Here is a 115,343-nt window from a genome sequence, read left to right as displayed (position 1 = left end):
GGGTGGATAATACGGTGACGGCATACAGGAAAATGCAGCAGGAAGAGCGCTTTATTGGATTGGGAGAAAAGAACGGACCGCTTGATAGAACCGGCACAGCTTATACAAACTGGAACTCTGATGTATTTGGATACAGAACAGATCAGGATCCTTTGTACAGTACTATTCCTTTTTATATCGGTATTCATCATGGGCTGGAGTATGGCATTTTCCTGGATAATACTTACCAGTCTGATTTCAATTTCGGCGCGAGCAACAATCGGTTTTCATCTTTTGCAGCGCGGGGTGGTGAAATGAATTATTACTTTATCCATGCGCCTTCAGTAGCAGGAATTATTCAGGCCTATACTGGTTTAACCGGTAGAATTCACATGCCTCCATTATGGAGTCTTGGTTATCAGCAAAACAGGTATAGCTATTACCCTGACCAGGAGGTGCTGCATATTGCGCAGACATTGAGAGAGAAGAAAATACCTGCTGATGGGATTACCCTTGATATTCATTATATGGATGCATATAGGCTGTTTACATGGGATAAGAATCGCTTTCCTGATCCGGCAGGATTGGTAAGTAAATTGAAGCAGCAGGGTTTTCAATTGACGGTGATCAATGATCCGGGTATAAAGGTAGAGAAGGGATATGCGGCATATGAAAGTGGGGTAAAGGAAAATGTGTTTATCAAATATGCAGACGGGCAGTTGTATACAGGGCAGGTATGGCCTGGATGGTGTCATTTTTCTGATTTCACGAGCGAAAAAGGACGGAACTGGTGGAAGCAGCAAATGAGGACATATGTAGATGTAGGAGTAGCAGGATTTTGGAATGACATGAACGAGATTGCGACCTGGGGGCAGAAGATGCCGGATAATGTGTTGTTTGATTTCGATGGACATGGTACTACGCATAGGCAGGCGCATAATGTGTATGGACTGGAAATGGTGAGGGCGAGTTATGAAGGTGCAAGGGCGGCGATGAATAAGCGTCCGTTTATTCTTACAAGGGCTGGTTATGCAGGTTTACAACGTTATTCCGCTATATGGACAGGTGATAACAGAGCAGAGGATGATCATATGCTGGCGGGTGTGCGTATAATGAATAGTCTGGGTATTAGTGGAGTACCTTTCACGGGGATGGATATAGGCGGTTTTACCGGCAATGCATCGGTGGGCTTGTATACAAGATGGATGCAGGTAGGATCATTCTTACCTTATTTCAGAAATCATACAGCGGTCAATACAAAATCGGCGGAGCCCTGGTCCTTTGGTGAAGAGGCATTAGAAGTATCGCGTAATTATATCAATCTGCGTTATAAGTTACTGCCTTATATCTATAGCGTGTTTTATGAGGCGATGGAGAAGGGTTTGCCGGTGATGCGTTCATTAGCGATTAATTATACAGATGATGCGCATGTCTATGATAGCCGTTTCCAGCAGCAGTTTCAGCTGGGCGATGCATTTATGATAGCGCCGTTTGAGAGCAATCAGCAGTATGGGGCGATTTATTTTCCCGCAGGAGGGTGGTATGATTTGTATACGGATGAGCAGGTAAGTGGTGGGCAGGTAAGGATCAATACATTGGGGATGCATGAGCTGCCGGTATATGTAAAAGCGGGTAGTATAGTGCCGATGCAATCGCTGGTGCAGACAACGGCGGAGCGGCCGAATGATACGCTGTATCTGCATGTATATAAGGGTGATACTGCCAGTACAATAGTTTATTATGAGGATGACGGGCAGACATATGACTATGAAAAGGGTAATTATTACAAAAGGACTATACATTATGATCATCAGTTGACCCTTGACAAAGTAGAGGGTAGCTATACATCAAAGTTTGTTAATATCAGTCTGATATTACATGGATTTGGGCCATTGCAGCAGGTAAAGGTGGATGGTTCGGTACAATCATTACAATCTTCAGGCATCAGTTTTCTCTCTCCTATTTCCCGTTTTGATCCACAGGGTGGGTATGCCACAACAGCTGTTTGCCAGGTGCAGACACTGAGCATAAAAAATAGTGCGGATAGGATTGTGGTGGAATTTTGATGCAGCCTGATACCCGGTTGGGGGTAGGTATTGGTTGCCTCCACCGGGACCAGGCAAAAGATTAACGGCTGGCCAGTTTGTACTGGCCGGTCTTTTTTTTCTGAAGTGGTTTCAAGGCCTTTGGTAAATTGCCAATTTCATGGATGTTTTATTTAAGAATGAACAAGGTGAACAACAACGTACAAGAGTGAACGAAGTGGTGTGAGGAAAACCGAAAAAGGGGGTGTAAATTTATGTTGTAAGATTAAGAATTGTTAACCAAAAACCTATGTAAGAATGACACAACAAGATTTTACCAATCAAGGTAGCCGAACCTCACAATATTTACCCAATAAACGTTTTCGAAAAGAACGTCCTTCATGGGTATGTTATTTCAAATCTGGTGAATTTAAATAGGGTATAACACGTAAGGATTCCGGGAATTATTCCTGATACCTGGTTTATTCTTTTGGAATTGAAATGTTAACGAGCCAGGCGTATCTGTGCTTCGCAGTTGAAAAAGTGAATTTTTCAATTGGGAATGGGATTTCTTTTTCAATTGATGAGGAAGGCCACTCTTTTTCAATTGACGACGGAACTACTCTTTTCAATTGATGAGGAGGATTACTTTTTATAATTGAAGGATCACTACTCTTTTAAATTGAGAAGAACAGATACTTCTTTTCAACCTGGGAGGCGGGAGACTCTTTGTGGAGTTTGATAAAGATGTATTCAACTATTCAATTAAAGAAAGAGAATGATACCTTTTAAAATTGAAAAGGTATAAAAACTCTTCAACAGTTGAACGAAGCACACCTACTGCCTGCTGTTAGCTTATCACCTTATTTTATAAAATATTGAATTTTGGGTTGATTAATAGATGTTTTTTCATCACGGTTCATTATTTAACAACAGCTTAAAAAAAAGAATAATCCGGGCTTCATTCCTGAAGCCTGGCATCCTGTTGACTTGTATGAAATACAATCAAGTGGATGATCTGGAATTAAATTATTCTAATTGGGTAATGATTCTTTTCAGAATAGGGGATAATGTATATGTCAAACCCGGGCACCAATTCTGGTAGCCGGTTGTTTTTTTAGCAATCATTATTCAATAAATATTTACGATTATAAAGAGGTTCATACAAGCATATTTACGAAACCCTTATACTATTCCTGGTGTGAGGAAGTGTCTATATAAACGTATAGCGTACATAAAGTAACAAAATCGAGGACCAAATAGGCGGGGACCATTCCTGGTCCCTGATTTAAATAGTGTGTTCGTTAGAAGGGTATCTGGTAGATGGGAATCTGGTAGATGGGAATCTGGTATAAGGGAATCTGGTATAAGGGAATCTGGTGGAAATATATCTGATAGAAGTGTATCTGGTGGAAGGGTATCTGGTGGACGCGTATCTGGTAGAAAGGTGTTCGTTAGAAGTATTTCTGGTGGAAGTATATCTGGTGGAAGTGTGTTCGTTAGAAGTGTACCTGGTAGAAGTGTACCTGGTAAAAGTGTGTCCGTTAGAAATGTGTGCGATGAAAAAGAGTTTATTATCTATCATCATTTAAAAATTAATAATGGTTACAAAGGCTCATGTTTAATACAGCAAAGGCCAATCCTGGTCATTGATTCGACGATTGATTAATTTTGGTTATTAAAAAAAAACCGGGGATCTGTAAGGATCCCCGGTCTTGTTAACAATTGCATTATGTAAATGCTAAATTTATGACTTCCTAAGTCGGATTTCAAATATCATCTACACACCAGCCTTTTGCAATGCCGCCAATACCTCTGGTGTTACTCCACCAAACAGTGATACCCCGGCAGCTCCATTCTTTATCGCTAACCTGACTCCCTTTTCCAAATCATCCATATTACCATGGAAATCCGGCAGGTATAGGCCTGCATACAATGGAAAGCGTCCGTCCAGTCCCCTGATACCCTCAGCCACCGCATCGCCGATCCAACTCACATCCTCCTGGTAAAACCCATGATAAATCATCGGACATACTGCATTCAATGGCCAGTTTGTCCAATCCTGTCTTACAATGCGCTTCGCAATTTCAGGCGTTGGGAATACTGCTGCAGAAATAGGTTTCTTGTGTTTTTTCGCTACCCCTGCCAGATTCGTCACTACATTAGTAATGCGATCGTACCTGAACTTACGCCAGGAAGGGCTTTGATCAGGATGTTGCAATTCCAGCGGATCTTTACCGTGCAACTCTTTATACTTAGTTCTGCACGTGTCGCAATAGCAGAAATCATAATCAGCCAGCTCCCTGGACTGATCAATTCCATAATTACTCCATAAATTCACCGGCAGGATAACATCGCAATATCTCACATAATCCAGGTGTAATCCATCTACATAATCCTTTGACAGTACTGCTTCCGCCTGTTCTTTCAAATAATTAATTGTCTCCGGTTTGCTTGGGCATAGCCAACGATAGTAATCAACATATGGCGGATGTGTAGCACAACTTTCACCCTTACGGTTCTGTGCATACCACTCTGGATGGCTTGCCAGCAAGTCCTTCTCTCCCCTGTTCATCGTCCAGATCCAGCGATGTGCTTTGATACCGTTCTCTTTTGCAATTCTGAAATGCCTTTCGCTGTCTGCTTCAAACATGATATCCCCGATACCTGCTTTTTTATAAGCAGCATAGCGCTGACGAATGTCTGCATCAGTATCCTTTTCATCAGGATTGATCCACACACGGTGTTTGGTTTTAGTAGCAGCAGCACCTGCATCAGCTGTTTTCTCTGCTTTCACGATAGCGGGAAGGCCGGCACCCATCATAGCGACGCTGCCGAGACCTACTGATTTAAGAAAGTTACGTTTGTTCATAGTGTTGGACCTGTAATAGTAATATTGTTAATGTTTTTTGGTTGTTACCTTGCCTTCCTGATCGATACTTGCTCTTTGTGCACCTGTTTTGTCGCTGATCGTAGCTGTATATTGTCCTGATATTGCTTCCATAGTCAATGTATAGGTAATACCATTTACTGTAAATGTGCTTTCAGTAATGCCGAGATCACTCAAGGACGTTGCATAGCGGCCATGTGACTGACGATATTCATGTTGCTTGTGGTATACGTCCCAGAGAGTTTCCTTTGCTTCTTCGATGGCCGGGATGGACAATTTGATGGGGGTACTGCCTACAGGACGCTGTACAAAGAAGAGGTAACCCCATTTCTCCGGTGCATGCATATTGATAATGCCCTGTGGAGACCATACCCAGTTATGTTCGGGTAGTGGTTTGCCGCTCGCTTTGTCGGTACGTTTTACATACTTCCCGTTTACAATATCGGTATCCCATTCAACTCTTGAGAAATTGATGCGCCACATGGTGCTGTCCTTCATTTTGATGTGTTGGTTGAAGAAACCAAAGGCACTGAATGGAATGGCCATTTCTACCGTCCATTTTTTGTCTTTATCACCAGGTTTATTCAGGGTGCCATCAATATGCGTAGCAGTACGCATGCCTTGAGCGTCCCAGTTCATGAGTGCATCCCCGTTTTCACGGTAAGGTTTGGGCATGAACAGATCCATGACAGTATTATATGGATTGATTTCTAATTCAAAATACTGGTGGGTGTCGCCATCAGGATCTACGAATACTTCAAAATCATTGTCATGGTAAATGATGGTATCATGCTGGTGTAAGGTCGCCCAGATGTTTTGATCTTCCAGTTCTGTCAGGATGTACAAATAATCCTGGTCCCACAGCATTTTGAGTCTGGTACGCATAGCGGGAGCAGGTTGCTTGTCCCCTTCTATGTCTGTAAAATCCTGACTCCATTCAGCCTTTTGCCAGGCTGCTTCGTCTGGTTTGCCATCCAGTTTAATGGGTGTCGTGGTCTGATAGACATGATATTGCCTTGGGGCCAGATAGGCCGCTTTTTTCTGTGCAAAGGAAGGGAGGCTCAGACACGCCAATCCCATTCCTGCAATCACATGACGGATAAGTTGAGACATGAGTTAAATATAATAAAAGTCAATTGTGGATTTATAGTATTCTTAATGGATGGTAGGAATTATTGATGAATTAAGAATATTCTATCACTTTAGTTTTATCTATTAGTTGTTCATAAGCACCTTATGCCGGCGAACCGGCATAATACAATTTTACCTGTCAATTCATCAAAGCAGGTAGCTGATTTAATAAAATCTCCTACTTCCCTATCTATTCATCAAAGCAATAATTTCATTCGGATCATAGGCAGGACAACCTCCATGATATGAGGCCACCAATGCTCCCAATGCACACGCATACGCTAATGTCACTGCTGGTGGTGTATTAAGAATCCGGTTATAAAGAAATCCCGCCAGGAATGCATCTCCACTTCCAATAGTATCCGCTACGACTACCTTATATCCTGAATGCAGGTAAAACGCATTCTCCATCAGCAAAGCAGCCCCTTTATCTCCCAGGGTCACAATGACTGTGGGTATATCATATTTCTGACTGAATGCGCGTACTCTTTCCTCCATGCTGGCCGGAAATCCATACCAGTCACCTATGAGTTCCAGTTCTGCTTCATTGATTTTCAGGATCTGGCAATGCTGTAAGAGCAATGTCACCAGCTCCTGAGTGAAATGCGGCGGGCGCAGGTTAATATCCAGCACCAGCGTGCGACCACCATCCAACAATGAAAGCAGGGTTTCCTTACTCACCTCATTCCTTGATGCTAAACTGCCGAACACCAGGTATCCCGGGGTATTAGCTATTTCTGCCAGCCCCTCTGATAGTTGAATAAAATCCCATGCTACTGGTCTGACAATTTCATATTGCATTTCATTGGTGGCTGCCAGGCGGGCATACACCTTTCCGGTTTCATGATCCGGATCTCTCTGTATAAACGTGGTGTCTAATTGTAATTGCTGCATAACCTGCCGCAGGTCATCTCCATCTGCATCATTCCCTGTCGCGGATATCATCGCGACCGGTACTCCCAGTTTCTGCAGGTGATAAGCCACATTCATAGGGGCTCCTCCCGGCAATTTCTTATCAGGGAGTATATCCCATAATACTTCTCCAAAGCAGGCAACTTGATACGGTTTCATGATTATTCTGTTAAGCTGGCGCATATTAATGATTTTCAGTTAAAAAGCCAGAGCATTGGACAATGCTCCGGAGTTGGCATGTTCAATCTTGGATGTTCTAAGAAAGAACCTGTTCACAATGGACATAACTTTTCAAGGATATGATCAAAAAGAATGTTCCCTAAAATGCCTGAAAGGAACTTTTCAAGGATATGATCAAAAAGAATGTTCCCCAAAATGCCTGAAAGGAACTTTTCAAGGATATGATCTAAAAGAATGTTCCCCAAAATGCCTGAAAGAAACTTTTCATGGATATGATCAAAAAATAACGTTACCCAAATGCCCGTAAGGAACTTTTCATGGATATGATCAAAACTCATTTTCCCGCAAAACCCTGATCTAAGCATGTTCAAAATGACCTTTTCCCTAAGTTAACCAACCTCATCTTAGCCATTTCGTTCATTTTGCTATTCCCTTTACCAATCTATTCACGCACGCCTGAGTCATATTATATTAACCCACATCCTCTCCACTGACCTTAAAATCTGCTTAAAAACACGATTTTTTGCCAAATATTTAAACGATCGTTTGATTAAATTAAATGTTTGTTTAACTTTGTACCCACAATTCGGTAGAAGATGGAATACAATCACAAGCAATTAGCAATCCTGGACGCTGCAGAACAACTGTTCGCTTCCCAGGGGTTCCACGGAACCTCAGTCAGGGATATTGCTCATGCCGCTGATGTGAACATCGCAATGATTTCCTACTACTTCGGCTCTAAGGAAAAATTGATCGAAGCGATCTTCCTGAAAAGAATCGTAGGATGGAAATCAGTTTTGGAAACTGCCCTGACAGATGAATCACTTTCGTTCGAAACCCGGTTTGACCGGCTGGTGGAAACATATGTTGGACGGATCTTTAATAATCCCTGTTTTAATCTGATGATGATGCGCGCGCAAATTCAGGCAGACCTCGGGGTAAACGACCTGATCCACCAGAATAAACTGGAAGTGCACAATATCATCAGCGCCTTCATTAAGGCAGGACAGGAAAAAGGGGTGTTCAATGAAGGAGTCGACATACTGATGATGGTTAACACACTGGTCGGTACTACCAACCACATAATGTCAACCAGACATCATTTTGCCAGAATTTCAGGGCTTGAGCATCTCACAGATGATCAATTACAGCAGCACCTTGTTATACATATCAGTAATCATTTAAAAAAATTGTTAAAAGCCATTCTTATCCATGAAGCTTAATAGCACATACAGGCGGTTATGGTCTCTGGCAGTGGGAGTATTGTTGACGCTGCCATACCTTGGCAGTCAGGCGCAGGAAAAGAGAACCCTGTCATTGAAGGAAGCCATATCGCTTAGTATTCAGAACAGCAAAGAATTGAAGCTCAGCCAGACAAAGATAGATGCGGCTATGTCTTCAGTTAAAGAAGCTAAAAACGCACAATTACCGGAAGCCAGTGTATCCGGTTCCTACATGAGAATCAACGAACCAAACATATATGGTCCTCTCTTAGGTGGTAGCAGCTCAGGCGGTGGAGAAAGTTCCTTTCCAAAAGTTAACGCTGTCGCCTACGCAATGGCTAATGTATCTATCCCGGTTTTCTCCGGATTTATGATCCAGAGCCAGAAAGAATCTGCTAAATACCTGGCAGAAGCAGCAAGACTGGATGCCGTGAAAGATCGTGAAGCTGTAATCCAGAATACTATCAATGCTTACAGCAACCTGTACAAAGCACAGCAGGCTGTAGCACTGGTAAAGGAAAACCTGAGACAACAGGAACAGCGTGTAGCTGACTTCACCAACCTCGAAAAGAACGGTTTGGTAGCAAGAAACGACCTCCTGAAAGTACAACTGCAACAATCGAATGTAGACGTATCCCTCCTGGAAGCTGAAAGCAACCTGAAAATCGCAAGCATCACCATGGACCTGCTGCTGGGTATTCCCGAAAGCACTGATCTTGAAGCAGTAGCTGATACTTACGACCAGGGTGTGGTAGCAAGCGGCAAAGGTGTAGCAGAATGGGAACAGATTGCAATGACTAACCGTACTGATAACGCTGCACTGCAGGCTCGTGAAAAAGCTGCAACAGCAGGTGTGAAAGCTGCAAAAGGTAACTACTACCCTTCCGTTGCAATCACCGGTGGTTATGTAGCCCTGGACATTCCTAAAGCTTTCGGTGTAACCAACGCAGTAAATGCCGGTGTAGGTGTAAAATATAACGTGGCTTCCCTCTGGAAAAACAGCGCGAAAGTGGATGATGCTAAAATCCAACTCGCTCAGGTACGTGTAAATGAAGAGATGCTGCAGGATAACATTCACATCAGCATTAACAAAGCTTATCAGGACTACCTGGTCAACCAGAAGAAGATTGATATGTACCAGAAAGCAATCGATCAGGCCGAAGAGAACTACAAGATCGTCAAGAATAAGCAGGAAAATAACCTGGCTACTACTACCGATCTGCTCGAAGCTGACGTAGCTAACATCCAGGCAAAACTGAACTACGCTTTCGCGAAAGCCGATGCCATGGTTGCTTACTCCAAATTACTGGAAACAGCAGGCGTGCTGAACGAAGCAGGTACAGAAGGAACTACAACTACCGGCACCACAACCACCGGTAAATAATTATCACAGTAACAAGTTATTAATATCATATATCGCATTATATGGAAACGCAAAATCAAGCGCCTAAGAAAAAGAACTCCACTTTCATCATCGTTTTGGCCGTGTTGGTAATAGGTGGTGGTGCATTTGGTATCACTAAATATATCCATGCACAACACCACGAAGAAACAGATAACGCTCAGGTAGAAGCAAACGTGAGCCCTGTTATCCCTCGTGTTACCGGTTATGTGAAAGAAGTACGTGTAAAAGATAACCAGAGAGTTAAGAAAGGTGATACCCTCGTTATCCTCGATGACAGGGATCTGCAAATAAAACTGGAACAGGCTGAAGCTGCACTGGCTGCATCCGAAGTACAGGTATCAGTAGCTACTGCTAATACAACTGCTGCCCGTTCCAATATCGCTTCTTCTTCTGCTAACATCGGTGCCGTTGACGCACAGATCAAAGCTGCTGAAGTAAACGTATGGCGCGCAAACCAGGACTACGAGCGTTACAACAACCTGATCAAAGATCACTCTATCACCCAGCAACAATATGAGCAGGCACTTGCTACCAAGCAAACTGCTGAGCGTCAGCTGAAAGTGCTGCAGGAACAGAAAGAAGTAGCTGCCCGCCAGACCAACGCTGTTGGTTCCCAGGCAAATGCTACCGCTGAATCTATCAACGCCGCCAAAGCAATCATCAAAGAACGTCAGGCAGAGGTAGACAACGCAAAACTGCAACTGAGCTATACAATCATCCTCGCTCCTGAAGATGGCGAACTGTCAAAGATTTATGTACAGCCAGGTCAGCTGGTTCAGGCTGGTCAGTCTCTGTTTAGCGTAGTATTGTCCAACGATGTTTGGGTAGTAGCTAACTTCAAAGAAACTCAGCTGGATAAAATGAAACTGGGTCAGGAAGTAGAAGTACATGTAGACGCTTTCCCTGGTAAATCACTGAAAGCTAAAGTAACCAGCTTCTCCCCTGCTACCGGTGCCCGTTTTGCACTGCTGCCTCCGGATAACGCTTCTGGTAACTTCGTGAAAGTGGTACAACGCCTGCCTGTAAAGATCGAATTCGAAAATCCAAACAGTCAGCCAGAAGTTAAACAACTCCGCCCAGGTATGAACGTGGTGGTAGATGTACACCTCGACTAATATTTCAATCGCCGGTGATCAATTACGAATTACGGGAAAGGACTCACAATAATACTTCAGACTGGATATAAATATCGCTTGGCTGTAATTCGTAATTGAACATCTGCGCATTGATCACTATAAAATAATTAACATCATGCAACAAGAGAATCTGGTAGAATATGGTGCCCGCAGGGTCATCATTACAATCACTGCCATTTTTTGCGCCTTGCTGGAGATCGTGGATACCACCATCGTGAACGTGGCCCTGAATGACATGCGCGGAAATATGGGAGCTACCTTGAGTGAAATTGGTTGGGTGATCACAGCGTATGCGATTGGTAACGTAATCGTGGTTCCGATGACCAGCTGGTTGTCACAACAATTCGGTAGACGTAACTACTTCGCAGTTTCCATAGTAATCTTTACCATTTCATCCTTCCTCTGCGGTAACGCAAGCGCCTTGTGGGAACTGGTATTGTTCCGCTTCATACAGGGTTTAGGTGGTGGTGCACTGCTGGTAACTTCTCAAACTATTATCACCGAAAGCTACCCTCCTGAAAAACGTGGTATGGCACAAGCCATCTATGGTTTGGGTGTGATCATCGGACCTACCCTCGGTCCTCCTTTAGGTGGTTATATCGTAGATAACTTCGCATGGCCATATATCTTCTACATCAACATTCCAATCGGCGTAATCGCTACATTACTGACCCTTCAGTTCGTACGCAGCCCGAAATATGCAGAGAAGAAGTCAGCGAATGAAATTGACTGGTGGGGTATTGGCTTCCTTGCAATGGCCGTTGGATCACTGCAATATGTATTGGAACGCGGACAGGAAGATGACTGGTTCAACGATACAACCATCCTTGTCTTAGGTATCACTGCAGTTTTAGGGTTCTTCTTCTTTGTGTGGAGAGAACTGGTATATAAAAATCCGATCGTAGAACTGAGAGTATTGAAGAATTCAAACCTCCGGGTAGGTACATTACTCTCCTTCCTCTTAGGTTTCGGTCTTTATGGATCCACTTTCATTATTCCACTGTATACTCAGGGATTGCTTGGATGGACCGCTACCCAGTCAGGTATGCTGATGATACCGGCAGCATTGATGACTGCCTTTATGATGCCGCTGATTGGTAAACTACTCGAAAAAGGGATCCCTAACCAGTACCTGGTAGCAGGTGGTATGGTAGTGTTCTTTGTGTACAGCTTCTGGGGTTACAAGATCATCACACCTGATACAGGGGCAGATGACTTCTTCTGGATGTTGATGGCACGTGGTATCGGTATGGGTATGCTGTTTATCCCGATCACTGCACTGTCCCTTTCTACACTGAAAGGTCAGCAGATCGGTCAGGGGGCTGCATTCACAGGTATGATGCGTCAGCTGGGAGGTTCCTTTGGTGTGGCATTGATCACCACCTTCGTATCAAGACGTAATGAACTGCACCGTATGGACCTGGTGAGTAAACTGGACACCAACAACCCGGATGTGATAAACAGGGTCAATTCCGCTGCCTCCATGTGGGCCAGCAAAGGAATGGATTCAAGAACTGCCCTGGGTAGCGCTTATAAGGGCCTGGAGTATAGCATCATTAAGCAGGCAACAGTACTCTCCTATATGGATGTGTTCCTGTACCTCGGTATCCTGTTCCTCATCTGTGTACCATTCGTACTCATGGTGAAAAGCAACAAACAACAAGGAAAATTAGACGCAAGTGCAATGCACTAAAAGATATTAAAGATATGTTACTAACAGTGTAACAGTTGTAGGTTTAGGTAATGAGCCGGAGTATTCTTACTCCGGCTTTTTCACTCCCTTCCACACAAACATATTAGGTTCTATACATATGTGTGTAGAAATTACCAACAATAGTTATTCACATTTTCACTATTTGCCACAAATGTGGAAAAATATACTCGTAGAAATACCGCTGTATAGTACCTTTGTGCTATCTAATGCCGTGGCATTGGGTTTGCCCCAGATATTAAAATCGGAATTGTCATTGTTTAAAAGCATCAGGACAGTATTGTAAACCAAAAGGAAAAAGATCCAAAAAAGGAATCCCAAAATTTACCTTTATGAAGAGAATTGCATTTGCGTTTGCTACCATAGGAACAGTATTCGCCATTTTAGCTCAGTACGCCATCACTAACGATTGGGCCTGGTTCCGGGTATTTCATACCCTGGGTTTCATAGGCTATATCCTGATCATTAGTGCTGCCGCCTTCTTCTCCCTGATGTTCATACATCAGCTCTCAAGAGATGAGAAAGTAAGGATGCGCAACCGCTCCATCGATATGGATATAGATGGAAGTATTGATGTTTAATCGATCGCTGCCCCTTTGTTAACCGACGCACCATTATTAAAACGCAGGGTATTAGTCCGATGGAGGATTTGAATTTTATACTGAAGTTTGAGTACAAAGGAAAGCCGCACATCCTTGAAGTGCGGCCCTGGGTTCAACGTTATAAGATTGCATTTAAAGTTACCGTAGAGGAACACGAAATCACTTACGAACAGGATGAAGAAGGTCGCTTGCGTGCTATCAGTGACGAGCCTCACTCCTCCAAAGCAATTGATCACGGACTGGTTGGCTTTATCGCCGAAAAGATTGAAGAAGCAATAGCCGGAGAAGAGTAAACTACTCCTCCTGCCTGGCTTCATCTATCAGTGACTGTTCGTCCCAGCCCAACCCTGATGGATTATAACGGGTTGTTCTTTCGCCTGACATCAGTTTCTCCAACTCCTCAATACGTTCCTTAACTGTATTGATATATAGCTTTTTATCATCCCGTATAGCAGATAAGCCCTTCATGGCCTTCTCATCCTGCTTGCGGAAGGTACCTGCATTCCTGTATGCATGGTACGCCCTGACACCCAGCATCTGCAGAGCATCTGCCCCCATACGCAAAGAAGTATCCAGCGTCTCCCTGTAGATGTGCAATACCCCCAGGTCCATCAGCTCAAAGGTATCCGGTATATTTTCCGCCTTCACCAGCATCTGCAGGTGAGGGAAGTGCTTCCGTACTACCCGCACTACTTCCAGTGTCTGCTCTACCGTATCCATAGCTACAATAATCACTTTAGCATCTGCCGCCCCTGCTGATTCCAGCATGTCTCTCCTGGCCGCATCTCCATAATATACTTTCACCCCCAGGTTATGCAGCGCATCTACCCTGTCTGAATCCAGGTCCAGGATAGTAGCCTTCACCCCATTCACCCGCAGAAAACGGCCTACAATATTCCCAAAACGACCAAAGCCGGCAATAATGATGGGATGTTTTTCCTGGATCTCATCAGCCTCCCGTGTATTGGTTGACTGCACATTGAAGCGGGGTTGTATCAGCTTTTCATAAGCAAGTAACAATAGTGGAGTCAGTGCCATACTGATGGCCACCACCGCCGTAAGAATACTCACCGTAGCCTGTGGAAGAATATTATTCTGGTTGGAGAAAGACAACAATACAAACGCAAACTCACCTACCTGCGACAAAGCCATTGCAAACAAGAGATTTTGCTCTATACTGATCTTGAAGATCTTTCCTAACCCTAACAATATCAATCCTTTTAGCGTCATTAAGCCTACTACAAGCCCTAAAATCACCCAGGGCATACTCAGGATCAATTTGAAGTCGATAGATGCCCCTACGGCCATAAAAAACAATCCCAGGAGCAACCCTTTGAATGGCTCTATATCGCTTTCCAGTTCATGGCGATACTCACTGTTTGCCAGCACTACTCCACCAAGGAATGCGCCCAGCGCAGGACTCAATCCTACCAGCGACATCAGCACAGATATTGAAACCACCAGCAATAATGAAAACGCGGTGAACAATTCCCTTACCCTGGTCGCAGCAATGATGCGCAGTAAAGGTCTCAGCAGGTATCGTCCCGCTACCACAATCACCACCACAGCACCCAGTACCACGAGGGTTTGTCCCCAGGCAGGGAGGTTATCTCTCAGAGAGGATTCACTGTGACCCGCAGCACTCTGGGAGGAGCCCGCCAGTAGTGGAAATACTGCCAGCATTGGAATAACTGCTATATCCTGAAACAGTAATACTGAAAATGCACTTTGACCAGCGGCAGAGGACATCTGCCCTTTCTCCTTAAGACTTTGCAACACAATTGCCGTGGACGAAAGAGAGAGAATCATCCCCAACGCCAGTGCAGCATTCAATGGCTGTCCCAGCAAAAGGGCCAGGGCCGCGACCGCTGCCGTGCTAATCAGGACCTGTAAACCTCCCAGTCCCAGGATAGGTGCCCGCAGGTTCCAGAGTAATGCCGGTTCTAGCTCAATTCCAATCAGGAACAGCATCATCACCACCCCGAACTCAGCAAAGTGCATGAGGTCTTGCCCCTCACTGCCAATAAACCCCATGAGGGAAGGCCCAATCACTACCCCTGCGAGCAGGTAACCCAGTACGGAGCCCAGGCCCAGCTTCTTAGCAATGGGAATAAACACCACCGCCGCAGCGAGATAGATCATGGTTATAAAAAAGTATGAATGCTCCATAGTTATCGATCCCTTAAGTTTTCCAGAAATTGTTTGTAACTGATAGCGTGTTCACTAATGCCGGTGGTATCCATCTGGTGAGTGCCATACACCACGAAGGGAGCCAGATATTGCATATTGCAAAGGGTGGCTGTCTGCTTAAAGGGCAACAGGAAATCTGTCAACGAATGTTGATGCCAGCCATCTGCCTGGTATGCTTCCTCCTTGGTACCAGCGGAAATCACATTCGTAATCCGCTTGCCACGGAGTGCCGTACCCGTGCGGCCATAGGCCCAGCCATGCTCCAGTACAAGGTCCTGCCATTGCTTGATAATAGCGGGTGCGCTGTACCAGTAGAAAGGGTGTTGGAATAAAATAATATCGTGTTGCAGCAGTAGTCCCTGCTCCTGTCTTACATCAATGTTCAGATCAGGATATGTTTCGTACAGATCGTGCACAGTCACCCCCTGCATACCACGGATAGTTGCAAGCAGCTGATGGTGGACCCTTGATTTTTCAAAGGCCGGGTGCGCGAATAGAATCAGAATTCTTGACATAGAAGATGGAAATTACGAATTACGTTTTACAAATCAGGAACATCGATGATTTGTAAAACATAATCTATACTTCGTCACCGGAGTATTCCTGGAGTAACAACCTGTATTGATTGAGGATATTTGATTTGGAAATAAAGCCTACCAGTTTATCATTGTCTACTACCGGCAGATTCCATTCTTTTACTTCATCAAATTTTGCAATTACATCTACCACATTGTCATGGAGGCCGATCAGTGCAGGTGCTGCCTGCATTACTTCTTTCACAGTGACTGTATCGTAAAGTAATTGGTTGAACATGATAGGGCGTATACGATCCAGGGTGACCACGCCATCCAGCTTCCCTTCCGGCGATACCACGGCAATCACATTGCGCGTGCTGTTTTTTACCAGTTCTATCAGCTGACGCAGGGTGGCATTCATGTCTATACGTTGAATCGTGTTTTCTACGAGTTCCTCCGTACGAAGTAATGAAAGGATATTCCGGTCATGCTCCCTGGTAAAGATCTTTCCTTCATCTACCAGGTGTTTAAGTTCAGGAGAAATAGGTGAGAACCATTTTGCTACCAGGAAAGATGTAGATGAAACAATCATCAGCGGAATGAATAGGTCATACCCGGAACTGGCTTCCGCAATCAGGAAAATGGCCGTAAGCGGGGCATACATCACACCGCTCATGACACCCGCCATACCAACGATTACCAGGTTGGTGACAGGTACGTCATGGAATCCCACCTGTATACAAAGCATGGCAAAAAAGAATCCCAATACACCGCCCGCAAAAAGCGAAGGTGCAAAGTTACCCCCGTTACCTCCACTTTGAATAGTAATGGAAGAGGCAAATACTTTCAGCAAACAGGTGCAGCCCAGAAACGCCAGTAATACCCAGTTCTTAGCCGGGATGTATCTAAAGAAACTATGTGCAATGATTTCATCCGCCTGTCCGTTCGCCATCTGCTTAATACTTGAATAACCTTCCCCAAATAAGGGCGGCATCAGTACGCAGAGGATGGAAATAATTACTCCTCCCAATACAGCCTTTTGTAAGGCACTCCACTTAAGCCTATGGAAAAAATGTTCTACTTTCTGTGAAATGACAATATAATAGCGGGCATAAATTGCACTTAATAAACCCAGCATAATGTAGAAGGGTACATTATGGTAGTTGAATGCCTGCCTGGATTCAAAGTGAAACAATACTTCCTCCTGCAGAATGATCTTTGAGAGAAGACTACCACAGATTGCTGCCAGAATCAAAGGCAAAAAATCAGAGAAAACAACCCCTGTAAGCAGTATTTCAAATGCAAACATTACCCCTGCAATCGGTGCGTTGAAGGAGGCTGCAATACCGGCAGTGGCACCGGCAGCGAGTAACAGCGTTCTCTCCTTATATCCCAGGTGGTAGTTGCGGGCATAATTACTGCCAATTGCAGCCCCGGTCACGGCAATAGGACTTTCCAGGCCGGCAGAACCTCCCAGGCCTACAGTTAGGGCACTTTGCAGAATCTGGGAATACATTTTAACAGGAGGAATCAGGCTGGAGTTTTGTGCGATTTCGTAGAGAATAAGTCCGACCCCTTTGCGCGACTGGCCCTTAAAAAAGATGATTACAACAAGTGTCGTTATTACAATACCAAGGAAAGGGAATACTGCGTAGAAAAAGACTTGTGTACTAAAGTGAACTTTGTAGGTAATAAAGTAATGAATATAATGGACCAGGGTTTTTAAAATCACACCTGCTAATCCCGCGACCAGACCAACCAGGATACCAGAAAGAACGAGGAACTGGTTTCTATTCATTTTGCTGTGCAGCCAGTGGATCACGATCTCATAACTTCGGACCCTGCGTAGGCTGTATCGTTCAAAATCGCGCTTGAAGCGCAGGAACGAGTGAAATTTCTTTATGTTTTTAAATTGACTCATCAGTTAGTTATCATATTTCAATCAACGCATATACCTTATCATTCAGATACGGTCCACCGGGGTGGCGTGCAGAATAATCAAGGTTTATCCAATATTCGCCTTTCATTTCGTGGTAGTGAATCTCTTTGATGGGTGGCTGGGGGAACAAAGTTACGATAGCCTGCTTTATTACTTCAAAATCTTCTTTAGTACCACAATACAATTCCGGGTAGGCATGGCCCTGGATCAATACAATACGGCATCTGGCCCCGATAGATTGCAGACAGGAAACCATCAGTATACTGTGATCGTCACAGTCACCCCCCATTCCATTTTGTATAGTTTCCTGCGGGGTGGCAAAATATTCATCACGACGGGTATCAGGCACCCATCGGAAATTTTTGTTGATATACTTAAAGAGCGCCAGATAGCGGGTTACTTTCCCATACTTGGGGAAATATTCATCAAAATCTTCTACAGAATGGTAAATAGAAAAGTTACGTACCAGGGAATCTTTGTAGTTCACCTTATCCCGCATGCCTCTCACCGTTTTATCCCGGTAGGTTTCCACACGATGAGGATATAAACTCAGGATATCCAGTTGCTTATAGTTCTTTGCACCCCAGTTACCCTGTACCATGCCTTTATAGTCATTCAGGACATTGTTGAAAGAGTAATTATCCGAGAAGTAATTGAATGACAATACTCCCACCACCAATACAAAGGCAGGAATGATGAGCGGTTTGAAGACCCAGAGCAATAAACGGGTAAACAGAAAAGCGGCCAGAACAGCCAGCAACATATCCAGGTGCCATCCATCCTCAACCAGTGGTGGTATATACCGGTTTAGATATGGTGCCAGCGGTATGATCGTCAGGAGGCTCAGCAGGTTGAGCAGAAATTGCTGGAAAGAGGAATATTTACTTTCATCTATGGCCATTACGGTATGCAATAACGCAAAATTATGCCAGATAACGAAAATCAGATGTGACCGGCGGTCAGAATGCCACCAGTCCTTATTACTGGCCCCACAGCTTATCAAGCTGTTTAAATGATGTACTGGTTCCTATTAACTGCAACTGCTGCCGCGTAATATGTAATTGTTTGTCAGCTTTTAGTGAAGTGTAGATCTTTTGTAATAACTGCAATGCCATCAGCATCAACAGTTTCAAATCCAATTTCTGGGAAATTTCCATGGCTGTCTCTGTAAGTCGTATTGCCTTATTCAGCTCATTTTCAAGCATATAAGAGTAGCCCTGCATTAGCTTGTGCAATACTTCCAGGTGTCTGCCATTGGTATGATCAAAAGAGTAATTCTTTAGTAAGAGGTCTGCATGGCCGCTGATCCTTAAAGCAGTTTTCAAATCCTTATGCCCGAGGGCGGCGTATGCCTGCCAGCTGAGCAATGAGAGTCTTACCGAGTCCAGTTTCTGGTATACCAGTGCCGGGTAACATTCAAATATCCGCTTAGAATAATTAGCCATATGGCCATAATCCTGCAGCAAAGCAAAGGCAAATCCTGAAAACCGGAATACCAGCTCATGAGATACAGTAGGAGCCTGCCTGGTACTACCATTCAGGTATCGGCTATAGTTATAAAGCTTATCCTTGATATTTTCGTTGACGATACCAAACTTCAGGTATTCATATATAAAGAGGAAGAGGTCGTAAGGAGTGACCCACAACTCTTCTTCCGTCATTTCACGTTGAACAATCTTTTTGATAAAATGAAGTTCCTGCTCACACTGCTCTGCATCCAGCTGCAGCAGTGACATGATGAACAGGATACTCCTGATTTTCAGTTTATCTTCCGGTACTTCCGCCAGTTCCAATAAGGCAACGAGTACCTTTCTCTTACCAAAATGAATGAAATTATCATTCAGAATTTTACTGAGAGGATACCTTTTAAAGTAACCATGGGGAAAAATGGATTTAAGTGACATTTCCCGGTTTCCTTCCTGCTGATAGTGTACAGCCAGGTATTCCAGCAACTGGGATTTCTCAATATTGGATAAAGACAGGTGGAACATCTGTCGGATGCTTTCCAGTTGTCCGTTGTTGATCGAATAGCGCAGCATCCACTTAAAGATCCCGGTACGGAAAGGAGAAGAAGGCAGGTGATTGATCACATCATTAAATACCCCTTCGCTCGTCTGGTGATGGCCCCTTGACACAAAATGCATGGCCATAAAGTATTCCATCAGGAACTGATGGGCAAAACGCACCTTCACGTAGAACATGATGTCCTGACTGAGGTTTTCTTCTACCAGTATATTATCGGAAAGCAGTTCTTTAAAGGCAGAAAATAATTCGGCATTCTTATTCAGGAGTTCACTTTTGTCGGCATATTGTCCTTTTTTACCATAATCCAGCAGCTCCAGCAGCTTATTGATGATATTGATCTTAAAGTTATTGTTGTTCGTGCTGAATACTTTCATCTGCACGAATCGCGAGACCATTTCAAAAAGGCTGAGGTGCTCATTAATAAAGGTATTCTCACCTGTATTAAGCTGACAGAAGAGTTGGAGGTAAAAAGGGTACCGCAGTTTTTGCAGGAAGCTTTCACTGAAGGTACGCACTACGGCGGGGTCCATACGATGATTGTAGAGCACGGATTTCACCTCCTGCTCAGTCATCCGGGGGATATTAATATTGGTTTCTTCATCCATTTCCGGTCCCAGGTACCAATAGCGGCCGAAAGGCGGCATACGCTGATCATTATGAAAAATTTCTGACCAGGTATTACTGCGAACGGAGAGGATTACTTTTATCCAGGGGAATTCATCATTGGAATATACGAACTCCTCCAGTTTGGTATACATCAGTTTCAGCTTATCGCTGGACATGGTAATTTCATCAAAACCATCGATAATAAGGATGAGTCTTCCTCCTATTTTATCAAAATGTGCTTTGAAGTATTCCCTGAAATTTTCTCTTTGCCCCAGGCTGAGCTGATCGTCCAGCCAGTTACTCAGGTTAAGTCCACGCAAAAACAGGCTTCCCGCGGCATGTGCATGTATAAACCAGCAGATGTCGTGTGGATACTTTGCTTCTTTGCTATACCAGAAGTGTTCTACCAGGTGTACGAGCGTTGTAGATTTGCCCCATCCGCTGGGTGCGATGAGTGCGGTTGCAGGATATTTGCCTTCCAGGAAACGCTCTATATGTGCAACGCTGAATGCTCTGGATACTGTATTATGGAAGGGAATACCCGAACGATTCTTCAGTGTTACCAAAGTATAGTGTGAAACGGCAGCTCCTTTACTCTTCAGTTCTGCCCATTTACCATCTTTCACCATCTCCCCGGGAGTGGATTGTGTGAAGTGTCTGGTCTGAAAATCTTCCCAGTCCTTGTAACGACAATACTGCGCCAGGGTATTTAATGTATAGCGCGAAAAACTATGCTGTGTCACAGCGAATCCAAAAACTCTTTTCAGAGTCGTCTCACTAACCAATTTGCCTGTCTCGTCGGATATAGCGAGTGACAATCGTTTGCAATCACTGGCCGTTACAGAGTCAACGCCAAAACGTCTCGAAACTTCTTTCTGTAGAGTTATGATAAAGTCATAGGAGAGATCTATCATACGGGGACAAGAAATGGATTTTTTGTAAACGGATTTTGGTAATCAAGTTTAAACTTACGTAGCGTTTTTTAGTTTAGATTTTTTCTTAGAAAAATGAACAAAATGAACAAAACATATGTAAATGAATACAATTTACAATTAATTGTTATTCAGTATTACTAATAAATATAGTACTGTCTGTTTAAAATTTATTTTTATTTATTCAGTTTGATTTCCTATTAGTACTGCCAACTAATTACCTTGTGAATCATTGTACTATAAAAAATATGTTGTCGGGTTAAAAAGAACTGGATAAAAAGATTTTTGAAATGTTATAATGAATAGAATGAATAAGGTTCAAATACTGAACGAAAAGAACAGCCGCTTTCCCACCCTATCCCCATAAATTCGTACCGTATTCTGACCGCAGGGTTTCAAAATTGTGTATTCGTAATGTATCAACCGAATCAGACTACCCCTATTTTAACCATAACATCTTTTATTGCTACCTCCCCTTCATGACCGTGCCAATGCATAGACATACCATATATGTGCTATGTATCCTATTGAGTGGCCTGCTGGCCGCCAGACTCAATGTGATGCATAGCTAACCTGAATTCCTGGAAAAACGAGAATGAAAATAATAACTGTGAAAAACATACACGCTTTATAACCCGAACCAATTGATTTCTATGCATCTTAACGCTACTCTTAAAGGCTCCCTAAGAGCTTTTATTCTTACTATTTTTTCATGTCTTTGCATGGTTGGGTTGCCGGCAGGAATCTCCTTTGCGGAGAAAATTCCTGCGTCTGTTGCTACCGACCCTGGCAACGACATAAAAAATAACAAGGCCTTGTCATGGTTGCAGGCATATACTGCGTTGCACCCCTATGCGCCGGTATCAAAAAAACAACTACCATGGCAGTACTGGATCACTTCCGGTGCTTATTTCGCTGATGGGCCCCTCTGGAGCAGCGCAACCAATCCTAACGTTGTTACGTTTGGACTGGCCTGCGCCGCCTGCAGTGTGAGCGATGCCGCCAATGCCGTAGATGGCAATACCAACACTGCAGCTACCATGAATCTGCCTGTGGGCGCTGTGGGAGGTGTCGGTCTCCAGCTTTCTTTTCCCGGCACTTACCAGGCAGGCGATGCCATCGCCCTCGACCTGGAAATCCCGGACAAAAATGTATCACTCTCCCTGCTCTCCGCCCTCTCCGTCACTACCTTCAATGCTGGCGTGAGTAACAACGATGTCATATCACTGAACAACAACATCGTTGGAGTAGACCTCCTGGGCCTCGGCATCGGAAGCACCCCCAAGTTCCGCGTCGTAATCCCCATCTCACACACCTTCGATCAGGTGCAGCTGAACTTCTCCGCCGTTGTTACGGCTTTCAGCTCACTCCGTGTATATGAAGCATCCGCTTTCCAGCCTGTTACCGTTTCTCCCGCTACACCAGCGGTGATCACCGGCGGTACTGTTGCCCTCTCCGCTGCTTTACCCCGCATTCCAGGTGCTACCTTCCAATGGTATACAGAAGCAGATGGCGGTACTGCCATTGGCAGCGGTACTAACTTTACCACTCCCGTACTAAACCGTACTACCACCTTTTATGTTGAAGCGACCAATCCTGCCGATGGCCTGGTAAGCCCCGTACGTACACCAATACAGGTACTGGTAGGCGGTGGCAACGGTTTGCTCTGGATGTATGGCGACCGGGAGGTCAGTACCCTCACTAACGGTGTTGCCTGTGCTCTCTGTGTGGTTGATAATCCGGACAATGCCGTAGATGCTGATACTACTACCGCTTCTACCCTCTCCATGCCGGTAGGCGCACTGTCTTCCGTGGGTCAGTACATTGCATTCCCAGGTAAATACAAAGCCGGAGATGAAATTGTACTGGATCTGGATGTCCCCGGCCAGTTAATCTCTGCAGCTGCATTATCAGCGATCCAGGTAACTACCTACTCAGGTACCACTTCGAATAACGATCCTGTTTTCCTCAATAATAGTCTTGTTCATTTACAGGCTTCCGGCCTGGGACTGGGAAATACCCCCAAAGTACGGATAACCATCCCCGTCACTAAAGATTTCGATGGTGTAAGAATTGACCTCGGTACCGCTTTCACCGCCTATGGTGCATTGCGCATTTATGAAGCAGCAGCCGTTATTCCGGTTACTGTTACTCCATCTGCACCTACTACCACTGCCGGCAGTTCACAAACCCTGACTGCCAGTATTGATGCAAGGGTGAGTTCACCTACATTCAGATGGTATACTACTCCTACCGGTGGCTCTCCTGTATCTACCGGTAACCCGTTTACAACTCCTGCACTGTCCAGAACATCTACATACTATGCAGAAGCTTATGATCCTGATAATAACCTGAGCAGCTATGTCAGAACACCGGTAACGATCAAAGTAGCCGGTGGTCCGGGTACCATCTGGAGCTATGGTCAGGACCAGGAAAGTCCCATCACCGGCGGCGTTGCCTGTGCTGCCTGTACAGTTACTGATTCTGCATTTGCTGCAGATGGTGATACCACCACCGCCTCTACTCTGACAGTCCCATTAGGCGTGCTATCTACTATAGGTCAGCTGGTAAAACTCCCTGGTGTATATCAGTCAGGCGATAGCATCGTCCTGTTCCTGGAGGCACCTACCGAAAATCTGGCTGCGGTAGTACTGCCTAAAGTATCTGTGACTACTTACCAGAACAGCATTGCAGGTCCCGCGGTGTCTAATAATGATACCCGTTCCCTGGATAACCCGGCAATAAAATTACAGTTACTGGGTGGTGGATTGAACAACGCCCGCAAATTCAAAGTAACTATTCCTGCTACGAATACCTTCGACGGTGTGAAGGTCGACTTTGGCGGATTGCTCGGCGTTTCCGGCTCTCTGAAACTGTATGAAGTAGCTGCCATGATTCCTGTTTCTGTAACCCCGAATCCGGCAAAAACTGCTTACAATACAGGCATTACTTTAACACCTTCTATCAGGATCTCAAATCCTACTTATAACTGGTACACCACTCCTACCGGTGGCACACCGGTATTCAGCGGCTCAGGAGCGTATACTACACCTGCACTCATCCGCAATACCACTTATTATGTAGAAGCAGAAGATCCTGCAGGAACTACCAGCCTTACCCGTACTGCCGTTCCTGTAACCATAGGGGGTGGCAATGGCCCGTTATGGACATATGGCACCGACCAGACCTCTCCGATCACTACAGGGGTGGCCTGTGCACTGTGTAGTGTACAGAATCCGCAACTGGCCATAGATGGTGATACGACTACGGCTTCCCGTCTCTCACTGCCATTGGGTGTTGCTACCTCTGTAGGTCAGAAGATCACTTTCCCCGGTGTATATCATCCGGGAGATAGTATCATCCTGACACTGGGTGTAAAAGGTGATCCGATTGCCAATGCTTCCCTGCTGGGCAATATTGGTGTCACTACCTCACTGAACAATGTGAGCAACAATGATCGTACAGCATTGAATGCACCGCTCCTGGCACTGGACCTCCTGTCAAGTGATACGATCTCTAAGGTGCGTATTGCAATCCCTGTAACAAAGGATTTCGATGCAGCAACAATAGACCTCAGCAGCCTCGTGGCGGCTGATAACTCATTATATATTTATGAAGCAGCGGCAATGATACCGGTAACGGTCACCCCAAGCCCTGCGAACATCAATGCCGGTCAGACCGCTACACTCAATGCCAGTATCCCGTCCATTCCAAATGCGATCTTCAACTGGTACGATGTACCTACCGGCGGTGCACCTGTAAGCACAGGAAGCTCTTTCACAACACCGATCCTGTATGCTGACAAGACCTATTATGTCGAAGCAGTTTCTCCTACTGATGGATTAATCAGTATCGGGCGAACTGCTGTTACTGTAGATGTAACAGATACTACCGGCAATGGTCCCCTGAGTTGTAGCGGCGCCACTACTCAGAATAACGGAGTGACAGGCTTACTCTGTCTCCTTTGTGGTGTAACGGATGCTGCCAATGCAGTAGATGCATCCCCGACCACAGCTTCCAATCTCCGTATCAATGTTGGCCTGGGTGCAGTCATTTATCAGGATCTGGTATTCCCTCATTCGGGAAAGGCAGGTGACTCTATCCGCATTGGTCTTGGTACTACCACAGGCCTGCTGGATGCTACGCTGCTTGCCGGATTAAGCGCAGGTACCGGCAATGGTGCACGCCCTGCAGATGCAGATATGGTAGCATTGAATCCTGCCCTGCTCAGTGTACGCCTGTTAAATGGTGCACAACAATCGGCCTATACCTTTGTGGCTACAAAAGATTTCGATCGCGTCGAAATTCGCATCAATGGTTTACTGGCAGCCCTCGCTTCTTACAATCTTTATTATGCACAGGTGGTGACCCCGATCGCTCAGGTGTCAGCACCAACTGTATATGCTTGTAGCGGTACTGCCGCTACATTAACTGCTGTAGGTCCTACCGGCTATAACTACCGGTGGTATACCTCCTACACAGGAGGTGCCCCTGTTGGTTATGGCACTACATTCACTACGCCAGCGGTCACCAAAGACACTACTTACTTCGTGGCAGCCGTAGGTGCAGATAGTTGTGGTAGTGAAAAACGCACACCAGTAGCTGTAAAAGTAGGTTTGCCAGGTGTAAACGTAACGCCATCTACTGCTACCGTAGCAGAAGGCGCTACTCCCACCTTCAATGTAGTATCGCCAAATGCCGCTTATCAGTACAACTGGTATACAGTGCCTGCCGGCGGTACACCTGCATATGTAGGATCTCAGTTTACTACACCTCCAGTTACTGCCAATGTTACCTATTATGTAGAAGCAGTATCCCTGGGCGATGCAAGCTGTAAGAGCCTGCGTACACCAGTGGCTATTACCCTGAATGGTACTGGCGGACCAGCTCCTGTAGGTGATATAGATTGTGGCGGTGCCAGCTCCCAGATCTCTACTACCAGCGGCATCTGCGTAGGTTGTTACGTAGAGAAACAGGATTCTGCTGTGGACAATAGTACTGCTACTGCATCTGTAATTCACACTATCCTGGGGGTAGGTTCCTATGTACAGCAATCCCTGATTTTCCCTGCACCCGGTGTGAAAGGAGATAGTGTAAGGATCAGGCTGGGCTTCACTACAGGTCTGGCAGATCTGAGTGCACTGGCTGGTATCCAGATTTCCTCTTCTAACGGTGCCACAGCTAATAATGATGCGGTAACGCTGAATAGTGGCACCCTAAACCTGCAATTGCTGAATGGCAACCGCGACCTGATCTACACTTTCGCTCCAGGTGCTGCATATGATAGGGTGAATATCAGGCTGAATGGTCTGGCTACAGCCCTCACTGCCCTGAAAGTATATTCAGCACAGATTTTTGCAGGTACACCAACCGTTGAAAAAGATACGGTATATGCATGTGCAGGTTCTCCTGCTACACTCAGAGCTACTGGCCCTGGTACTACTTTCCGCTGGTATAGTCAGCCTACAGGTGGTACAGCCCTGTCTACCGGTGCTACTTACACGGTAACACCTACTACCAATGCGATCTATTATGTAGAAGGCGTGTCCAGCAGTGGTTGTGCAAACCCTGTGCGCAAAGCCGTGTATGTAATGGTAGGTCTGCCACAGCCATTGGTAAACCCGGCTACACAAACTATCAATTCCGGTCAGACTGCCACCTTCTCGGTATTAAGTCCAAACCCGGCATATCAATATAATTGGTACGATGCACCGGCAGGCGGTAACCTGCTGAAGGCTAATTCCACTACGTATACAACTGCTGCTCTTACGGCAGCAGCTATCTACTATGTGGAAGTACGGGATCCGGTGAATAGTTGTACCAGCGCTACCCGTACAGCTGTAAGGGTAGATATCAACCTGCCTACAGAGCCAACACCTTGTAGCTATGCTACCTCGCAGCAAAGTCCTATTATCAGCGGTGTATGTCTGTTGTGCTCTGTGAGCAATCCTGCACTGGCAGTAGATCAGAACGCAAACTCTGCATCTACTATCAATGCTACCTTAAATGCTGCCGGTTATATCGGTCAGCTGCTGAGGTATAATAATACTTACCCTGCCGGCGACAGTATTACGCTGGATCTGGAAGTACCTGGCAAAGTAGCGGATGTAACATTGCTGGGCGGTATCAGGGTAGAAACATATAATGGCGCTACTGCCAATGGCGATGGTCGTTATCTCTCCGATGCTCCTGTCCGCCTCACCCTGCTGAACACCAGCAATAAGTTCAGGGTAACTATACCTGCCACCAAAACCTTCAATGGTGTGTTGGTAAGCATTAATGGTCTGCTCACTGCACTCACCTCTGTGAATGTATACTTCGCAGCAGTCGTTACCCCACGACCTGATGTAACTGCATCAGCTGCCAATGTATGTAGTGGCAATGCCGCTACCCTCGTAGCCACAACTACCAATGATGCTGACATTGCCTGGTTCACCAGCGCTATAGGCGGTACAGCGGTTGCTACCGGCGATACATTTAGAACTGCTGCTCTCAATGCATCAGTTACCTATTATGCAGAAGCCAGCCGCTTTGGTTGTGCAAACCCAACAAGGGTGCCCGTGATGGTCAGTGTAGGTAATACACCTGTAGCACCAACTGCTGCTGCCAGGAGCATCTGCGCCGGGGATAAGGTAACCCTGCTGGCAACCGCACCTGCGGGAGCTACTTTCCGCTGGTATACTGCTGCTACCGGAGGCACCCTGCTGGCATCTACTCCAGACTACACAACGAATGCACTGACAGCCGATACTGCTTTTTATGTAGAAGCAGACAATAACGGTTGTATCAGCACAACAAGGACCCGTGTAGCTGTGACGGTGAATGCAGTACCGACAGGACTCACTGTTACGCCGATGGGTACTTCCATCAGCAGTGGTCAGAGCGCTACTTTCACCGCTCATGCTACCGGAACTAATCTGATTTATAAATGGTATAACGCTGCCGGCGATTCTATCTTCACCGGTGCCGTATTCAACACCGGTACCCTCACGGCCACTGCCACCTACACCGTAGAAGCAGTGAATGCTGCCGGTTGTAAGAGCGCATCCCGTGTATCGGTAACCGCTACCGTAATACCGGGTAATAATGATATTCCCTGCGATGCCGCAACATCAGAAACCAACAATGCAAATGGCATCTGCATAGGTTGCTATGTAGAAAATCCAGCCCTGTCAGTAGACAACAGCACCAGCAGCAGCTCCACGCTGCATGTGATCCTGGGTCTCACAGGTGGTTATGTACAGCAAACCCTGATCTTCCCGCAGGTGAGCGAACTGAATGACAGCGTTCAGATCAGGCTGTCTTTCTCCAGCTCTCTGGCAGATGTAGGTCTGCTGGGAACTATACAGGTAGGCTCTTACAATGGCACTACTTCCAACAATGACTTTGTAGCACTGAATGCTGCAGGCGTAAATGTGAGTCTGCTCGGCGGCAACTCACAAGCACTTGTTGGCTTCAAACCTAAAGGTCTCTTCGACAGGATCGTAGTACGCCTGAACTCAGGTCTGGCTACCGCACTGAGTGCAGTGAACATTCACTACGCCAGCCGCCTGGTTGGTCTGCCGGTAGTAAGCGGAGATACAGTTTGTGCTGGTAACCGTGCTACCCTGCTGGCAACAGGCCCGTCCAACGTCAGCTTCCGCTGGTATACAACCGCTGTAGGTGGTACATCCATCTTCACTGGTACCAGCTATCAAACCCCGGCACTGAACACTACCACTACTTATTATGTAGAGGCTGTGAAAACAAGCCTGACTTGTCCTAATCCTGTCAGGGTGCCTGTTACCGCAGTAGTAGATCCTGTACCGGATGCACCGGCACTGGATACAACCAGCATCACCGTATGTAGTGGCAGTACTGCAACCTTCAATGTGAAACCTGCTACAGGTGTAACCTATCGCTGGTATACCGCATTGTCAGGTGGCACAGCAATCTTCACAGGTAATTCATTTACTACTCCTGCTTTAAGCACAACTACTGTATATTATGTAGAAGCTTCCAATGCTGCGGGTTGTTCCAACACTACCCGTACCATGGTGACTGCCAATGTCATCACACAACCAGCCTTAGTAACCGTAACACCTGGTACTGCCGAAGTATGTGCTGGTAGCTCTGTACAACTGGTAGCTTCTGCTGCTACGAATGGCGTAGTATTCCGCTGGTATACTACTCCAACTGGTGGAACCCCTGTATTTGAAGGTGCTACCTTCACTACGCCGGTACTGAACACGACTACTACTTACTATGTAGAAGCGGCAGCAGGTATCTGCGCAAGCGCTACAAGGACTGCGGCGACTGTAAAGGTGAATGCAATTCCTGCAGCACCAACTGTAAATGTATCGCCGGCAGGTGGTCAGGTAGTATCTGGTCAGACAGCAACGCTGACAGTCACTCCTGCTGCTACAGGTGTTACTTACAACTGGTATACAGATGCCGCGGGTGGTACACCTGTATTCACAGGCAATGTATTCACTACACCGGCACTTACGAGTGATATCACTTATTACGTAGAGGCCGTAGCAGATTCTGCTACCTGTGGTAGTCAGCGTACTGCGGTTCCACTCACTGTAACGGTTGTACCAAATACTACGTGTGACTTTGCAAATGCACAAATCAATAGCACTACTGCTGTTTGCGTACTGTGTTCTGTACAGGATGCAGCCAATACAACAGATGCAAATACTGATAACTTCTCCCTGCTGTCAGTACCACTGGCTGCCGGTAGCGGAAGTGTACAGCAATCCCTCATCTTCCCGAACGCTGCTGCCGCAGGTGATAGCGTAAGACTGGTTCTGGAATTGCCTGCACAGGTATTGGACGCTTCATTACTGGGCGCAATTGAAGTATCCAGCTTCAATGGTGCTACTGCAAATAATGATGCCCTCCTGCTCAACAGCAGTAACCTGAAAGTATCCTTACTGAGTGGCAGTAATAAGTTCACCGTAGCCTTCGCGCCTGGTGCTACTTACGACCGCGTACAGGTTAAACTGAGAGGTGGTGTGATCTCCGCCCTTGTAAACCTCCGCGTTTACTATGCTTCCCGCCAGGTATCTGCTCCGGTAGTAGCTGTGAGAAGCACAACTATCTGTAGTGGTACAACCGCTACCCTCACTGCTACAGCCAGCGCTGTTGCATCTATAGAATGGTACAATGCCGCTGGTACCAAGGTGGGCGATGGTCCTTCCTTCACCACGCCGGTATTGACTGCAAATACTATTTATTATGCACAGGCAGTACGTACATCCAATGGTTGTGCGAATCCTAACAGAGTATCTGTAGCTGTCAATGTAGTACCGGCACTGACCGCACCTACTGTAAACAATGCAAATATCTGTTCCGGCAATACTGCTACTCTCACTGCTACCGTCACAGGGTCCAATATCACCACTAAGTGGTATAGCGCGCCTGTAGGTGGTACACTGCTGTTCACCGGCACTACTTACGTGACTAATGCACTGACTGCAGATACTGCCTTCTATGTAGAAACCAGCAACAGCAGCTGTACGCTCGCTACAAGAGTTAAGGCAACTGTAACTGTTGGTGCAGGTGCTCCAACACCAACCCTGCAGGCAAATAATGTAAATATTTGCGCAGGCCAGCAGGCAACATTCAAGGTTACATCCAGCACTACTGGTATTACTTATAAATGGTACACGACTCTCACAGGTGGTACACCGGTATTCACAGGGGCATCTTATACAACAGCTGCACTGAATACATCTACAGTATACTATGTAGAAGCTGTGAACACAGCCTCCGGTTGTACAGCAGGTACAGCCAGAGTAGCAGCTACAGCTAATGTGGCACTGAATCCGGTTCAACCGGTAGTAAGCGCCGCCAGCATCAATGTATGTACAGGTCAGGATGCAATATTGTCTGTATCCACACCACAAAGCGGTGTCACCTACCAGTGGTATGATGCTGCTACGGCAGGTTCCCTGATTGGTTCAGGTACTACTATCACCATCAGGAATGTAACAGCCAGCGCTGACTACTATGTAGAAGCTGTAAATACCAGTGGTTGTGTAAACACCGGCGGTCGTACAAAAGCCAGCGTAGTAGCTGTCGTATCTCCAGGTACACCGGCAGTGAGTGCAGCTTCAGTAAGCGTATGTCAGGGTAGCACCACTCAGCTCTCTGTACAGAACCCGAATGGGGCATTTACTTATCGCTGGTACAGCACTGCAACTGGTGGCACATCACTGGGTACAGGTGCTACGTTTACTACGCCTGTCATCAATACTGACACTGACTTCTATGTAGAAGCTACCAATGGCAGCTGCAGTAGTGCCGTAAGAGCAAGAGTGAGCGTGCTCGTAGCAACTCCGGCACCGACTCCGACACTGGAATCAAATAATATCACTACCTGCTCCGGTACCACCGCAATCCTGCGGGTGACCTCAACTACTACCGGGGTAGATTATAACTGGTATACAACAGCAACTGGTGGTACGCCTGTATTCACAGGACCTACCTTCACCACACCAGCACTGACTGCAACTACCACTTATTATGTAGAAGCTGTGAATACAACTTCCGGTTGTGGCAGCAGCAGCGCAAGAGTAAGTGCTACAGTTACAGTCGGCACCTCACCTGATGCACCAACCCTGGTATCAGGTAGCGTGAAAGTATGTGCTGGCAACGACGGTACATTGTCTGTACTGAATCCGCAAACAGGTGCCACTTACCAATGGTACGATGCTGCCAATGGCGGTACCCTGGTATTCACCGGCCCTGTTTACACCGTGACAGCAGTGACCGCAAATGCGACCTTCTATGTACAAACGCTGATCGGTACAACCTGTGTAAGCACTACCCGCACAGCAGGCAGCATCGTAGTGGATAATTCTGCTACCACTCCTGATGTCGTATCTGCTAATGTAACAAAATGTGTAGGCGGTACTGCGACCCTCTCCGTACTGAACCCTGATGCAGCACTCACCTATCGCTGGTACGATGCACCGGCTGGTGGTAACCTGCTCTCTACAGGTCCTGATTATACAACGGCTGCCCTCAGCACCAATACTACTTACTACGTAGAAGCGCTGAACAGCTCAGGTTGTAGCAGCCAGGCACGCAGAGGTGTAACGGTAACTATCACCAATACGATCGATGCTCCGGTGGCAACAACTGGTGCCGCAGTCTGCTCCGGCAATACTGTAGTCCTCTCCGTGACCAACCCGGTTTCAGGTTACTCTTATAAATGGTACACAACTGCAAGTGGTGGTACACCCGTATTCACAGGTGTAAACTTCACTACACCGGCACTCACTGCTAATACAGTTTACTATGTGGAAGCAGCTACCGGTGGTTGTGTAAGCGTAAGCCGCACTTCAGTTCCTGTTACAGTCAATGCGACACCTGCTGCTCCTGTAGTAGTCAATGCAGCAGTCGTAACCTGCGCAAGTTCCAGTGCAACACTGCAGGTACAAAATCCAAATGCAGCGCTCACCTATCAGTGGTTTACTACTAACACTGGTGGTACAGCAGCCGGCACAGGTGCTACCTTCACCACTCCTGCTATCACAGGTACTACCATGTATTATGTGGAAGCGCAGAATCCGAATGGTTGCGCAAGCAATACCCGTACAGCCGTAACAGTATCAATTGGTACACCGGGTAACAATGCTGTGGTGACAGGCAATGAAGCAGGCATCTGTCCAAACAATTCCGCAACACTGACAGCTACATCCACTACTGCTGGTGCAAGCTTCAGCTGGTATACAACAGCTACGGGCGGTACAGCTGTATCAACAGGAGCTTCGTTCACTACTCCGGCGCTCACAGCTACCACGACTTACTATGTAGAAGTAGCTTCTGCCGGTGGTTGTTCAAGTGGTACAAGAGTAGCAGCTACAGTAACGATACTGGAACCACTGGATGCACCGATAGTAAGTGTAGATACAGCACTCACTACTACCAATGCCATAACATTCACATGGGATCCTGTAGCAGGTGCAACGGGCTATGAAGTGACTACGAACAATGGTGCGAACTTCACTGCTCCAAGCTCCGGCAGCACAGGTACTACGCATACCGTCTATGGCCTCACTCCTGGTCAGCCTGTGACCATACAGGTAAGAGCACTGGGTAGCGAAAGCTGCGAAACAAGTGGTCTCTCCAATGCCGTAACCGGTGAATCGAAGAACCCACAAGGCAACAAGGTCTTTGTTCCAAACGTGTTCACACCGAATGGCGATGGCTTCAATGATATCCACTATGTGTATGGCAATACCATCAAATCTATTGTAATGACTTACTATAACCAGTATGGTCAGCTGGTCTTCGAAACGAAAGATCAGACAAGAGGATGGGATGGTACCATGAGTGGCACACAGCAGCCGGTAGGTGTATACATCTATATACTGAAAGCTACCCTGCAGGATGGTACTGTTGTTAACAGGAAGGGTACCGTAACCATTGTACGATAACTAATACAGCTACCGGGATAGTGACAATCACTATCCCGGTTATTAATATCAAAATGATAAACCTCTTCCCATGAAGAATAAGAATATACTCGCTATTCTATTAATGGCGGCTGCAGCGTTCCTGCCGGGACTTACCAGGGCGCAGGTTGACCCCCATTTTTCTCAATACTATGCCTATCCGTTGTGGCTGAATCCTGCATTGACAGGTGTAATTGACGGAGACTACAGGGCCTCCGCCAATTATCGTAACCAATGGGTGAATATTGGTAAACCCTTTTCTACTATGGGCTTCTCATTCGATGCGGCAGCCGCAAACAATGTAGGGATCGGTATCAATGTGACCAACATGAAAGCAGGTGACGCAGGTTACAATTACTTCAATGGTATGGCCAGCTTCTCCTACAGAGGTGTTCGTTTTGGTGCTACTGGTACCAGTCAGCTGGTATTCGGCGTGCAGGCCGGTATGATCAACCGCCGTATCGATCCTTCCAAATGGCAGCTGGGCAGCCAGTACGATCCGGTAATCGGCTTTGACCCTTCAAAATCAAGTGGAGAAAATATCAATACTACCTCCTCCAATGTTTTTGATGCTGCCGCAGGTGCCATGTTCTTTGATGGTAACCCCAACCACCAGCTCAACCCGTTTGTAGGTTTTTCTGCCGGGCACCTTACACAGCCGGTAGATCCTTTCGTGACAGGAGCTAACAGGAAACTACCTGTCCGTTACCTGTTACAGGGTGGTAGCCGTATCAAGGTGAATGACCTGCTGAGCTTTACTCCAAATGGTATGTACATGAGACAGGGTAATGCTGAGGAAATAGTAGCAGGAGTATACGGATCATTCCTGGTAAATGAAGACTTTGATTTCCTGATAGGTGGTAACTATCGCTGGAATGATTCCGCGATTCCATTTGCCGGTTTCCACTTCAAAAATTTTGTACTGGGCCTGAGTTATGATGTAAACGCCTCCAACCTGAGAAGGCTGGTCAATGGCAGCAACAGTTTCGAAATCTCCCTGTCTTTCATCAGCCGTAAGAAAAAAGTGTATGGAGAGGAATACTTCATATGCCCACGGTTGTAAAACAAAAAAATAACGGATGAAAAAAAATTCACACTATTGGCTGGCCATCGTTTGCTGCTTATTTGTGGTTAACTCTTTACAGGCACAGTACGTTTACGATTATAAGCGGACAGGCGATGTGTATTATGAAGCTAAAGACTATTATTCTGCTGCCCAATATTACCAGCGGGCACTGGGAACATTTAAGATAAACCCCAATGAAATCCTGCCCTATCAGCCAGGATCCAAAGGAAAAGAAACAGGTAAGGTCAAAGATTATGAAACTGTAAAATACAGACTCGCAGAATCTTACCGCATGTACAATGACTTCGGCAATGCAGAGAAGTATTATGAAGAAGTAGTGAGCTATAATAACCCGGACTTATTCCCGCTGGCCCGCTTCTGGTATGGAGTATGCCTGCGCGCAAATGGTAAATATCCGGAAGCCATTGACCAGTTCAAACAGTTTAAGGACAAGTATACCAAGGTAGATGATATCACATCGCGTGTAGCACTGGAAATCGCAAGCTGCGAATTTGCGATCTCCGAAGCCAGCCGTACACCCGGTTATATCGTGACGAAACTGAATGGCGATGTAAACGTAGGGGGTGCCAACTATGCACCTGCCCTGCTGGGAAAGAACCTTCTATTGTATACCTCTTCCCGCCCGGATACTACTGTACTGGAAAAAAAGAAGAAGGAAAACCCTTATATCAACAGCTTATTTCAGGCCGATGGAAAAGATGCGGCTTTCAGCAACAGTCGCCCCCTGGCCATACCTGAAGTAAAAGGTGTGGATCAGGGAGTATCAGCCATCACACCTGATGGTAATTCTATCTTCCTGACCCGCTGGACGAATAAAAACGGGGTAAAAGCAGCCGCTATCTATGTGAGCACCCGTAGTGGCAATGACTGGTCGGAACCAAAGCCATTAGGACCAAATGTAAACGTGGATGGCTATAGCTCCATGCAGCCTTTTGTAACTGCTGATGGAAAATACCTGTTGTTTGCATCCAACAGACCCGGTGGTATGGGTAAGAATGACCTTTGGTATAGTATGCTGGATAAGAATACCCCCGGTGCTGCAAGAAATATGGGTACTGGGATCAATACCCGCGATGAAGAGCAGGCTCCATTCTATGACGGCGACAGGCATATGCTGATCTTCAGCTCTGATGGCCGGGTAGGCCTGGGTGGACTGGATTTCTTTTCCAGCGAAGGTGACTTCAGTAGCTGGGCAGTGCCTAAAAACCTGGGTGCGCCACTGAACTCTCCAAAGGATGATATCTATTATGCGGCTTCTGACTGGTCACATCCTATGAATGGAGGCTACATCAGCTCCGACAGGGAATCAGTATGCTGTCTTGAATTATTCCATATCAAACGGATTTCCAAATCGATCCATGGAATGGTGATGGATTGTGATAATAATCTGCCTCTGTCAGGTGCAAAGATCACCCTGATCGATACCATTCAGCAAAAAGTACTACAACAGGTAACACTCGATGAAACAGGTCGTTATCGCTTTGAAGTAGAGGCGAAGAGGAATTATAAGATCATGGCAGAGAAAGAAAATTACTTCTCCAAAGCGATCTATATCAATACAGATCAGCTGGAGAAGGTGGATTCCATGGAAAGTCCTTCCATCTGCCTGAAACGTTATGAAATCGGGAAGCCGATTATCCTGAAGGATATCTATTACGATTTCGATAAAGCAACCCTGCGTCCACAATCACTGATTGTACTTGATACAGTAGTTTCTATTATGCAGGATAATCCGAATATTATCATCGAAATGAGTGCCCATACAGACAGTAAGGGCAAGGATGAATATAACATGAAGTTGTCTCAGCGCAGGGCACAATCCTGTGTAGACTACCTGATCAGCAGAGGTATTCCATCATCCCGCATGATTGCGAAAGGTTATGGTGAATCCAGGCCGATAGCACCGAATACGCTGCCGAATGGTAAAGATAATCCTGAAGGAAGACAGCTGAACAGAAGAACAGAATTCAAGGTGTTGCGTGTAACCCAGTTATCGCAATAAGCTATAAAGAAGGTTAAACCCACCACAGGGTGGGAGCCATATCCTATCGATAAGAGGACCATCATAATAATGGCCGGTTGCAAGACCGGCCATTATTTTTTATATATAAACAAAGTGGTGTTGCTGTTATGAAAACGAAACAGTAGGAAGCACCTGAACATTAATGCCTGCTATGTCTGCTGCGTGTTGCAAAAGTATCGATTGGCGGTACACCGGTAGAATCACCACCACCTGTAGAATCATGTGGGTAATGCGGATAATGTGGCAGCGTATCGTGCGGATAATGTGGTAAGGTGTCATGCGGATAATGTGGCAGCGTGTCATGAGGCAGATGTGTACTGTCATGAGGCAAATGGGTGCTATCCCCCGGTAAGTGTGTACTATCACCAGGCAGGTGCGTACTGTCGCCCGGTAAATGTGTACTATCTCCCTTCAGGGCAGCATCTGCTGCAATCTTATCCTGTTCCTGCAGGGCGGTTTGTTTTTCTTTTGAACAGGCGATAACGGTGGCTACAATCACCGCCATAGATAAGATAACGGGTTTCATTTTAGAGAACATAAATATAGAGTTTTGTATGTAGACAATGCCCGTACTCCCCTCCCCTTATCTTTCCAATAAAAAAAACTACCTTCGTAGCCTTCAATCTACGAACTATGAATATGTAATTCCCGATCCGGTACGTCCGTGATCCTCCTTTCGACCTCCAATTTTGCGGTACAGCCGTACCAACTTTCATTGCTAACTTCTATAACAATTTCACAATGCAGCAGGCAGCTGACAATCGTCTGCGCAGGGTATTCCGGTTATTTATATCCGCAGTATCCGGCACAGAGACTGAATTCACGACCGGTAGTATAAACCGGGCTATATTTTTATTATCAGTACCCATGATCCTGGAGATGGTGATGGAATCACTCCTGGCAGTAGTAGATATCTTCTTTGTAAGCAAACTGGGTACACATGCAATCACAACTGTAGGGTTAACTGAATCTATTCTCACCATTGTATACACTATTGCATTCGGCATGAGTATGGCAGCCACGGCAGTGGTAGCGCGGCGTACAGGAGAGAAAGATCCTGATGCCGCAGCGCATAGTGCAGTACAATCCCTGTATATCGCAGTGATTTTTTCAGTAGTGATCAGTATCCTGGGTGTCGTTTTCGCACCTGATCTCCTGTCACTGATGGGCGCACCCGCCGATGTAGTGGAGCATGGTAATATCTACACCCGTATGATCATGGGCAGTAACCTGGTGATCGTATTATTATTTCTTATCAATGGTATTTTCAGGGGTGTGGGCGATGCCGCTATGGCTATGCGTTCACTCTGGATTGCCAATATTGTAAACATTATTTTATGTCCCCTGCTCATCAATGGTCTGGGGCCGATACCCGCCATGGGACTTACAGGAGCAGCACTGGCTATTTGCATAGGCCGCGGTGTGGGTGTATGCTACCAGTTGTATAACCTGTTTGGTGGCAAAGGGCTGATCAGGATCAATGTACATCATTTGAAGCCGGATTTCCCTGTAATAGGAAAGCTGTTGAAGATAGCCATGGGGAGTACTGCCCAGCTGCTGATCAACACCACCAGCTGGATTTTCCTGGTACGCCTGATCGCCCGTTTTGGTGAAGAGGCAGTGGCGGGATATACAGTTGCCATCAGGGTCGTGATCTTTACCATACTGCCCGCGAGTGGCATGGCAAATGCTGCAGCAGCGCTGGTAGGGCAGAACCTAGGGGCGGGGCAACCGGAAAGGGCAGAGCGTTCTGTATGGAGAGCCGCCTTTTTCAATATGATCTTTTTGGGGGCTGTCTCGCTCTTCTTTATCCTGCTGGCGAAGCCGGTGATCCAGCTGTTTACCCAGCAGGAAACAGTAGTGGCTTATGGTGCACAGGCTTTACAGCTGGTGAGCTTAGGCTATATATTCTATGCATACGGAATGGTCTTGTCCCAGGCTTTTAATGGTGCCGGCGATACCCGTACCCCTACAATTATTAACCTCATTGGGTTCTGGATGTTTCAAATGCCGCTGGCATGGGCATTGGCGGTACATTATGCATGGGGGCCGGCTGGTGTTTTTACAGCGATAGCTGCCGCAGAATCTGCGATGGCAATTGCCAGTATCATCATATTCCGGAAAGGATGGTGGAAGCGGGTAAAAGTTTAATTACCTTTGCGCGTGTTCAAAATTTCTAATATTCTTAATTAAAACGTATTACGCATGTCGCTCACAGTTGTAGGCACTATGGCATTTGATGATATAGAAACCCCATTTGGCAAGTCCGGAAGAATCGTAGGTGGCTCCGCAACCTATATTGCATGGGCAGCATCCAACTTTGTTCAACCTATCAATCAGGTATCTGTGATAGGTGGGGATTTTCCTCAGTCTGAACTGGAAGCACTAAAAGCCAAGGGCGTAGAGCTGGAAGGTGTACAGGTGAAAAAGGATGATAAATCATTCTACTGGTCCGGTAAGTATCATATGGACATGAATACCCGTGATACCCTGGTTACTGAGCTGAATGTACTGGGCGATTTCAATCCTGTGATTCCTGAAAGCTACCAGGGTAGCGAGTTCCTGATTTTAGGGAACCTGACACCACAGGTACAGATGTCAGTGATCAAACAGATGAAGACCAGGCCTAAGCTCATTGTAATGGATACAATGAACTTCTGGATGGAAGTAGCACTGGATGATCTGAAGAAAGTACTGAAAGAAGTAGATGTACTGCTGGTAAATGATGGTGAAGCCCGCCAGTTGTCTGGTGAATATTCATTGGTGAAGGCCGCGCGTAAGATCCTGACAATGGGTCCACGTTACCTGATTATTAAGAAAGGTGAACATGGTGCATTGCTGTTCCATGAAAACCATGTATTCTTTGCACCAGCATTGCCACTGGAAGATGTATATGATCCAACCGGTGCCGGTGATACGTTTGCAGGTGGATTCATTGGTCACCTGGCTAAGACAAAAGACATCTCTTTTGAAAATATGAAGACTGCGATTATTGTGGGTTCTGCAATGGCTTCTTTCTGTGTGGAGAAGTTTGGTGCGGATCGCCTGAAGACAATTACGCAGGAAGATATTTCTGCAAGACTGGATCAGTTCGTAGAATTGGTAAACTTCGACATTGATTTAGTATAGCATTAAAAGCCCGCCACAGGGGCTCAAAAAAAATAAGCCGATCATGTAGTGATCGGCTTATTTTTTTGCTATTTATAAATCTCATTTAAGATAGCTGCCAGTCTCAAACCTCCTTTAAGCAGCTGACTATTCAAATCCTTCACGAAAAGATAATTATACTTATAACTCAACTTCTCATTAGCCGCTGTCTTATCATACACCTTATCCGCCAGCTGATTTGACTCAAACAACCAATCCTTCACACTCCCGCTCTGCATTACCTTAATCTGCGCTGCATCTGCTGTATCCAATGCCGCCGTATACTCGGTATAACTCAACTGCTGAAAATCTATTAGTTGCTCATCCCATACCCTATGCAAATTGGACTGATTTCCAAACCACATCACCGGAATCTTATTACCCCCCTGATCTTCGTCTCTGCCTACATGCAAAGGCTGATGCATATCCCCTATCATATGAATCAGGTAAGTCATCGCCAGCCACTGCTCTTCCTTCGTTCCCTTGCGTGATTTCAACTCACTGATCAACGCTTCTGTTTCATCGTACAAATTCTCTTTTTTTATCGTCTTCAAAGTCGCTTCCATCCCGGCTTTATCCACATGCGCAGGAAAATCTACAAAGTGCCAGCTATAACGACTATCAAACCGATGCGTGGTATCACTCTTAATATAATCAGGCCATGTAGACACCATCGCCATACTCTCTTTTCCAAGAATCGCCTGTACAGCTTTTAAAGCTTTTGGTGTAAGGTGCCGGTAGGCAATCTCAGCAACAATGCGGTGTCCGGTCACGCCCCATGCAAAAACAGATAAAGGTATGAGCGGCAATATCAGGCCCAGACCCAGCAGGTATAACTTCTTAAGCATAAAAAATAAATGAGCTTGGTTAAGTCACTAAAAAGTAAAGGTAATACAAACGATTGCTTCTGGCGAAGGGAGCAACAACCGTTTATCCTTTTTCACGTAAATTTGATTATGCCATTTAAAATTCATTCACCTTACGCTCCTTCCGGCGATCAGCCAGGAGCAATCAAACAACTGGTGGAAGGTGTGCAGGATGGAGCTCCTTACCAGACCCTGCTGGGTGTAACCGGTTCCGGTAAAACCTTTACCATTGCGAACGTCATCCAACAGGTACAGCGCCCCACCCTCGTGCTTACCCACAATAAAACACTGGTAGCCCAGCTCTACGGTGAGTTCCGCCAGTTCTTCCCCGACAATGCTGTCGAATATTTCGTTTCTTACTACGACTACTACCAGCCTGAAGCCTACATGCCGGTAAGCGATACCTATATTGAAAAGGATCTTGCCATCAACGAAGAGCTGGATAAACTGCGCCTCAAAGCCACTACCAATTTGCTCTCCGGTCGCAGAGATATCATCGTGGTTGCAAGCGTATCCTGCATTTATGGTATGGGTAACCCGACCGATTATGAAAACGGTATCATCCGCCTGCACAAGGGTCAAACCATCAGCCGCAACACCGTTTTACACGGTTTGGTCAACTCCCTGTACACCCGTACCACCGGCGATTTCAACCGTGGTAACTTCCGTGTAAAAGGAGATACTGTTGATATCAACCTGCCTTATGTAGATTATGCATACCGTATCACCTTCTTCGGCGATGAGGTAGAAGAAATAGAAAGCTTCGATGTACAGAACGGAAAGCGCATCGGCACCATGGATAATGCCGCTATCTTCCCTGCAAACCTCTACCTGGCTCCCAAAGACATGATGCAACAAATCATCTTCGAAATACAGGATGAGCTGAAAGCACAGGTAGATTACTTCAGGGCAGAGGGAAAACATATAGAAGCCCAGCGCCTCTCAGAAAGGGTAAATTATGACCTTGAAATGATCAGGGAACTGGGTTATTGTAGCGGGATCGAAAACTACTCCCGCTTCCTGGACAGGCGTACCCCTGGTACCCGCCCATTCTGCCTGCTGGATTACTTCCCGAAAGATTTTCTCTTAGTCATAGATGAGAGCCATGTCACCATTCCACAGATCGGTGGTATGTATGGTGGTGACCGTTCCCGCAAGCTTACCCTTGTAGATTTCGGCTTCCGCCTCCCCTCAGCACTGGACAACCGGCCGCTGAACTTCTTCGAATTCGAGAACCTGGTGAACCAGGCCATCTTCGTCAGTGCAACGCCGGGTGACTATGAACTGCGCCAGACAGAAGGTGTGGTGGTAGAACAGGTAGTACGACCTACTGGCCTGCTGGAACCCCCAATAGAGGTAAGGCCGAGCATAAACCAGGTAGACGACCTGCTGGAGGAAATAGATAAACGTGTACAAGCCGGTGGCCGTGTACTGGTAACCACCCTCACCAAGCGTATGGCTGAGGAAATGGACAAGTACCTGCAACGTATTAATATTAAGTCAAGGTATATCCACTCAGAAGTGGATACCCTGGAAAGAATAGAGATCCTCCGCGACCTGCGCTTAGGTAATATTAATGTACTGGTAGGTGTGAACCTGCTTCGTGAGGGGCTTGACCTGCCGGAGGTAACCCTGGTTGCCATCCTGGATGCCGACAAGGAAGGTTTCCTCCGTGACGAGCGTTCCCTGACTCAGACAGCTGGTAGGGCGGCGCGTAACGTAGATGGTCTGGTCATCTTCTATGCCGATAAGATTACGGATAGTATGCAGCGTACCATTGATGAAACTGATCGCCGCCGGGAAAAGCAGATCGCTTACAACCGACTGCACGGCATTACGCCAAGAACGGTATTGAAGAGCAAGGAACAGATCATGGGCCAGACATCCGTATTGGAAATCAAGAACTTCGATGAGAACTCCCCTATTGCAGTTCATGATGAGGTAACCCTGGTAGCAGAAAATGCGGTGGACTACGCCAAACAGGAAGCCGCTGCCAAGACCATCCCTCAAATGGAAAAGTCAATTGCCAGGGTCAAAAAAGACATGGAAAAAGCAGCCAGGGATCTGGACTTTATGGAAGCAGCCCGACTCCGCGACCAGATGTTTGCACTACAGCGGGAATTGGATGCCATGAAAGAATTATAAAATTTACTAATAAATACTTTTAAGGTTGATTTACCCATAATTTTTCAGCCTTGCTCCCCGAAAAATTGGTTTTAAGATTTTTGAGACCTCTTTTTCGGGGTTTCCTTTTAAAAAAGGCTAAAAAATGTACCTAAAAACGATAGTGACTTCCTCCAGGAAACCATTAAGTAGTAAAATTAATATTACGAATTATCATATGTGTTAGAGGTTTTTTAAGCATTTTAAACAACACAACAAAAAGTAATTAATATCTATATTATTAAATAACAATTATTTGTAAGCCTTCTGCTCTAAATGCTGTAATACTCAAAACCCTATTGTTAGAAAATCGTTAATTCCTACTTAAGTACCAGATAAATAATTGTATTTCAGTAGATTATATTTTAGCATTGCCGCTTCTTCCACTCAAAGAATGACGAAAATCATTATTGATATTATTATTTATTATAATATACTTAGCATTTGCCCCATTTTCACCCCTATTTATTCGATCATTTCTATTTTTGAACCCCTCTATTTGATGATTTAAATTTATTCATACTTTTATTGAAGAAATTTAAAATCGCATTGCTATGAAGAAAACATCATTTCAAGACTATTTACCCTTTATTTTTCTGGGACTAGTGGCAATATTTGGTTTATTCGTTAAAAACGAGCCGCTTTTTACAGATCCTGAGGGAAAATACAATTATGGTGACATCGCGTGGATTCTGGTATCAACCTGCCTGGTATTTTTCATGACACCTGGTTTGTCATTTTTCTACGGTGGTATGGTAAACCGCAAAAACGTGATCTCCACTATGATGCAGAGCTTCATAGCTACGGGCCTGATCAGTATATTATGGGTAGCTGTAGGTTTCAGCCTGTCATTTGGTAAGTCTTACCATGGATTCATCGGTGATCCAACCACCTTCCTGTTCTTCAAGGGAGTATCTTCCAGCGCCCCATGGGCCGCTGCTCCAACCATTCCTTTACTGTTGTTCGCGCTTTTCCAGCTGAAATTTGCGATCATCACTCCTGCGCTCGTAGTAGGTGCTACCGCAGAAAGGATCAGGTTTACATCTTACGTATTATTTATGGTGCTTTTCAGCTTACTGGTGTATTGTCCAATTGCACACTGGACATGGCATCCGGAAGGTTTCCTCTTCAAGCTCGGTGTAATTGACTTTGCAGGTGGTACTGTTGTACACATCTCTGCTGGTTGTGCTGCGCTGGCTGGTGCCCTGGTACTGAAACGCCGTAAGGATCATATTGAAAAGAAAGAACTGCAACCGGCAAACATTCCATTTGTACTCTTAGGTACTGGTTTACTGTGGTTCGGCTGGTTCGGTTTCAACGCCGGTTCTGCTGTAGCTGCAAATGGTCTGGCTGCATCTGCTTTCGCTACTACTAACACTGCTGCTGCTGCCGCTGGCCTGTCATGGATCTTCTTCGATGTGGTTCGTGGCCGTAAAGCATCTGCACTCGGTTTCTGTATCGGTGCCGTAGTTGGTCTGGTAGCAATCACGCCTGCTGCAGGTTTTGTAGGAATCCCACAGAGTATCTTTATGGGCTTCATCGCTGCAATCATTTCCAACATGATGGTTCACTATAAATCTAAAACCGCTATCGACGATACACTGGATGTATTCCCTTGTCACGGTATCGGTGGTATGGTTGGTATGCTGCTCACCGGCGTATTCGCTACCAAAGCAGTGAACGTAGTAGATGGTTGGTTCTATGGTAACTTCGACCTGTTCAAAACTCAGTTCATCGGTCTGTCTATCGTAGTAGCATACAGCTTCATCGTATCTTTCGCCATCTTCAAACTGATTGATGCTATCCACCCACTCCGTGTAAGCGAAGAAGAGGAAGCACTGGGTCTGGATGCTTCACAGCACAACGAAAGCTACCATCCACACATGATGAGTGTATACGACAACGGTACACTCAAGGAAGAGCCAGTAATAGATTAATGAAGATTATATAGTGAGTTTGAATACCCAAAACATTTAGAATAGCTAATAATTAACACGGGAAATTGTAGATAGTATCATTTTATCAACCAGCATATTTTATCAACCAATTTCTTATTTGTTTCGTGTAAAAATTTTCCTTCCCGAGGTTAATTATTAGCTATTCTTTTTTATTGCCTTATCGGTCCTATCGTTTGAAAGCAGCAACCACGCAGATTTAGCACACTCCTTTTATCATCCAAATTTTACTGCATGAAAAAACTTTTTTTGGCAGCCTTCGCTGCCAGCCAGATTTCTTTTGCCTATTCCCAAACGGTGGATTCTACCAAAAGCCCTTTAGTGAATATCTCAGGTTCCGCAGATGTTTATTACAAGTATAATTTCAACGGTAACAACACAGACAATAAGACAAGCTTCACTAATTCGCAGAATAGTTTTGAACTCGGTATGTTCTCACTGAAAGCAGAACATAGTTTTCAGAAAGGTAGCATCGTTGCTGATCTTGGCTTTGGCAGAAGAGCTGCAGAGTTTTCATACAATGATCATCCCGGTGATAAGGGAAGTATGGAAATGGCCGTCAAACAACTCTACCTCAGTTACCAGGTACTGGATAAACTGAAAATCAGCATGGGTAGCTTTGCTACACACATCGGCTATGAACTCGTAGATGCCTATCAGAACAGGAACTACAGCATGAGCTATATGTTCAGCAATGGACCTTTCTTCAATACCGGTGTAAAAGCAGACATCACGATCAACGAACACCTCACCGCTATGCTGGGTATTTTCAATCCCACCGATTTTAAATCGGCCTCCTGGTCAAACAGTAAGTATATCGGTGCACAGATTGGTTACAGCGCCAACACCACTCCCCTCAAATTATACCTGAACTACCTCGAAGGCCGCGACACCGCCGGTGTTCAGAACCATCAACTGGATTTTGTAGCCCTCTACAATGTGAGTGATGTCATCGGCTTTGGCTACAATGGTACCGTAAGCACCTATAAAAACACGCGCGAAAAAGAAGCTATCGATAACTCAGCCAAATGGTGGGGATCCGCACTGTATATGAACATCGATTTCAACAAGACAATCGGCCTGACCCTGAGAGGTGAGTATTTTGATGATGCAGATGCCCTGAAAACATTTGCCGGTACAGACGGTGGCCACGTAATGGCAGGCACCATTTCTGTAAATTATAAAGTAGGTAATCTCACTATTATCCCTGAATTCAGACTCGACAAAGCCTCAGTAGATATTTTTAACAAACATGATGGTGCCCCTGTAAGCACATCACCTAACGTTTTGGTAGCCGCAACTTATCATTTTTAAAAGGAGATTTTGTCCATTTAAATAGCTGTTCCAAAAAAAACACCCGAATCAATCATTATGTGGTTGATTCGGGTGAGTGCTTGTGACCCGCCTAAATAAATTCAAAATGATATACTACCTCTAAAAGCTATTTTATATTTTGTGTACAAAATCTGATGCATGTTACAGCCCACCACGTTGAAATTTTTGAAATCACTCAGCAAGAATAACAATAAGCCATGGTTCGACGACCATAAAGGGGACTATCAGCAGGCGAAATCTGACTTTGAAAGTGTGGTCCAGCAGATCCTGGATGGCCTGTGTAAACAGGATCCGGTATTGATCGGACTACAGGTGAAGGACTGTACATTCCGTATATACAAAGATGTAAGGTTCTCAAAAGATAAGACACCTTATAAGACCAATATGGGGGCAGCATTTGCACCAGGTGGTCGCAAAACACCCCGTCCGGGCTATTATTTCCATCTGGAACCAGGCGGAAACAGCTTCGCCGGCGGCGGCCTCTGGATGCCCGAAGCGCCGGTATTAAAGAAAGTAAGACAGGAAATAGACTACAATTTTGAGGAGTTCCAGCAGATTATATCCAATAAGGATTTCATCCGCTATTTTGGTAAAATAGAGGGGGAAGCACTCAAAACCGTGCCGCAGGGATACCAGCCGGATAATCCAGCTATAGCTTACCTGAAACTAAAAAGCTTCACCGTATGGCACCACATCACAGACGATGCAGCCTTACAGCCTGCTCTTGTTAGAGAAATTCTGAAAATCTTTGCTGTCATGCAGCCTTTTGTGAAATTCATGGATCGGGCGCTGGACCTGGAATAATGGTGCCAACTACAACCCAATCTCCGGGCTGACTAAAAAGCTATGTTTGATGCACTCCTGTGCAATGACTCTCTGTTGCTTTTTAGTCAGCCCTTTTCCGTACGCATCACCAACTTCAGTAGGACAAAAAATACTTACCCTGTGCAAGACTCGGGGCACAGGCAATCAACTAACTCTACAATACACTCTTCGATTTCTCAGACAATCTCCATCACAAAATAACTTGTCTGTAGTCCTATCTGCCGGATATGTAAACCCGGGGCTTACACATGTTAAAAAGACCAACAGATAAATACGGGACAAGCTCCTTGCTGGCTAGTTTTTGTGGATCAGGAACTCAAACGGTCTTGCCTTACGGTTCTTCAACAGGTTTTCTTTGTCTGTTTTAGTGTGTGCAAAACGCTGGTTATACACGTTGGCTACCTCAATGATTGGGATAATGCCATCCAGTGTATCATGTTGATCCACAATGTTCATGATGCGTGATACCTGTGAAGAAAAGTTGTTGCTCCACTCCTCAGTAAATTTGTGCATCAATAAAAGCTCACGATTGGCGTTGGTTTTCATAGGACTTAAGGGTGTTTACGGATTTGTGAATTTTAGTTCTGTCAGCACCTTACTTTCTTTAAGTTTGAACTTTTTTCGGAGAAGTAAGTTGGCATAGGATTATTAATACCAAAATTGAATTTTATCCTCCATTAATCAATACTACTTCTGTGTAATTTTTGTTTCGGTGATACAAATTTCTCATCAGAATAATACTAATTGATACAAAAAGAGCAAGTGATAGGTCACTTGCTCTCAATTGTTTATGTTATAACGTATATACGTTTACGAATATCATGGACGTATGGACTAGATCCATTTCTGTGCATGTAAAAATTCTGCTATTTGCACTGCGTTGGTTGCTGCGCCTTTACGCAAATTGTCTGCGACAATCCACATGTTTAAAGTCTTCTCCTGGGTCTCATCACGACGCAGGCGACCTACAAACACCTCATCTCTCTCATGTGCGTCTTTTGGCATCGGATACTTAGCATTAGCAGGATCATCTACTACTATTATTCCCGGTGTTTTCTCCAAAATGCTGCGTACATCACTCAATTCATACTCATTATCGAATGCAACGTTCACAGATTCACTATGACCACCCATTACAGGGATACGTACAGTTGTAGCAGTGACACGAATGTTACTATCGCCCATGATCTTTACAGTCTCTTTCACCATCTTCATCTCCTCTTTCGTGTATCCGTTATCGAGGAACACATCGATCTGTGGTATCACATTCAAGTCAATCTGGTGAGCATAAGCCTTAGGACCTTCTACACCTTTACGCTCATTCATCAGCTGCTCTACTGCTTTTACACCAGTACCTGTCACTGACTGATAGGTAGATACCACTACACGATTGATTTTATACTTCTCATGCAGCGGGTTCAATGCCAGCACCATCTGAATAGTAGAACAGTTTGGGTTAGCAATGATCTTATCTTCAGGAGTCAGTGTCTTACCATTGATCTCTGGTACCACCAGTTTCTTGGTAGGATCCATTCTCCATGCAGAAGAGTTGTCAATAACAGTAATACCTGCTTCAGCAAATTTTGGTGCCCACTCCAGTGAAGTACTGCCACCTGCGGAAAACAGTGCAACTGCAGGCTTCATGGCAATTGCCGTATCTGCACTGACTACCTTATACTGCTTGCCCTTAAATGTTACTTCCTTACCTACTGACTTCTCAGATGCAACTGGAATGAGTTCTGTAACCGGAAAATTCCTTTCCGTTAACACCTGTAACATTTTTGAGCCTACCAGTCCGGTAGCTCCTACTACGGCAACTTTCATTGTATTTACATTTTAATTTTTTGGAGATGCAAATTTACTACAACCTTATCGGTTTTCAATGTAGGTCTATGAATCATAGAAAATCACTAAATTTAGACACTTGTCATTAGTAAATTGTTAATAAATGAGGTATCCCATTGTTTGTGTTTGCATGCTTTTGCATGCCCTTTCTGCTCACGCCCAGTTCGAAGAATATTTTAATTACCAGGATATGAAAGACGCTACGCGATGGCGTGGCACCGATTCCGCATGGATAATTCAAAATGGACAATTGAAAAGCAACTTCGGACAGATTAATAGTAATTTCTATATATCCGCAATTACATCCCCACCCACAGCAAACGAATGGCAATGGTGGATGCAACTCAACTTCAATACTTCATCTTTAAACTATGTAGATGTATATCTCGGTGCCGATAAACGCAATCTCCTGGATTCCTTGCTCAGCGGGTATTTTGTAAGAGTAGGTAACACGAAAGATGAAGTGTGCTTTTACAGGAAAGATCCACATGCAACTCCCCTTCTACTCATAGATGGCAGAGATGGCACCACTGACCATACAACTAATATATTAAATGTAAAAGTGACACGAAATGAAGACTATGAATGGACTCTCACAGTGAATGATGTCACCGAAGGTACAGCTATAGATAGTATGTATACCAATGGAACCATCATGGGATTTGCAGTCAGGCAATCCACGGTTTCATTTGTGAACAAACATCTTTTCGATGATGTAATAGTCGGTACCCCTCAAAAAATGAATGTACTGATCAATGAAATATTATACGATGGTGATGTCGAATTTATAGAGCTATATAATAATGGTATATCACCCGTTTCACTGTCACAATTATCTTTTAGGAGAAGTAAGCCAAACGGTGGTCTCACAGATCCTGTCGCATTTCCGTCCGGTACCCTGGAAACCGGTGCATATGCTGCATTCACCACTGATCCCGATGCCCTGCAACTACAATATAATTGTATGCATGTATATAAGATGTCATTACCTGCATTGACAAATGATAGTGGCAATGTATTAATAACAGATAAAAGTGGTGACACTCTCGATGCCTTACATTATTCTGATGCGATGCATTTTCCTATGGCGAAAAATACAAAAGGTGTATCGCTGGAAAGACTGAACGTAAATGCACCCACTCAACAAATTTCTAACTGGCATTCTGCCTCCTCAACGGTGGGGTTTGCGACACCAGGTATTGCAAATTCCCAGCAGTTAGGTGCAGTAGATTTGCCCGGTAAGTTGACCCTGACTCCCGAAGTGTTTTCTCCTGATAATGATGGAAGGGATGATGTAGCCGTGATCAATTATGCACTGCCTGCCCCCGGATTTGTAGCTGATATATCTATATATAATGCTGCAGGCAGGTTAGTCAAAACCATTTGCAATCATTTTTTATTGCCTGCAAAAGGTTTTTTTACCTGGGATGGTACAGATGATGCACACAATATAGCCCCTACTGGTATATATGTGGTGTTCGCGTCACTAATTCATTCTGAAGGAGATGTGCAGCGCTGGAAGCTCCCGCTGGTAGTGGCAAAACCAAAAAATACCTGATTTTGTCAACTTTTTTAGTTGCTAAAAGCAAATAATTTTTTAATATATAATTAGTCAGGGAAGTTGATCAGTTAGAAGAAAATTAAAGTATAGGAAGGATCAATTTGTCGGATAGAAACGATTTTTTATATTTGCGCTTCTTAAAAATTTGAACATGCAGTATAGAGAAATAGTTGCAGTAACCGGTTTGGGCGGTTTATTTCAGTTGATCGCCAGCAAACAGGATGGTGCCATTGTAAGATCTCTGGAAGACAAGAGTACGCGTTTTGTGAGTTCGCGCATCCATAATTTTACCCCCCTGGAAAGCATTGAAGTATTTACTACAGGTGAAAACGTAAACCTGGCAGAAGTATTCAAAGCTATGCAGGAGCAAGATGGTAAAACTGCCCTGGTGGATGCTAAGGCTGACAATAATGCGATCAAAGCTTACTTCAAAAGCGTATTCCCTGAATTCGATGAAGAAAGGGTGTATGTGAGCGATATGAAGAAGATGGTAAAATGGTATACCATCCTCAAGAATAATGACCTGCTGAAATTCGACGAGCAGGCAGAAGAAGCACCTGCTGAAGAAGTAGCTGCCGAAACTGCAGTAGTTGAAGAAGAAGCAGCAAAACCTGCTAAAAAGGCAGCTAAGCCAAAGAAAGCTGCAGCTAAGGAAGAAACTCCTGCTGATGAAAGTGAAGAAGCACCAGCTGCTAAACCTAAAAAAGCAACTAAGGCAAAGAAAGAAGAAACTCCTGCTGCTGAAGGCGAAGAAGCACCTAAAAAGAAGGCCGCTCCTAAGAAAAAGAAGACAGAGGAATAATTTAATTCCTTTCAGGATAAAATATTGCCTGGCGGAAAGCGCAAATCGCGTTTTCCGTCAGGCATTTTTATTGCTATAAGTCCACCTATAGTCCACCTTTTGTTCGATGCTTCTTCGACGCTTGTTCGACTCAGCTATATTCGAAATCCAAAATGATTAGCACACTAATTCGTCACCAATATATCACCATAAGGTCACCTCATTATCCCCTGGATAATGAAGTGCCCTTAAAGTGCCCTGTTAGTGACCTGTTAGTGACCCGTTAGCATAAGATTCCGGCTATAGCCAGCATATTCCTCTGACATTAATTTCTTATTTTAGTAAAATGAAGACTTTAGACGCAAACATTGATAAACAGCCCCGTACACTCTTACCCGAAGATTTTAAGGTAACGACCTGGGAAGCATTGAAGCCATATTTTGACGAGTTGCTGGCAAGACCGGTAGATAGTGTGGCTGCTTTGGAAAAATGGCTGAAAGACATCAGCGAACTCGACGCAGTCATCAGTGAAGATGCCGCCTGGCGGCAGATCCGCATGACCTGCGATACCACCGACAAGTCTCTGGAAGAGGCTTTCGCCTACTTCTGCATGGAAATACAACCTCAGCTGCAACCTTATACTGATGCGCTGAACAAGAAACTGCTGGCCAGCGAATACCTGAGCCAGCTGGACCAGGACCTGTATGCTACCTACCTCCGTAGCGTAAAGAAACAGGTAAAACTGTTCCGTGAAGAAAACGTACCCCTCCTGGCCGAACTAAGCGTACAGTCCCAGCAATACGGCCCCATCGTTGGTAAAATGACCATCAATGTAAATGGCCAGGAATATACCCTGCAGCAGGCTGCCCGCTTCCTCGAAAGCAGCGACCGAGCCCTCAGGGAAGAAGTATACCGCAAAACCAGCGAACGCCGCCTCCAGGACAAGGATCAGCTGGACCAGCTGTACACCGCCCTGGTGCAAAAGCGTGACCAGGTAGCAAAAAATGCAGGTTTCGCCAACTACCGCGATTACAAATTCGAAGACCTGGGTCGCTTCGATTATACCAAGGAAGATTGTTTCCAGTTCCACGCAGCCGTAAAAGAACATATCCTGCCACTGGTGAAGAACTTCCAGGAAAAACAACGCCAGAAACTGGGACTGGATGTACTGAGACCATGGGATGGCGAAGCAGAACCAGCAGGCGTAAAACCGCTGGAACCCTTCCATACCGGCGAAGAACTGATCAATAAAGCGATTGAAACTTTCGACGAACTGGGACCTTTCTTTGGCAACTGTCTCCGCGTCATGCAGAAAATGGGCCGCCTGGACCTGGAAAGCCGTAAAGGAAAAGCACCGGGAGGTTACAATTGCCCACTGGCTGAAACCGGCGTGCCTTTCATCTTCATGAACGCTGCCGGCCAAATGAAGGACCTGACCACCATGGTACACGAAGGTGGCCACGCCGTTCACTCCTTCCTGAGCCATAACCTCAAACTGAGCTTCTTCAAGGAATACCCGATGGAAATCGCCGAAGTGGCAAGCATGAGCATGGAACTCTTCACCATGGATCACTGGAATATCTTCTTCAGTAATCCTGACGAACTGCGCCGTGCTAAGTTGCAGCAACTGGAAAGAGCTATCGTGATCTTCCCATGGATTGCTACCATCGATAAATTCCAGCACTGGGTATACGAACACCCGCAACATACCGTGGAAGAACGTACTGCTGCCTGGGTAGATATCCTGGAAGAGTTCTCAACACACACCGTTGACTTTACAGGACTGGAAGAATTCAGAGCAGCCAGCTGGCAACGCCAGTTACACCTGTTCGAAGTGCCTTTCTATTATATAGAGTATGGTATTGCACAACTGGGTGCGATCGCGATGTGGAAACAGTATAAAGAGAATAAGCAGCAGGCACTGGATAATTATGTGAAGGCCCTGAGCCTGGGTAGTACCAGGACATTGCCTGAACTGTATAAGGCGGCGGGAATTAAGTTCGACTTCTCCCCTGCTTATGTGAAAGAGCTGGCTGACTTTGTACAGGCCGAAATAGAAAAGATCTAAATAAAAAAAGGCTCGCTGAATGGCGAGCCTTTTTAATTATTTACATTCCTTACAAACCCCACTCACCACCACATCTACATTATGCGCTGCATAGCCCTTCGGTAGCTGTATCACCGGTATCTCCGTATCATCCAGGCAAATGGTAGTACCACAATTCTCACACCTGAAGTGAATATGGTGATCATGATGATCATGTTCAGAACAATCAGATTTGCACAATGCATACCTGATGCTGGTATCGGTAGTAGGAATCGTATGAATTAATCCCTTATCAAGAAAAGTTTGTAATGTACGATATACGGTGACACGGTCAAAAGACTGGCCGGCCAGCTTTTCAAAACTACTATGTTCCAGTGCGCCGTTACTCTCCATGAACAGCTCCAGAATCTTTAACCGCGTATCTGTTATGCTAAGCTTGCTCGCTTTCAGCAGCTCCGTGATATGTGTTTTGTGCGTGATGTCCATAATTATTCCTTTAGCAGCCTGTCAATGTCTGTGATCAGCTTGTCTACATCAGTAGCTTTCGTGCCTTCGTATAATCCCCTGATGCGACCCTGACCGTCTACGAGCGCGAACCATTGTGTATGCACAAAATCTTCGTCGCCGGCATAGGTACCGTCATCAACAAGATAACCCTGTCTCGCCAGTTTATAGAGCTCTTTTTTAGAACCGGTCAGGAACCACCAGTTGGATGGATCTGCCCCATGCTCTTCAGCATATTTCTTCAGGACAGGAATACTATCATTTTCAGGATCTACAGTATGGGAAAGGATTCTGAACTTAGGTTCGTTTTTATATTTAGCATATACTTTCTCCATGTTCTTGTTCATCTTAGGACAGATGCCGGTACAGGTGGTGAAAAAGTATTCTGCTACGTATATTTTGCCTTCCACATCCTGGGCTGTGATGGTACGGCCTTCCTGGTTGGTAAATGAAAAGCCGCCTACAATATGGCCATTGGTTCCCAGCACTGGCAGTTTTTCCCTGCCAAAAAAATCACCCTGCTCTCCTTTGATCACATAGCCGGAGTATCCCATAAAAGCTATTGCCAATAGCACGAAAAAGGTGATTAAAAAGACGTTCTTCTTAGACATAATCGCCGATCTGTTATTTGTATAATGCAAAGGTAGGGGTTTTCTTTATTACCCTATAATTTAGGCTAGCCTAAAAATTATTTCTTTGTAATAAAAAATTAAAAAATACTTTCGTGAAAATAAAACATACATGTTCCGACTACTTACAGCAGTGTTCATACTCTGTAGCATGGCTGCTTTTGCCCAAACAGATTCTATCCAGACCGCTCACCTGAACGAGGTAATTGTGACAGGTGTGACCCGGGCCACGACGGTCCGGAAGAACCCGGTGCCCATATCTATCCTGACTAAAAAAGAGATGTCGACCCATCTCAATACCAACCTCATCGACGCAATCACCAAATCTATTCCCGGGGTGTCTGCCGTAACCACCGGTCCCAATATCTCCAAGCCTTTTATCAGGGGCCTGGGGTATAACAGGGTGCTTACCTTATATGACGGTGTGCGGCAGGAAGGCCAGCAATGGGGTGATGAACATGGAATAGAAGTAGACCAATATGGCATAGGTCGTGCTGAAGTCGTAAAAGGCCCTGCAAGTCTCACTTACGGCTCCGATGCCCTGGCAGGTGTAGTCAACATGATCCCTGACCTGCCTGGCGGGGAAGATGGCAAACTTAAAGGCAACTTTCTGACCGAATACCAATCCAACAATGGTATGATTGGATCCTCCCTCGGCCTCTCCTATCATAAAAATGACTGGCATTATGCGTTCAGACTCAGTAGCAAAATGGCCCATAACTACCGGAACGCCGTGGATGGCTATGTCTACGGCACCGCCTTCCGCGAACTGAATGGTACCGCTATGGCCAGGATAGATAAAAAATGGGGCTACTCCCTCCTCGCCACAACCTTATATAATAACCTCCAGGAGATTCCTGATGGTAGCCGGGACTCCCTTACCCGCAAATTCACGATCCAGGTGGCGGAAGGTGAGAACGATGATATCAAAAACCGTCCTGTGGTACCTGATCACCTGTTAAAAACTTATTCGATTGCTGACCTACACCAGCACATCCGGCATTATAGATTATATAACCGCACCAAAATCGGGAACTTCCTTTCATCCATCGCCCTCCAGCAAAGTGTTCGCCAGGAATACAATCACCCGCTTGAACCAAAACAACCTGGGCTGGACTTAATATTAAATACCCTGAACTACGATTTTCGCTACAACTTTCCCACCATTAATAATGTAGAAATGACGATCGGCGCGAATGGAATGTATCAAACGAACCGTAGTCAGAATGCCACCGACTTCCCGATTCCTGACTACAACCTCTTTGACATTGGTGCTTTTTATTTTCTGAGAAAGTCTTTCGGGCCGGTAGACCTTTCCGGCGGCATAAGGTATGACCATCGGAATATACATTGGGACGATTTCCGGCAGTTTACCGCTTTTGCCCATGGTTATAATGGAATCTCCGGCAGTGTGGGCGCTACTTACAATCTCAGCGAGCGCCTGCTGCTGAAAGCCAACATCGCCAGGGGCTACCGTGCACCGAACATTACAGAGATCGGATCAAATGGCCTTGATCCCGGTGCGCACATTGTGTATTTAGGAAACCGCAGCTTTAATCCGGAGTTCAGTCTGCAGGAAGATCTTGGCTTTCTGGCGTACCTGGGGGATGTGGACATTAGCATAGAACTGTTTAATAATAATATCACCAACTACATTTACCAGGCCCGCCTGAGCGATGTAGTGATCGTACCCGGAAATGCGACTTACCAATACCAGCAATCCAAAGCCAGGCTTTATGGTGGAGAATTCACCGTTAATCTCCATCCCAGGGGGATCAGCTGGTTAAAAATTAACAATAGCCTTGCTTATACCCTGGGTTTAAATCAAAACAATGCACTCATCCGGGAACATGGTGAGCAGGCGAAATACCTGCCTTTCATTCCACCACTCCATGCACGTTCAGAATGGAAAGCGGTGTTCCCAAAGATGTATGGCAGGGTGGAAATAGACGGCTACGCAAAGCAAAACCACTTTTATGCAGTAGACCATACCGAGACGGCCACGGATGGATATGTATTATTGAACCTGGGAGCAGGGGCTACAATCGCCAAAAGGTTCGACCTGTTTTTCCAGGTAGACAATGTGCTGAACACCGTGTACCAGGCAAACATGAACCGGTTAAAATATTTCGAGTATTACACTGCCTTACCGAATGGGCGATCAGGTATATATAATATAGGTAGAAATTGCAGTGTTAAAGTTTCAGTCCAATTTTAATTCCCAGCTGAATGCTTGGCAGTACGCTTACCAGTCTGCCATCATTCGTCTGGGTCGCTCCATTATTATCTGAAAAATTCTGGTAGCGGTAGACTTTAGTACGGATCCCCAGGCCGATGTATGGGTCAAAGACGATTTTATCTTTCGTGATCTGCCGGCCCAGGAGGATCTGGAAGGCGTATACATCCTTGGTGGCAGAGCGTTTATATTTATTGTCGTTGATGTCTATATCCTCGTTAGGGTAGAATACCTTCTTATATATTAAGACAGGTTCGAAGTAGGTACCCATGGCCCTGTATAAACCATCTCTTGCAGAAAACAGGTACCACCGCAGCCCGGCCCTGAATCCCAGGCCTCTCCCATCTACAAACTGTTCGGTACTGATGTCCGGTTTCTTCTGTCCGATGTCAATTTTCTTAGACAGGATGTAATCGGGATAATCAGTATAGATCCCGGCTACACCTAATTCAAGGCTCAGCTTTTCGCTGAGTTCCTGTTCAATTGATATATCCAGTTCATTAATGAGAGTAGTAGGGTTTACCTTAATGTAGGTAGACCTGCGAAAGGGGGATTTGCTATCCTGGGCAAACGAATAAACCGTGCTCAGTAATAACAGGCATGTAACAAGCAGTGGTTGTTTCATAAAGTTTAGTTACCAGCTTCTTAGCTGAAAGTATGACTGATTATAAAGTCAATAATCGTTCCACAATTAGTGGATAATGCTTGTGTTCCAGCACCTGTACCTTCTTTGCGAGGGTCTCCGGGGTATCGTCCGGGGTGATGGTACAACGTTCCTGTAAGATAGTAGCACCATCATCATATTTTTCATTGACAAAATGAATGGTGATCCCGCTTTCAGTTTCTTTTGCTGCGATTACGGCATCGTGCACAAAATGGCCGTACATGCCTTTGCCACCATATTTAGGGAGCAGGGCGGGATGGATATTAATGATACGATCAGGAAATGCCTGTACCAGGTTACCAGGTACTTTCCACAGGAAACCAGCCAGCACTACCAGGTCTATTTTTGCTTCCTTTAAGATTTGAATATAATCATCAGTTTTAAAAAAGCGTTCTTTCTCTATTAATATGGAAGGAATGTGCTCATTTTCAGCAATAGTAAAAACACCGGCTCCGGGTTTATTGCACAGGATGAGCGTAACGGCGGCTTTGTCGGAGCCTCTGAAGTGGTCGATGATCTTTTGCGCGTTACTGCCTGCACCGGAAGCGAAGATGGCTATATTTTTCAAGACGATCCTTTTGTTTGCTTTAATTATGGTAAGAGTTGCAAAATTAGATAAATATCGCCAGATGTCCGGCAGGGGCTGTACTGATCCCAGAATTTTCGGAGTATATTTGAACTATTCACGGGGAAAAGAGGTTAATAAACCTGAGGCACAACTTTGGACCATCTACCCCTCTCTATACCATATTACAATACATGATAATATATAGGTTTGCAAGGAAGCTAAGAAACCGGTGTGCAGTTTATGACATTTATCATGTTTTTTCTCATGCAAAAGTATCTGATCATTACGCGCTTTGCCGCGTCATATATAGGGAAAAGGAATTAGTGAAGCAAGTAAGATTTTTTTATAATTGTTGATAAATTGTCAATATTGTGTCTTATTTTTGCTGGCACTTTTTAAAGAAACTTAAGGTCAAATCTAAACTAAATAGGCTGTGTATCGTCGTGTTTCCATCCGTATGCGTAAGCATTTTGTGAGTGTTCTTGTCCTATGCGTTGGTATGATTGCTTCCTTCTCAGTAAGGGCTGCCGATCCTTCCAAGGGTAAAGCATTGTTTCAGAGCAACTGCGCATCTTGCCATAATGTCCAAAAGAAACTAACTGGTCCTGCCCTGGCGGGTGTTGAAGGTCGTTGGAGTGATAAGAAATTATTACACCAGTGGATCCACAACTCAGCAGCTGTATTAGCTACTGGAGACCAATATGCTAATGCATTGTACAATGAGTACAAGATTTCGATGCCTCCTTTCCCTAGTTTATCTGATGCCGATGTCGATGATATCCTGGCATACATTGCACAACAGGAAGCCCAGGGCGGTGGCGATAAGGGTAAGGATAATTCCAATCCAAATCCTACTCAAAACCCGGAAGAAGGTTCTGCCAACAACAGCCTGCTGTTTGGTATCATTACCCTCATCCTCGCAGTTGTAGCATTGATTCTCCTCCAGATCAACAGCAACCTGAACAAACTTGCTGCTGATAAAGAAGGCGTAGCGGTTCCGGAACCTGTTCCTTTCTACAAAAACAAAGCATACATCGCGCTGGTAATCCTGGTTATGTTCATGGTTGGTGGTTACTTCACTATCAACGGAGCTATCGGCCTGGGTCGTCAGAAAGATTACATGCCTGAGCAACCTATCTTCTTCTCTCACAAAGTTCACCCGGGTATGAACCAGATCAACTGTCTGTACTGCCACGCTGGTGCTGAGAAGAGTAAGCATGCAATGATCCCTTCAGAAAACATATGTATGAACTGTCACAAAGTGATCAGCGAATACAGTGGTGGTGATCTGTTCAATGCAGAAGGTAAGAAGATCAACGGTACAGCGGAAATCGCAAAACTGTACGAATATGTTGGTTGGGATGCTAATGCAAAAGCTTACACTAAACCAGGCAAACCTATTCCATGGACTAAGATCCACAACCTGCCTGACCACGTTTACTTCAACCACTCTCAACACGTAGTAGCTGGTAAGCAACAGTGTCAGACTTGTCATGGTCCTATCACCGAAGAAGATGAAGTTCATCAGTTCGCGGACCTGTCAATGGGTTGGTGTATCAACTGTCACCGTACTACCAAGGTGCAGTTTGCCGACAACAAATACTACAGCATTTTCGAGAAGTTCCACCAGGATGTAAAAGATGGCAAGATCGACAGCGTAACTGTTGAAATGGTCGGTGGTACTGAATGTCAGAAATGTCACTATTAATATAAGAAGTGAAGATAAATCTGGTGGAGGAAGCAAAGTAGTAGCGTAATACAGATCGTTATAATACCAGCTTCATACATCGTTCTTCATAGTGCTAATTATAATCCGTAACTCGTTAGTATAAATAACATGGAGCAAAAAAAGTATTGGAAAGGCTTGGAGGAGTTGCACAATACCAAGGAACATCAGGAGATTGTGAATAACGAATTTAGAGAGGATCTGCCTTTTGAGGAGAGTGAAAGCCTGTTGAATGCTACTACCCCACGCAGGGACTTCCTGAAATACCTGGGGTTCACTACTGCAGCGGCTACCATCGCTGCCAGCTGTGAGATACCTGTGAAGAAAGCAATACCTTATGTAAATAAGCCTGAGGAAATCACTCCAGGTGTACCTAACTACTACGCTTCTACATACGCCGTTGATGGTGAGTTCGTTCCTTTGGTGGTGAAAACCCGCGAAGGCCGTCCTATTAAAGTGGATGGTAACGAATTGTCTTCTATCACTGGTACATCCTCTACTGCAAGAGTACAGGGTTCAGTGCTGAGCCTGTACGATGCGGCCCGTCTGCGTTTCCCAACTATCGCAGGCGCTGAGGCTACCTGGTCTGAACTGGACAAACAGGTAGGCGCTGCCCTCGCCGGTCTGGGAGGTGCTCCGATTGTACTGCTGACTTCTACCATCATCAGCCCTTCTACTAAAAAAGTAATCGCTGGTTTCCAGGCTAAATATCCAAGCTTCCGCCATGTAACTTACGATGCAGTTTCTTACTCCGGTATGCTGCTGGCAAACGAAGCTTCTTATGGCAAGCGCGCCCTTCCTGCTTACCACTTTGAAAATGCCAAAGTAGTAGTAAGTCTGAACGCTGACTTCCTGGGTACCTGGTTAAACCCTGTCGAATACAGCAAGCAATACGGTGCTACACGTAAAATCGATGAGAAGAAGCCGGAAATGAGCAAACATTTCCACTTCGAGAGCATGATGAGTGTAACCGGTGCTAATGCTGACGAAAGATATACACACAAGCCTTCTCAAACCGGCGACATTGCCCTGGCCCTGCTGAATGCAGTTGGTGGCAGCGTGAGCGCTCCTGCTATCAGCGACAAACGCCTGGCAGATGGTATCCAGAAAGCTGCTAAAGCCCTGCTGGCTAACAATGGTAAATCCATCGTAGTAGCAGGCTCCAACGATGTAAACGTACAGATTATCGTAAACGCGATCAACAGCCAGATCGGCGCTAACGGTACGACCATCGACTGGAACTCTACTGTTAACTACCGTCAGGGTATCGATAGCGAAATGGAACAACTGGTGAAAGATCTGAACGCAGGTGCTGTGGGCGGTCTGTTCATCTACGGTGTAAACCCTAGCTACGACTACTACAATGCACAGGCTTTCACCGAAGGTCTGAAGAAAACCAAACTGACCGTTTCCTTTAACTCTCACAAAGACGAAACTTCCGAGAACGTTAAGTTCGCTGCTCCTGCTCACCACTACCTCGAAAGCTGGGGTGATGCTGAAGGCCGCACCGGATATTTCTCCTTCATACAGCCAACCATTGCACCACTGTTCAAAACACGTGCATTCGAAGCTACCCTCCTGGCATGGAGTGGCAACACTACTGCCTGGGAAGATTTCCTGAAGAATGAGTGGATTGCTAAACTGGGTAGCCAGGAAGCATGGGATAAAGCCCTGCAGGATGGTGTGATCGAACCAGCTACTGCTCCTGCTTTAGGTGGTGCTTCTTTCGCTGGTAATGTAGCGGAAGCTGCTGCTAAAATCGGTAGCATTAAGAAGAGCGGTAAAGATGCCCTGGAACTGGTACTGTACGAAAAAGTAGCCATCGGTAACGGTAAGGAAGCCAACAACCCATGGTTGCAGGAAATGCCTGACCCAATCACCCGCGCTACATGGGATAACTACGCTGTAATCTCCAACAAACTGGCTAAGACCTTCGGTTCTGAGCTGGGTGATGATTACGAAATCAACAATGATAAGACTGTTCTGAAGATAAAAGCAAATGGTAAAGAAGTTCTGTTACCATTGCTGATCCTGCCAGGTATCCATCCTGAAGTGATCGCTATCGCAGTAGGTTATGGCCGCAACGCTAACGCAGGTAAAGCTGCTGCCGGTGTAGGTAAGAACGTTTACAACTTTGTAAGCTTCAACGGTACAACCCGCGATTTCTACTCTCCTGAAGTTGCAGTGGAGAAAACTAACCAGACTTACGAGATTGGTGTTACTCAAACGCACAATAGTTACGAAGGTCGTCCTATCATCAAAGAAACTACCCTGGAAGAGTTCATCAAGAATCCGGAGGAAGTAAATGAAGACAGGAAAGAACTGGATCAGTTCGGTTATGATCCGAAAAATCCTCATGACACTACTTCTAACTTTGTTAAGAATGGTACCCTCTACCCTGATGTTCACCAATACCAGGGTATTAAATGGGGTATGTCAATTGACCTGAACACCTGTTTCGGTTGTGGTGCATGTACCATAGCTTGTCAGGCTGAAAATAACGTTTCTGTAGTTGGTAAAGAGCAGGTAATCAAGGCGCACGAAATGCACTGGTTGCGCATCGACCGTTACTTTGGCGGTACTGATGTAGACAATCCGGAAGTAGTGTTCCAGCCTATGCTGTGTCAACACTGTGACAATGCTCCTTGTGAGAACGTTTGTCCGGTAGCTGCTACCAACCACAGCTCTGAAGGTATCAACCAGATGGCTTATAACCGTTGTATCGGTACCCGTTACTGCGCTAACAACTGTCCGTACAAAGTACGTCGCTTCAACTGGAGAGACTGGAATGGTGCAGATAGCTTTGCAAACAACCTGTACGATGTAGGTGGTATGAACGATGATCTGACACGTATGGTGCTGAACCCGGATGTAGTGGTTCGTAGCCGTGGTGTAATGGAAAAATGTTCTTTCTGCGTACAGAAATTACAGGATGCTAAACTGACTGCTAAGAAAGCTGGTCGTCCGCTGAAGGATGGTGAAGCCAGAACTGCCTGTCAGCTGGCTTGTTCCGCAGATGCAATCGTATTCGGTAACGTGAACGATAAGGAAAGCCGTATCTATAAAGTGCGTAACGAAGAGCAGAAGAGCAGAATGTACTATGTACTGGAACAACTGCACGTACTGCCTTCCATCAACTACCTGGCTAAGATCAGAAATAAAGATGCTGAGAAAGCTGAAGGTAAGAAGGAAGAGCATGCTGCTCATCATGAAGCATAGTCAGCGAAAGCTGGCTTTTTGCTAAAGAGAACGAAAGATTAACAGAGAGATAAAGTTTTAAGTTTAGAACAATAAAAGCTCCTTATTCTGAAGCGCAGGCAAAGGTTAGGGGTAAAAGCTTAAAGAATTATGCATTTAAAGTACGAATCCACACTAAGAGAACCATTAGTTGATGGGGAGAAGAATTACCACCAGGTAACTGAAGATATCATCAGTCCTATTGAAGGAAAGCCTGGTAAACTGTGGTATGTAGGCTTTTTCATTTCCGTAGCATTGTTGTTATGGGGTGTTTTCTCCGTAACCTGGGAAGTTTATTACGGTACCGGGGTGTGGAACCTGAATAAAACAATTGGATGGGGTTGGGATATTACCAACTTCGTATGGTGGGTAGGTATTGGTCACGCGGGTACACTGATCTCTGCAATCCTCCTGCTGTTCCGCCAGGGATGGCGTACTGGGGTAAACCGTGCGGCAGAAGCGATGACGATCTTCGCGGTAATGTGTGCCGGTCAGTTCCCAATCTTCCACATGGGTCGTGTATGGATGGCGTTCTTCGTACTGCCTTATCCAAATACACGCGGTCCGCTGTGGGTGAACTTTAACTCTCCACTCCTCTGGGACGTGTTCGCGATCTCTACTTACTTCACAGTATCTCTGCTGTTCTGGTATTCAGGTTTGCTGCCTGACTTTGCAACTGTTCGTGACAGGGCAAAGACCAAACTGCGCAAGCTGCTGTATGGTGTAGCATCTTTCGGCTGGACCGGTTCTGCAAAACACTGGCAGCGTCACGAGGCCCTGTCTCTGGTACTGGCAGGTCTGTCTACCCCACTGGTACTTTCTGTACACACTATCGTATCTTTTGACTTTGCAACTTCAGTTATACCTGGTTGGCATACTACCATCTTCCCTCCCTACTTCGTAGCGGGTGCGATCTTCTCCGGATTTGCGATGGTACAAACACTGCTGATCATTGTACGTAAAGTATTGAGTCTGGAAGATTACATTACCATGGGCCATATGGAAGCCATGAATAAGGTAATCGTACTGACTGGTTCCGTAGTAGGTTGTGCTTACCTGACTGAGCTCTTCATGGCATGGTATGCAGCAGTTCCTTACGAGTTTGCAACATTCTACAAATATCGCGCAGCGGGTCCGCTGGGTTGGTCTTACTGGATCATGATGACTTGTAACGTAATCACGCCGCAGGTATTCTGGTTCCGTAAAATGAGAAGAAACATCGTAGTAACATTCGTGATGTCAATCATTGTAAACATCGGTATGTGGTTCGAGCGTTTCGTAATCATCTGTACTTCCCTGTACCGTGACTACCTGCCATCCAGCTGGAGCTACTATCGTCCATCCTGGCCAGAAGTTGGTTTCTACATGGGTACCTTCGGTCTGTTCTTCACCTGCTTCTTCCTGTTTGCTAAATACTTCCCTGTAATCGCAGTAGCTGAAATCAAGTTCGTACTGAAGACTACCGGTGAGAGCTTCAAGAGAGACAACATGGAGAAACTTGAGCCATTGTCTGATGAGCAATTCGCTCACGATCATGCTCATCATCATGATGACCACGGACATGCAGGTCATGCAGTAGCGCATGCAGCTCACAATTAATTGATAGCTGAAAGAAATCTGGACATAGACATTTTAGACTTAGAATTTTTTTAAACATATGGCGGTTAAAAATTTCGTTGTAGCAAGTTTTGATGATGAGGCGGTATTATTTCCGGCAGTTAAGAAAGTAAGAACTGCGGGCTACAAAATCCATGATGTATACACACCATTTCCGGTGCATGGTCTTGATCATGCCATGGGTCTTCGTGAAACCAGCCTGCATACTGCCGGTTTCATATATGGTGTTTGCGGTACTACAACAGCATTATCCTGCATGAGCTGGATATTTAATTCAGACTGGCCGTTGAACATCGGTGGTAAGCCACACTTCCCATTACCGGCGTTCATTCCTATTACCTTCGAGTTGACAGTACTGTTCGCTGCGGTAGGTATGGTAATGACCTTCTGCTACCTGTGTAACCTGATGCCAGGTGTGAAAAAACACATCTTCCACCCACGTCAGACAGATGACCTGTTTGTAATGGTGATCGAGGTAACTGCTAAAACAAACGCTGAAGAAGTAAAAGCTCTCCTGGCTCAGGCGGGCGGTTTAGAAATAAACGAGCAGCGTGCGGAAGCAGGATGGTGGTACGGTCGCTTCGATCAGGATGATGAAGCTACCCTGTACAAAAACGCTGAGACTGCAACTGTAAACGCGTAAAACAACGATTTCAAACTTCCCTGTAAAGCAGACTTACAGGAAAGTATACAGAATATAAGCTTGAATTATAATAAACAGATGAAAAGGACTTCCAACATATTGATCGCAGCTGCTTTGGTAAGTGGAGCTTTGGTATCGGTATCATGCAACAGGGGAGAGAATAACAGAAAGCCCGGAAGGATTTACATGCCTGACATGTATGAATCCCGTGCTTATGAGTTCTATAACGAGAAGGTATCATCTATGAAACCTGTAGATGGCACCGTGAAGAGAGGAGAGTTATTGCCTTACCATCTGAAAGCAGAAGATACTGCGTTAGCTAACGGTGTTAAAAATCCACTGATTCTGGCGAAAGCGGATCTGGAGGAAGGAAAACGTTTATTCAATATTTACTGCGGTATTTGCCACGGTACTAAGCTGGATGGTAATGGTCCACTGTATAAGGACGGAACTGGTCCTTATGTAGCTGCTCCTGCTAACCTGGCTAGTGGTGCAAAAGCCAGCTACACTGAAGGTCGCCTGTTCCACGTAATGACTTATGGTTACAACGTGATGGGTAGCTATGCCAGCCAGCTGGACAGAACACAGCGTTGGAAAATTGCTGCTTATATCCGCAGTGTACAGAATGGTGGTGCGAACCCTCCTACCCTGGTAGATGGTGATACTAAACCTGCAGCAGCACCTGCACCTGCAGAAGCTGCAACAGCAGCAGCTCCAACATCGGATAGCACTGCACACAAGTAATTGAATATAATAGCATTAATTAAGTATTTTAATATACAGTAATGAAGGACCAATTTGTAGTACCGGCAAGATTAAAGACGACCAGCTTCGTGTTAATAGGAATTGGCTTGCTGACTTTGTTGATCGGAATTTTCGCATTTAGTGGTGAGCATGGCTCCACACGTTTCTGGGCTGGCCTCCTGCAGAACAGCTCTTTCTTTCTACTTGTAGTATTAGCCAGTACCTTCTTTATTGGTGCTACTACCCTGGCACATGGTGGCTGGCAGGTTGCCTTCCGTCGCGTACCGGAGGCTATCTCAATGGCTGTTCCTGTATTGGGTGGTATCTTTTTCGTAATTCTGCTGTTCCTGATTTATGGTCAGAAAGGTCATATCTACCACTGGCTTGATAAAGAACACGTAGCTCACGATCCGATCCTGAGCTGGAAAGCAGCATTCCTGAATCCAACTTTCTTTATAGTAGCAGCAGTGATCACTATTGGTCTCTGGATCCTGTTCACTATCAAGCTCCGCAACATGTCCATCGAAGAAGATGGTTGGGGTCTTTCCAAAGATAGCGGTAAACGCATTCTCTGGAGAAATACTGTAATGTGCGGTGGCTTCGTAGTTATCTATGCACTGAGCGTAGGTTCTACTACTCCTTGGTTATGGTTAATGAGTATCGACGCACATTGGTACTCTACTATGTATAGCTGGTATACCTTCGTGAGCAGCTGGGTATCCGGTATCTCCCTGATCGCCCTGTGGGTGATCTACCTGAAACGTAATGGTTACCTGCCTTATGTAAGCGAAGAACACCTGCATGACCTGGGTAAACTGGCTTTCGGTTTCAGTATCTTCTGGACTTACCTCTGGTTCTCCCAGTATATGCTGATCTGGTATGCTAACATGCCTGAAGAAATTATTTATTTCAAACCTCGTCTGTGGGGTGAGTGGAGACCTATCTTCTTCCTGAACCTGATCATCAACTTCATCACTCCGCTGTTGTTCCTGATGAGCAAGGATACTAAACGTAACTGGTCATCTATGACTTTCATCACTGTGCTGATCATCTGTGGTCACTGGATGGATTTCTGGCAGATGGTTGGTCCTGGTACTTACCAGCACCTGGTATTCCCTTGGTTCGAGCTGGGTATAGGTGTAGGTTTCGTTGGTCTGATTATCTTCCTGGTATCAAGACAACTGACTAAAGCTCCACTGGTTCCAAAGAGCCACCCTTATCTGAAAGAAAGTATTATCCACCAGGCTTAATTGGCAATAATACCGGGATAGATTTAGATAAAATCGTAAAGCATTAGATAACTTAATTATTCAAAATAGCAATGTCAGGATATTTAGCAGTCTTAGTAGTTGTGCTCATATTCGTAGTCATCTTCCAGATTGCGAAGGCCAGCGAATATGTGTCGATATTAAAGGGAGAAAAGAAGTCGCGCCAGCAATCTAACAAGGTGAACGGCTTCCTGATGATCGTGTTCCTGGTGGTGGGCCTGATAGGTGTGTACTACTGTAATGAGTTACTGAAAGGTAAAATTGGCGTTGAATCAGCATCTGTACAGGGTGAAGGTATCGACAGCATGATTAAATGGACACTGGTTATCACTGGTATCGTATTCGTTATCACCCAGATCCTCCTTTTCTGGTTCGCATTTAAATATCAGGAAAAAGAAGGCCAGAAGGCTTTCTATTTCCCTCACAACAATAAACTGGAATTAATCTGGACCGTAATTCCTGCTATCACCCTTACCATCCTGGTAGCATTCGGTTTAAGACACTGGTTCCGCCTCACTTCTGATGCTCCAAAAGATGCAATGATCGTAGAAGTGACCGGTAAGCAATTCAACTGGCTCGTTCGTTACCCTGGTAAAGATGGTCAGCTGGGTCGTAAGTTCTTCAAAAACATCAATGAAGCGAATAATCCTTTAGGTCAGGACTGGGATGATCAACTGAATAAAGATGACTTCATGGCAACCGAAATTCACCTGGTTGTAAACAAACCAGTGAAATTCATCATCGGTTCCCGCGATGTAATCCATGACGTAGGTCTGTCAGCTTTCCGTATGAAGATGGATGCTGTACCCGGTATCCCTACCACCCTGTGGGTAACTCCAAAGTTCACCACCAAGGAAATGAAGGAAAAGACCGACAATCCTGATTACGTATATGAACTCTCCTGCGACCAGATGTGTGGTAAAGGCCACTACTCCATGAAGGCAAACATCGTGGTAGAAACTCAGGAAGAATTTGATGCATGGGCTGCAAAACAAAAAGCTCAATTCGACGTGGCTCACGAGAGCGCAACTCCCGCTCCGGCTGCAGCACCTGCGGCAGACAGCACCCAAAAGGCAGTGGCTAAAAACTAGTGAAGTAGTAACTTTGTAGCCAGAGAAAGAAATTTTTTTAGACGCACACAAGACGCACAGGACATTTAAAATAATTGTAAGAAAAACTGAACGCACATCAGTTTTATATAAACAGCACCGATTATGAGTAACGAAGCAACATTGCACGGTCAACAGGAGGTTATGCACGGCGCGCACGCGCACGATCATGGCCATGGTCACGACGATCATGAGCACCATGAGGGCGGCTTCATTTCGAAGTATGTTTTCAGCTTTGATCACAAAACTATCGCTAAGCAGTTTCTGATTACCGGTATTATCTGGGCTATCATAGGTGCTTTCTTCTCCGTACTGTTCCGTTTGCAACTGGGGTTCCCCGATGCTACTTTCCCATGGATGGAAAGCATACTGGGACATTGGGCTAAAGGTGGCCGTATTACAGACGAAGCTTACTATGCATTGGTAACCATGCACGGTACCATCCTCGTATTCTTTGTATTGACTGCCGGTTTGAGCGGTACTTTCTCCAACCTGCTTATTCCTCTGCAGGTAGGTGCCCGCGATATGGCTTCTCCTTTCATGAACATGCTGAGCTACTGGTTTTTCTTCCTGGCCAGCGTAGTGATGATGAGCTCTCTGTTCGTACAAACTGGTCCTGCTTCCGGTGGTTGGACTTCTTATCCTCCACTGAGTGCACTGGGCGATGCATCAATCGGTTCTAAAATTGGTATGGACCTCTGGCTGTCTGCTATGGCGCTGTTCGTAGTATCTCAGCTGCTGGGTGGTCTGAACTATATCTCTACTATTCTGAACATGCGTACCAAAGGTATGACTATGACCAAGATGCCACTGACTGTTTGGGGCTTCTTCTTCACAGCTGTACTGGGTGTACTTTCCTTCCCTGTATTACTGTCAGGCTTCATCCTGCTGCTGTTCGACCGCCACGGTGGCACCAGCTTCTACCTGAGCGAACTGTTCGTAAATGGTAAAGCACTGAGCAACGAAGGTGGTTCTGCAATCCTGTACCAGCACTTGTTCTGGTTCCTGGGTCACCCTGAAGTATACATCATCATCCTCCCTGCAATGGGTATGGTATCTGAAGTAATGGCGGTTAACTCCCGCAAACCTATCTTCGGTTACCTGGCGATGGTTGGTTCCATGTTCGCGATCGTTATCCTGGCCTTCCTGGTATGGGCGCACCACATGTTCGTAACTGGTCTGAACCCATTCCTTGGTGCCTTCTTCGTACTGTTGACATTGCTGATTGCGGTACCATCTGCGATTAAGGTGTTCAACTGGATCACTACGATCTGGAGAGGTAACATCCGTTTCACTCCTGGTATGCTGTTCTCTATCGGTTTCGTGAGCACATTCATCTCCGGTGGTCTGACAGGTATCTGGCTGGGTAACTCCTCTATCGATATTCACCTGCACGATACTTACTTTGTAATCGCGCACTTCCATATAGTAATGGGTGTATCTGCCTTCTTCGGTACTTTCGCCGGTGTATACCACTGGTTCCCGAAAATGTTTGGCCGCTACATGAACAACACACTTTCTTATATCCACTTCTGGATCACACTGATTGGTGCTTACCTGATTTTCTGGCCAATGCACTATGAAGGTCTGGTGGGTATGCCAAGAAGATATTATGACTACTCTACCTGGGAGTCATTCAAACAGTTCGCTGACCTGAACCACTTCATCTCTATCGTGGTGATCCTGGTATTCGCTACTCAGCTCCTGTTCGTATTTAACTTCTTCTACAGCATCTTCAAGGGGCGTAAGTTAACAACACAGAACCCCTGGAATGCAACGACCCTCGAATGGACTACGCCGATTAATCCTGGTCACGGTAACTGGCCTGGTGAAATCCCTGAAGTTCACCGTTGGGCTTACGATTACAGCAAGGATGGTCATGACTTCATTCCTCAGACTACTCCGCTGTCTCCGGAAGAACAAGCTAACGGCGGTCACTAATAATGAATTGCCGGTTGCCCTCCCCCGCTAAAAGGGAGGGCAGCTTCAAACCAAATGTGAAGATTGATATTTTTGGACCCCTGTGAGCGCGCACCTCACAGAATTGGACTAAGAAATGATTAGAGAAAACTCCATAAAATTATCGTTGTCGTATGCTGTAGCCAGTAAGGTGAAGGATTATTCTCAGCTAATGAAGTTTAATCTGACCTTCATGGTTGTGTTTTCCAGCGTAGTAGGCTACCTGCTGGTACCGGGAGTGGAGTTTTCGTTGATAAAAATCGTAGAATTATTTGCCGGTGGTTTATTAGTTTCCGGCTCAGCAAATACCATCAATCAGTTAATCGAGGTAGAGACAGACAAACTGATGAAGCGTACAGCCGTAAGGCCCCTGCCATCAGGTCGTGTGTCTGAAAATGAAGCAAGGGTGCTCGCTTTTGCAACAGCTATCTCCGGTGTACTGATCATGGCATGGGCATTCAACTGGCTGAGCGCTGGTCTGAGCCTCTTATCGCTGGTGGTGTATGCATTTATCTATACGCCATGGAAGAAATGGAATTCAATGGCCGTACTGGTAGGTGGTATTCCCGGAGCAATGCCGCTCTTGATTGGCTGGGCTGCAGGAGCGAATGAATTGGGCGCTGGCGGTTGGTCTTTATATGCACTTCAGTTCGTATGGCAGTTCCCTCATTTCTGGGCAATTGCATGGATTGGACATAATGACTATAAAACTGTCGGTTTCAAATTATTACCAAACGGTTCGGAGCCAAACAGGATGGTCGCTATTCAGGCAGTGATGTATACATTCCTCCTGATCCCGCTGGGCTTTCTTCCTTACCTCTTAGGAGTAAGTGGTGGTATTTCTGCAATCATCGTATTGCTGGCTACCCTCTTCTTCCTTTACCGTGCAATCAATCTGTACAGGAAATGTGATGCACCCGCAGCACGTAAGCTGATGTTCGGTTCTTACATTTACCTCACCATCATGCAACTGGCATTGTTGGCAGATAAAGTGCATAACATTTAATAAGTTTAAAGACAAAATAGTGATGCAGGCAATGAGTTTACAACAACGCAAAAAAATCCATCCACACAAATATTCCCTTTGGATTGCTATGGGGAGTATTACGATGATGTTTATTGGTTTTACCAGCGCGTATGTTGTAAAGCGATCGCAAGCAAACTGGGTCACTTTCGATCTGCCTATGATTTTCTGGGCGAGTACAGCAGTAATCCTGACCAGTAGCTTAACTGTTCAGATGGCTGTAAAGCAGTTCAGAAACAGACATATGCAGGCATACAAACAGCTGATCACGCTGACCGCCGTATTAGGAATAGCTTTTGCGGTTTGCCAGTGGATTGGGTTTTCACAAATGGCACAGAGAGGACTGCCTTTAAATGGCCCTGCTTCTGCTTCCTTTATTTATGTGATAGTAGGCGTTCACCTGCTGCACGTACTGGGTGGAGTGGTCGCTTTGCTGGTCTTGTTTGGCAGAGCCTTCAGAACCAAAGTATTGAGCTACAGTTCAGTTCCGATTGAGGTAGCTTCTACTTACTGGCACTTTGTAGACATTTTGTGGATTTACCTTCTGATTTTTCTGAGTATCGCCAGATAAACTTTCTAAAAATTAATTTACAAAACAAACAATGGATACAGCAGTTACAGCGAAGAAAAAATGGTGGTCCGGGGGACATTCTCCTTTTAATGTGAGCTACGGTAAGTTGATGATGTGGTACTTCCTGTTGTCAGATGCTTTCACCTTTGGAGCATTGTTGATATCATATGGAACCATCCGTTTCATGAGTACTTCATGGCCTGACCCAAATGAGGTGTTCCGTTCTTTCCCTGGTTTGGGACATGCGAATGTTCCAATGGGATTCGTGAGCTTGATGACATTCATTTTGATCATGAGTTCTGTAACCATGGTATTGGCGGTACATGCTGGTCATCAGCGTCGTCAGAAAGATGTGGCTAAATGGCTGATCTGGACTATCATTGGTGGTATTGCGTTCCTGAGCTGTCAGGCATGGGAGTGGACACACCTGTATCATGAAGGTGCATGGTGGGGTCGTAATCCTTTTGTAAATGCTGATGGTACTGCTGCTACCAGCAACTTTACTAACTTCTTCTTTACAATCACAGGTTTCCACGGTTTGCACGTAACTTCCGGTGTAGTATTGAACATTGTGATCCTGTCCAACGTACTGAAAGGTACTTACGAGAACAGAGGGCACTACGAAATGGTTGAGAAAGTTGGTCTGTACTGGCACTTTGTAGATCTGGTTTGGGTATTCGTATTCACCTGCTTCTACCTGCTCTAATCGGATTGAGAAATTAGTAAATTGGAATTTTAAAAAGAGAACACATGTCAAATACAACATATACAGACGCTGGTCACGATGTTCATGTAGCGGATAGCTCCACTAAGACTATCTGGAAAACGTTTTGGATTCTATTAGCCATCACGGTTGTTGAAATCGCGCTGGCTTTGATCCACCTGGAAACACATTTTCCTCCAAAGCTGTTGGTAAACTCTATCTTCATTGGTCTGACCATCGTGAAGGCATTCTTTATCGTAGCTGAATTCATGCACCTGGGTCACGAGATCAAGAACCTGATCATGACCATTCTGATGCCTTTGCTGCTGTTCGTTTGGTTTATCATCGCCTTCCTGGCAGATGGTGATTCATGGAAGAATATGCGTAAAAACCTGGCTCCTGGTACTCCAAAACCAGTTGAAAAAGTACAGGTTATAGAGCACGGAGAGGGACATCACGAATAATCATATAGCTGGTATTTCCTCATTTAGTATTTTGAGAAAAATTGCCTGTTAGTGGTTTATGCCTGCTGCCGGCTTTAAAATCGAAAATGAGTTAATAACGACTTTTATACTATTACGCTTTACATTGTCCCCAGCGATGCGGATATTGTAAAGCGTAATTTTTTGTTCACAATTAATACCATACGCCATCACACAGAAAGGACTTTTAGGATTAGTACTCGCCGTGCTGTTGCCATTGGTGGGCTACCTGATAGTAGATCACTATCGGGAAGATGCAGTACCACTCCCCCGCTATTATATCGCGGAGCGTGTAGATACTGTGAAGAAAGATGGGAAGACAACGTATGATACAGTATACCATACGGTAAAGGATTTTACTTTTACCAACCAGATGGGCAAGCAGGTTTCCCTGCACGATATGCCCCACAAAATGGTGCTGGTGAATTTCTTCTTTACTTCCTGTCCCAGCATTTGCCCAAAAATGATGGCAAATCTGGAGAAGCTACAAAAAGCGTATATCAAGAGTGACTCTTTGCTGCAACTGATGTCGCTGACAGTAGATCCTGAAAGGGACTCGTCAGAGACACTGCGCCAATATGGTCTGAAACGCAATATCAATCCTGATAACTGGTGGTTACTCACTGGCAATAAGAAAGATATTTATGATCTGGCCAGACATGAGTTTTTCGTGAGTGTAACAGAAGGTGATGGCGGACCGGATGATTTTATTCATACCGAGAAACTGATCCTGCTGGACAAGGATCGCCATATCAGGGGCTACTATGATGGCACCGACAGCAATGTGGTACGCCAGATTGCAAATGATATCGCAGTATTACACCTGGAAAAAGCAAAGAACCGTCCTCCTTTCCTGAAAAGGATCTTTAATCCAGGCACTGAATAAGAAAATTATAAAAATGAAAAATAAGTAAGAAAGTGAAATGTGCAGACGCTAAGCATGAGCGTTTCCATTTCACTTTTTTGCTTTAAATATCCTGATATGAGTCTTACAAACAAAAATCTAAACCTGCCTATTGCAATCGTATCAGTAGCAATACCGGTAGTAGTGGCACTCCTCATGTTCATGCCGCGCCAGCATATGGAAGCAGGGTTCAATGTGACGGTATTGCCCTTGTTTCACGCAGCATTGAATTCAGCTACGGCAGTGTTGTTGTTGGCAAGTCTGTATTTTATCAGGATGAAGCAGATTAAAGCACACAAAACTGCTAACCTGATTGCAGTCGCATTGTCTGCCATCTTCCTGGTATCGTATGTGACCTATCACTTTTTTGTGAAGTCTACTATGTATGGTGATGTAAACCATGACTACATTGTAACAGAAGCAGAGAAAGCAGCAGCAGGCAGCCTGCGCTATGTTTATTTCTTCATTCTGATCACACATATTGTGCTGGCCGGGATCATTGTACCACTTGTACTGTTTACCTTGCTGCGCGGGTTTCAGAATAATTTTGAGAAGCATAAGAAGATAGCACGCATCACCTGGCCCATCTGGTTTTACGTAGCGGTGACCGGCGTAATCGTGTATATCATGATCTCTCCTTATTATTGATCTGGTGCACGGGGAGAATTAAATTTCTTCCTCTTTTTAAATCCTGTGTCTAAGGCACATGCAATTTTAATCAGTAAATTTGTGGTATGAAAAAGATTGGACAAATAGCAGTTGTACTCCTGGCCCTGAGCATCAATACCATGGCACAGTGTTCTCTTTGTACCAAGACGGCACAGCAACTGGGAGAAGGCCCTGCAAAGGGTTTGAATGCAGGTATTTTAATGCTGGCAGTAACGCCACTCATTATTATCGCTTTCCTGGGTTTCCGCTATTACAGGAATAACAGGCAACAGGCATAATTACTATTACAAATTCATAATAAACAAAGGGCTGATCAGCAATGGTCAGCCCTTTGTGTTACAGCATTATCTGCAACCTTCTAATTCATAAATGTGGTAACCTTGCTGCTGGATATTCTTCTCCCAGGATGGAACGGTTTCCTGCATATGGCAGAACCTGCAGTCGCGGGAAGAAATAATGGGGGCAGTGAGTGAACGCGATTTGAGATAAGCATTGCCGAAAGTGAGGACGCTTTCGTAATTAGTATCGGCGGAGACAATGATGTCAAAGTGCATATAGCCTCCTTCCCGGCGTTTCACATAGGTGTCAAAAATAGCAACTTCCATGGATATGACATTAAAATCAATAACAGTTATTTAGGTCGCACAAAAGTAGGGAGGTGCATATACGACATGAAATTTTTAACTTCCTATTGACGAACAATTACTCAGGGAAATGAAGTAGTAAATATCAGGGTAATAATTTTATTATTAGATTATAATAAATGAGGAATTAAATTGATCTTAAATAAGTAATCTTTTTCTGTTAACGAGTCATTAACATAACTGGAAGTTAAGAATGAAAAATTTAGGCCTTGTTGTACTTGCCGCATTATTAGCAGCTGTGACAGTACAATGCCTCACTTACATCATTGACGGCTTAAGCTGGGTTTGCTACTTAGGAGAGTACTCCAAAACATCGCCGGATATCAGTAACTCTGGTTTGGGCGGGTGGATGATACTCATTCCAGTAGCAGGTGCACTGGCGGGAGTACTACTGATAAAATGCGGGAAAAAATGGCTGACTCCACTTAGTGCGGTAATAATGACCGGCACGGGCTTCCCTTTTGGAGTGGAAGGTGTGCTGGCCAGCGGCTTGTTTATATCAGGCGACAGGCAATTACTGAAAGCAGCTGTGATTGCCGCTGGATTGGCCTGTTTATTAAATATCCCACTGGCTGCAGTAGTGCTGGTATTTGAACTTGGCTTTATTGAATTGTCATTATTCAATGTGCTGGCGATTGTGCTGGCAGCAGGCATAGGTGCCTTGTGCAGGGTAATTTTGGTGGGATGGGACACCATCCTGCCCGTAGAACGTGTACCAGGGCTTAAAATAGATCTTTTATATGCCTGTTTTGTAACGGGTATTATTGTATTTCTTTTTGGTTGGCTAATGACCTGGCTGATCAAAATGCTGGAGAAGATCAGGTTTCAGCGTACCTGGTTGCCGGTAGCCGCAGCAATAATTATTGGCTACCTGGGATGGCAGCGACCGGAGGGTCTGGGTACTGGTAATTACTTTATTCCTGCACTTAGCAGCGGCGCTATCAATTTACAGATCCTGCTGGGCCTGTCTTTGGTACGCCTGGCCATGTTAATCTTAGCGGCAGGATCGGGAGCCCCGGGGAGAGAATTAATCATTTCTCCATTAATTTTAATAGGAGCTACATTGGGAATGGCCAGTTTATTACTGGTGAGTATGATCGTGGGCATTTATGATGTAACACCGGAGTTAGCAGCAGTGGTAGGAATTGCAGCCATGCTTACGGGAAGACTCCCGGTTATATTTGCAGCCCTCATTTTCTCTATAGAACTCACCCATCAGTGGATGGTTATTATACCTGTTATTGCCGCGCTGATCCCAGCTATGCTGCTCCGTAGCGTGATTGTAAGAAACGGTACAAATTAAAATCACCCTGTTCCAGTGCCGTTTTTATCTGTTGATAGAGTTCCTGCCTGTTAATGGCCTTCATACGCTGGCGTTGTATCAGTTGCCAGGCTTTTTCAGTAAGCAATTGTGCATGCTTTTCAGGATGTTGGGTAAGTTGCAGTTGATGCTGATCGATTGCCTGTATGAGCTCTCTTAAGCCTTCGTTGGTAGTAGCGACAGTTTTTAACACGGCCGTCTCCTGCACCCGGCTATGTGCCAGTATCCGCAGGTTTTTTACGAATGCATCAGCATTATCCCTGTCAGCTTTATTCACGACAAAAATGTCTGCTATTTCCATCAGGCCTGCTTTCATCGTCTGTATTTCATCGCCGGCTTCCGGTACTACCACGACAACGGTGGTGGTAGCAATTCCTGCAATTTCCACTTCACTCTGCCCCACTCCTACTGTTTCAATAAAAAGGTAATCGAAGCCAGCAGCTTTCATCAGCTCGCTCACTTCGATAATGCGTGGGCTCAATCCTCCTAAAGCGCCTCTGCTGGCCATGGAGCGAATAAATACATTGTCGTTGTTAAAATGCTGGGCCATGCGTACCCTGTCGCCCAGCAATGCACCGTAATTAAATGGAGAACTGGGATCTACAGCGATGATACCTACTTTCTTCCCCTGTTCCAGCAGGAGCTCAATCAAGCCATTTACAAGCGTGCTTTTGCCGGCTCCGGGAGGGCCTGTGATGCCGATGACCCGGGTATGGTCATTGGCCGGCAGGTCTGCCAACAAGGCTTCGTACCCGCTGGCTTCATTTTCCACCAGCGTAATACATCGGGCCAGGGCCCTGGTTGAGCCCTGTAATAGGGCTGTCAATAGAGAACGCATCTTCTAAATTACGAATAACGGATTATCTTCGCAGCCAATATAAGTATTCTATGAAAGTAGCCGGATTCACTTTTGTTCGCAATGCCGTAAAATATGACTATCCAGTATTGGCATCTATCAGGTCGATCCTGCCACTGTGCGATGAGGTGATTGTCAGTGTAGGTGACTCTGATGATGGGACATTGGCCCTCATTCAGTCCATCGATTCTCCTAAAATTAAGATCACACATTCTGTATGGGATGAATCACTGAAAGAAGGAGGAAGGATCCTGGCAGTAGAGACAGACAAAGCATTTGCGCATGTGAGCCCTGATGCCGACTGGTGTTTTTATATCCAGGCAGATGAGGTGGTGCACGAAAAAGATTACCCTGCTATAAGGGCGGCAATGGAGAAATACAAGGATGATCCGAAAGTACAAGGATTGTTGTTTGAGTATATGCACTTCTTTGGTAGCTATGATTACATTGGTGATTCAAGAGTGTGGTACAAAAATGAAATCAGGGTAATCAGGAACGATAAAAAGATTTCTTCTTACCGCGATGCCCAGGGTTTCAGGAGAGAAGGTGAGAAATTGCATGTGAAGCCGGTGGATGCGCATATCTATCATTATGGATGGGTGAAGGATCCGGAGGCACAGGCAAGGAAGCTGAATAATTCATTCACTTTGTATAATGGAGCGAATGATGAGAAGATGAAGAAGAGAGTGAATATTTCTGAATTTGATTATGGCGAAGTGGATAGCCTGGAAGTGTTTAAGGGTACGCATCCGGCGGTGATGCAGTCAAGGATTGATGAGAAGAACTGGAAGTTTGAGCATGATATCAGCAGGAAGAAGTTTGGGTTTAAAGACAGTATACTTTACTGGATAGAAAAGAGGACAGGTAAGCGATTGTTCGATTACAGGAATTATAAAAAAATATAGCAATTAAAAAGGGTTTGCCTCTGGCAAACCCTTTTTAATTTAGTAAAGCTTTCTGTATAAATCGAAGTATGCTTTTGCATTAGCATCCCAGCTAAACTGCAGGGCATGTTTTTTTATAACACCTGTGCGATCATTATTCGCAAAGTGTTCCATCCCTTTTGCAAATACATCCTGCATGGCATCAGGTGCAAAATCACGGAAGTAATATGCAACGTCCCCTCCTACTTCAGGTAAACTGGTTTTATCAGACAGGAACACAGGTTTACCAAAGTGCATGGCTTCTACCACCGGAGCGCCAAAGCCCTCTGCCAGCGAAGGAAACAGGAAAGCTGAACACTGACTGTAATACCAGTATTTCTCTTCATCAGTAATGCCCCCTACAAGTTTCAGCCTGTTGCTCACACCCAGTTCCTCAGCAGCAGCTTCAATTTTTTTGATATAATCTCCCTGTTGTCTGCCGGCGATAATCAATTCATAATCGTTGCCAGCTAACAATGATGGCAGCACATGAAAATTCTTCTTCGGTGTCAGCATGCCGATCGAAAACAGGAAAGGCCGCTGTGGTTTATATGATGGTGTATCGAAGCCCGGAAATTGTTTTACTTCAGAGCCCTGGTATACAATCTGGCATTTGCTGTCAGGCACCCTGATATGTTCCCTGATTGCATTCAGTGTAAATTGGGAAATCGATACGACTACATCCGTTTCATCCACCTGTTTTTGCAGTTGCTTCAGATGGTATTTTTTCTGCCATTCTTTTAGGCGGTCATCAATCAGGAAGTTCAGGTCATGAATGGTGACAATCGCCCGCCTGGCCTGTTTCCTGGGCCACACATTACCTGTCTGGTGTACAGCATGAAATACATCCATCTTTGCCGGACGGAAAGCATATCTGTCATACCATTTATACGGTATTGTTTCAAATCGTCCGTTAAATTCTGCAAAGGATGCAGGCATGTAATACAGCAGTTGTTCATCCTGCTGCTGCAGGTTCAATAGTCGTTGTCCTAATTGTAAACAGAAGGTGTAAAGACCGTTGTGTGGATACTTTAATTTCTCGAAATCCAGACCGATGCGGTGCATATTAATAAGATAGTTGAAGATTAATACAGGCTCCGGTATATCTCCAGATAGCCTTTTGCCATATTATCATAGCTGAAACGTGCTGCATATGCTTTAATTGCATCTGCAGGATGCTTTTGCTGGTAATCGAGCATGCCATTCCGGAAAACCTCCTGCATGTTGTCAGGTTCAAAATCCTGGAAATAATAACTAAGAGGTCCGCCCACTTCAGGCAAACTGGTTTTGGTAGAGAGGAAGCATGGCTTACCCATGGTCATCGCTTCTATCACAGGTATTCCAAATCCTTCGGCAATGGAAGGGAAAAGAAATCCTTCACAGTGACGAAGGTACCAGTATTTATCGGGATACGATATTGCTCCCGGTATTTTCACCCTGTCTGCCACACCGTGTTCCTGTGCCTTCATCCAAATCTGCTGTTTGTACTGCTCATCGAAGATGGGGCCGGCTATAATCAGTTCGTAATCATTGCCCACCAGCAGTGCCGGCAGTACATGAAAGTTCTTTTTAGCATTCACGCCACCCAGGCTAAACAGGAATGGTTTGGCCGGCCGATAGGCAGGTGCATCAAAGTCAGGAAAAGCTTCCAGGTGACCACCATTGTATACCACGCTGGTGGCTTTATTTTCCAGGTTCAGGTGTGTTTTCACATCGTTCATCACGAATTGGGAGATGGTCACAACATGATCAGCCCGGTCTATATTTTTCTGAACGGACTTCAGGATTGCCTTCACCTTTGCAGGTGCTTGTTTTTCGTGGATGCAGTTCAGGTCATGGATGGTTAATACCATCGGCGTTTTGCCTGCCTGTGGTATATACCGGGTAGACTGGAAGGTGGTATGCCATACATCCGTTTTAAAGTCGGGCATCCAGTATTTATGCAGAGAGTTCTTCCTGATGTAAGTACCTGCTTCACCAAAGAATCCCTGCAGGTGTTTGGGCATATAAAACACCATTTCCTCATTGGCCGCTTTATTTTTCAGGAGGGCATAGCCCAGCTGCTTACAGAATTCATAGAGTCCTGTATTGGCGTATTTCATTTTCTCGCAGTCGAGTAAGAGTCGCGGCATATAAGTTTGAATGGTAATTGGGGGTTAAATATATATTCTATAATTTAGAAACCATGACGAATTTCATCCCAATATTTCCCTTGGGTATTGTTGTGTACCCTGAAGAGCAGCTGAACCTGCACATATTTGAACCCAGGTATAAACAGCTGATCCGGGAATGTATAGCCGAGCAGAAACCTTTTGGAATTCCCTCTGTGATTGATAATAAGATAGTAGAATATGGTACACTGGTAGAAGTGGTACGGGTGGAGAAATCTTATGAAAGTGGGGAACTGGATGTGGTAACCAGAGGTACCAGGGTGTTTCGTATACTGGAAGTGATCAAAACCATTCCGGAGAAATTATATACAGGTGCCATAGTCAATTACCCGGAGAATCATACAAATTCAAATGAGCGCTTACAAAAGCAGGTCATACAGGCGCTGAGAGAACTGCATAACCTGCTGCAGGTCAATAAGAGCTTTAAAAAAGAGGATGCAGACCTCCTCTCCTACGATATTGCGCATCATGCCGGGTTATCCCTGCTTGAAGAATATGAGCTGCTCCTCCTGTTCCAGGAACTGCAGCGCCTGGAATACCTGAAACGACACCTGCTAAGGGTCGTGCCTGTAATGGCAGAAATGGAGCGGCTGAAAGACCGGGTAAAATTGAACGGGCATTTTAGAAACCTGTCGGCAGGTGATATTTAGGAATTGTATAATTTTGCGCCCGAACTACTTATATGAAGAAGATCATTACGCGTTTAGCGTTTCTGTGGGTTTTGCTGGCTGCCGTATCGTGTGAGAACGATATGGAGGCTGTCATGAACCTCGATAAAAAAGCCACAGCTGTAGAAGAAGGGAAGAAAATCAATTCCCTGTATAGTCAGGATGGTCACGTAAAGGCCAATCTGACAGCTCCTACCATGCTTCGCCATCTGGCGGTACCTATCTATGTAGAATTCAATAACGGCCTGAAGGTATTGTTTTACAGCGATTCCCTGAGTGTAGAGAGCACATTGACAGCGCGTTATGGAAAATACTTTGAGAACGATGCCAACATCTTTCTGAAAGACCATGTGGTAGTGGTGAATAAAAAGGGAGAACGGCTGGACTGCGAAGAGCTGAACTGGGATTCCAAGAAGCAGCAGTTTATTTCTAATACGAGGGTAAGGATCAGCACGGAGACAGATACCTTATATGGTACGGGCCTGATTTCCAACCAGGACTTTACTGACTATACAATTATGCATCCAACCGGTCCGTTTGTGGTCCAGGATACTACGATGCTGAATTAAAGATATTCCCACAACGATAACGGCCCATCATCGCGTATGCAATGATGGGCCGTTTCGCTTTAACCTATTTTTTAACCTAAAATTTTGTCCTTATAAAAACGCAAGAACCATGCCATTAAGTATGTGCATGCAGCTATCTATTTTATAATATAATGATACTCTGGCATATGTTCGAAAGAATCCCTATATCCTGCATTAACCGGGAATTTTATAACATTCACCAAATGGCAGACTTTTCTACAGATCTGGCAATCTATATTTACAATAGGTTTTTCATAGGATATGGTTAAATTATTAGGCGGTACTCTTACCGCCTTTTTTTATTATCTTAAAGCTTCAATAACAAAACATTATGGAGCAGATTACCTGGCAGGATTTTGAAAAGGTAGCCATTCGTGTAGGAACTATTATAGAAGTAGCCGACTTTCCCAGGGCAAAGAACCCCGCTTATCAGTTATTAATAGACTTTGGTCCCGAGCTGGGCATCAAGCGTTCATCCGCTCAAATCACAAAATTGTATACAGAAGAGAACTTAGTCGGTAAACAGATTGTTGCTGTAGTAAACTTCCCTGTGAAGCAGGTGGCCAATTTCTTTTCCGAATGCCTGGTGCTGGGTGTAGTAGGTGATGATAAGGAAATTGTGTTGTTACAGCCTGATAGAACGGTCCGGAATGGCCTGCAGATAGGGTAAAATGGGTATATAAGCTAGTAATTAAAAATAATTACAATTTAAAAATTAATTAATATTATCTTATTTAACATATATGAGCTGACCTCTTCATTCTTACCGTTTTACGAACTATTTTATAACGTTCACGGAAATGGGAGAAGAACTCAGTTTTGTAGACTATATCTTTGACTTAGGTTTTTCATAGGATATGGTTAAAATTATTACAAGGGCGGTATTCTTACCGCCCTTCTATATTTAAGGCAGGTTCTGCCATTAACAGCTCATCTGTTACGTTCACCCCTCAAAAACTGATTTTCGCCTCCAAAAGCCGCTACGTTTAACTTCCTTTTCATTACGTTCCCAAACAAAAATATAGCATTCACCAGAATGGGTTTTGCACGTATGCAAAATAAGCCCACCTTTGGTACAGGTTTTTCAATAAAGATATGGTTAAAATTTTTCGGGGCTGTAGTCTTGCAGCCCCGTTTCTTTTTTTATAACTCTGCCGGAAACGGCTCTTCCAGTAAATAGCGATAGATAAACCGGTACGCTTCCATATCACTATGCCTGTTCTTGATACTGGTTCTCCACCCATGACGCTCTCCCGGATAGATCATAAATTCAAAATGCTTATTCATGTCTTCCAGCATATTGACCAGCTGGATACTGTTCTGGATGTGCACGTTGTCATCCATGGTACCATGGGTAATCCTGATTAAGCCTTTATAACGGTCCAGGTAGTTCATCGGTGAGGTGATTTTATACCCTTCAGGGTTCTCCGCAGGCGTATCCATATACCTTTCTGTATAATGGCTGTCATAGAGCTGCCAGTCAGTCACAGAATAGTTAGCCATCCCATAATTGAATACGGAAGCACCATAGGTGAGCGCCATACAGGTCATATACCCCCCGAAGCTCCCCCCGGTGATGCAAACCTTGTTAGTATCTACATAAGCCTGGGAACGGAGCCATTTGGTGGCATCCATATAATCTTCTATTTCATAGATCCCTGTCTTGCGGTGGATGTAGTTCATCCCCATTTTACCCAGCTGACCGGAGCTGCGGTTATCAATGACTACCTGGATCACCCCTTTCTCTGCCCACCATTGTGAGGTCAGGTTCAGGTTCCAGCGATCGTAAACGGTACCGGCATTAGGTCCACCATAGATGCTGATGAGCACAGGGTACTTTTTACCTTCCTGCATATGGAGGGGCATGGTCACCGTCATTGGCAATGTCAGCCCATCGCGGGTGGTATAGGTCATAAGTTTAGGCAGAGCCAGGTTATATTCGCTGATCTGATCGCCCTTGCTGTCACCCAGTTCTCGAACTACCTTGCCTTTGTTGTCCATCAGTGCCACACGGGTTGGGGTCGTCAGGTTAGAATAGGCGGTCACGAAATAGTCGCCATGTGGGCTTACAGTCGTAGCATGGAAATATTCCCCGAATGTGAGCCGGGTAATAGCGCCGCTGTTCATGTTTACCTTGTAGAGGTCTGTACGGGTAGAGGCTTCTTTGCGGGCTACAAAGTAGATCTGTTCCTGTTTGGTATCGAAAGCTACAGTGTAGTTCACCGTCCAGTTACCACTGGTCAGCTGCTTTTTCAGGGAGCCATCCATATTATACCAATAGAGATGTGACCAGCCTGTTTTATCACTCTCAATGATGAAGCCCCTGCCCTTTTCCAGGATGGTCATACCATCTTTCCAGTCGATCCAGGTAGATTGTTTTTCATCGTATACCTCTTTTTTAGCACCGGTGCTCAGGTTGATATCATAGAGTTTCAGGTTGTCCTGTCCCCTGTTCATCCATTGTAACCACAGGTGATTGTCGCTGGTCCAGAACGGGGTACCGAAGTATTGGTCTGCCTTTTCATCGAAAGCGGCCCAAATGGTAGCACCACCATTTACAGGCACCACGCCAACTTTCACCTCGGGGTTCTTATCGCCGGCTTTGGGGTAACGGGTGTTCTCAGTGAAGCCATGCTGCCCTTTTTCGCTATAGATAGGGAATACGGGTACCTTGGAATCATCGAAACGCATATAAGCCAGGTAGCGGCTATCCGGGCTCCACCAGAAAGCCCGGTAGCGGGAGGCGCGGCCCAGAATTTCTTCGTAATACACCCAGGAAGCGTAACCATTGTACACCACGTCAGAGGCATCATTGGTATAGCGGGTCTCCTTTTTGCTGGCTATTTCCACGCTATAGAGGTCATTGTGACGGGTGAAGGCCACGTACCTGCCATCAGGAGAAATAGTCGGGTTCTTTTCTGTGAGCGTATCATTTGTGAGCTGCGTGCTGGTACCGTCAGCAGCCGTATAGATAATATCGTGATTTTGTACAGATACAGAGATCCCGGCTTTAGAATATTCGGAAGAAGCTCCCGTTTTAACATCTACCTGGTAAGCCTTGCCATTGCGCACTTCAATATAGTGGGTATCATCGGCCCAACCAGTGATGTTGGGTAATGGCCTGGAAATGCCTGAAGGGGCATTTTTCCAGATCTGTTCATAAGTAAGATCTTTCTTATCCTGGGCACACAGTGGTGCAGATAGTAGTCCCAGGGCTGCCATGCAGCGGGTGAAGTGACGTAATTGCATAGATCGGATTTGTTGTAAATTAAAAATCCGGCTGCTAGCAGCCGGATTTTTCTTGATATAAGGTTGAAAAAGAAGACTATTGGAGCTTCTCTGGTTTCATTTGTGGGAAGAACAGTACATCCTGGATAGATGGATTGTTCGTCATGATCATGGTAAGACGGTCGATACCAATACCGATTCCGGAGGTTGGTGGCATACCATATTCCAGTGCACGGAGGAAATCGTAGTCGATGTACATGGCTTCGTCATCACCTCTTTCCATCAGTTTCACCTGATCTTCGAAGCGCTGGCGCTGATCGATAGGATCATTCAGCTCGCTGTAGGCGTTGGCCAGTTCCTTACCGTTTACCATCAGTTCAAAGCGTTCTACCAGGCCTGGTTTGCTACGGTGTTTCTTGGTGAGCGGACTCATTTCCACCGGGTAATCGATGATGAAAGTGGGCTGTACATAGTTGTGTTCAGCTTTTTCACCGAAGATCTCATCGATCAGTTTACCCTTACCCATGCTTGGTGCTACGCCGATTCCCAGTTGTTTGCAGGTATCCCGAAGTTGCGCTTCATCCATTTCAGAGATGTCAATACCGGTATGTTCCTTAATCGCATCATACATGCTGATACGTTTGAAAGGTGCTTTGAAGTCGATCACCTTATCTCCTACCTGTACCTGGGTGGTACCATGCAGGGTGAGGGCGATCTTTTCCAGCAGGGTTTCGGTGGTACGCATCATCCACTCATAGTCTTTGTAAGCGGCGTACATTTCCATTACGGTGAATTCCGGGTTATGGGTACGGTCCATACCTTCGTTGCGGAAGTCTTTGGCAAACTCGTACACACCATCGAAACCACCTACGATCAGACGTTTCAGATACAGCTCATTAGCAATACGCATGTATAATGGAATATCCAGTGCATTGTGATGCGTCTTGAACGGACGTGCAGTAGCACCACCAGGGATGGGCTGGAGGATCGGTGTTTCTACTTCCAGGTAGCCCAGGTCGTTGTAGAAATCACGGATGGTTTGCATGATCTTGGTACGCTTGATAAAGGTATCCTTTACCCCGGGATTGATGATCAGGTCTACGTAGCGCTGACGGTATCTGAATTCAGGATCGGTTACCGCATCGAAGGTTTCACCGTCTTTTTCAGCTACGTTTGGCAATACACGCAATGATTTAGCGAGAAAATCCAGCTTTGTTACATGTATAGACAATTCCCCGGTTTTAGTCACAAAAGCATAACCTTTAGCACCCAAAATATCTCCAAGATCGATCAGCTTTTTGAAAACAGTATCGAACATGGTTTTATCCTCACCAGGGCAGATGTCATCGCGGCGAATATACAGCTGAATTGTGCCAGTGTGGTCCTGCAAGCTAATGAAAGCAGCCTTACCCATGTCACGTTTCTTCATGACACGGCCTGCAATACAAATGTTTTGCAGCTGGTCTTTGGTTTCTTCACTATAAACTGCCTTAATGTTCGCGGCAGTATTGTTTACGGGATATTCTTCCGCCGGATAGGGGTTTATACCCGCATTCTCCAGTTCCTGCAGTTTCTCCCTGCGTATGATCTCTTGCTCAGATAGTGATGTCATGTAAATACTGAATTACAATAATGGATTGCAAAAATAGCTTTTTCTGCCCTTTGGCATTAATTTTTCTCTTTATTCCATAGGTTCTACATATTCCACACTAAAACAGTAATGAGATGAAAACTATTATTGTTCCCACGGACTTTTCAACAGCAGCATATAATGCCGCCCGCTACGCGCTGGGACTGGCAGGGCAAATGGGGGCTACCCGGGTCGTTTTGTACCATGCTTATGAGCTGGTAGTGCCGGTGCCGGATATGCCTTCGGCAATTCCGATGGTAGACTCTAAGGAACTGAAGAAAGCCAGCCAGGAGGGCCTGGAAAAGATGAGAAATGAGCTGGTGGCGGAAGTGCCTGACAATGTAATACTCGAGCTGAAGGCAGAAAACCATCTGCTGTCAGCCAATATTGATGGTTTTTGCCAGGATCAGCAGGCAGATCTGATTGTAATGGGTACTGAAGGAGGAAGCCAGTTCGAAGAGATCCTGATTGGCTCCAATTCAGTAGATGTAGCTAAGCATACCGCTTGTCCGGTAATCATTGTGCCGGCAGATGCCGTATATCGCCCTATCAGGAAGATTGTATTTGCATGCGATTTTAAACATATAGGGGAAAATACGCCCATTGGTCCGCTCAAGAGCTTGCTCAGTGTATTTAACGCATCGCTGCATGTGCTGAACATTGATCATTCCGGGAAAGGACTGGCAGGAGAAACGCCCATGGAAAGTTTGCTGCTGGATACCCTGCTGGAAGGCTATAACCCGATCTATCATTTTGTGGACAATGAAAATGTGGCGAATGGCATCATAGAGTTCTCAGAAAAAGAAGGTGCCGATCTGATCTTTATTATACCCAGGAAACATGGATTGTTTGATGGAATGTTCAGAAGGAGCCGGACCACGCAGTTAGCATTTCACAGTCATATCCCATTGCTGGCAATACACGAATAGAAAAATACATTATTTTTATAGCCTGTAGCAGCCCCGGATCGCATTGCGATCCGGGGCTGCTGTGCGAAGAGCTACCCTTCATCACTAATTGAATTGGTAGATTAAATATTGTTATTAATTTGCATGTAAACCACAACTTCAACAATATGTATAAGAAACTATGTCTTCTGTTTTTGGCTGGTATTTCTTTAGGGACGGTATCGAAGGCCCAGATATTAAAGAATTTGAGTAAAGCTGTAAGTAGTGCAACCAGTAGCGCGACTGGAAGTACTGCAGGTGTTTCCCAGACAGATGCAGGGAATGCAATCAAGGAGGCATTGTCAAAGGGTGTGTCAAAAGGTATTGCTTCTCTGAACAAGACGGATGGTTTCTTTGGCAGTGAAGTATACAAATTGTTATTACCTCCTGATGCGGTGAAGATCGGCAATACATTGAGAAGTGTAGGCCTGGGCAGCCAGGTGGATAAAGCAATCCTTTCTATCAACCGTGCTGCTGAAAAAGCAGTAGGTTTTGCGGCGCCTATTTTCGTGGATGCGATCAAGGAAATGACGATCACCGATGCCTTGAACCTGTTGAAGGGTTCTGATAGTTCTGCTACTGTATACTTCAAGGGTAAGACCACAGAAAAGCTGAAGGCTGCGTTTTCACCGGTGGTAAAGGGTGCACTGGATAGCACAAGTGCAACCAAGTATTATGGAGATATTGTGACCAGGTATAATAAGCTGCCTACTACTTTCAATAAAGTGAATCCTGATCTGCAGGATTATGTGACTGGTATGGCGGTGAATGCGCTGTTTGATCAGATTAAGGTAGAAGAGAAAAATATCAGGGCGAATCCGGCTGCGAGGACTTCCGATCTGCTGAAGAAAGTGTTTGGAAGTGTGACATCCACGAAATAGAGATTTTCAAAACGAAATAGAGATTTTTAAAAGGTCCTGCCGGAAGGCAGGACCTTTTAAATTATATTGCCAGCAGTACCTGCCATGCTTCGGTTACTTTGCCGGCATCCAACAGGCGTTGTGCGTAAGCATGCAACTCTCTTTCCATCTCATCTGGCGTAATGCTGTAATACTGGAAAATATTCTTCAGGTGCTCATCCTCAAATGCCGGATCTATCACCGGGTGCTCATGTACATTGGCCAGCTGGCCTAAGTGATTTCCTGTCAGGATCCTGCTATTCCGGATATGCAAAGGCAGGGCATCGATACCAATACCCAGTGATGTATTCGGCTTCGCTACTTCAAATACCGCATCGCCGGAGGCCCTGCAATAGTAGTCCCCTCCCATTCTCGCCACCAGGTCAATTTTATGCGGGTCAATGCCTCCTTTTTCATTAAGCACTTCATCGCTGATGTGAATCAAAACAGGTTCGCAAATCACCAGGTTGCCTGCACCACCTTCAGTACCGGTTTCAATAATCTGCTTTACGATACATTCTATCTGCACCGGGCTTTCCCTGACCCTGAAAGGCTTCACCTTTTCAGATGCAAGCGCTGTAAACCCTGCCTTTTCAAACTCACTGACTCCTTTTGGATACTCGCAACTGGCTAAAGAAGTCTGTTGTACCATGGCATAATTCACCATGTTGATCACCACTTCCCCGACCTCGTAAAGGTTTTCCAGTGTATGTTTGGTGGTATTATCCCTCACCCTGCGGGAAGGTGAAAAGATTAGTGTGGCAGGATTGGTACCGAAAATATTGAAGAAGCTAAATGGAGATAAATTAGGTTGTCCTTCTTTATCAACAGTGCTTGCAAAACAGACTGGCCTGGGAGCGATGGCACCCTGTAAATAACCTTGCAGTACGGCGGTTGTAACCTGCCCGGGGATAATCTGCATTTATTTCTTTAGTTTGAGGATCGAAAAATCTGATTCTTCTGCTACGATGGTGTTGGTCAGTTTTCCTAAACCTTCTATTTCCAGTTCAACCACATCACCTTCCTGCAGCCATTGTTCAGGATAATCAGGATTATTAAGTTTGCCGGTGCCGTTCAGTTCCAGGAAGCAGCCAGTACCTACAGTACCGCTACCGATTACATCGCCGGGCATAATGTTCGCACCATAGGAACAGCGTTGAATGATTTCGGCAAAGGTCCAGTCCATATCGCCCATATTGCCTTCGCTTACCTGAACACCATTTACATGGCAGGTCATTTTCAGGTTGTAAGCGTTGCCGGTATGGCCGGGTTTTGGATCGGTGAGCAGGGGGGCCAGTTCATCGGGAGTAACCAGCATGGGGCCTATAACGGTACTGAAATCCTTGCCTTTGCAGGGGCCCATGTTCAGTTTCATTTCATCCATCTGAAGGGTGCGTGCACTCATATCGTTCATGATCATGAAACCTCCGATGTACTCGTCAGCTTCTTCGGCAGGAATGTTGCGGCCAGCTTTGCAGATGACGATAGCAGCTTCCAGCTCAAAGTCCAGTTTATCGAAGTGATCAGGCATGCAATACACATTTCCCGGTCCCTGGATAGCATTGTGGTTGGTAAAGTAAAAGACGGGGAACTGGTCGAATTCTGCAATCATTTCTACCCTGCGGTTGCGGCGTGCAGAGGCTACGTGTTGGCGGAATGCATAACCATCACGGCAGGAATTAGGAAATGGCACTGGGGCCATCAGTGTAACCCTGTCCACCGGTATAGGAGTCGCAATGCCTACGTGTTTGCCGGCCTTCAGTTGGGCATCGGCTTCTTTTGCAATATCGATCACATCTTCCCACATGAGCAGGAACATTTGCATGTTTCCGGGGAGATTGGGGTGAAGGTCCTGGGTGTTGTAGAGTTGGTTGTCTACCAAAATTGCCAGTTGGTCGCTCTCTTCCCGGAGGTAAGTAACAAGTTTCATAATATAACGTTCTGGTTGTATGATGTGTAAATATAACTTTTACATTTTAATGGTAGCTATGTTGGGGAGTATAACACTTTCAGCCCAGCCGCGTACGGATACCCTGTTGCAAAGACTCTTTTCGCAGGGATCACCTGCGCTGCAGCATATATTGCAGTATCCTGATTCATTCCGCTACCAGTTGATCTATACACAGATTGACAGAGATGCAAAAAATCGTCCTCACTTTAAACACTATTATCTGCATGTAGATCCCGATCAGTATTTTAATCCGGCATCTACTGTGAAAATGCCAATCGCATTTCTTGCACTTGAAAAGTTAAACGAGCTGCATAAGCAGGGACTGGATAAATATACACCCATGCGGATAGATAGTGTGGAGCATGATATCGCCTATTACCTGAAGCAGATTTTCCTGGTGAGTGACAACGATGCTTACAATCGGTTGTATGAATTTCTGGGCCAACAGACCATCCATGAAAAGCTCTGGGAGAAAGGCTATCCACGTATTCGCATCGTCCGGAGATTTATGCCGCTTGATGAGGAGGGGAACAGGAATACGCCTGCTGTATCATTTGGTAAAATCTATACACAGCCACCTGCCCGCAGTGCATTGAATTTTGATTTCAGTAAAAATATCGAAATTGGACGCGGACACTGGGACCAGCATGATAGCCTGATCATGACACCGATGGATTTTACCAAACATAATAATGTGCCCCTGGAGGATCTGCAGCAACTATTGCAGTCAGTCATATTTCCTGCATCTGTTCCCCGAAAACAACGATTTCATCTTACAACAAATGACTATCGTTTTCTGTATACATATATGTCCGCCTACCCTTCTGAGGTAGCAAATCCACATTATGACACAGCGACATACTTTGATAGCTATGTTAAGTTTTTTCTTTTTAAGGACAAAAAACAAAGGCCGCCCTCATATATCAGAATCTTTAATAAACCCGGATGGTCTTATGGGTTTTTGACGGATGTAGCATATATCATTGATACTAAAAATAAGGTGGAATTCATGCTCAGTGCGACACTGTACGTGAATAGAGATGGAATTCTGAATGATGATAAATATGAATATGAAGAGGTCGGATATCCCTTTTTCAGGGAAACAGGTGAGATAATTTATCAATATGAGTTGCAGCGAAAAAGGAAGTATCAACCAGACCTGTCTCCATTTAAAATGACGTACGAAAAGGGTAGGTAAGATCGGCATAATATTGGTGCATTAGCACTTTGGCGAATGATGGAACTGGAAGATTAACGGGAGTTTATTTTAAGACTTTTTCAATTTGCAAAAATCTAAAGGAAGTCATGAAGTTTGAAAAGATTAAGAACAAAGGACAGGCGAGGCTATTTGAGAGCAGATATTTAGAAATGCTCACCAAGACACATCCATTGGTAATATGGGGCATGTACATACCTATTATCGGGTATAGCCTTTACTACAGCAACACCTCTTTGGGATTTAACATCACTACTGTATTAACAGTCTTTTTTGGTGCGATGTTATTCTGGACATTCTTTGAATATATCATGCACCGGTATTTGTTTCACTTCAGCAGTGAGAGTCCGAAGGTAAGGCGCTTTATTTACGTGATGCATGGTAATCACCATGAGTATCCGCGTGACAAGCAGCGTTTGTTTATGCCACCTGTGCCCAGTCTCATTCTGGCATCAGCGATCTTTGGTGTACAATATTTTTTCCTGAGAGAATATACCTACATGTTCTTTCCGGGATTTATGTTAGGTTACCTGATTTATGGCAGTATGCACTATGCGATTCATGCATGGAATCCACCATTTAAATTTATGAAGCCATTGTGGCGTAATCATCACCTGCATCATTATAAGGCGGAGGAGAAAGGGTTTGGTGTGAGCTCTTCTTTGTGGGACTGGGTGTTTGGAACATCATTCGAACTGGAGAAAGAGAAAGAAGACAAGGCGAAGGTACGTGAGTTGATGTTTGATAAATAGTTTACCATCGGTCTTCACTATCATCATCATTGAATGGTCGGGTGAAGGTTTTGCGGGAGATAATTTTTTGCTGCTGACGCTCTATGAGCAAGGCAGCAATTTTTTTATATACCTGTTCACTTGTGTCGTCTGCAAGGACTTGTCTGATTTTATTTTCAGCTACATCTATTTTGTATAAAAGGAGTACGAACTGCTGGAAGTCTTGGTTGATAAGGGCTTCAAGCCTGGTGGCTAAGAGGGATTCCAGTTGTTCATAAGTAATCTGGTCGGGAATGGTGAGTGCTGTATCAGCTGCGATTTGTAAAGCGGTTTCCGGTAGTAATTCCTGCATTGCATTGAATTTATTGATTGCAAAAAAATAGCTGCTGCCATAGGCAGCAGCTATTTTTTTGCATGAAGCAAACTTATTTCATTCTTTTAATCTTGTAAGAGGCATTCGTCACAATTCTTACAGGCACTTTCACATCACTCTTAATCTTCTTTGCCTTGTTTGCCTTATAGGTGTACGTACCATTCATCTCAGTATTCTGTGAAGCGATACTAGGGAAGCCTGAAGTACGATCAATCAGATAATTTGTCATGATATCACCATTGATTTCGGCAGTAGCCTCAATCCCGTCATCTGTAGTAAAGGTTTCCACTTTGTTGGTCACGACTTTACCTGTACCATTAATTTTGGCAGTCTGGGCATCCCATGTCTGGAGGTTCCAGTAGAGTGAAATATCACCTACCAGTCCGGTGCGGATAGGTACATTCTCTTCCCATCGGGTACCGGTTTTGATACTGCGTACAGGATAGATCACCAGCAGTTGTTCCAGCCAGGTATGGAAGGCGTTGGTCCCAAACTGGTCTTTCATGAGCTTTTTATAAGCGGTCTGCTCATCGGCTTTCAGATTGGAAAAGGTAGCCGATGCTTTGTCCAGCAGATCATCCAGGCCAATTACTTTGTTGATATATCCGGAAGACGAGATATCGACGGAGAATGGTTGATCGATAATGCTTTTCAGGGCAGCCTGAAAAGGTTCTTTTTCATTAGGCACGGAAGCATCCACGAGGATGTTCTGATTACGTGCGTTGAAATTGAACTTTAATTCTTTATATCTGAAAGTCAGGGTGGCGTGGCCATCCGATGTTTCGGTCACCTCGATAGCAATGGTATTATTGAAGTCGCGGGTTACGCGTTGCATGATATCATCTACTGTCGTATAGGTTTCGCTGCGGCTTTCCTGTTTCAGCTCGAACTGTTGGCCTTTGAGAAAACTGTAGCTCAGGTCTACATAATCTCTTTTATCATCCTGTTGTTGTGCAAATGCCGGCATGGCCAGGGTGGCACCCAGGGCCATTGACACAAAAAATCGCTTCATCATTACGCTATATTTATTAAACATATTTTTCTATGACACCGAGGCCAAACAACGCGAAGTCATATTTGGCAGGGTCTTCAGGATCCAGTTGCCGCAACTTTTCGGTCAGGTCCAGCGCTGTAGGCCAATCTGATTTGGCGGCTGAGATCAATCCCAGTCTGGTAGCGACTCTGCCCACATGCACATCTACAGGGCATACCAGTTGAGAAGGGCTGATATGGTTCCATAGTCCAAAATCCACGCCATTTTCATCTTTTCTGACCATCCAGCGCAAATACATGTTCAGGCGCTTACAGGCGGAGTTCCTGGCGGGGGTAGATATGTGTTTCCGGGTCCTTTCCGGGTGCTCCATGGCAAAGAAGACCTTATGAAACCCGATCAGGGCTTTTTCGACTGTTTGGTCTTTAGGGGTCAGGTGGCCGCTAAAGGCAAATTCCAGGGAGGTGACGTTGCTATAATAGTGCTGCAGGAACTCGACAAAGTAGAGCAGGTCTACTCCATTGAAGGTCCGGTGGCAGAACTGCATGAGCTTTATCCGTTCCCTGGGCTCGTGGTTCCTGATGAAGTCGTAAGGCTCATTGTCCATCAACTTCATCAGTTCAGTGCATTTATTGATAATGGTGGTCCGGTTGCCCCAGGCAAGTATTGCAGCAAAAAGCCCTGCGATCTCGATATCCTGTAGTTTGGAAAACCTGTGCGGGATCGTGATAGGATCGCCGGCAATAAAGTCCGGTGTGTTATAATACGCCGCTTTGGAATCCAAAAACGCCTTCAGTTGCTGGAATTTCATGGTGGTCAGTCGGTTAGGTGTGTCTGCAGGCTCACATAATATTGCAGCATGACGCATTGAAAATAAGTAAAAATGTGAAAACAAATGTCCCCAAAAAATAAACGCTTCTGCCAGCGGCAGAAGCGTTTTCAATTATCCAATAGCTTTCGAGAGGTCTGCGATCAGGTCGTCCGCATCTTCAATCCCTACGCTCAGCCGGATCAGCGAATCCACCAAACCATTGCTGATGCGCTCTTCGCGGGGAATCGATGCATGGGTCATAGAGGCCGGGTGTCCTATCAGCGACTCCACACCACCCAGCGATTCTGCCAGTGAAAAGAGGTGTGTACCGCTCAATACTTTTGTTGCAGCTTCTATACTATCATCTTTCAGAGTAAAGGATATCATGCCACCATAACCACGCATTTGTGCTTTGGCAATATCATGATTTGGATGATCCTGGAAACCACACCAGTATACCTTTGCCACTTTGGAGTGCTGGCGGAGGAAGTGGGCGACTGCTGCTCCGTTTTCACAATGTCTTTGCATGCGTACGTGCAGGGTTTTCAGGCCACGCAGTACCAGGAAGCAATCCTGCGGACCGGGAACAGCTCCGCAGCTGTTTTGTATGAAATACAATTGTTTGGCAAGTTCTTCATCTTTAACGATGATAGCGCCATGAACCACATCGCTATGACCACCAAGGTATTTGGTAGCAGAGTGGACAACAATGTTGGCACCCAGGTCCAGTGGATTCTGGAGGTATGGGGAGGCAAAGGTATTATCTACTGCCAGCAGTAAATTGTGTTCGCCGGCAATCTGTGCACAGGCGGCAATATCAATGATGTTGAGCAGCGGATTGGTAGGAGTTTCTATCCAGATCAGCTTTGTATTGGCATTGATATAATTACGGATGTTTTGAGCATCCTGCATACCTACGAAATGGAATTTGATTCCATAGCGCTCAAATATTTTAGTAAAGATGCGGTAGGTGCCACCGTAAAGGTCGTTGCTGGCTATGACTTCATCTCCGGGGTTCAGGAGTTTCATGACAGCATCAGTAGCGGCCAGGCCACTGCCGAAGGAGATACCGAATTTCCCGTTTTCTATGGCTGCCAGTGCATTTTGCAGGGCATCGCGGGTAGGGTTTTGGGTACGTGCATACTCATATCCTTTGTGTTGGCCGGGGGCGCTTTGAACATAAGTGGAGGTCTGAAAAATGGGGGTCATAATGGCTCCGGTAGATGGATCCGGCGTTACACCCGCGTGAATGAGTTTAGTTCCCAGCTTCATTCCTGTAAGATTTTGTAGTTATTAGGAAAGGACCAAAGGTACGATCCTCCGTACATCCCACAAACGGCAAATTGCGTAGAACTACGTATACTAAAAGCACTTATAGTCTAAAATAGCTCTTTGAAACCATTACACGGATGAATTCGCTGCGTTCACGAACTATTTTCTCACGTTGGGCTGATACCGTAGTATTCCCGCAGTATTTCCGGCTAATTTTGGTTCAGGTTTTTCATAGGATATGGTTAAAATTCGTGGGCGGTAATCTTACCGCCTTTTATTTTTTAGCAGGAGCTGTTGAATTATTAAACTTCACTGGCAGACTCACACTTACTACATCCCATGCAATAATCAGGTTTGCACCGTAATCAGCTTTTTCAAATACCATGGTAAAAGGTTCTACCGGCGTATCCATTTTGGTAACGGGTATATCAGTTCTCACCACATCTTTTGCCTGGTTGTATTTAAAAGCACCCCAGATGTCGGTATCCCTGTTGATAATGATGGTCCACTTTGTTTCGTTTGGAATGGCATACATAGTATAGCGGCCTTTAGGCACCAGTTTGCCGCCAATGGTAACGGAACGGTAGAATTCTACTTCCGTAGCTTCGTTGGCTCCCAGGCGATAGAGTTCTCCATATGGTTCCAGGTCGCCAAAAATCTTTCTTCCTTTCTTTTGTGGCCGGCTGTAGATGACGCGTGCTACGAGGGCACCAGGTTCTCCTTTAACTTTTACAACGTAAGGATACATTACAGGGTAATACGCCATGTCCATAGGGCTGGAATCAAGCGGCGGCAGCTTTTTGTCCTGTGCAAACACAGCACTGCAGCCAAACAGGGTAATCAGTGCGGCGATGAATACTTGCTTCATTAATAGGTCTTAATTGTTCAAAAAATATAGTAGCACAAACCTACGACTAAAGTTATAGAGATGTGAGATCGGGAGGTACATTTTGCACAAAGGTGACAAGGTCCGGAAAAAAGATCTGATAGCTGGCAGACAGCGCATCATAGTTTTCTTCGAAAGCGGCAAAGGGTACATCGGCAGAGACTTCCAGGTAACGGCTTCTCCTGACGATACCACTAAAAGTTTTGTACATACCATCATTCAGGCGATAGCCATACAACCAGTTTTGTTCCCGCATATATTTAAATACCTCCTGAAAACCAGCGGGGAGCAGGTGATGGCGTGCCTGCAATACCATATATACTTCCTGTGCAAAGGAGGCCAGACTATCACCGGGAAAACGGGATAGGTCGTTGGCCAGGAAATGGTCGTAGACAATGTCGATGAATACAGCACTGTATTTGCCACAGCCGGGTTGGAAGAATTTCTTTGCTTCCAGCGTGGCAGGATGTGTATCGGTAAAAGCATCAATAAGCCTGTGCAATCGAATGCCCTGTTGAATATCTGCATCATACTCCATCCAGTGCTTACCCTTCACAAAGTCGGCAATCATATTGCCAACAGTGATAGAAGGTTGGTGATATGATAAATATGCATGGGCGAGAAAGTTCATGTAGCGAAGATAGATTTTATTTTCCTTGTCCAGTTTAACAAAAGCTTAACGCAGGGGCCTGCAACTTTCCTTCTTCCAGTGCAACTCTTCAGTGGTAAAGCTTGTATATCAAGTCAGGAAAAGAAGTAAAGCCCCAATATTACAGGAGATTACGTACATCTTATCCAGTGGGCCTCCACTTGTAACAAAAGCCTTGACCTACCTACCAATAAGCATGTACCTTTGGATCATCAAACAAAATAAAAGTTTCCGCCATGAAACAATTCAGTTCAAAAATCAGTAACCACATTGCACCTGCGGGTGTTAGGCCTTTGGGCCGTTTCAAAAAGCTGTTGCTCCTGGTAGCGATAGCCGTATTTACCTCGGTTTATTCCTTTGCTGGCACAGGTACCAAGGAGCTGGAAGCTTCCAATACGCTGAAGACCGCATTGGATAAGGAGTTTACCGGAGCTTCCGGCATCAAATGGTACAGCGATGACAACAAGACCTTTATGGCACGTTTTACGCTGAATGAGCGTAACGTCACTGCTTACTTTGATGGAGAAGGGCATCTGCTGGCTACCCGTCGTTATGTTGACGCAGTAAACCTGCCATTGGCTGTTTCTACAAAGCTGGCGCAGCGTTATCCAAGCGAAACTATCCGCTGGATAGTGGAGTTCCAGAGTGAGGGAGCTACCGCGTATTATATTACACTGGAAGGGAGCAATACCTGGAAAGTGATCAAAGCAAATGCTAGCGGCGACCTGAGCGTACACCAGCGCCTGAAGAAAGCATAACCTGCTTTTTAAGTTAGAGAAGACTATTGTTAATTTTTGGAAACCGGGGTATTCATTGCCCCGGTTTTTTATTTTGACTTCTTCCCCCCGCTGCGCCTGAATTGAAATCTTTTCAAAATCCTTACCTTTGCCCCTCTGTTTCAAGATTTAAACTTATTCAACAACGGAAATGAACAAAGGTCCAATTTCTCAATTTATCCAGCACCACTACCGCCACTTCAACGCGGCTGCACTGGTGGATGCTGCTAAAGGATATGAAGCTCACTTACTGGAAGGGGGCAAAATGCTGGTATCTCTGGCGGGTGCAATGAGTACCGCCGAGTTGGGTATCTCCTTCGCGGAAATGATCCGTCAGGGGAAAGTGGACATCATCTCCTGCACCGGCGCGAATCTGGAAGAGGATATCATGAACCTCGTAGCTCATACTCACTACAAGAGAGTACCTCACTACCGTGACCTGAGCCCTCAGGAAGAGTGGGACCTGCTGCAGGATGGTTTCAACCGTGTAACTGACACCTGTATTCCTGAAGAAGAGGCTTTCCGCCGTATTCAGGAGCATATCCACAAGATCTGGAAAGATGCGGAAGATAAAGGTGAGCGCTATTTCCCACACGAATATATGTACAAGCTGCTGCTGAGCGGTGTGATGAAAGAACACTACGAGATCGATCCAAAAAATAGCTGGATGCTCGCTGCTGCCGAAAAGAATATTCCTATCGTAGTACCAGGATGGGAAGATAGTACCATGGGTAATATCTTTGCTTCCTACTGCATTAAGGGTGAACTGAAGCCTTCTACCATGAAGAGCGGTATCGAATACATGATCTGGCTGGCTGACTGGTACAGAAATAATTCTGGTGGTAAAGGCGTAGGCTTCTTCCAGATTGGTGGTGGTATCGCTGGTGACTTCCCGATCTGCGTGGTGCCAATGATGTACCAGGATCTGGAATGGCATGATGTTCCTTTCTGGGGTTACTTCTGCCAGATTTCTGATTCTACTACTTCTTATGGTTCTTACTCAGGTGCAGTACCTAACGAGAAGATCACATGGGGTAAGCTGGATATCAATACACCGAAATTTATCGTTGAATCTGATGCTACAATTGTAGCACCACTGATATTCTCCTATTTGCTGGGTTGGTAATCCTCCCCCAGGCAAAAGGCATACGGGTTTGCCGGCCGCTGGCCAGCGCCCCGGAAAAAAAAGCGTTTACCGAAGGTGAACGCTTTTTTTTTCGCCATGAGTCAATAACAAGTAATCGAGAAAAGCGTATATTGTACCCTTATAACTTCCAATGCATGAAAAACATTATTCCACTACTCACGGTGGCAGCCGCTGTTAGCTTAAGCGCCTGCCAGTCTGGTACAAAATCCAATAATAATTCAGTAGACAGTATGCAGACCACTCAAGACAGCCTTTCAATCGAAGGGAAGATCCCTGCTGCACGTTTCGACAGCACGGTAGACGGTAAACAAACAAAATTGTATTACCTGAAAAGTAAAGGTAATGTGCAGGTTGCCATTACAAACTATGGCGCTAAAATCGTAAGCCTGCTGGCACCTGATAAATCGGGTAAGCTGGAAGATGTGGAACTGGGATATGACAACATTTCCCGTTATGTGACTACCAAAGAAAGATACTATGGTGGTATAGTAGGCCGCTACGGCAACCGAATTGCAAAAGGTAAGTTTAAACTGGATGGTAAAGAATATACACTGGCTACCAACAATGGCCAGAACCATCTGCATGGTGGTAAAAAAGGTTTCAATGATGTAGTATGGGATGCAGAACAGACTGCACCTAACTCCCTGAAACTGCACTACCTGTCAAAAGATGGTGAAGAAGGTTATCCCGGTAATCTGGATGTAACGCTTACCTATACACTGACTGACAGCAATGAACTGAAAATTGATTATTCAGCAACCACAGATAAAGCAACTGTTGTTAACTTAACTAACCACTCTTTCTTTAACCTGGCTGGTGCCGGAAATGGTACAATCAATGATCATATCATGATGATCAATGCTGATAAATTTACGCCGGTCGACAGTACGCTGATTACTACCGGCAAATTAGAAGCAGTGAAGGGTACACCAATGGATTTCACTACACCTACGAAGATTGGTGAGAGAGTAAATGCTGACTTTGAACAGCTCAAATTTGGTAAAGGGTATGACCACAACTATGTGCTGAATAAAAAGGGTAATGAGCTGTCTCTGGCAGCGAAAGTAGAAGAGCCTGTAAGCGGTCGTACTTTGGAAGTGTGGACGACTGAACCAGGTATTCAGTTCTATGGTGGTAATTTCTTAGATGGTACAGATAAGGGTAAGGATGGCAAAACATATGGCCATCGCGAAGCTTTTGCGCTGGAAACACAGCATTATCCTGATTCCCCAAATAAGCCTGAATTCCCAAGTGTGGTGCTGAAACCAGGGGCTACTTACACTTCTGAGTGTATTTATAAATTTGGAGTTAAATAAATTTTTCCCGCCCCCCACATTGTGGGGGGCTTTTTTTAAAAGAATAATTCGGATGCAATTCCATCCGCAAAGAGTCTTCCCGCTGGTGTCAGTATCAGCTGCTCCCCTTCCTGACGCATCCAACCCTTTTGCAGATACTTTATAATTTCCTTTTGTATTTTCTCTCTTTTATCACTCCCAAACCGGGTAGCTATCACCTGCAGATCACAGCCTGCTGAGGTTCTCAATGCCGTCATCAGGTACTCATTCAACATCATCACAGGTGTCAGCTCCTCCTTCTCAAAATTCAATTTCCCCTGTTCCAGGCTTCTTATATACAAGGCATTATTCGCCACGTTCCATTGTCTTGACTTCGTATCAAAACTATGGGCAGATGGTCCTAAACCCAGGTATGATGCCCCCTGCCAGTAACTACTGTTATGCCTGGAATGCCAGCCTTTCAATGCAAAATTTGAAATCTCATATTGTTCATACCCTGCCTCTCCCGTCCATTTTAATAACTGCTCAAAATGTCTCGCTGCCTTATCCGCATCTACCGCAGGCATTTTTTTCTTTTTAATAAAATGATCCAGCGCTGTACCCGGTTCCACCGTCAGAGCATAACAGGAAAGATGAGGTACCCCCAATGCGATTGCCTGTTGTACATTGTTTTCCCAGCCGGCATCCGTCAGGGTCGGGCCTCCATAGATCAGATCAATTGTAATATTTTCAAATCCGGCATCCTGTGCATGCAGGATACAATCCTTTGCCTGCAGGGCATTGTGCGCCCTATGCATCCACTTCAGATCTTCCTCATGAAATGACTGGATACCTATACTCAACCTGTTCACACCTGCCCTTTTGAGCATCTGCAGTTTTTCAGGAGAAAGATCATCCGGATTCGCTTCCAGCGTTACTTCTGCCCCGGCATTAACAGTAAAATTTTTGTAAATCGCTTCTAATAAGCGAAGCAGGTCTTTTTCGGGTAACAAACTCGGCGTACCGCCGCCAAAGTAAATGGTATTGATCGGAGCTCCGGACAAGTATTCTTTCTGCATCTCTATCTCCTTTAACAGTGCTGTCACCATTGCCGGTTCCTGCGCCAATGAAGTAGAGAAATGAAAATTGCAATAGTAACAAGCCTGCTTACAAAAAGGAATATGCAAATAAATACCCGCCATGCTGCAAAGGTGGGTATTTATCCGCGATTTTAGCGCAAAGTCATTTCTCCTTTCCGCTGCCAGTTATTTATGAGTACGGCAATAATAAACCCGGTGAAGACCATTACCATGCTGAACATAAAGATATGTGCCATGCCAAAAGTGCTCTCCACAAGCCCTACGAGAGGTCCGGTTATACCCAAAGAAAGATCTATAAATACGCCATAGCCACCCAGTGCAGCGCCTTTATTGGAGGCTGGTACTAATTTCACGGCTTCAACACCCAAAGCAGGGAAAACCAGTGAAAAACCGAAACCCGCGATACAGGCCCCAGCCAGCGCGATATGCGGACTATATGCCTGCCAGAGGATTGCTAAACCGATTGCTTCTGTAAGCAGACAAAAGATGGCCGTCTTCATGCCTCCATACCTGTTGATATAATCTTCGAAGAACAGGCGACCCAGGATAAAGCTGATACTGAACGTAGACAGGCACATGACAGCTCCCTGCCATCCCAGCTGAGAATAGTACAAGGTGATGAAGGTAGAAATGGTACCAAAGCCCAAACCTCCCAATGCCAGGCAAATACCAAAAGGGGTCACTATTTTAAATACATCCATGAAAGGCTGTCTTGGCGCAGTAGAAGTAGATTTCAGCGGTGTTTTGCCTTTCGCATAATAATATCCGGTGATACCACAGACCATAATCAGGCCAGCCATGGCACTCATTCCGAAATTGTGGTGCAGAATGGCCCCCAAAGGAGCACCTACCGCCAGTGCGCCATAGCTACCAATACCATTATAAGAAATCGCCTTGCTTGTATGCTCATCGCCTACAGCCAGGATAGCCCAGTTGATAGGACTGGCACCGATCATACCTTCGGCAAAGCCGGTGCTAAGACGGGTAATAACCAGCAAAGAAAGGCTCAATGCAGGAAAACCCTTGCAAATATATGCGATGACCAGTAGGGCTCCACTTACGGCAAAGCCAATCATACCCATCATCACAGCAGGTTTAGGTCCTTGCTTATCTACGATACTCCCGGCATAGCCTCTGAACAGGAAGGTTGTGATATATTGAAGGCTGATCACCACACCCGCAGTCATGGTACTAAAACCGAGGTCGTGATATATAAAGTATGGCAATACTGCCAGCGCAAGGCCAATTGTAAAGTATCCAATAAAGGTAAAGGCAACGAATTCCGCTATGGTTGCACGGACTTTCGACAACGAAACACCAGCATTTTGTGCTGTTTGCATATTCAATTATTTAATAAACAATAGGAGTGTAAATAGAATAGGCTATCGCTTTACACCCAGGTGCAATCAACAGCAAAGTTCCTGTAGTATTCTTTGGTGAAAATGGTATATGTAGGATATATTATTGTAAATTTAATAGATGAAACGGAGACAGTTTGAGCCACTGGAGCTGGACGAAATGGATACAGCAGTCTATCATTTGCCAGTGCATAGTCATACTTATTACGAGATGATCTATGTATACAAGGGCAGTGGCATTCACCAGCACAACAATAACAGAATTCCTTATGAAGCGGGAGACCTGTTTTTGATCTCCCCCGAGGATGAGCATTATTTTGAAATTGGTGTGCGAAGCCGGTTTATCTTTATAAAGTTTACGGACAGTTATTTCAGCGGAAGGAGTTATCTGTCCCTGTCTGCCTCTCCCGAAAAGATTATGCGCCTTACGCTGCTGAAGGAAATGAAGATGGTGATGGACGATGCGGGGAAGGTGGTGCTGCGGAATACGATCGATAACCTGCTCCTTTATTGGAAACAGGAAAAGGACCTGTCGAACTCGGCACTCATGTATTTTCAGGTCTTGTCGATTTTCGGGCTGATCAGGGAGGCGATGGTTCGCATGAATGTAAGAATTGACCAGGGACAACCGGATAAAGAAGAAATGATCTCTTACATTCACCAGCATATTTATGACCCTTCATTAATCAAGATCCGGCATATAGCGGGTCACTTCAATATCAGCCCTAATTATTTCAGTGCATATTTTAAGAGAAATTTTGATGTCAGTTACCGGGATTATGTGAACGATTACCGGATTAAGCTGATAGAAAACCGGATCGCTTCGGGTACAGTAACAATGAAACAAATCGCCGATGAGTTCGGATTTACAGATGCCAGCCATTTATCACATTATTTCAAACAGCGCAAAGGGATCCAACCCGGATCATACAGAAAAGATGCAGAGCACCTATAGACGATGCACTTATTTTATATCTTTGCCAGCAATCATATTTCAGCATAAAAAAATATTTGAGGTGCGAACCTGGTTATTGTTCCTGTTCATATTACCCTGTTTACGGATGGCTGCGCAAGACAGTGCGGCGGTGAGCCATACGACCCCTGTAACGACAGAGAGCCATGTCCGTAAGGATACAGGAATCGTGCAGCCGGTGAAAAAGAAAGTGTCTGTGGTGAAAAAGGATAGTTTAGCACCTAAAGTGGCTACGAATCCCCCTGGGAGTGCCACACCTAAACCTGCTACTGTCACTCCGGCTGCAACAGCTATCAATCCAGCTGCAACAGCGCAAAAACCAGTGGTAGCAGCGCCTGCTACACTTGCTGCGACAGGTGCTGACAGCTTGCATACTGATACGATTCCGCAGGCACCGGCCGTACCTTTGCATCAGGAAACGGCTTATGAGAAATATTTAAAGACATTGACCGCCAACAATATATTTTTGAAATCGGACAAGCCCCACAGACTGGATCTCAACCCTATCCGTATATACAGGGATCTTGACTGGCTGGTGTATGTAATGGGTGGTGTGGTATTGTTACTGGGCATTATCAGGTTGAGCTACCTGAAGTATTTCACGGATCTGTTCAGGGCCTTTATGAACCCAACCCTGAGCCAGCGCCAGTTGAAGGATCAGTTGTCACAGAGCCCTTTCCCCAACTTCCTGCTGAATACATTTTTTGTGATTAGTCTGGCGATGTACCTGTACTTACTGATGTATCGTCAAAACTATATACCTGCCAGTAATGCCTGGATGGTGATACCTGCATTGATCATTTTGGTAGCGCTGGTATATAGTGTAAAATATGTGATGTTGCGCTTTTGTGGCTGGTTATTTGGCAGTACGGAGCTGGCAGATGCATATATTTTTATTTTGTATCTGATCAATAAAGTGTTGGGAATTCTGCTGGTGCCATTCCTTGTAATTCTGGCCTTTTGCACGCCTGAACTGGCAAGAGCCTTCCTTTACATTTCCGTTTTCTTCATAGTAATATTGGTCGCATACAGGTATATCAGGTCCTATTCAGTGGTAAAGCAATACTTATCTTTCAGCAGATTACATTTTTTTCTTTACCTTTGCGCATTCGAAGTAGCACCGGTACTAATAATTACGAAGGTGCTGCTGGTCTGGTTAACTGGCGGTCATTGATCTCCTATTGTTAACACAAGAGCAAAAAAACGTATGATTAAAGGCGGGCCAAAAAAAGATTTGCAAGCGAAACAGATTCAGTCAATTCTAATTTCCCAACCTAAGCCTGAAACAGAAAAATCACCATACTTTGAACTAGCGAAAAAATTCAATGTGAAGTTGGATTTTTATCCGTTTATAAGGGTGGAGGGACTGTCCGCGAAAGATTTCAGGAAACAGAAGATTGACATACAGCTTTTTACAGCCGTGATATTTACGAGCCGTAATGCTGTAGACCATTTCTTCCGCATTTGCGAAGAAATGAAAATCAAAGTATCGCAGGATTGCAAGTATTTCTGCATTACAGAAGCAATTGCGTTGTATCTCCAAAAATTCATCCTTTACCGCAAGCGTAAGGTATTCTATGGGGCTGATGGTTCCACCAAAAGCCTGCTGGAAGTGATGAACAAGCATCGTGACAACGAGAAATTTCTCTTCCCCAGTTCTGACAGCCAGCGGAAAGACATTGAAGAATGGCTTAAAGCCAACAAATGTGAATACGCTACGGCTACCCTTTACAAAACCGTTTCAAACGATGTAAAGGAAGTACTGTCCGGCACAGATTACGACATGATTGTATTCTTCAGCCCGTATGGAGTGAAATCCCTGTTTGAAAATATGCCAAAGTTTGAGCAGAACGGTACCCACATTGGTGCCTTCGGTCCTACTACTTCTGCTGCAGTAGAAGAGGCTGGCCTCAGGTTGGATGTAAAAGCGCCCGCGCCACAAGCTCCTTCTATGGTAGCTGCCCTGGAACAATACCTGGCTACTACCAACAAGAAATAAATCCTCCTAATTTCAGGAAGAATTGACCCGGAAAAACAGCTTTCTATCTGTTAATCAGGGTAGATAAAAAAATAATCTGTAAAAAAAACAGGAAATTAATATACCTTAAGGGACAGCATACGCTGTCCCTTCTTATTTTTGGAAAAGATATTACTGGAAGACCATAACCGTGAACAAACTATCTAACGAGACGAGTCCGTATCTGCTACAGCATGCGCACAATCCTGTAGAGTGGTACCCCTGGGGTGATGAAGCTTTACAAAGGGCAATAGCAGAAGATAAACCAATTTTAGTTAGCATCGGCTATGCTGCTTGTCACTGGTGCCATGTCATGGAACGCGAAAGCTTTGAGAACGAAGCAACAGCGCGGATCATGAACGAACACTTCATTAATATTAAGATAGACAGAGAGGAAAGACCAGACCTGGATCATATCTATATGGATGCCCTGCAGGCGATGACCGGTTCCGGTGGCTGGCCCCTGAATATGTTCCTGACCCCGGAGCGACTGCCATTCTATGGAGGTACCTATTTCCCTCCTGTGAAAGCCTATAACCGCCCTTCCTGGCAGGAACTACTGCTCGCCTTGTCCGACGCTTTCAAAAATAGACGGGAAGACATTGAGACACAAGCGATTAATATGCGGGATCACCTGGCACAAGCCAGTAAATTTGGAAGTACTATCAACCTGCTGCCAAAAGAAGAACAATTCACCCGTAATCAATGTGATATAATTTTCAGCAACATAATGCAACAGGCAGATAAAGAATGGGGAGGATTTGGAAATGCACCAAAGTTCCCCGGCACTTTTATCATTCAATACCTGTTACGCTACTATCATAGTTTCGGTGATCAGACAGCCCTGGACCAGGCGCTGCTATCGCTGGACAAAATGATACAAGGAGGCATCTATGATCAGGCTGGTGGTGGCTTTGCCCGTTATAGTACCGATGCTAAATGGCTGGCACCACACTTTGAAAAAATGTTGTATGACAATGCCCTGCTGGTAGATGTAATGAGTGAAGCCTACCTGCTAACAGGTAATCCATTGTATTCCATCACAATAGCGGAAACGCTGACTTTTATACAAAGGGAAATGACGGATGCGGGAGGAGCCTTTTATGCTGCGCTGGATGCTGATTCAGAGGGCGTGGAAGGTAAGTTTTATACCTGGAGCAAGGCTGAGATAGATGAAATACTGGGGGAGGATGCGGATGTATTCTGCCGCTTTTACGATATCAGTGAAGAAGGAAACTGGGAGGAGACGAATATCCTATGGATCAAACAATCATTGTCTGCCTTTGCAGCTGAACATCAGCTGGATGAATCTAAGCTGAGCGAACAGCTGGCAATTGGCCTTGCCAAACTGATGGAGGTGAGAGGCCAACGTGTAAGACCGGGACTGGACGATAAGCTCTTATTAGGGTGGAATGCCCTGATGATACATGCCTGCTGTAAAGCCTTTGCTGCCACAGGTGAAGGAAGTTACAGGAATATGGCGCTGAAGGCTATGGATTTTTGCTGGACGCATTTCAGGAAAGATGGTGAGGAGTCCTTTTACCATACCTATAAAAACGGGCAGGCAAAATATCCGGCATTCCTGGATGACTATGCCTGGTTGATCAGGGCTCTGATCGCACTGCAGGAGGTAACGGGAGACAAAATTTACCTGGACAGGGCGTTTTCGCTAACAACTTTCGTGTTGCAGCATTTTTCTGACGAATCAGGTGTATATTGCTTTTATACAGTTGAGAGTCAATCCGATGTGATCGTTCGTAAAAAGGAAGTATACGATGGGGCCACCCCGAGTGGCAATGCAATAATGGCTGCTAATCTTTGGTATCTGGGTATTGTATTTGACCAGAAGGAATGGGGAGAAAGGGCGATGAAAATGCAGGCTGGCCAGGCACAGACAACGGTGAGGTATCCGACATCCCTGGGTGTTTGGGCGGGATTGTTATTACAACGGGTGCAGGGAGTGAAAGAAATTGCGATAGTGGGGCCGGATTATAAGTTGAAAATGGAGGATACTAATAAACATTATATTCCGTTTAAAGTACTGTTGGGAGCAACGCAAGATAATCCTGAAATACCCTTACTGTCACACCGGGAGCGGGCGAATGAGACGCTGATCTATGTTTGCGAAGATTATCATTGCATTAAACCTGTTAATTATATAGATGAAATTATTAATTTGAAATAATATTTATGTATCTTGCATGACCATATCTCTGTAAAAAGGAAACGGTAAAAAGGATTTTTCGTCAGATATAATAAAATGTTAAAAAATACGTTTAATTTAATTGTCATCGGTCCTATGAGCGAATGAAAAAGTTGGCTAAAAACTAACTACGGATTAAAATTAATCGTTACATTTGTTATCTTACTTAAGATTCAATACGGGTGAGTGATGGGTAAAAGTGCTGATTCTGAGAACACGACCTGATCGGGCAAGATATTAAAGAAACCAACAAGCGAACAACCAGTTATATCTGGAGTTGTCTATAAATCAGCAGCTTTAGAGTCATTTAAAATTCAAAAAATGTGAATGGCTGGTTGGCTTATCAGTCAGACCGGGAGGTCCGGGAAGACGTTCGGCCATGTTTCAGAACTTAGCGACGGCAAGCAGTTTCATTTCGGCCAATGTAATTGCGTCGCTGTATCGAAATAAATGATTTTCAATGAAAGCTACCCTTATGAAGCTTAATTTTTCAAGTGGTCTGTTAGCAGTATTGCTGGTTAGCCTGCTAGCCAGCTGCGGTGGTAGTAAAACCCCCAAAAATGCACAAGGACAGCTGATTGGAGTTAGTCCCAGACCGAAGTATTTCCCTCCTGTACCCTATGGAATGGTGTATGTACCTTCAGGTACATTTCATATGGGACCAAGCGATGAGGATCTGAACTATGCGTACACTGCTCGTAACAAGTCTATTTCCATTTCCGGCTTCTATATGGATGCAACGGAGATTACAAATAACGAGTATCGTCAGTTCGTAAAATGGGTGACAGACTCTATCGCACACATTCTCCTGAGCCATGTAAAGAGTGATGGTGGAGAGGATGTGATCGACTGGAAGCAGAAGATCAATTACAAGGATAAAGGCACCATGGATAAGCTGGAGCAGATGACATATGCTCCGGAGGATCGCCTGTACGGCCGGAAAGAGTTCGACGTACATAAACTGGTGTATCATATAGAAACATTTAACTGGGAGCAGGCAAAGCTGCGTGAGAACGCAAACAAGCCACGTTCTAAGTTCATTGTAAAGAAAGACGTAGCAATCTATCCTGACACCCTGTGTTGGATCAGAGACTTCTCTTATGCTTACAACGAGCCTATGACGAGAATGTACTTCTGGCACCCGGCATTTGACAACTATCCGGTAGTAGGTGTGACCTGGCATCAGGCTAACGCATTCGCTGAATGGCGTAGTAAGTTCTGGGAAGACTACCGTATCTCCAAGAATCTGTTTACTGAAGATAAATTCCAGTTACCTTCCGAGGCACAGTGGGAATATGCTGCACGTGGTGGTAGAGAGCAATCTCCTTATCCATGGGGTGGTTATTATATCCGCAACAAGAAGGGCTGTCTGCTGGCAAACTTTAAACCAGGTCGTGGTAACTATCCTGAAGATGGTGGTTTCTACACTGTAAGAGCAGACGCTTATTGGCCTAACGATTACGGACTGTACAACATGTCTGGTAACGTAGCGGAATGGACACAGGATATTTTCTATGAGAATGCCTACTCCTTCACTTCTGACATGAACCCATATCTCCGTATGGACGTTTCAGATGATGCGCCACCAAAAATGAAGCGTAAAGCTGTTAGAGGCGGTAGCTGGAAAGATATCGGATATTTCCTTCAAACAGGTACACGCTCTTATGAATACCAGGATAGTGCTAAGTCTTACATTGGATTCAGATGTACGATTGCATTCCTGAGCCGTTCTAAAAATGATTTTGGTCACCATTAATCTGGACAGCATTCAATAGTATAATCAGCATTACGGATAGATGGGCAAGGACGCAGGCAATATCGAAGCAGTACCGGGGATTTATTTCCGAGTGTCTTTGGGACAGGCATGTAGTGTGTGTTAAACAACTTAAAATATGTTCAACATGAGAAACCGTATGATGTACGTTGGGAAACCGCAAATCATCGATGAGCAACAACTATTCCATAACAACAATTTAACCTTTAACACTTTAACCAGTAAATTTTGACCTATGGCTATGAATCCTACTACATCGAAATGGCTTAATTTCTTTGTTTGTATCGCGGCATCAGTAGTAATTATCGGAGCGTTGTTCAAACTGCAACACTGGCCAGGCGCGGATATCGCCCTGATCGTTGGTTTGAGCACTGAGGCATTAATCTTCTTTGTATATGCATTCGTACCAGATAGTGGTGGCGGAGATCACGGCGAAACACACGTTTCTGTTGTTGCCGGTGGTAGCCCTGCACTGGCTGGCCTGGACAAAATGCTGGAAGAGGCTGACATCACTCCTGTATCTCTGCAGCGCCTGAGCGAAAACTTCCAGAAATTAGGTACCACAGTAGATAAGATGAGGGACATTAGCGACGTTGTTGCGGCTACAGGCGACTACACCCAGAAAACAAGGGAAGCTGCCAGCGCAATTACTAACGTTGCTCACGCTTACACTACAGCAGCATCGGCTGTTGCTTCTTTCAACAGTGCTTCTGAGTCTACCAGAAACTTCCATGAGCAGATGCAGGGTATGACCAAAAACCTGGCTTCTCTGAATGCTATCTATGAACTGGAACTCCAGGACACTAACAACCACCTGAAGGCAATGAACAATTTCTACGGAAATCTGCTCAAAGTTTCTTCAGCTATGACCAGCAGCGTAGACGACGCGCGTAAAACTCAGGATCAAATCTCCCAGCTCGCTAAAAATCTGAGCAATCTGAACACCGTTTACGGTAACATGCTCAGCGCTATGCAGGGAAGATAAGGTACGCTTATAGTTTTTGAATTAACAACAGACAATCATTTAATCTGAAAACAAACTATGGCACTACCTAAAGATCCCAGGCAGAAGATGATCAATATCATGTACTTGGTCTTGACGGCCATGCTTGCATTGAACGTTTCTGCTGAGATATTGAACGCATTTAATATAGTAAATACCTCCATCGAAACCTCGAATGGTGCGATTGCGGAGAAAAACAATATAGTATACAATCAATTCCAAAAAAGTATGGAATCGGATCCAGGTAAAGCTGGTCCGATGAAAGCCAAAGCCGAAGAAGTAAAAAAGCTCTCCCAGGAGATGTATGTTTACATCGATACGCTGAAAGCTATCATTACAAGAGAAAGCGGTGGATTAGACGAGCATGGAGACATGAAAGGTAAATCCGATCTGGATGCTCCTACCCGTGTAATGGAAAATCGCAAACAAGGTCCTGAACTGGAAAAACGTCTGAAGGAACTTCGTGAGAAATTACTTTCTTACTTCGATCCTAAAGAAAGAGCAGCCAAAGAAGGTTCTTTCCCACTGAAAATTGTAGTAGGTGAAAGAAAAGGACACGCGCTTAAAAACAAGACCTGGACCAGCTACCACTTCGAAATGGTTCCTTCTATCGCAGCTATCACACTGCTTAGTAAGTTCCAGAACGATATCAAAAACTCTGAGTCTGAAGTTATTGACGACCTGCTGAAACAGATTCACGCCAATGATTTCACATTCGATAAGATCAGGCCTTTCGTGTCCCTGAACTCTAAAAACCTGATGGAAGGTCAGACCCTGACAGCTTCAATCGCAGTAGGTGCTTATAGCAGCACTGTAAATCCTGAGATCGTAGTAAATGGTCAGACTATCACTGCTCAGGAAGGTTTAGGTACATATACAATGCCAGTATCCGGTATCGGTGATAAAACAATCTCTGGTACTGTAAGACTGAGAAAACCAAATGGTGCAGTTGAAGAATATCCTTTCAACGAATCCTATAGCGTAGGCGCTTCTACCACTTCTATCTCTGCTGATAAGATGAACGTACTGTACATCGGTTTACAGAACCCAATCTCAGTATCTGCGGGTGGTGTACCAGGTGAAGCAGTTAGCGCTAGCATCTCTGGCGGTTCTATGGTGAAAAAAGCTACCGGCGAATACAGTGTAACTGTAAGCAGCCCAGGTAAAGCAGTAATCTCCGTAAGTGCTACTATTGATGGTAAAGTAAAAACTTTAGGTTCCAAAGAGTTCCGTATCAAATACATCCCTGACCCAGTGCTGAAAGTTGGTCTGAGCAAAGGCCCATCTATGAAAGCTGCTGAGTTCAAAGTACAGGGCGGTCTGCGTGCTGATCTGGAAGACTTCGTATTCGACGGTGTAAAATACGATGTTGTTAGCTACCGTATCGGTATCCAACCTCGTTCCGGCGATTATGTTGAAGGTGAGGCAAATTCCGCTTACTTCCCTAGCTCTGTAATGGGTGCTATCCGTAGCCTGAAACCAGGCGACCAGGTTTACTTCGATAACGTTCGCGTAAAGGGTCCGGATGGTAAAGTAAGAGATATGAGCAATATCAATTTCAAGATAAACTAATAACGTTCTATGCGAGCAGTCATCCTTAACAAAATTGGTTGGTGTTCCCTCATGCTGGTGATCCTGCTGGCATCTCAGGCTGATGCACAACGCCGTGGAGGTACACGTCGTAAACCGGCGACTCCCGATGCAGCTACCCAGGATGCTTCCGTAGTAAATCCTGCTACAGGTAACAGCGTTGCGCCGCCACCGCCCCCTCCACCAACCCCAGGTGCTTCATTGCGCCCTGATGGTATCGGTATACCGGTAGATACACCGCGTAAATCACAGCGTATCGATGGTATTTCTGAAAAGAACTTCATCAAAGACCGCACACCTATTGCCTACGATCACATTCGCTCAGATGATGAATTCTGGGAAAAGAAGATCTGGCAGGTGATAGATACCCGCGAAAAGATGAACCTTCCTTTCCAGTACAATGTTGAGGATGAAAATGGTACAAGCCAGCTGTTCATTAATATCCTGCTCAATGCTATCAAGAGCAAAGAAGTAGAAGCCTTCAGTGCTATCGACGACAGGTTCACTACTCCTATTGCTTACGAGGAAATCCAGAATAAACTGAGCGGCGAAGAAAAAACCATCCGTAGTATCGACCCTGTAACAGGCGAAGAAAAGATGGTAACTACCCGCGACGAATTCGATCCACGTACTGTAGTACAGTACAAGATCAAAGAAATCTGGGTATTCGACAAGGAAGCGTCCCAGCTGAAAGTTCGTATCCTCGGTATCGCTCCAATGGTATCACGTATGAACGAAGATGGTTCCTTCCGTGCAGCTATCCCGCTGTTCTGGGTGTACTATCCTGATATGCGTCCTATCCTGGCTAAATACGATGTATACAACCAGAATAACGATGCGGCTACTATGAGTTGGGAAGATCTGTTCGAAATGCGCTTCTTCACCAGCTTCATTACCAAAGAAAACAATACTTATAACCGCGAGATTAAAGATTACATCAAAGACGGTACTATGAGATTGTTGGAAGGTCAGGCTGTGAAGGATAAAATCTTCAACAAAGAACAGGATATGTGGCAGTATTAATAACTGCTCGCAGATAAAAGAATTAAAAAGGAAAGGGTGTCTTGTACAAGACACCCTTTCCTTTTTAAAACAAAGCCCGGATCCTGAAAAGATCCGGGCTTGGTCTTATTCTTTGGGATGGAAATAATTATAAATCAATTTCGCCTTCGCCGCCCCTACTTCCTTTACCAGGTCATCCTCCGTAAGCAACTTAATCTTCGCCACTGATCTGAACGTTTTCAACAATTGCGTAGCCGTATTCTCCCCTATCCCCTTTATACCCTCCAGCTCATTCTTGAACGTTCCTTTACTTCGCTTGTTCCGGTGGAAAGTAATGCCAAATCTATGCACCTCGTCACGTACCCTTCTTATCAGTTTCAGGCTCTCACTATCATAGGGCAATTTGATACTATCCTTGTCTCCCGGAAAGAAAATCTCTTCCTCATTCTTGGCCAAACCTACCACCGTCATACTACCCACAAGGTCCAATGCCCTGATACTTTCCATTGCTGCCCCTAACTGCCCTTTACCACCATCTATAATTACCAGTTGTGGCAATGGCTGTTGTTCGGCCAGTAAACGGCTGTAACGGCGATATACCACTTCCTTCATCGAAGCAAAGTCATTGATCCCTTCCACCGTCTTCACATTAAAATGACGATAGTCTTTTTTAGACGCTACACCATCTTTGAATACCACGCAGGCGGACACGGGATACGCTCCCTGGAAGTTCGAGTTATCGAAACACTCTATATGCGTGGGCAACTCCACCAGCTCAAGATCTGCCTGCAACTGGTACAATACCTTCTTCTTCTCCATATCACTCTTCCCCTCCAGGTGCAGGATTTTCTTACGGTGTAGTTCCTCCTTGAAGTAATCCACATTCTTCTCCGAGAGCTCCAGCAATTTCTTCTTATCACCTCCCTTCGGTACAGTAACTATTACCTGCTCCTCAGGGTATTCTATTTCAATCGGCACAATGATCTCTTTCGTTACACTCTTAAATGCATCTCTCAGGTAGCTCACCGCATACGCCAATACTTCCTCATTCTCTTCTTCCAGTTTCTTCTCGAGTGTGACAGTTTTTGTATCTGCAATAGTACCATTCAATACACGCAGATAGTTCACGTAGGCATGGTTGCCTTCACTGATAATAGAGAAGACATCTACATTGCCCACCTTTGTATTCACAATGGTAGATTTGGATTGGTACTCCTGTAGTTTTTCAATCTTTTTACGCATCATCTCCGCCTTCTCAAACTCCATGTTCATGGCATACTCCGACATGAGCAAACGGAAATGTTGTAAGATCGGTGAGAGATTGCCCTTCAGGATATTCTTTACCTGCGATAAACCTTCCCTGTAATCTTCTTCTGTCTGCAAACCTTCGCAGGGCCCCTTACAATTACCCAGGTGATATTCGAGGCAAACCTTGTATTTGCCTTTGGCGATATTCTGCGGGGAAAGGTTCAGGTTACAGGTACGTAAAGGAATATTGGACTTGATCACCTCCATCAGTTCTTTTACTCTCCATACGGAAGTGTATGGTCCCAGGTATTCCGATCCATCCTTAATGACATTCCGGGTAAAAAAGACCCTCGGAAATGCCTCATGTTTGATCACCAGAT

At 45.2% G+C, this 115,343-nt stretch carries 88 protein-coding genes (2 of these 88 cut by a window edge); 55 read left to right on the top strand and 33 right to left on the bottom strand.

All coding sequences use genetic code 11. The annotated features are described in order from the left end of the window. Positions 1-2,045, top strand: partial view of a glycoside hydrolase family 31 protein gene (locus DXN04_RS08430; RefSeq protein ID WP_116852886.1) — the 3' portion only. It extends 406 nt beyond the left edge of the window; only the last 2,045 of its 2,451 coding nucleotides appear in the window; its start codon lies beyond the left edge, outside the window; the stop codon is at positions 2,043-2,045. 1,738 nt (positions 2,046-3,783) lie between these two features. Here the strand turns inward: DXN04_RS08430 and DXN04_RS08415 are convergent. The 3 genes from DXN04_RS08415 to DXN04_RS08405 all read right to left on the bottom strand — a co-directional run bounded on the left by DXN04_RS08415 (position 3,784) and on the right by DXN04_RS08405 (position 7,095). After that, entirely contained in the window at positions 3,784-4,875 is a 1,092-nt protein-coding gene (locus DXN04_RS08415) for a family 10 glycosylhydrolase (protein ID WP_116852883.1), read from the bottom strand. Between the two features lie 27 nt (positions 4,876-4,902). Next, positions 4,903-6,006 (bottom strand): carbohydrate-binding family 9-like protein, encoded by a 1,104-nt coding sequence (locus DXN04_RS08410; RefSeq protein ID WP_116852882.1) that lies wholly within the window; start codon positions 6,004-6,006, stop codon positions 4,903-4,905. Between the two features lie 204 nt (positions 6,007-6,210). Then, positions 6,211-7,095: a carbohydrate kinase family protein gene (locus DXN04_RS08405; protein ID WP_116853387.1), complete on the bottom strand. Its 885-nt coding sequence runs from the start codon at positions 7,093-7,095 to the stop codon at positions 6,211-6,213. A 617-nt stretch (positions 7,096-7,712) separates the two neighbouring features. Here DXN04_RS08405 and DXN04_RS08395 point away from each other — a divergent pair. From DXN04_RS08395 to DXN04_RS08370, 6 genes are all read left to right on the top strand, one after another. Then, the gene (locus DXN04_RS08395; protein ID WP_116852880.1) at positions 7,713-8,339 is read left to right on the top strand and encodes a TetR/AcrR family transcriptional regulator; all 627 of its coding nucleotides are present in this window, start codon (positions 7,713-7,715) and stop codon (positions 8,337-8,339) included. Continuing rightward, positions 8,329-9,723 (top strand): TolC family protein, encoded by a 1,395-nt coding sequence (locus DXN04_RS08390; protein WP_116852879.1) that lies wholly within the window; start codon positions 8,329-8,331, stop codon positions 9,721-9,723. Before DXN04_RS08395 ends, DXN04_RS08390 begins: the two co-directional genes overlap by 11 nt. 41 nt (positions 9,724-9,764) lie before the next feature. Further along, positions 9,765-10,859: an HlyD family secretion protein gene (locus DXN04_RS08385; RefSeq protein WP_116852878.1), complete on the top strand. Its 1,095-nt coding sequence runs from the start codon at positions 9,765-9,767 to the stop codon at positions 10,857-10,859. A gap of 136 nt (positions 10,860-10,995) precedes the next feature. Further along, positions 10,996-12,573, top strand: coding sequence for a DHA2 family efflux MFS transporter permease subunit (locus DXN04_RS08380; RefSeq protein WP_116852877.1), 1,578 nt, complete (start codon positions 10,996-10,998; stop codon positions 12,571-12,573). Positions 12,574-12,923: 350 nt separating this feature from the next. Further along, positions 12,924-13,172, top strand: a complete 249-nt coding sequence (locus DXN04_RS08375) for a hypothetical protein (RefSeq protein WP_116852876.1) — start codon at positions 12,924-12,926, stop codon at positions 13,170-13,172. Between the two features lie 68 nt (positions 13,173-13,240). Continuing rightward, the gene (locus DXN04_RS08370) at positions 13,241-13,486 is read left to right on the top strand and encodes a hypothetical protein (RefSeq protein ID WP_147319877.1); all 246 of its coding nucleotides are present in this window, start codon (positions 13,241-13,243) and stop codon (positions 13,484-13,486) included. Position 13,487: 1 nt separating this feature from the next. On the opposite strand, the gene DXN04_RS08365 is transcribed toward DXN04_RS08370, so the two are convergent. From DXN04_RS08365 to DXN04_RS08345, 5 genes are all read right to left on the bottom strand, one after another. Continuing rightward, positions 13,488-15,335: a monovalent cation:proton antiporter-2 (CPA2) family protein gene (locus tag DXN04_RS08365; protein WP_233525541.1), complete on the bottom strand. Its 1,848-nt coding sequence runs from the start codon at positions 15,333-15,335 to the stop codon at positions 13,488-13,490. Positions 15,336-15,364: 29 nt separating this feature from the next. Beyond that, positions 15,365-15,898 carry a glutathione-regulated potassium-efflux system oxidoreductase KefF gene (gene kefF, locus DXN04_RS08360; RefSeq protein ID WP_116852873.1) on the bottom strand — a complete coding sequence of 178 codons (534 nt, stop codon included), beginning with the start codon at positions 15,896-15,898 and terminating at the stop codon, positions 15,365-15,367. A gap of 64 nt (positions 15,899-15,962) precedes the next feature. Next, the gene (locus DXN04_RS08355) at positions 15,963-17,819 is read right to left on the bottom strand and encodes a chloride channel protein (protein ID WP_116852872.1); all 1,857 of its coding nucleotides are present in this window, start codon (positions 17,817-17,819) and stop codon (positions 15,963-15,965) included. Positions 17,820-17,829: 10 nt separating this feature from the next. Further along, a complete protein-coding gene (locus DXN04_RS08350; RefSeq protein WP_116852871.1) occupies positions 17,830-18,738 on the bottom strand; it encodes a transglutaminase-like domain-containing protein in 909 nt (302 codons plus the stop codon). Between the two features lie 79 nt (positions 18,739-18,817). Further along, positions 18,818-21,382: an NACHT domain-containing protein gene (locus tag DXN04_RS08345; RefSeq protein WP_147319876.1), complete on the bottom strand. Its 2,565-nt coding sequence runs from the start codon at positions 21,380-21,382 to the stop codon at positions 18,818-18,820. Between the two features lie 740 nt (positions 21,383-22,122). Here DXN04_RS08345 and DXN04_RS08340 point away from each other — a divergent pair. From DXN04_RS08340 to DXN04_RS08330, 3 genes are all read left to right on the top strand, one after another. Then, on the top strand, positions 22,123-33,831 hold the full coding sequence (locus DXN04_RS08340; protein ID WP_116852869.1) for an Ig-like domain-containing protein: 11,709 nt from the start codon (positions 22,123-22,125) through the stop codon (positions 33,829-33,831). Between the two features lie 70 nt (positions 33,832-33,901). Then, on the top strand, positions 33,902-34,912 hold the full coding sequence (locus DXN04_RS08335) for a PorP/SprF family type IX secretion system membrane protein (protein WP_116852868.1): 1,011 nt from the start codon (positions 33,902-33,904) through the stop codon (positions 34,910-34,912). 16 nt (positions 34,913-34,928) lie between these two features. Continuing rightward, positions 34,929-36,938: an OmpA family protein gene (locus tag DXN04_RS08330; protein ID WP_116852867.1), complete on the top strand. Its 2,010-nt coding sequence runs from the start codon at positions 34,929-34,931 to the stop codon at positions 36,936-36,938. 160 nt (positions 36,939-37,098) lie between these two features. Here the strand turns inward: DXN04_RS08330 and DXN04_RS08325 are convergent, their stop codons facing one another. Next, positions 37,099-37,497: a hypothetical protein gene (locus DXN04_RS08325; protein ID WP_116852866.1), complete on the bottom strand. Its 399-nt coding sequence runs from the start codon at positions 37,495-37,497 to the stop codon at positions 37,099-37,101. A 203-nt stretch (positions 37,498-37,700) separates the two neighbouring features. Here DXN04_RS08325 and DXN04_RS08315 point away from each other — a divergent pair, with 203 nt between their 5' ends. Next, positions 37,701-39,110 (top strand): MATE family efflux transporter, encoded by a 1,410-nt coding sequence (locus DXN04_RS08315; protein WP_116852864.1) that lies wholly within the window; start codon positions 37,701-37,703, stop codon positions 39,108-39,110. A 54-nt stretch (positions 39,111-39,164) separates the two neighbouring features. Continuing rightward, positions 39,165-40,088 carry a PfkB family carbohydrate kinase gene (locus tag DXN04_RS08310; protein ID WP_116852863.1) on the top strand — a complete coding sequence of 308 codons (924 nt, stop codon included), beginning with the start codon at positions 39,165-39,167 and terminating at the stop codon, positions 40,086-40,088. Positions 40,089-40,156: 68 nt separating this feature from the next. On the opposite strand, the gene DXN04_RS08305 is transcribed toward DXN04_RS08310, so the two are convergent. After that, the gene (locus tag DXN04_RS08305; protein WP_116852862.1) at positions 40,157-40,954 is read right to left on the bottom strand and encodes a S1/P1 nuclease; all 798 of its coding nucleotides are present in this window, start codon (positions 40,952-40,954) and stop codon (positions 40,157-40,159) included. A 108-nt stretch (positions 40,955-41,062) separates the two neighbouring features. Between DXN04_RS08305 and uvrB the strand changes: the two genes are divergently transcribed. The 4 genes from uvrB (at position 41,063) to DXN04_RS08285 (ending at position 47,229) form a co-directional block, all read left to right on the top strand. Beyond that, entirely contained in the window at positions 41,063-43,117 is a 2,055-nt protein-coding gene (gene uvrB / locus DXN04_RS08300) for an excinuclease ABC subunit UvrB (RefSeq protein WP_116852861.1), read from the top strand. Positions 43,118-43,689: 572 nt separating this feature from the next. Continuing rightward, the gene (locus DXN04_RS08295) at positions 43,690-45,072 is read left to right on the top strand and encodes an ammonium transporter (RefSeq protein WP_116852860.1); all 1,383 of its coding nucleotides are present in this window, start codon (positions 43,690-43,692) and stop codon (positions 45,070-45,072) included. A 252-nt stretch (positions 45,073-45,324) separates the two neighbouring features. Then, positions 45,325-46,404 (top strand): porin, encoded by a 1,080-nt coding sequence (locus DXN04_RS08290; RefSeq protein ID WP_116852859.1) that lies wholly within the window; start codon positions 45,325-45,327, stop codon positions 46,402-46,404. 159 nt (positions 46,405-46,563) lie between these two features. Then, entirely contained in the window at positions 46,564-47,229 is a 666-nt protein-coding gene (locus DXN04_RS08285) for a DUF2461 domain-containing protein (protein WP_116852858.1), read from the top strand. Between the two features lie 315 nt (positions 47,230-47,544). On the opposite strand, the gene DXN04_RS08280 is transcribed toward DXN04_RS08285, so the two are convergent. Both DXN04_RS08280 and DXN04_RS08275 read right to left on the bottom strand, forming a co-directional pair. Then, a complete protein-coding gene (locus DXN04_RS08280) occupies positions 47,545-47,796 on the bottom strand; it encodes a hypothetical protein (protein ID WP_143708839.1) in 252 nt (83 codons plus the stop codon). A gap of 288 nt (positions 47,797-48,084) precedes the next feature. Next, entirely contained in the window at positions 48,085-49,074 is a 990-nt protein-coding gene (locus DXN04_RS08275; protein ID WP_116852857.1) for an aspartate-semialdehyde dehydrogenase, read from the bottom strand. A 124-nt stretch (positions 49,075-49,198) separates the two neighbouring features. On the opposite strand from DXN04_RS08275, the gene DXN04_RS08270 reads away from it, so the two are divergent. From DXN04_RS08270 to DXN04_RS08260, 3 genes are all read left to right on the top strand, one after another. Then, entirely contained in the window at positions 49,199-50,653 is a 1,455-nt protein-coding gene (locus DXN04_RS08270) for a lamin tail domain-containing protein (RefSeq protein WP_116852856.1), read from the top strand. Positions 50,654-50,807: 154 nt separating this feature from the next. Further along, a complete protein-coding gene (locus tag DXN04_RS35585; protein WP_116852855.1) occupies positions 50,808-51,458 on the top strand; it encodes a DUF5606 family protein in 651 nt (216 codons plus the stop codon). A 325-nt stretch (positions 51,459-51,783) separates the two neighbouring features. Beyond that, positions 51,784-53,505 (top strand): M3 family oligoendopeptidase, encoded by a 1,722-nt coding sequence (locus DXN04_RS08260; protein WP_116852854.1) that lies wholly within the window; start codon positions 51,784-51,786, stop codon positions 53,503-53,505. 36 nt (positions 53,506-53,541) lie between these two features. Here DXN04_RS08260 and DXN04_RS08255 read toward each other — a convergent pair whose 3' ends face one another. Next, a complete protein-coding gene (locus DXN04_RS08255) occupies positions 53,542-53,970 on the bottom strand; it encodes a Fur family transcriptional regulator (RefSeq protein WP_116852853.1) in 429 nt (142 codons plus the stop codon). A 2-nt stretch (positions 53,971-53,972) separates the two neighbouring features. Further along, a complete protein-coding gene (locus DXN04_RS08250; RefSeq protein WP_116852852.1) occupies positions 53,973-54,599 on the bottom strand; it encodes an SCO family protein in 627 nt (208 codons plus the stop codon). Positions 54,600-54,729: 130 nt separating this feature from the next. On the opposite strand from DXN04_RS08250, the gene DXN04_RS08245 reads away from it, so the two are divergent. Then, on the top strand, positions 54,730-56,835 hold the full coding sequence (locus DXN04_RS08245) for a TonB-dependent receptor (RefSeq protein WP_116852851.1): 2,106 nt from the start codon (positions 54,730-54,732) through the stop codon (positions 56,833-56,835). Here the strand turns inward: DXN04_RS08245 and DXN04_RS08240 are convergent. Together DXN04_RS08240 and purN are read right to left on the bottom strand one after the other, a co-directional pair. After that, the gene (locus DXN04_RS08240) at positions 56,813-57,478 is read right to left on the bottom strand and encodes a hypothetical protein (protein ID WP_116852850.1); all 666 of its coding nucleotides are present in this window, start codon (positions 57,476-57,478) and stop codon (positions 56,813-56,815) included. The two genes, DXN04_RS08245 and DXN04_RS08240, sit on opposite strands and share 23 nt — an antisense overlap. Before the next feature lie 40 nt (positions 57,479-57,518). After that, positions 57,519-58,085, bottom strand: coding sequence for a phosphoribosylglycinamide formyltransferase (gene purN / locus DXN04_RS08235; protein WP_116852849.1), 567 nt, complete (start codon positions 58,083-58,085; stop codon positions 57,519-57,521). 433 nt (positions 58,086-58,518) lie between these two features. Between purN and DXN04_RS08225 the strand changes: the two genes are divergently transcribed. The 15 genes from DXN04_RS08225 (at position 58,519) to DXN04_RS08155 (ending at position 75,019) form a co-directional block, all read left to right on the top strand. Further along, positions 58,519-59,793, top strand: coding sequence for a c-type cytochrome (locus DXN04_RS08225; protein WP_233525540.1), 1,275 nt, complete (start codon positions 58,519-58,521; stop codon positions 59,791-59,793). A gap of 129 nt (positions 59,794-59,922) precedes the next feature. Then, positions 59,923-63,030 (top strand): TAT-variant-translocated molybdopterin oxidoreductase, encoded by a 3,108-nt coding sequence (locus DXN04_RS08220; protein ID WP_116852846.1) that lies wholly within the window; start codon positions 59,923-59,925, stop codon positions 63,028-63,030. A 129-nt stretch (positions 63,031-63,159) separates the two neighbouring features. Beyond that, positions 63,160-64,647, top strand: coding sequence for an NrfD/PsrC family molybdoenzyme membrane anchor subunit (gene nrfD / locus DXN04_RS08215; RefSeq protein WP_116852845.1), 1,488 nt, complete (start codon positions 63,160-63,162; stop codon positions 64,645-64,647). 58 nt (positions 64,648-64,705) lie between these two features. After that, positions 64,706-65,308: a DUF3341 domain-containing protein gene (locus DXN04_RS08210; RefSeq protein WP_116852844.1), complete on the top strand. Its 603-nt coding sequence runs from the start codon at positions 64,706-64,708 to the stop codon at positions 65,306-65,308. 78 nt (positions 65,309-65,386) lie between these two features. Beyond that, complete coding sequence (locus DXN04_RS08205; protein ID WP_116852843.1) at positions 65,387-66,052, top strand: c-type cytochrome; 666 nt, start codon at positions 65,387-65,389, stop codon at positions 66,050-66,052. Between the two features lie 41 nt (positions 66,053-66,093). Then, a complete protein-coding gene (locus DXN04_RS08200; protein ID WP_116852842.1) occupies positions 66,094-67,302 on the top strand; it encodes a quinol:cytochrome C oxidoreductase in 1,209 nt (402 codons plus the stop codon). A gap of 71 nt (positions 67,303-67,373) precedes the next feature. Then, positions 67,374-68,411: a cytochrome c oxidase subunit II gene (locus DXN04_RS08195; RefSeq protein ID WP_116852841.1), complete on the top strand. Its 1,038-nt coding sequence runs from the start codon at positions 67,374-67,376 to the stop codon at positions 68,409-68,411. A 123-nt stretch (positions 68,412-68,534) separates the two neighbouring features. After that, positions 68,535-70,370, top strand: a complete 1,836-nt coding sequence (locus DXN04_RS08190) for a cytochrome c oxidase subunit I (protein ID WP_116852840.1) — start codon at positions 68,535-68,537, stop codon at positions 70,368-70,370. 115 nt (positions 70,371-70,485) lie between these two features. Beyond that, a complete protein-coding gene (gene cyoE, locus DXN04_RS08185) occupies positions 70,486-71,394 on the top strand; it encodes a heme o synthase (protein ID WP_116852839.1) in 909 nt (302 codons plus the stop codon). A 31-nt stretch (positions 71,395-71,425) separates the two neighbouring features. After that, the gene (locus DXN04_RS08180; RefSeq protein ID WP_233525538.1) at positions 71,426-71,983 is read left to right on the top strand and encodes a cytochrome c oxidase subunit 3; all 558 of its coding nucleotides are present in this window, start codon (positions 71,426-71,428) and stop codon (positions 71,981-71,983) included. Positions 71,984-72,014: 31 nt separating this feature from the next. Continuing rightward, a complete protein-coding gene (locus DXN04_RS08175; RefSeq protein ID WP_116852837.1) occupies positions 72,015-72,689 on the top strand; it encodes a cytochrome c oxidase subunit 3 in 675 nt (224 codons plus the stop codon). Between the two features lie 44 nt (positions 72,690-72,733). Beyond that, positions 72,734-73,150, top strand: coding sequence for a cytochrome C oxidase subunit IV family protein (locus DXN04_RS08170; protein ID WP_116852836.1), 417 nt, complete (start codon positions 72,734-72,736; stop codon positions 73,148-73,150). Positions 73,151-73,373: 223 nt separating this feature from the next. Further along, entirely contained in the window at positions 73,374-74,054 is a 681-nt protein-coding gene (locus DXN04_RS08165; RefSeq protein WP_158568908.1) for an SCO family protein, read from the top strand. 96 nt (positions 74,055-74,150) lie between these two features. After that, positions 74,151-74,720, top strand: a complete 570-nt coding sequence (locus DXN04_RS08160; RefSeq protein ID WP_116852834.1) for a DUF420 domain-containing protein — start codon at positions 74,151-74,153, stop codon at positions 74,718-74,720. A gap of 86 nt (positions 74,721-74,806) precedes the next feature. Continuing rightward, complete coding sequence (locus tag DXN04_RS08155) at positions 74,807-75,019, top strand: hypothetical protein (RefSeq protein ID WP_116852833.1); 213 nt, start codon at positions 74,807-74,809, stop codon at positions 75,017-75,019. A gap of 66 nt (positions 75,020-75,085) precedes the next feature. Here the strand turns inward: DXN04_RS08155 and DXN04_RS08150 are convergent, their stop codons facing one another. Next, on the bottom strand, positions 75,086-75,346 hold the full coding sequence (locus tag DXN04_RS08150) for a DUF2024 family protein (RefSeq protein ID WP_116852832.1): 261 nt from the start codon (positions 75,344-75,346) through the stop codon (positions 75,086-75,088). 232 nt (positions 75,347-75,578) lie between these two features. Between DXN04_RS08150 and DXN04_RS08145 the strand changes: the two genes are divergently transcribed. Next, positions 75,579-76,688 carry a chloride channel protein gene (locus DXN04_RS08145; RefSeq protein ID WP_116852831.1) on the top strand — a complete coding sequence of 370 codons (1,110 nt, stop codon included), beginning with the start codon at positions 75,579-75,581 and terminating at the stop codon, positions 76,686-76,688. On the opposite strand, the gene meaB is transcribed toward DXN04_RS08145, so the two are convergent. Continuing rightward, a complete protein-coding gene (meaB, locus tag DXN04_RS08140) occupies positions 76,645-77,544 on the bottom strand; it encodes a methylmalonyl Co-A mutase-associated GTPase MeaB (RefSeq protein ID WP_116852830.1) in 900 nt (299 codons plus the stop codon). The genes DXN04_RS08145 and meaB overlap by 44 nt on opposite strands. 50 nt (positions 77,545-77,594) lie before the next feature. Here meaB and DXN04_RS08135 point away from each other — a divergent pair, with 50 nt between their 5' ends. Continuing rightward, positions 77,595-78,467, top strand: a complete 873-nt coding sequence (locus DXN04_RS08135; protein ID WP_116852829.1) for a glycosyltransferase family protein — start codon at positions 77,595-77,597, stop codon at positions 78,465-78,467. 39 nt (positions 78,468-78,506) lie between these two features. Here DXN04_RS08135 and DXN04_RS08130 read toward each other — a convergent pair whose 3' ends face one another. Further along, positions 78,507-79,550 (bottom strand): glycosyltransferase family 4 protein, encoded by a 1,044-nt coding sequence (locus tag DXN04_RS08130; RefSeq protein WP_116852828.1) that lies wholly within the window; start codon positions 79,548-79,550, stop codon positions 78,507-78,509. Between the two features lie 20 nt (positions 79,551-79,570). Continuing rightward, positions 79,571-80,617, bottom strand: a complete 1,047-nt coding sequence (locus DXN04_RS08125; protein WP_116852827.1) for a glycosyltransferase family 4 protein — start codon at positions 80,615-80,617, stop codon at positions 79,571-79,573. 53 nt (positions 80,618-80,670) lie between these two features. Between DXN04_RS08125 and DXN04_RS08120 the strand changes: the two genes are divergently transcribed. The 3 genes from DXN04_RS08120 to DXN04_RS08110 all read left to right on the top strand — a co-directional run bounded on the left by DXN04_RS08120 (position 80,671) and on the right by DXN04_RS08110 (position 82,584). Next, a complete protein-coding gene (locus DXN04_RS08120; RefSeq protein ID WP_116852826.1) occupies positions 80,671-81,306 on the top strand; it encodes an LON peptidase substrate-binding domain-containing protein in 636 nt (211 codons plus the stop codon). Positions 81,307-81,338: 32 nt separating this feature from the next. Further along, on the top strand, positions 81,339-81,893 hold the full coding sequence (gene lptC, locus DXN04_RS08115; RefSeq protein ID WP_116852825.1) for an LPS export ABC transporter periplasmic protein LptC: 555 nt from the start codon (positions 81,339-81,341) through the stop codon (positions 81,891-81,893). 352 nt (positions 81,894-82,245) lie between these two features. Next, complete coding sequence (locus DXN04_RS08110; protein ID WP_116852824.1) at positions 82,246-82,584, top strand: tRNA-binding protein; 339 nt, start codon at positions 82,246-82,248, stop codon at positions 82,582-82,584. A gap of 473 nt (positions 82,585-83,057) precedes the next feature. Here DXN04_RS08110 and DXN04_RS08105 read toward each other — a convergent pair whose 3' ends face one another. Next, on the bottom strand, positions 83,058-85,163 hold the full coding sequence (locus DXN04_RS08105) for a S9 family peptidase (protein ID WP_116852823.1): 2,106 nt from the start codon (positions 85,161-85,163) through the stop codon (positions 83,058-83,060). A 76-nt stretch (positions 85,164-85,239) separates the two neighbouring features. Next, entirely contained in the window at positions 85,240-86,754 is a 1,515-nt protein-coding gene (gene lysS, locus DXN04_RS08100) for a lysine--tRNA ligase (RefSeq protein ID WP_116852822.1), read from the bottom strand. A gap of 113 nt (positions 86,755-86,867) precedes the next feature. On the opposite strand from lysS, the gene DXN04_RS08095 reads away from it, so the two are divergent. Together DXN04_RS08095 and DXN04_RS08090 are read left to right on the top strand one after the other, a co-directional pair. Continuing rightward, a complete protein-coding gene (locus DXN04_RS08095) occupies positions 86,868-87,701 on the top strand; it encodes a universal stress protein (RefSeq protein WP_116852821.1) in 834 nt (277 codons plus the stop codon). Between the two features lie 224 nt (positions 87,702-87,925). Further along, on the top strand, positions 87,926-88,600 hold the full coding sequence (locus DXN04_RS08090; protein WP_233525537.1) for a DUF4197 domain-containing protein: 675 nt from the start codon (positions 87,926-87,928) through the stop codon (positions 88,598-88,600). Positions 88,601-88,661: 61 nt separating this feature from the next. On the opposite strand, the gene DXN04_RS08085 is transcribed toward DXN04_RS08090, so the two are convergent. Then, a complete protein-coding gene (locus DXN04_RS08085; RefSeq protein WP_116852819.1) occupies positions 88,662-89,540 on the bottom strand; it encodes a flavin reductase family protein in 879 nt (292 codons plus the stop codon). After that, the gene (locus DXN04_RS08080) at positions 89,541-90,548 is read right to left on the bottom strand and encodes a fumarylacetoacetate hydrolase family protein (protein ID WP_116852818.1); all 1,008 of its coding nucleotides are present in this window, start codon (positions 90,546-90,548) and stop codon (positions 89,541-89,543) included. Between the two features lie 58 nt (positions 90,549-90,606). Here DXN04_RS08080 and DXN04_RS08075 point away from each other — a divergent pair, with 58 nt between their 5' ends. Together DXN04_RS08075 and DXN04_RS08070 are read left to right on the top strand one after the other, a co-directional pair. Continuing rightward, positions 90,607-91,767, top strand: coding sequence for a serine hydrolase (locus DXN04_RS08075; RefSeq protein WP_116853386.1), 1,161 nt, complete (start codon positions 90,607-90,609; stop codon positions 91,765-91,767). A gap of 107 nt (positions 91,768-91,874) precedes the next feature. Beyond that, the gene (locus DXN04_RS08070) at positions 91,875-92,537 is read left to right on the top strand and encodes a sterol desaturase family protein (protein WP_116852817.1); all 663 of its coding nucleotides are present in this window, start codon (positions 91,875-91,877) and stop codon (positions 92,535-92,537) included. Position 92,538: 1 nt separating this feature from the next. Here the strand turns inward: DXN04_RS08070 and DXN04_RS08065 are convergent, their stop codons facing one another. From DXN04_RS08065 to DXN04_RS08040, 6 genes are all read right to left on the bottom strand, one after another. Continuing rightward, the gene (locus DXN04_RS08065) at positions 92,539-92,868 is read right to left on the bottom strand and encodes a hypothetical protein (protein ID WP_116852816.1); all 330 of its coding nucleotides are present in this window, start codon (positions 92,866-92,868) and stop codon (positions 92,539-92,541) included. Positions 92,869-92,941: 73 nt separating this feature from the next. Beyond that, positions 92,942-93,904: a DUF6263 family protein gene (locus tag DXN04_RS08060; protein ID WP_147319875.1), complete on the bottom strand. Its 963-nt coding sequence runs from the start codon at positions 93,902-93,904 to the stop codon at positions 92,942-92,944. Between the two features lie 13 nt (positions 93,905-93,917). Continuing rightward, positions 93,918-94,748 (bottom strand): TIGR02757 family protein, encoded by an 831-nt coding sequence (locus DXN04_RS08055; protein ID WP_233525536.1) that lies wholly within the window; start codon positions 94,746-94,748, stop codon positions 93,918-93,920. Between the two features lie 75 nt (positions 94,749-94,823). After that, the gene (locus DXN04_RS08050; protein ID WP_116852814.1) at positions 94,824-95,963 is read right to left on the bottom strand and encodes a cystathionine gamma-synthase; all 1,140 of its coding nucleotides are present in this window, start codon (positions 95,961-95,963) and stop codon (positions 94,824-94,826) included. A gap of 274 nt (positions 95,964-96,237) precedes the next feature. Next, positions 96,238-96,831, bottom strand: a complete 594-nt coding sequence (locus DXN04_RS08045; protein WP_116852813.1) for a DUF2911 domain-containing protein — start codon at positions 96,829-96,831, stop codon at positions 96,238-96,240. Between the two features lie 52 nt (positions 96,832-96,883). Next, the gene (locus DXN04_RS08040) at positions 96,884-97,480 is read right to left on the bottom strand and encodes an acyl carrier protein phosphodiesterase (protein ID WP_116852812.1); all 597 of its coding nucleotides are present in this window, start codon (positions 97,478-97,480) and stop codon (positions 96,884-96,886) included. Between the two features lie 254 nt (positions 97,481-97,734). Between DXN04_RS08040 and DXN04_RS08035 the strand changes: the two genes are divergently transcribed. From DXN04_RS08035 to DXN04_RS08025, 3 genes are all read left to right on the top strand, one after another. After that, the gene (locus tag DXN04_RS08035) at positions 97,735-98,256 is read left to right on the top strand and encodes a hypothetical protein (protein ID WP_116852811.1); all 522 of its coding nucleotides are present in this window, start codon (positions 97,735-97,737) and stop codon (positions 98,254-98,256) included. A gap of 169 nt (positions 98,257-98,425) precedes the next feature. Next, the gene (locus DXN04_RS08030) at positions 98,426-99,400 is read left to right on the top strand and encodes a deoxyhypusine synthase family protein (protein WP_116852810.1); all 975 of its coding nucleotides are present in this window, start codon (positions 98,426-98,428) and stop codon (positions 99,398-99,400) included. Positions 99,401-99,555: 155 nt separating this feature from the next. Then, positions 99,556-100,737, top strand: coding sequence for an aldose epimerase family protein (locus DXN04_RS08025; protein WP_116852809.1), 1,182 nt, complete (start codon positions 99,556-99,558; stop codon positions 100,735-100,737). A 35-nt stretch (positions 100,738-100,772) separates the two neighbouring features. On the opposite strand, the gene hemW is transcribed toward DXN04_RS08025, so the two are convergent. Together hemW and DXN04_RS08015 are read right to left on the bottom strand one after the other, a co-directional pair. After that, positions 100,773-101,897 (bottom strand): radical SAM family heme chaperone HemW, encoded by a 1,125-nt coding sequence (hemW, locus tag DXN04_RS08020; protein ID WP_116852808.1) that lies wholly within the window; start codon positions 101,895-101,897, stop codon positions 100,773-100,775. Between the two features lie 29 nt (positions 101,898-101,926). Then, complete coding sequence (locus DXN04_RS08015; protein ID WP_116852807.1) at positions 101,927-103,135, bottom strand: MFS transporter; 1,209 nt, start codon at positions 103,133-103,135, stop codon at positions 101,927-101,929. A gap of 139 nt (positions 103,136-103,274) precedes the next feature. Between DXN04_RS08015 and DXN04_RS08010 the strand changes: the two genes are divergently transcribed. The 8 genes from DXN04_RS08010 (at position 103,275) to porN (ending at position 113,736) form a co-directional block, all read left to right on the top strand. After that, complete coding sequence (locus DXN04_RS08010; protein WP_116852806.1) at positions 103,275-104,108, top strand: helix-turn-helix domain-containing protein; 834 nt, start codon at positions 103,275-103,277, stop codon at positions 104,106-104,108. A 106-nt stretch (positions 104,109-104,214) separates the two neighbouring features. Next, on the top strand, positions 104,215-105,300 hold the full coding sequence (locus DXN04_RS08005; protein WP_116852805.1) for a DUF4271 domain-containing protein: 1,086 nt from the start codon (positions 104,215-104,217) through the stop codon (positions 105,298-105,300). Between the two features lie 33 nt (positions 105,301-105,333). Next, a complete protein-coding gene (locus DXN04_RS08000) occupies positions 105,334-106,125 on the top strand; it encodes a uroporphyrinogen-III synthase (RefSeq protein ID WP_116852804.1) in 792 nt (263 codons plus the stop codon). A gap of 169 nt (positions 106,126-106,294) precedes the next feature. Next, positions 106,295-108,328: a thioredoxin domain-containing protein gene (locus tag DXN04_RS07995; protein ID WP_116852803.1), complete on the top strand. Its 2,034-nt coding sequence runs from the start codon at positions 106,295-106,297 to the stop codon at positions 108,326-108,328. Positions 108,329-108,821: 493 nt separating this feature from the next. Next, positions 108,822-110,102 (top strand): T9SS ring complex lipoprotein PorK/GldK, encoded by a 1,281-nt coding sequence (gene porK, locus DXN04_RS07990; RefSeq protein WP_116853384.1) that lies wholly within the window; start codon positions 108,822-108,824, stop codon positions 110,100-110,102. 253 nt (positions 110,103-110,355) lie between these two features. Further along, positions 110,356-111,105 carry a type IX secretion system motor protein PorL/GldL gene (gene porL / locus DXN04_RS07985; protein ID WP_116852802.1) on the top strand — a complete coding sequence of 250 codons (750 nt, stop codon included), beginning with the start codon at positions 110,356-110,358 and terminating at the stop codon, positions 111,103-111,105. 57 nt (positions 111,106-111,162) lie between these two features. Next, a complete protein-coding gene (porM, locus tag DXN04_RS07980; RefSeq protein WP_116852801.1) occupies positions 111,163-112,695 on the top strand; it encodes a type IX secretion system motor protein PorM/GldM in 1,533 nt (510 codons plus the stop codon). A gap of 9 nt (positions 112,696-112,704) precedes the next feature. Then, positions 112,705-113,736 carry a type IX secretion system ring subunit PorN/GldN gene (porN, locus tag DXN04_RS07975; RefSeq protein WP_116852800.1) on the top strand — a complete coding sequence of 344 codons (1,032 nt, stop codon included), beginning with the start codon at positions 112,705-112,707 and terminating at the stop codon, positions 113,734-113,736. 105 nt (positions 113,737-113,841) lie between these two features. On the opposite strand, the gene uvrC is transcribed toward porN, so the two are convergent. After that, positions 113,842-115,343, bottom strand: partial view of an excinuclease ABC subunit UvrC gene (uvrC, locus tag DXN04_RS07970; protein ID WP_116852799.1) — the 3' portion only. 307 nt of this gene lie beyond the right edge of the window; the window shows 1,502 of its 1,809 coding nt (coding positions 308-1,809); the start codon falls outside the window, past its right edge; it ends in the stop codon at positions 113,842-113,844.

Origin of the sequence: Chitinophaga silvisoli (assembly GCF_003412465.1) — a bacterium.
Classification (GTDB): Bacteria; Bacteroidota; Bacteroidia; order Chitinophagales; family Chitinophagaceae; genus Chitinophaga; species Chitinophaga silvisoli.
This window is presented reverse-complemented; position numbering and strand designations above follow the sequence as displayed.

Bases quoted from the DNA above. Each gene is read 5' to 3' on its own strand.
- DXN04_RS08415 (WP_116852883.1), bottom strand. From the start codon at position 4,875: ATGAACAAACGTAACTTTCTTAAATCAGTAGGTCTCGGCAGCGTCGCT.
- DXN04_RS08410 (WP_116852882.1), bottom strand. From the start codon at position 6,006: ATGTCTCAACTTATCCGTCATGTGATTGCAGGAATGGGATTGGCGTGT.
- DXN04_RS08405 (WP_116853387.1), bottom strand. From the start codon at position 7,095: ATGAAACCGTATCAAGTTGCCTGCTTTGGAGAAGTATTATGGGATATA.
- DXN04_RS08395 (WP_116852880.1), top strand. From the start codon at position 7,713: ATGGAATACAATCACAAGCAATTAGCAATCCTGGACGCTGCAGAACAA.
- DXN04_RS08390 (WP_116852879.1), top strand. From the start codon at position 8,329: ATGAAGCTTAATAGCACATACAGGCGGTTATGGTCTCTGGCAGTGGGA.
- DXN04_RS08385 (WP_116852878.1), top strand. From the start codon at position 9,765: ATGGAAACGCAAAATCAAGCGCCTAAGAAAAAGAACTCCACTTTCATC.
- DXN04_RS08380 (WP_116852877.1), top strand. From the start codon at position 10,996: ATGCAACAAGAGAATCTGGTAGAATATGGTGCCCGCAGGGTCATCATT.
- DXN04_RS08375 (WP_116852876.1), top strand. From the start codon at position 12,924: ATGAAGAGAATTGCATTTGCGTTTGCTACCATAGGAACAGTATTCGCC.
- DXN04_RS08365 (WP_233525541.1), bottom strand. From the start codon at position 15,335: ATGATCTATCTCGCTGCGGCGGTGGTGTTTATTCCCATTGCTAAGAAG.
- kefF (WP_116852873.1), bottom strand. From the start codon at position 15,898: ATGTCAAGAATTCTGATTCTATTCGCGCACCCGGCCTTTGAAAAATCA.
- DXN04_RS08355 (WP_116852872.1), bottom strand. From the start codon at position 17,819: ATGAGTCAATTTAAAAACATAAAGAAATTTCACTCGTTCCTGCGCTTC.
- DXN04_RS08350 (WP_116852871.1), bottom strand. From the start codon at position 18,738: ATGGCCATAGATGAAAGTAAATATTCCTCTTTCCAGCAATTTCTGCTC.
- DXN04_RS08345 (WP_147319876.1), bottom strand. From the start codon at position 21,382: ATGATAGATCTCTCCTATGACTTTATCATAACTCTACAGAAAGAAGTT.
- DXN04_RS08340 (WP_116852869.1), top strand. From the start codon at position 22,123: ATGGTTGGGTTGCCGGCAGGAATCTCCTTTGCGGAGAAAATTCCTGCG.
- DXN04_RS08335 (WP_116852868.1), top strand. From the start codon at position 33,902: ATGAAGAATAAGAATATACTCGCTATTCTATTAATGGCGGCTGCAGCG.
- DXN04_RS08330 (WP_116852867.1), top strand. From the start codon at position 34,929: ATGAAAAAAAATTCACACTATTGGCTGGCCATCGTTTGCTGCTTATTT.
- DXN04_RS08325 (WP_116852866.1), bottom strand. From the start codon at position 37,497: ATGTTCTCTAAAATGAAACCCGTTATCTTATCTATGGCGGTGATTGTA.
- DXN04_RS08315 (WP_116852864.1), top strand. From the start codon at position 37,701: ATGCAGCAGGCAGCTGACAATCGTCTGCGCAGGGTATTCCGGTTATTT.
- DXN04_RS08310 (WP_116852863.1), top strand. From the start codon at position 39,165: ATGTCGCTCACAGTTGTAGGCACTATGGCATTTGATGATATAGAAACC.
- DXN04_RS08305 (WP_116852862.1), bottom strand. From the start codon at position 40,954: ATGCTTAAGAAGTTATACCTGCTGGGTCTGGGCCTGATATTGCCGCTC.
- uvrB (WP_116852861.1), top strand. From the start codon at position 41,063: ATGCCATTTAAAATTCATTCACCTTACGCTCCTTCCGGCGATCAGCCA.
- DXN04_RS08295 (WP_116852860.1), top strand. From the start codon at position 43,690: ATGAAGAAAACATCATTTCAAGACTATTTACCCTTTATTTTTCTGGGA.
- DXN04_RS08290 (WP_116852859.1), top strand. From the start codon at position 45,325: ATGAAAAAACTTTTTTTGGCAGCCTTCGCTGCCAGCCAGATTTCTTTT.
- DXN04_RS08285 (WP_116852858.1), top strand. From the start codon at position 46,564: ATGTTACAGCCCACCACGTTGAAATTTTTGAAATCACTCAGCAAGAAT.
- DXN04_RS08280 (WP_143708839.1), bottom strand. From the start codon at position 47,796: ATGAAAACCAACGCCAATCGTGAGCTTTTATTGATGCACAAATTTACT.
- DXN04_RS08275 (WP_116852857.1), bottom strand. From the start codon at position 49,074: ATGAAAGTTGCCGTAGTAGGAGCTACCGGACTGGTAGGCTCAAAAATG.
- DXN04_RS08270 (WP_116852856.1), top strand. From the start codon at position 49,199: ATGAGGTATCCCATTGTTTGTGTTTGCATGCTTTTGCATGCCCTTTCT.
- DXN04_RS35585 (WP_116852855.1), top strand. From the start codon at position 50,808: ATGCAGTATAGAGAAATAGTTGCAGTAACCGGTTTGGGCGGTTTATTT.
- DXN04_RS08260 (WP_116852854.1), top strand. From the start codon at position 51,784: ATGAAGACTTTAGACGCAAACATTGATAAACAGCCCCGTACACTCTTA.
- DXN04_RS08255 (WP_116852853.1), bottom strand. From the start codon at position 53,970: ATGGACATCACGCACAAAACACATATCACGGAGCTGCTGAAAGCGAGC.
- DXN04_RS08250 (WP_116852852.1), bottom strand. From the start codon at position 54,599: ATGTCTAAGAAGAACGTCTTTTTAATCACCTTTTTCGTGCTATTGGCA.
- DXN04_RS08245 (WP_116852851.1), top strand. From the start codon at position 54,730: ATGTTCCGACTACTTACAGCAGTGTTCATACTCTGTAGCATGGCTGCT.
- DXN04_RS08240 (WP_116852850.1), bottom strand. From the start codon at position 57,478: ATGAAACAACCACTGCTTGTTACATGCCTGTTATTACTGAGCACGGTT.
- DXN04_RS08220 (WP_116852846.1), top strand. From the start codon at position 59,923: ATGGAGCAAAAAAAGTATTGGAAAGGCTTGGAGGAGTTGCACAATACC.
- nrfD (WP_116852845.1), top strand. From the start codon at position 63,160: ATGCATTTAAAGTACGAATCCACACTAAGAGAACCATTAGTTGATGGG.
- DXN04_RS08210 (WP_116852844.1), top strand. From the start codon at position 64,706: ATGGCGGTTAAAAATTTCGTTGTAGCAAGTTTTGATGATGAGGCGGTA.
- DXN04_RS08205 (WP_116852843.1), top strand. From the start codon at position 65,387: ATGAAAAGGACTTCCAACATATTGATCGCAGCTGCTTTGGTAAGTGGA.
- DXN04_RS08200 (WP_116852842.1), top strand. From the start codon at position 66,094: ATGAAGGACCAATTTGTAGTACCGGCAAGATTAAAGACGACCAGCTTC.
- DXN04_RS08195 (WP_116852841.1), top strand. From the start codon at position 67,374: ATGTCAGGATATTTAGCAGTCTTAGTAGTTGTGCTCATATTCGTAGTC.
- DXN04_RS08190 (WP_116852840.1), top strand. From the start codon at position 68,535: ATGAGTAACGAAGCAACATTGCACGGTCAACAGGAGGTTATGCACGGC.
- cyoE (WP_116852839.1), top strand. From the start codon at position 70,486: ATGATTAGAGAAAACTCCATAAAATTATCGTTGTCGTATGCTGTAGCC.
- DXN04_RS08180 (WP_233525538.1), top strand. From the start codon at position 71,426: ATGAGTTTACAACAACGCAAAAAAATCCATCCACACAAATATTCCCTT.
- DXN04_RS08175 (WP_116852837.1), top strand. From the start codon at position 72,015: ATGGATACAGCAGTTACAGCGAAGAAAAAATGGTGGTCCGGGGGACAT.
- DXN04_RS08170 (WP_116852836.1), top strand. From the start codon at position 72,734: ATGTCAAATACAACATATACAGACGCTGGTCACGATGTTCATGTAGCG.
- DXN04_RS08160 (WP_116852834.1), top strand. From the start codon at position 74,151: ATGAGTCTTACAAACAAAAATCTAAACCTGCCTATTGCAATCGTATCA.
- DXN04_RS08155 (WP_116852833.1), top strand. From the start codon at position 74,807: ATGAAAAAGATTGGACAAATAGCAGTTGTACTCCTGGCCCTGAGCATC.
- DXN04_RS08150 (WP_116852832.1), bottom strand. From the start codon at position 75,346: ATGGAAGTTGCTATTTTTGACACCTATGTGAAACGCCGGGAAGGAGGC.
- DXN04_RS08145 (WP_116852831.1), top strand. From the start codon at position 75,579: ATGAAAAATTTAGGCCTTGTTGTACTTGCCGCATTATTAGCAGCTGTG.
- meaB (WP_116852830.1), bottom strand. From the start codon at position 77,544: ATGCGTTCTCTATTGACAGCCCTATTACAGGGCTCAACCAGGGCCCTG.
- DXN04_RS08135 (WP_116852829.1), top strand. From the start codon at position 77,595: ATGAAAGTAGCCGGATTCACTTTTGTTCGCAATGCCGTAAAATATGAC.
- DXN04_RS08130 (WP_116852828.1), bottom strand. From the start codon at position 79,550: ATGCACCGCATCGGTCTGGATTTCGAGAAATTAAAGTATCCACACAAC.
- DXN04_RS08125 (WP_116852827.1), bottom strand. From the start codon at position 80,617: ATGCCGCGACTCTTACTCGACTGCGAGAAAATGAAATACGCCAATACA.
- DXN04_RS08120 (WP_116852826.1), top strand. From the start codon at position 80,671: ATGACGAATTTCATCCCAATATTTCCCTTGGGTATTGTTGTGTACCCT.
- lptC (WP_116852825.1), top strand. From the start codon at position 81,339: ATGAAGAAGATCATTACGCGTTTAGCGTTTCTGTGGGTTTTGCTGGCT.
- DXN04_RS08110 (WP_116852824.1), top strand. From the start codon at position 82,246: ATGGAGCAGATTACCTGGCAGGATTTTGAAAAGGTAGCCATTCGTGTA.
- DXN04_RS08105 (WP_116852823.1), bottom strand. From the start codon at position 85,163: ATGCAATTACGTCACTTCACCCGCTGCATGGCAGCCCTGGGACTACTA.
- lysS (WP_116852822.1), bottom strand. From the start codon at position 86,754: ATGACATCACTATCTGAGCAAGAGATCATACGCAGGGAGAAACTGCAG.
- DXN04_RS08095 (WP_116852821.1), top strand. From the start codon at position 86,868: ATGAAAACTATTATTGTTCCCACGGACTTTTCAACAGCAGCATATAAT.
- DXN04_RS08085 (WP_116852819.1), bottom strand. From the start codon at position 89,540: ATGCAGATTATCCCCGGGCAGGTTACAACCGCCGTACTGCAAGGTTAT.
- DXN04_RS08080 (WP_116852818.1), bottom strand. From the start codon at position 90,548: ATGAAACTTGTTACTTACCTCCGGGAAGAGAGCGACCAACTGGCAATT.
- DXN04_RS08075 (WP_116853386.1), top strand. From the start codon at position 90,607: ATGTTGGGGAGTATAACACTTTCAGCCCAGCCGCGTACGGATACCCTG.
- DXN04_RS08070 (WP_116852817.1), top strand. From the start codon at position 91,875: ATGAAGTTTGAAAAGATTAAGAACAAAGGACAGGCGAGGCTATTTGAG.
- DXN04_RS08065 (WP_116852816.1), bottom strand. From the start codon at position 92,868: ATGCAGGAATTACTACCGGAAACCGCTTTACAAATCGCAGCTGATACA.
- DXN04_RS08060 (WP_147319875.1), bottom strand. From the start codon at position 93,904: ATGATGAAGCGATTTTTTGTGTCAATGGCCCTGGGTGCCACCCTGGCC.
- DXN04_RS08055 (WP_233525536.1), bottom strand. From the start codon at position 94,748: ATGCGTCATGCTGCAATATTATGTGAGCCTGCAGACACACCTAACCGA.
- DXN04_RS08050 (WP_116852814.1), bottom strand. From the start codon at position 95,963: ATGAAGCTGGGAACTAAACTCATTCACGCGGGTGTAACGCCGGATCCA.
- DXN04_RS08045 (WP_116852813.1), bottom strand. From the start codon at position 96,831: ATGAAGCAAGTATTCATCGCCGCACTGATTACCCTGTTTGGCTGCAGT.
- DXN04_RS08040 (WP_116852812.1), bottom strand. From the start codon at position 97,480: ATGAACTTTCTCGCCCATGCATATTTATCATATCACCAACCTTCTATC.
- DXN04_RS08035 (WP_116852811.1), top strand. From the start codon at position 97,735: ATGAAACAATTCAGTTCAAAAATCAGTAACCACATTGCACCTGCGGGT.
- DXN04_RS08030 (WP_116852810.1), top strand. From the start codon at position 98,426: ATGAACAAAGGTCCAATTTCTCAATTTATCCAGCACCACTACCGCCAC.
- DXN04_RS08025 (WP_116852809.1), top strand. From the start codon at position 99,556: ATGAAAAACATTATTCCACTACTCACGGTGGCAGCCGCTGTTAGCTTA.
- hemW (WP_116852808.1), bottom strand. From the start codon at position 101,897: ATGGCGGGTATTTATTTGCATATTCCTTTTTGTAAGCAGGCTTGTTAC.
- DXN04_RS08015 (WP_116852807.1), bottom strand. From the start codon at position 103,135: ATGCAAACAGCACAAAATGCTGGTGTTTCGTTGTCGAAAGTCCGTGCA.
- DXN04_RS08010 (WP_116852806.1), top strand. From the start codon at position 103,275: ATGAAACGGAGACAGTTTGAGCCACTGGAGCTGGACGAAATGGATACA.
- DXN04_RS08005 (WP_116852805.1), top strand. From the start codon at position 104,215: ATGGCTGCGCAAGACAGTGCGGCGGTGAGCCATACGACCCCTGTAACG.
- DXN04_RS08000 (WP_116852804.1), top strand. From the start codon at position 105,334: ATGATTAAAGGCGGGCCAAAAAAAGATTTGCAAGCGAAACAGATTCAG.
- porK (WP_116853384.1), top strand. From the start codon at position 108,822: ATGAAGCTTAATTTTTCAAGTGGTCTGTTAGCAGTATTGCTGGTTAGC.
- porL (WP_116852802.1), top strand. From the start codon at position 110,356: ATGGCTATGAATCCTACTACATCGAAATGGCTTAATTTCTTTGTTTGT.
- porM (WP_116852801.1), top strand. From the start codon at position 111,163: ATGGCACTACCTAAAGATCCCAGGCAGAAGATGATCAATATCATGTAC.
- porN (WP_116852800.1), top strand. From the start codon at position 112,705: ATGCGAGCAGTCATCCTTAACAAAATTGGTTGGTGTTCCCTCATGCTG.